This is a genomic window from Eubacterium ruminantium (assembly GCF_900167085.1).
Lineage (GTDB): Bacteria > Bacillota > Clostridia > Lachnospirales > Lachnospiraceae > Eubacterium_Q > Eubacterium_Q ruminantium.
Genome location: NZ_FUXA01000003.1, coordinates 115,343 through 230,685, shown reverse-complemented (window position 1 = coordinate 230,685; position 115,343 = coordinate 115,343). Strand labels below are relative to the sequence as shown.

Sequence of the window (115,343 nt, the reverse complement as noted above, 5' to 3'; positions counted from 1 at the left end):
GGGAAATAGTAAGCAAGCAACTCCCTATGGTGTCTGTTCCAGCAATGGATGGAGCAGAAAAATACATCCAGATTCTAGACAGATCCGGATACTTTGAAGTGACTGGTATCTCAGATGAAGACTTGTCGAAAACAAGTCAATACAAGGCAAGGGCAGAAGCGAAAACTGCTCAGGCTTCTTTTGGCAATTATGAAGAATACCTTGAGAGCTTGGAAATGAGGGCAGAAATAACCGGATTTGAACCCATTAGCATTCAGCGCGTAGCACAGTTGACCAACAAATCTAATCAGTTTAATCTTACGACATTAAGATGTAGCGAGGATGATATTCGTAGGATGCAAGACAGTCAGAATTATATTTGCTTATGTGGAAGGCTGATTGACAAATTCGCAGATAATGGAATTGTAACGGTTGTCTCTGGGGAAATAATGGGGGATGCCTTACATATCAGATTATGGCTTATGAGCTGTCGAGTGTTGAAGCGAGGTCTGGAAGATCTGATGATGAATGTTCTGCTGGAGAAGGCTCGAGATAGAGGAATAAAAAGGGTATACGGTTATTATTATCCAACCAGCAAAAATAATATGGTAAAGGACTTTTACGAGAACGTGGGATTTACACTTGAAAAGGAAAATGCTGATGGGAGTACGATTTGGCTATTAGATGTGTTATCATATGTTCCGAAACTCACAACAATAGAGTGTAAAAGTGATACATAGTACTCATGTGGGAGAATTATATTGGATATTCTGAATGCCATTTTTTCAAAACCGGAGTATAAGATTCCGGTAGAATTTGATACAGATGATTTTAAGGAGGAGGTACGAAAACTTCTCAGTTCCTATATAAAAGAACTTGAAGAAGTCGGTGTATCTGAAAATGTTATAGAGTATGTAATGCCAAGACAAAAACATATGACCTGGATGCTCAACCTACTAAAGAAGAGAAGATCATCTCATACTTGCAGAAAAGACATATTTTCACAAGAGATGGAAACAGATATTCATATGCGTTAAGTGTATTTGGAATGACGGAGATGGCGATGCTCAGAGATGGATTTGACGACATAGACGAAGTCCCGATAATATTGGAGGATATTTCGCCAGAAGAGATAGATGCATTGTTTGACGATCCGTCTTAATTCCGTAAGAAAAAATCGGAAGAACACTAAAACTGATACCTAGACCTTCAGAAAGAGAAAATATCTGGAGGTCTTTTATTATGGGTATGAGCATAGAAGAAATGAAGAACGTGGATGTGTTCGAGGGTGACAGGATACATATTCATTGGATATTAATTTTACTATAATTGTCATTCCGTAAATAATCGATTTTCACACAAGGGATATGGCAAAATCGGGTTGATTTTAATTATGCATGGGTGGATAATAAAAGAAATCATTTCATAAAAAAATTTTGACAAAATAAAAGCCTTTACAAAAACGAACATATGTTCTATAATTCCGATAAGAGGTGAGCATATGGGTATAGATTGTAAAGCACCGCAAAAAGTGGATGTGATATGTCAGCATTCGGTTGACGGAACAGTTATACCGCTTCGAATAAGATTAACTGATGAGGACGGACAGAGGCAGGTATTCAATATAAAAGAATATATGGATATATCACATAAAGGAAGTTATACAACTGCAGATGGAGTATTTGTGACAGATAACAATCTTATTTTTGAATGTAAGATCCTGGTTATCAATATGATCAAGAAAATCACCTTATATTATTCGCCATTTAATCAAAGCTGGACGATGACAGGGTGAATTTTTTGTATGTATTTATGGGGATTTGACTCGGGTTATCCGGGATGTAAATTAACGGAGAGGTATAGATTAACGGAGGGGTAGAAAATGATATATGATATTGCTCAGGAAGTATTTGGATGTGAAGTTTTTCCGGGAGATCCGCAGCCGGAAAAGATAACAGCATTAAGTCTGAAAAATGGTGATGTATGTAATCTTACGGAGATTCATATGTGTGCACATAATGGTACACATGTGGATGCACCTTATCATTTTTTAGATGAAGGAAAGACCATAGATCAGGTTGATCTTGATAGATTCATTGGATATGTCTATGTTGCGGAACATGAAGGTGATATCCTTGCAGATGATGCAAGGAGGATACTTGAATCAGCTAAAGCGAAAGATGAGAGAGCAGTTGAGAGGATACTTGTCAAAGGTAAGGCAACTGTTACAAAAGGAGCTGCTGAAGTATTTGCGGAAGCAAAGATTAAACTTTTCGGAAATGAATCTCAGACAGTGGGTCCGCTTGAGGCACCAAAGGAAGTACATCTCATAATGCTTGGTGCGGAGATAGTCCTTCTTGAAGGAATAAGATTAGCAAAGGTTCCTGAGGGAGTCTATCTACTGAATGCTGCTCCGTTAAACCTTGGTGGAGCAGACGGTTCGCCATGCAGAGCAACTCTGATGGATATATAAATCTGTTTGCGATATATAATTGAATTCTTAACAAAAATTAATAAATCTTAAATATGGCTAGTTATAAGGCGTTAACCAGTCTTATGTAATTGGTGCGCCTTTTGTAGCCCGGCTCAGCCCTTGACAATGGCAAATAAACGTTGTTATATTTTTTTTGAGATACATATAGGTATGCATTTTTTATGTACAAATACTATGAAAACTATGAAAGCTATGAAAAATGTGAGGGGATATTTATATGTATACTTTTCTTAAATAATGATCGTTTTTAACGATCGGGTAGTTTTATAGAAGGGAAGTATGAATATGAAAAAGACCATTAAGGGCAGGGCATCCAGAATCCTTGCCGGCTGTTTGGCAACGGTTATCGCTGTTGTCAGCGGAGCTATGCCTTTTGCTGGGGCAAAAAAAGTTTCTGCAGCAAGTTACAATCTTAAACCTGTAACTATTAACTCTACAAATTTTCCGGATCCTAATTTCAGAAGAGCTATCGTGGATAACTTCGACAAGAACAAGGATAATGTCCTTGATTCAGATGAGCTTCTTGTCGCAAGAAATCTCTGGTGCGTAAACTATGGTATCAAAGATACTAAAGGTATCGAACTTATCACAGAGTTACGTGGACTTTATTGTATGCACAATAAAATAACATCTGATAAGTTTAATCTCAGCAAGAATAAACTTATTACCGGAATATGGTGCTCTAATAATAATCTCAAAACTCTGGATTTTTCGGCACTTCCAAATCTTGAATGGGTTTATTGTTTTGAGAATGGATTAACATCACTTAATGTATCTAATAATCCTAAATTATCATATCTTGAAGTAAATACTAATCCACTTAAGAAACTTGATGTATCACGTAATCCATTACTTGAGCATTTAACAGTAGGATCTTGCGAACTTACAACACTTGATGTAACTCACAATCCAAACTTACAGCATCTTGATGCTTTCAGAAATCATTTCAAGAAACTTGATGTTACAAAGAATCCAAAGCTTAAGCGTCTGGATATCTGGGATAACAGAGGACTTGGAAGTATTGATATTACACATAATCCGGGATTACAGTATTATAACTGTGCTCATAATGATGTAAAAAGTATCGATGTTACAAAGAATCCGGAGCTCAATAAGCTTATATGCAGTTATAATGGCGATTTAAAGAAACTTGATATCAGCAAGAATCCAAAGCTTGTATATCTTGCATGCGAGTGTGACGGAATTACAAACTTAGATATTTCAAATAATCAGAAGTTATATTTCTTACAGGCATTTACCAATCCATTTACAAAACTTAATATTGGTAACAACCCACTTCTTTTAAAGACATACAAAGAAGGTACAAAGCAATCAGAATACAAAGTATGTAAGGGACATTCATGGACGATTGATTACGGTGGAGATACATCTACCGGAGGAGATAATATATATTTCCTTTGCTTTGATGATGCGGTAACACTTAGTACAAAGGCAACAAAGGCAAGTACGATCAGTAACGAGATCAGATATTCAGATCTTGGAACAAGTGTTGCAGAGAAGGATCTTCTTACAAGAGAAGCAGTTGTTGATACTCTTTATAAAATGGCAGGAAGTCCAAGTGTTGCAGGATTAAAGACAAGATTTAAGGATGTTAAGTCAGGTCAGTGGTATACAAATGCACTCCTTTGGGGACAGAAGAATGCTCTTTGTATGGGTTATCCATATTTCTCATCTGATACTTTCGGTGTTGGTGAGTATATCACAAGACAGGATGCTGTATTTATGCTCATGAGATATTCAGAGTATAAGAAGTATGAGAGATCAATAGACTTCGGTAGAAGTGATGAATATATCGATTACTATGATATTGATTATGAACACTGGGAAGCAATATGCTGGGCAGCTACATGGAATATCATGGAAGGCAAGGGAGCTAAGGGTGCTCCAAAGTCTGAGCAGAGAATCGATCCATACGGAAGAGTTACTCGTAACGATTTCATAAAAATGGTTAAAAATATGTTTGAGAAGAATAAAATCTCAACATCAACAAATATACCATTATCAAATAATGGAAAGGCTAATGCACATGCTTTTGCTGAACCAACATGGAAATGGAACGGTTCAACAAGTGCTGCAGCAAAATTCAAAGATAAGAATAACAGTAATTATGTTGTAGTTGTTGACGCATCTATGAAGACAACATACAATCCAAAGCCTACAATAAATAAAGCAGGAAAGAAGACAGTTACAGCTTCTGTAACATTTAACGGAAAGACTTATAAGACATCTAAGACTGTTGATGCTTACGTATTTGATAAGAATATAACAGGACTTCAGAGATATAATGGAGGACTTTACTACACAAAGAATGGTATTTTCGACAAGACATATAATGGAAAAGCTAAATTCGGAAGTGACTGGTACTTTGTAGTAAATGGTAAGATTGATACTTCAAGAACAGAACTTGTTAAGACTACTATCAATGGTGTAACCGGATGGTATAACATTACAAGAGGTAAGGTTAAGGGTACAGGCGAAAGCTTTGCCAAGAATGCTTCCGGATGGTTTTACTGCAGAAACGGAAAAGTTGATTTCTCAAAGAATGATATCGTTAAGGGAACTGTCAAAGGTGTAACAGGTTGGTGGCTTGTTAAATCAGGACAGGTTAAATTTATCGATACAGTAGATAAGAACAGTAGCGGCTGGTGGGCAATCCAGAAGGGTAAAATAAACTTCAACTTTACAGGATTTGCCAAGAATCAGAATGGCTGGTGGTATTGTGAAAATGGTAAAGTTAACTTTGCTAAGAAAGATGTAGTAAAGGGAACAATAAATGGTGTGACCGGCTGGTGGTTCGTAAATGGCGGACAGGCTAAGTTTGTTGATTCAGTAGAGAAGAACAGCAGCGGCTGGTGGGTTATCCAGAAGGGTAAAGTAAACTTTAACTTCAATGGTATTGCTAAGAACTCAAGTGGTTCTTGGTACTGCAAGGGAGGAAAAGTTCAGTTTGGATATACCGGAACTGTAAAATACAACGGAAAAACATATAAGATTCAGGGTGGTAAGGTTGTTAACTAAACTTATGACAGATTGTCAGGTCGTTTAGATAAACATGATCATTGACAGAATCATAAATTAAAGTGATCAAGGGATCGGCAAAAATTGCCGGTCCCTTGTGCTGTATATATTAATATATTTATCTAATTGTATGTGAAACCTCACACGACTGAAGTCACAAGTGTGCGGCTAGTTATCAAAATACTTATCTGATTTTGTATAACAACATTTATATGATTAATCTTCGATAGAGATTACTTCAATCTGGAAATTAAGAGCCTTTCCTGCAAGTTCATGATTTGCATCGAAAGTGATCATGTCATCAGTCTTCTCCGATACAACAGCAGGGAAACGCTGACCGTTACTGTTAGAAAGAACGATGTGATCGCCTACCTTAAGATTCTCTGCTCCCGGAAGTTCATTCTGAGGAAGTGTAAGTACGGCACGAGGATCTCTCTCTCCATAAGCTTCTTCAGGAAGAAGATGGATGTCGATCTTATCACCTACAGACATATTTACAACAGCCTTATCAAATCCAGGAATCATCATTCCTGTACCGCAGACAAATGAAAGTGGCTGATTTCTGTCATAAGAAGAATCGAACTTGCTTCCGTCATCAAGTGTTCCTGTATAATGAACGCTTACAACTTTTCCTGCATTTGGTCCCTCATGAATGATAGGAAGAGACTTTGGATCGAAACTACCGCAGCCGCCACATCCGCCGCAACCGCCTTCGGAACTTCCGCATCCACCACAGTCACTGTCGCTGCTTCCACATCCGCAACCTCCACATGACTCATCATCTGAATTATCGCCGCAGCCTGCACAACAATTTGCACCTGCTGAAACGAGCTCTTCTTCAAGATAAAGAAGAACAGCTTTATCAGCTTCTCCTGATGCACCTGAAATGAGCTGGATACCCTTTTCTAAAAGTGCATTCTGTGCTTCTGCACCGGCATTTCCACAGATAACTACATCAACATCATTCTCATTGAGTAAAGATGAAATAGCGTTATGTCCTTCGCCATTTGCCTGAAGCATTTCAGTTTTATCTATCTGCTGTCCTGTGATTTCGTAAATCTTGAATTCTTTAGTTTTTCCAAGGTGAGAAAAAACCTGTCCGTTTTCGTAAGATACTGCAATTTTCATTTATATATAATCCTTTCATAAAAAATCTATTCCAAATTTTTTGGCACTCCCACCATTATATAGAAAAAGGTTCTATATTGAAAGAAAAAAATTAAAAACGGCTATAATAGTTATAATTATTCTTCGAAAACTATAAATATATGATATTATATAAATAGTGTTTTTGCGGGTAAAGAGAGGGTAAATATATGAGTAAAGAAAAAAATATACCGGATAGTGCTGCGGTCAGTCGTGACAAGATAATAGTCAGAACCAGTATTATAGGAATACTTACAAATGTTTTCCTTGCATCATTTAAGGCGGGAATAGGTCTTATTTCCAATTCGATAGCAGTAATACTTGATGCTGTAAATAATCTGTCGGACGCACTTTCGTCAATCATAACAATAGTCGGTACGAAGCTGGCCGGAAGACTTCCTGACAAGAAGCATCCACTGGGATACGGAAGAATGGAATATCTTACAGCCATGATAGTAGCGGGAATCGTTTTATATGCAGGTCTTACTTCAGCGGTTGAATCAGTGAAGAAGATAATCCATCCTGAAAAGGCGGATTACAGTACGATTTCACTTGTGATAATCGGCGTGGCTGTAGTTGTGAAGATCATTCTCGGACGTTATGTTAAAGGTCAGGGTGAGAAGGTTAATTCGGGTTCTCTTATAGCATCAGGATCAGATGCATTATTTGATGCAATTCTTTCTATGTCGGTTCTTGCGTCAGCAATCATTTTTATTTTAACAGGCATTTCTCTTGAAGCATGGGTTGGTGTATTTATATCCGTGATCATCATTAAATCAGGTATTGAAATGATGATAGAGACCGTAAATGAAATTCTCGGTGTGCGTGCTGATAAGGAAGTTACAGACAAAATCAAGAAACTTATGGTTGAGGAGCCGGAAGTTAGCGGCGCTTATGATCTTATACTTTATAATTACGGTCCGGACAAAAATTATGCATCTGTTCATATCGAGCTTCCGGACACTATGACAGTCAAAGAAGTTGATAAGATCACAAGAAAACTTGAAAAAAAGGTTTACAAAGAAACCGGTGTAATACTTGCGGGAGTAGGACTTTATTCGATAAATACAAGTGATGATGAAACTGCAAAGATACTTAATGCAGTAAGAGAAAAGGTCCTTAGTCATGAGTGGGCCATACAGCTTCATGGATTTTATCTTGATATAGAAGAAAAGGAAATGAGATTTGACGTGGTCATAAGTTTTAAGGTAAATGCCAGGGATGCAATGGCCACTCTGTACGAAGAATTAAAGAAAGATTATCCGGGTTATGATATACAGATATCGCCGGATGTTGATGTATCGGACTGATTTTATAAAAATGAAAATATTTCGGACTGATATAGATAGGACTGATATAGATAGTACTAATATCTTATGGGTTGAGGGGACAAGATCATTTCGCATAAATCAGGAAAGTTAGAGGAGTTAAAGGTAGATAAAAATGATACTCGTATACTATCTTTTTATGATAAATCTTACAGCATTCGTTCTGTATGGTATAGATAAAAGGAAGGCTATAAATCATTCGAGAAGGATATCGGAAGCGACTCTCATAATGGTTGCTGCCATTGGCGGTGCATTAGGCGCTTTTGCCGGTATGCTGGTATTTCATCATAAAACAAAAAAGAAAAAATTCCGAATAACAGTACCGATTCTTTTGGTATTTTATATTATATTGAATGCATTTTTTCTTTATCAGAATTATCATATAGTTATTACGGAATATGATTATCAGAGCCCGAAAGTCAGTGAATCAATGGACGGATATGTCATAGTGCAGATTTCAGATCTGCACAATCAGTGGTTTGGATTCGATGAGAAGATCCTTCTTTCTAAAATTCGAAAATGTGAACCGGATATGATTGTTGTGACCGGAGATGTTCTTGATTCCGGGCATACTTGTTATGAGTTTGCTGAGGACTTTTTCCGTGGGGCGGTTGATATTGCGCCGGTATATTATATAACCGGAAATCATGAAGAGTGGTTGAAGGGAAAGCGGTTTGATAAATTCCTGACAGATATAGAGAAAATGGGCGTGCGACTTCTTGATGATAAAATGACATGCATCGATAGCACACCTACCGGTTTTAGTGATGAGATTTTCGACGAGTCGAGCGACAGCGGGGAAAATGATCAGAATGGCGACGTAGTCAGAAGATTTAAATTAGTAGGTATTTCGGAAAGTTCTCTCGGAGGAAATATTAAATCTAAAGTAGATTCCATCAAGGAAGAGTGTGCTCTTTCGGGAGGAGATGAAGATACATTAATGATACTTTTGGCTCACGAACCACGTTATTTGGAAAGCTACAACAGTGCCGGGGCAGATCTTGTTCTTGTAGGACATAATCATGGAGGTCAGTTTGTAGTTCCGGGAAAGGGAGGCTTCATTTCTCCGGATATGGAAATCTTCCCGAAGTTTTACGGCGGTCGTCATTCATTTAATGATACAACCATGATCATAAGCAGGGGTCTTGGCAACAGTGTTATTCCTGTCAGGATCAATAACTATCCGGAGATCGTGAAAATCACATTACATGCAGAATAATATAATAAGCTTATAAGATTGTGCCTTTCGGACACAGTGATTGGCAGAAAGATGGGGTATAAATATGAAAAGGGTTATTTGGATAGTATTAGACAGTGTAGGAATGGGCGAAGCACCGGATGCGGCTGATTTTGATGATTTAGGAGCTGATACCATAGGACATATAATGGAGAAATATCCGGATCTCAAGATACCGAATCTTCGCAGTATAGGATATGGAAATATAGACGGAATCAGTGGCGTCACGCCGGTTGAAGAGCCTCTTGGTTCATTTGGAAGACTTAGGGAGCTTTCAGCAGGAAAAGATACAACCATCGGACATTGGGAAATGACGGGAATTCATACACCGGAAAGATTTCCTACATATCCTGATGGATTCCCTGAGGATATAATAAATGAATTTATAAAAGAAACTGGAGTTCCCGGAGTTTTAGGTAACTGTGTTGCATCGGGAACTGCGATAATAAATGAACTCGGTGACGAAATGAAGGCTAAGAAAATGCCGATAGTGTATACATCGGCAGATAGTGTATTTCAGATAGCATGCGACGAAAGCGTCTATTCACCGGAAGAATTATATGAGATGTGCAGGGTGGCAAGGAAAATACTTGTCGGTCCACATAATCTTGCCCGCGTTATTGCAAGACCTTATATTTTCGATGGAAAAGAATATGTAAGAACATCCAACAGAAGAGATTTTTCAAGAAAGCCGGATGAAGTAAATCTTTTAAATATGATAAAAAATGCAGGGCAGACAGTTTATGCTGTAGGTAAGATCGAAGATATATTTGCAGGAGTGGGAATAACAGAGGCTGTTCATACAAAGGATAATGAAGATGGTATGGATAAGACACTTGAAGCCCTGGATAAAGTCGGAAACGGACTTATTTTTACCAATCTTGTGGAATTTGATTCAACATGGGGACATAGACGTGATGTCGAAGGATATGCCAAGGGGCTTGAAGCATTTGATATAAGACTTGGTGAACTTATGAAGAAGATGGGCTCATTTAACGGTGAACCATCAGATGATATTTTGGTGATAACCGCAGATCATGGATGTGATCCGACATTTAAAGGCACGGATCATACAAGAGAATATGTTCCATTTTTGATTTACGGAAGTTCGGTAAAGGCCGGAATAAATCTTCATACTTCCACTTCATTTGCAGATAGCGGTGAAACCGTCAGAGAATTTCTTGAGATACCTGGAAAACTTCCGATAGGTGAAAGTCAGTTATCAAAGATAAGTTGAAATAAAAACGGCATATCTTGAAAATGTTAAACCTAAGAGTGCTGAACTTGTTGTGGATGAGATGCTTGCAATACGTGCGGAGATAGAAAGCTGGAAAGCCAAGAAAGAAAGCATAGAAGCGAACGGAAGATATAATGAGATTCTAAATGAAGGTCTTCTAAATTATGATGCGGAGGATGAGATATGTTAGAAAGTATTGAATATACAGTTGTAAGGATAGACGGCGATTATGCACATTTGAGAAATGAAGCAATGCCGGATGAAGAACCGAAATGCGTCGCAAGAGCTCTGCTTCCGCCTGAAGTATCTGAAGGAACAAGACTTTTATATGAGATGTTTCAGTATAGTGTGATCTAGGAGTTTTGTTATAGATAATTGTGGGGAGACGCAAAATGAATCCGATCATTTTATGGTATATAGCATTAGCTGTGTTACTTTTTTGGGGAACTAAGATATGTAAGAGAAAAACATGGAATGAAGGAAATATGTCACTGGAGCATACAAAATGCTTTTTGGGATTTTGCGCAGTGATAGTAGTATTTCATCATATGGCCCAGAGAACCTGCGCCGGTTGGCTTAATCCAAGGTATATAAGACATGGACTTGATACATTTCTTACCGCGGGATATCCGATGGTTGCTACATTTTTCTTTTGCTCCGGATTTGGTTTATATAAAAGCTTAAAGACAAAGCCGGACTTTCTGAGGAGATTTATCCCGGTCAGGATAATACCAATACTTGTTCCGACGATGCTGACTTTATCTGTTTATCTTTGGCTGAGACATCTTAGAAAAATCCCTTTGAGATATGATAATCCTTTTCAGGTAAACGGTCATGAAACCTTACATCCGTATGTCTGGTATGTACCGGCAATAATCACGATGTATCTGATATTTTACATAGGGTTCAGACTTTTCAAAAAGGATTGGGCCGGAATTTTAACAGTATTTCTGGGACTTGTAGCATATACGGTTTTCTGTATAAAGTTCCGTTACGGCACATGGTGGATCAATACGCCGCATATGTTTCTTGTGGGTATAATAACTGCGAAATATGAGAAAAAAATTTTTGAAAGCTGTAAAAAGTTTTATGCCTTAAAGCTTGGGATAGTTATTATTTTATGTCCTATCCTTATCCATCTTGTAAATAATGCGGGAGAGATGTATTTCAAAAAATTCCATCATCCTTATAATTATATTTACGCTTACAGGGCTAACCTTTTCACATGTATTTTTCAGGTGCTTTATACATTCTGTTTTGTAGCATTATATTATCTTTTAAGTATGAAACTTAGGATTGGAAATAAAATGCTGAGTTTCCTTGGGAAATTCACACTTGAACTTTACTTGACTCATGGAATTTTTATTCATATGTTTGGGTACTATATGATCTATGAAGGCGTTAAACCTATTCATTATATAGAAAATATGCCGCTATTTGTTCTGGTGGTAATGGGGCTGTCGATACCTGCTGCATTTATCCTGAGTTTACTTGATAAGCAAATAGGAAAATTATTAAGACCAAAGAATAAAAAGAAAAACGGTGAAATAGAACCTAGAACAGGTGAAGAATAAAATATATAATAAGACCAAAATAAAGACGAAAAACCAGAGGTTGATATGAATATTTACGTAGATTTTGATGACTGTTTATGTGAAACAGCAAGACATTTTTCAACTCTTGTAGCTGAGTGCTTTGATAAATTTGTACCATATGAAGATATCAAATATTTTAATCTTAAAGATGCATTTTCTCTGACTGACGAGCAGTATGTTAAGCTTATGGCGGAGGGGCATAGACCCGAGGTCCTTCTTTCTTATGATGAGACACCCGGGGCGGTTAATGCTATAAATAACTGGATCGATGAAGGGCACGACGTAAATATAATCACCGGTCGTCCATTCAGTTCATATGAACCGTCAAGAAAATGGCTTGATGAACATGATCTTAAGAGGGCAAAATTATATTGCCTGAATAAATATGCCAGAGACGGATTTATCAATAAAAATGATTTTAGTCTTGAGATTGAGGATTATAAAAAGATGCATTTTGATCTTGCGGTTGAAGATTCTCCGGCTGCATTTAAATTCTTTGATCATCTTTCGGATCTTCAGGTCGTTGTTTTTGACAGACCATGGAATTCATATTGTGATCTTCCGGGAGATAATTATCATCGCTGTAACGGCTGGGAAGCTGTAACAAAATTTTCTGACACTCTCAAGGTTTAAAGGGGCAGCGGGAAAACTCAAATAAGTAAATAAATATATCTGAATGGTGTGGATATATTTAATAGGCCGGTCCCTGAGGACCGGCTTTTTGATTATTAAAAATCAGCGTCACTCAGATTCAGTCATGTGCTGATCAGTTACCGTAGTTATCATTTACTCAGCCTCAGCATCAAGAATCGGTTTGAGTTTGCTGTCTCTAATGAGGAAAAGGCCGACTAATACGGCAACTGTGGCTATAATAATTGATTTGATGATCATTCCGGAACCAAGCCATTCGCCGATAAGATTATCTATGTCATCTCTATTTTCAAAAATACACGGATATAACATCAGGCTTAGATCGAAAAGGAAATGAAGGATTATATTTCCCCAGAGATTTCCGGTTCTTATATAGAGAGCTGCTAAGAAAAAGCCGATACCCACAGCATAAATTATCTGAGCATATATGGCTGTAGCATTGGTGGCACCCTTTAAATTAGTTAAATGCATCAACCCGAATATGACAGATGATAAAGACATAGCTAAAATACAGGACTTTTTGCTTTTGCCGAATGCCTTTTTGAAAAACGTGAGAAGCAGACCGCGAGTGATCAATTCTTCACGGATTCCGGCGCCGATAAATAAGGAAAGCAGGAAAGACAAGATTGCTGTACTCTTCATTTTCGGAGAGCCGTAATCATTTATTCCTTTATAAATATTTGTGATCAAATAGAATGCGGTTATTGCAGTCATTGCGCCGCCTATAATAAATGTTGATCCGAAGCTTTTGAATGAAAATGCAAAGATTTTTTTCTGCCCGAAGGCGATGATTATAGCAGTAAGAATGGTTATGACAATACCTAGATATATAAAATCAACATAGGGAGAATTATCAAGATTAAAGCATTGTATTATTCCGGATGGCAGTAGAAACATAAGAACAAATGCTAAGATAATTCCTCCTATATATTTTCGTATACTCAAAAAAATACTCATTTTAATGTCTCCTTTATTGATTGCTTATTCATGTGAAATATTTTCTGAATATATGCCGCGCAACATATATTGCTCATAACACTATTCTATAAATAGTGTTATTTGCGAAAGATATTATATATGGAGATGGTGGTTACGAAAAACGAAGTTTACATTATGTTTAGATTAAAAATGCATTAAATATGGAAATAACAAAAAGTGAAAATGCAAATGATTTGCAAAAGTATTGACAATAAAATGATTCATATCTATAATAGGCAATTGAAATGCAAATGATTTGCAAATTTGCTTTGATAAGGAGAATGAATATGTCTACAAAAGAAGTTCCTATAGTTATAATAACAGGTTATCTTGGATCGGGAAAAACAACCCTTATGCAGAACATCCTTAAGCAGGAGAAGCGTAAGATTGCTTTGATAGTAAATGATATGGGAAGCATCAATATCGATGCATCTATACTTAATAAAACAGGAAACCGTGTCGCACAGATCGAGATGGTTGAAATGCAGAACGGATGCATCTGCTGTACACTTCGTGACGAGTTTATGGCTGAGATCGAGAGACTGTCTGCTGATAAAAGTATTGAGGCTATATTTGTTGAAGCATCAGGAATCAGCGAGCCATCATCCATCGCCGGCGCATTTTTAAATTATGAGGAAATGACCGAAGATACGAGAGTATATCTGAAGAGTGTTGTATCGGTTGTTGACGTTGACAGGATTTATAAAGAATTTCTCCATAGCCTTACATCCGATTCGGATGCAGAAGAGGGCGATGTTATCAATCTTATTATGGATCAGATAGAGTTCTGTAATCTTATGATACTCAATAAAACAGACCTCTTGACCAAGGAACAGCTGGTCGAAGTTAAAGAAGGACTTAGAGGAATTCAGCAGGAAGCAGAGATGATCGAATGCGTAAATGGCAATGTAGATCTTGATATAATTCTAGACAGAGAGGATTTTGACTTCGAAGAGGTTGAGGCATATAGTGCAGTTCAAAAGGCGCTGAACAATTGCGAGCATGATGACGAAAAAGCATGTGTTGATGAATACGGCATTTCGTCATTTGTATTTGAAGAAAGAAAACCTTTCAACAGAGAATCATTTAATAAGTTAGTGGACAATTATCCGGAAGTATTGATAAGAACCAAAGGTTATATATGGTTTTCTGATGATTGGAATCATGTACAGCTGTTTGAACAGGCAGGCAGAAATGCATCGATCACAGAACTTTCAGAGTGGATTTCAGCATGGCCGGACGAAGAAATGGATAAGGTTTTGGCGGATTTCCCTGATATTAAAGATGATTGGGATGAAAAATACGGAGATAGATGCAATCAGGTCGTATTTATCGGAAAAGGTTATGAGAAAAAAGAAATAGTTAAATTATTATACGATTGTATAGAAGACTAATATGGTTCAGCATTTCATATAACGTGAAATGCTGAATTTTTTATGAACAATATAGTTTGATTGTTTTTAATTCACCGGTATGATGATAAAATTATCTATGTGCAGCTTTATTCATAAGGTATGGAGGCGTTATGGAGATAAATATCAATATCAAAAATATGGGTAAGAAAGGAAGAAGGATACAACCGGTTCCTTTTGAGTATGAGAAAATACCATCGACAGCAGAAGAATTGATAGAAGAAACTGTCAAAATAATGGTGAATAATTTTATAAATAGGCAGAAATGGTCAGAGGAAGGACATGTTCCGGATCCGTTAACGGAAGAACGAATAAAGTCTATGGCCGAGATAGGTAAAGTTGCATTTGGATATGTCTATAATGATAAAAAACCTGATATGAAGAAAGCGGTTGATACAGCTCTTCTTGCATATGAAGATGGGATGGTAAGATTATTTATTAATGGGGAAGAAGTGGAATTTAAGAAAGAAGGAACGTCTGTAAGTCTCGGTGAAGGGGATGAAGTAACATTTGTCAGGCTTGCCATGCTGGCGGGCAGGATTTGGTAAGTATATTTTGGCGTTGCATATTTATTTTGCAAAAATGTGAGTTTAAGTATGTTAAAGCAGAAAGAAGGGGATAAAAGATATGACAGAAGATGAACGTAGAAATATCGGATATGCAGTGAGTGAAAAATTTCAGAAAGAGGATAAGAAAATAGAATCCAAGTTTTCGAAAAATCTTTATGAATTTTTGCATGGAGGAATTCGTAGATATGAAGTTGATGGCAAATATGTCATTAATAAGCTTGGAAAAGAACTAAAAGAACATCTTGTTGAAGGCGGTAAACCTTCGGATTATTTCAAGAAGAATGTTAAAGAACTTACAGGATATATTGATAAGGATCTGATTCCATATATGTATAAATCCATGGACTCAGTTGATGATTGGCAGCTTAATTGGAACTCATATTACAGACAGTCATTTAGAAATAAGGGAGTATACTCAGATTATTTCGTAAGACTTTCAGAAATCGTAGAACATTACAGATTTGTGACCAATATAATGAATTATGACGCGGGGAAGAAGTATAGCCTTGCGGAAATCATCACACAGAAGGTATCTGAAAATCTTGGAATCTATCTGAAGAATTATGAATGGGAAAGAAAAAAGGTTTTATATTACCTGGCGGCTCTTCTGGACGAAGAGAATCCAGAAGTAGAAGATGCTATAGAAGGCATATTCTATAGAGATGAGGGGATAATGGATGTTTCCTATATCCGTGCCATGGTAATGAGCCATAACAAGAAAATATATGAGATCCTTGGAAAGACTCTTCTTGCTGCAAAGCTTTCGGAGGGACTTCGTCAGGCTATCTGTGAGAATATAGATTTTGGTACGGCGGACGCATTTAAATACATGCTTTCCATAATAAATGATAATAATCTGATAAGATTTGCTTCTGTAAAAAGAGCAATCATGACATTTACAGGGCTTGGAGCTTATGGTACTAAAGATGTGGACAGAGTAACGGCTAAGGAACTCGGTCTGATCGTTGATGCCTTAAATGATGATAAGGTCATAGAGGAATACTTGAAGACTGAGGATTCCATGAAGATATATATCGGACTCTGGGCTTCAGGCAGTGTTAATATCACTAACTCTTTTGAAAGAGCATATAAGCTATGTATGGAAGGTACAGATCACCAGAGAAAGACTGCATGCTTCTTCTTGAAGAATATAGAATATCGTGGAAGCCTTCAGAATTATTCAAAAGAAATAGTTAAGAAGTTCAAAGAGGATAAAGAGACACTTGCTCTTATATTCAGTAGATTCATGGGGGGCACCGGAGCTGCGATAATGAGTACGATTTATCCGGGAAACAGCAGTCGATTTAATTGTAGAGATGAATATAAGAAGAAGGTTTATGCTGATTATACGGAGTATTTCGAGAATGAGCAGGAATGCCGCGAGTTTTACGATCTGTTAAAGGGATGTTTGGATGAGATTCCAAAGAAAGGATATAGCTTTGAACCATCTGTATTTCCTTGGAATAAGGTAGAACTTAAGCGTAGTGATATAGCAGTACGTATGATATTCTGTGCCAGCGCGTTAAAAGATAAGGAACTTATCATACAGTCGACTGAGCTGATCAAAGATGTTACAGGTGGATGGGATGGTAATCGTACGGATGCACTTGAACTCCTTCTTAGAGAGCCTGATTGTCCTGAACTGCTTAAGGCGTTAACTAAGGAAGTTTCAAATGCAGATACTGATGCAAGAAATTATGCGTATATGCTTCTGAAACAAGAACTGGAAGCTGATAGAACCGCTCTGGGTGGAGAAATGGCGACTAAGGCCGGAAAGCTGCCTGAGTTTTGCTACGACATTTTAGAGGATCAGCTCCGTTCAAAGAGAGAAGATATAAGAAGCCATGTTATAGAGCTGATTTCAACTCGTGGTCCGGAGGAAAAGCTGGAAATGCTGGAGAGACTCTTCAAGGACGGAAAAGAAGAGAGGGTAACAGCAGGACTTGATATCATAATACAGCTTAAAAAGGATGATGATGTTATATTTTCAGCTGCTGCAGAGAAGATAAAACTTATAGAGAAACCGACGACAAAGGAAAGTATTCTTATAAATGAGATTCAGGGCGATAAGAGTGGAGGCCACGTAGAGCAGGAAGCCTTCTATGATGAAAAGGCAACCTATACACCAACTCTTGATTCCGACTATATAGTTTTTGTAGTTGAAAAGTACTTAGAACTCTTCCCGGGTTCAGATATTGTTAAGGTTCTGACTAAGGGAGATATATTAAATGACAGTGAAAAGGCTGCTGTTAAGAAGGTTAAATCATCAGGCGATATAAAAGAGAAGCGACTTTTAGAATTAGTTGAAAAACTTAGTCAGCTTATTGATGATAATAAGGATAGAGAATATCAAGGCTGGGATGGACCACAGCTTCTTGGTAATGGCCTTGAAAGAGAATATATTAATGGTAAGTATGGAAATTATCCATTCTTAGATCTTTGGGATGATTTTAAGGAAAAGAATAAGATAACAGACAGGGAGATTCAGGCTATCTATACCGCTTTTCAGCTACATTCAGATAGAGATGAGGTAAATGGATACAGAGAATTTTTCGACCCAATGCTGGACCGAATGTTCGGTCTATATCTGGATAGTAAAAAGCTGGATAAATTTAAGTATCTGGGGCAGATGTATCACATCTTTGGATGTTATTATGGTCAGTCTGAGATTCCAAAGAACAGGATGTACTATTCGGCTGCAGCAGCTCTTTATCTGCTCAGCTGTAAGGACGAACTTGTATATAAGTATAAAACAGATCAAATCGTAGATGAGTGGAGAAGACGAGGAAAGGACAAAAATGAGGAATATTTGAAGCATATTCTTCTCTACGATTCTGTTAAAACTATTCTGATTGGTTTAAGAGGTGATATCAGGAATTATCCTATAAATCATATCTTTATGGATAAGATATACCTTCCTGCGCTTGAGGATGGTTCTCTGGAAACAACCATTTACGGAGGAAGAAGCTATAGCTATGAGCCGCTGCAGTCTATAGATTTTATAAAAGCAGCCGCCGCTGGAGTCATAAGCAAAGATTATATGTATAAGATGTTTCTTAGTGAGAGATATATTGCAGATTCTATGAGAACTATTTCCTCGGTCATAAGATTTGTAAGAGAAGCCAGTATGAATGTTGCAACCAGGAACAGAACTTATTCATGGCATACGCATGAACAGCGCAGTTATGTTCAGACACTTCTGGACATAAATCTCGATGAACAGTCGGTGGAAGACTTAAATGAAAAGCAGCAGAAGACCATGGAGATTGTGGACGAAGCTTACAAGAATATAAGTGACCTTATACTTGGAACTGAGCTTGTTCGAGGTGATACGGAGACGGAGTATTCAAAGTATATATATAATCTATCAAGAGTATATGGCGTAGAATACCTGGTAAGAATTCTGTCTGCTCTTGGAAAAGATACACTGGACAGAAATACATATCATTATACGGGCTACTGCTATAATAATGTATCTAAGAAGGAAAGTCTCTCACACCTTCTGTCAGTTTGTATTCCGGATCCTAAGGATGGAACAGTAGAAGAACAGACTAAGAAGCTTAAGAAACTTGTGAAAGAAACTGACATTGGTGAATCCCGTCTTATTGAGGCAGGTCTTTTCAGTCCTGAGTGGCTTCCTATCATAGGACAGTACCTTGGATGGGAAGGTTTCACATCAGGATGTTATTACTTCATGGCGCACATGAATGAGAACTTTGATGATAAGAGAAAGGCTGTTATAGCTAAGTATACACCGCTTACTCCAGAAGAACTAAATACCGGTGCATTTGATGTAGACTGGTTTAAAGAAGTATATGAGAAGCTGGGCAAGAAGAGATTCGATGCTATATATAAGGCAGCTAAGTACATTTCCGATGGTGCAAAACATTCCAGAGCCAGAAAGTATGCAGATGCTGCAAGAGGTGAAATGGATGCTGAGAAAACGGCTGCAGAGATAGAATCTAAGCGTAATAAAGACTTACTTATGGCTTATGCTCTTATTCCGGGTAAGAAGGATGAAACTGTGAAGAAATATCAGTTTATTCAGAAATTCCTGAAGAGTTCTAAACAGTTTGGTGCCCAGAGAAGAGCCAGCGAGAAGGCGGCATCTGAAATGGCTGTAAAGAATCTTGCTAAAGTTGAAGGCTATGATGATGAAACAAGATTTATCCTTAAGATGGAAAGGGAAATTTCGTCAGAGCTTACGGGCTTCCTTGAGCCACATGAAGTAGGCGAATATGCAGTATGGCTTGAACCTGATGATTCAGGTAAGGTGGCACTAAATGTGGAAAAGGCCGGCAAAAAGCTTAAGTCAGTTCCTGCTTCCCTTAAGAAGGATGAATATATAGTTGATATAGGTGAGGCAAAGAAGACCTTTACTGAGCAGTATAGAAGAACTAAGCTCATGATGGAAGAATCCATGGAGGGCGAAAATGAGTACTATGTCTCTGAGATACTGGATATGGCTAAAGATCCTGTAATAGGTAAGCTTGTTGGAAGACTGCTCTTTAAGAAGGGAGACTTCTTTGGATTCCCTGAAGATATTGAGGCAGAAGGCTTTAAGGGTACAGATACAGTGATCGTGGCACATCCTTATCATTTATATGATGCAGGAAGATGGCACGAGTTCCAGAAGTTATGTTTCGATAGACAGATCAAGCAGCCATTTAAGCAGATCTTCAGAGAACTTTATGTCATGACTGATGAGGAGAAGAATCTGACAGAAAGTAGAAGATATGCAGGCAATCAGATTAATCCAAAGCAGACTGTCGGTGCACTTCGTAATAGGAGATGGATTGCTGACGAGGAGAACGGACTTCAGAAGATTTATTATAAGGAGAATATCATTGCAACTATTTATGCGCTTGCAGATTGGTTCTCTCCAAGTGATATAGAGGCTCCGACTCTTGAGTGGGTTGCTTTCTACGATAGAAAGACATTTGAAAGAAAGCCTATATGTGAGATTCCGGATATCATTTTCTCAGAGGTAATGAGAGATGTGGATCTTGCAGTAAGTGTGGCTCATGCCGGACAGATCGATCCTGAGATGTCTCATTCTACCATCGAGATGCGTAAAGCTATCGCAGAGTTTGTAGTACCTATGTTTAAGCTGGACAATGTTACATTTACAGATTCTCATGCAATCATCAAAGGTACGAGAGGAAATTATACCGTACATCTTGGAAGTGGTGTTATCCATCAGGAAGGCGGTCCTATGATAAATGTGCTTCCTGTTCATTCTCAGAGCAGAGGACGTATATTCCTTCCGTTTGTGGATGATGATCCTAAGACATCTGAAATCATGTCGAAGATCATATTCTTTGCAGAGGACAAGAAGATAAAAGATCCTTTTATACTTGATCAGATAGTCTGATGTGAGATGTATATATACTTGAAAAGTTTATAAATTCATTATTATAGAGACCGGAGGAGAATATCTGACACAGTATACTTTAAGCCATTTTTAAATAAAAAGAGCAATTAAATGTTTGTTATGTAGTTACGAAAGGCAGGTTTAAAATGATTCAGGACATATATCCAAGCAGACTTTACAATGAGTTTCATAAGTATGAGATAAGTGATAATGATTATCTGCTCATGTTTAATGAAGAAGGAAAGATACTTCTGGGAAAGAAGGAAAATGAAGTCATTTTTCCATGTAAAGCGGATATGTGTCATATAAATGATCATAACTCTACTGAAAGTAATTCGGATAAAGAAAGTGTAGTTTATCTTTTCTCTTTGGATGATAAGAGATTCTTCCTTGCAACATCTGATATTGAAATTGCTAAAAAAAATTATTCTTATTATACAATGAGAGAAGTCAGAGATGTATTCTCCGGAAAAGAAGTTTTTGCCGTATTTACAGCATTTCATTTATGGAAATGGTATCGTGATAATATTTATTGCGGTAAATGTAAAGGAAAACTTGTATTTCATGATAAGGAAAGAGCTCTTGCATGTCCGGATTGTGGTAATGTCATCTATCCAAGAATCAATCCTGCTGTAATAGTTGGAGTTATAAAAGATGATAGTTTACTTATAACTAAGTATCGAAGAGGATATGCTCATAGCGCACTTGTGGCAGGCTTTACAGAGATAGGCGAAACTCTTGAGGAAACAGTCATTCGTGAAGTTATGGAGGAGACCGGTGTAAAGATCAAGAATATTAGATATTATAAGTCCCAGCCTTGGGGCATGGCACAGGATATTCTGGTTGGCTTTTATTGCGAGGCAGAGGAAGATTCAGTAATCCACATGGATGAAAATGAACTAAAATATGCTGAGTGGGTAAAGAGAGAGGATATAATTCTCCAGCCTAATAATCTTAGTCTTACAAATGAAATGATGAGAATGTTCAAAGAAAATAAAATATAAAAAAGCATCCGTTTGTAATCTGCTTATCAAAACAGTTTACAGACGGATGTTTTATTTTATGATTACATATAGATCGTTGTATGTAAAAGTACTATTGTTGCACCGATAAGTAAAATACCTGCGACAACGCCAAGTGCTTGATTCTTCTTATTAACTCCGGATTTCTTTGATACGATGATAAGAAGAAGAGCTCCTACGATATATGCTCCGAAGCATATAAGTTTTAAAATAGCAGAAGTCTTAGTCATGCCATCGATAAAAATATACGATGATCTTGAAGTAGGAATATTAAGTCCCGAAGCTGATAACTGAGCAAGCTCAGAACTTAATTCATCCTGGAGTTTTGAATCTAATTTACGAACTTTACCTTTTACGATGACATCCTTTTCTGATAATGAATCTTCATCAAAATTTTCATCGAATGATTTTGATTCTCTGATCAATAAAAGGGTAGCACGATCATCACAGATGGCTCCATAGTAATGTTCGGTTCCGATAGGGATAAAGTTTATTGTGTGCTTATTTGTACCTATCTTAGCGCCAAAATGAATAGTAACTTCAACATAATCGCCTTCATTAAGTGTGGCACCGCTGAGTGGATTGTATTCTTTAGCTTTGCCCATTTTTGTAAGATCGATTATGGCAGATGCAAGTATAAAGATTGCAAGGGCACCGATAAGAATTCCGGCTATTATAGATGCAGCCTTATTATTTTTCTTTTTTGGTGATGGTGAGTTAACCTGCTGGGCAGGTGCATTGTACATGCCCTGATTCATTGGGTTCATGCTCTGGTTCATTGGGTTTGATTCCTGATTCATTGGATCAGACCCCTGATTCATGTTGTAGTCCATTATTTTAACCTCCTTAATATCCGGTATCAGCTTAGCTGTGCTTAAAAGATAAATTAGCTATGACAGCTGTGCTGGCAGCATGAAATGTATTATAGCACATATTTTTGATAAATAAATATACAAATAATAATTTTTATCTATATAATAAAAGCAATATTAGATAAGGAAATAGCAATTTTTAGCAAGAAATTTTTTTTATTTTTTAAGAAAATATATGTAAGATCATATCATGATATGAATTGATCGTGTCGAGAATTATAACAAATATGAAAGGGGTTAAAAATGAGAAAGAACGAAAGAAAACCTTTGGTTACAAATATTTATACAGCAGATCCATCTGCACATGTATTTGATGGAAAGATATACATCTATCCTTCACATGATTTTGATTGGGATTGTCCTGAAGATGATGACGGAGAACAGTATAAGATGGAGGACTATCATATACTTTCTATGGATAATCTTGACAGCAAATGTGTAGATAACGGTGTTGCTCTTCACGAGAAAGATGTTCCTTGGGTAGGAAGACAGCTTTGGGCTCCTGATGCAGTTAAGGTTAATGGCAAGTATTATCTTGTATTCCCTGCAAAGGATAAAGATGAAATCTTCCGTATCGGTGTTGCTGAATCTGATTCACCTGTTGGACCATTTAAGCCACAGGAAAATTATATCCAGGGAAGTTATAGTATAGATCCTGCGGTTCTTCTTGATGATGATGGAAGAATTTACTGCTACAATGGTGGTCTCTGGGGAGGTCAGCTTGAGATGTGGCAGTCAGGAAAGTTCAATCCTGATGAGAGAAGACCTGAAGGAAAAGATAAGTCTCTCGGACCTCTTTTCGCTGAATTTACTCAGGATATGACAGCATTCAAAGAAGCTCCAAAGATGATTGAGATTCTTGATGAGAACGGTGATCCAATCACAGCAGGAGATGAGGACAGAAGATATTTCGAAGATCCTTGGATGCATAAGTTCAACGGAAAGTATTATCTTTCATACTCAACAGGTACAACACATTACCTTGTATATGCAGAAGGTGATAATCCTGCAGGTCCTTTCACATATAAGGGAAGAATCATGGAGCCTGTTATTGGATGGACAACGCATCATTCAATCGTTCAGATCGATGGTGATTGGTATCTCTTCTATCATGATGCTGAGCTTTCAAAGGGTATTTCACACAAGAGATGTGTTAAGTACACAAAGCTTACAATAAATGAAGATGGTACAATCGAAACAATTATTCCTTATGATCATGAGAAATAATAACTGAGATTTTTCAGGCTATACAAAAAGAAGCTTCATCAAATTATGGTGAGGCTTCTTTTTTTATCGTGAAGTTAATATTTACAAATAAATACAAATCAGCAACAGGCAAAACGCTTCCAAAAGGTACGGTTATTCTTGAAGTTGGAACAATGCTTATGAAACATATTATGGTTGTAGGAGATTTGAAGAAGTTATATACTGATTAATATAAAAGTTACAGGGTTCGATTAAGCCGGATATTTAAGAAAGAACCTGGCTGATTATAATGATATCCTGGCAGGTAGGGTTTCAATTTAAATATATTTCAAGGGGAAATCAAAATTGGAAATGAAGGATTATGATTCATCTATATATGAAAAAATGTCCGTGGCAGTGGACCTTCTCGTATTTACTATAGAGAATAACAGGTTGAAATGTCTTGTTGTAGAAAGAGAAGAAGAACCGTTCGCGGGAATGGTTGCCCTTCCGGGAGTATTTGTTGGAATAGATGAAACCTTAGAAGAAGCGACTATTAGGGGAATAAAAGAAGAAACAGGACTTGAAGGAATTTATTTCGAACAATTATATACATTCGGAGCCGTGAAGAGAGATCCAAGAATGAGAATCATTTCAGTTTCATATATGGCGCTTGTTCCTTTTGAAAAGCTGAAATTTAAGGCGGGAGCAAGATCGACGGATGCATTTCTTATTGATGTTGATGAACTTCTTGCAGAAGATAGTGATAAAAAGGGCATAAGAAATGATTTTGCTTTTGATCATAAGGATATTTTGACATATGCAAGGCAGAGACTGAAGAATAAGGTCATTTATTCTAAAGTCGCATTTCATCTTGTGCCAAAGGAATTTACTCTTCCTGAGCTTCAGAAGGTTTATGAGATACTTTTAGGCAGGAGATTATATAAGGCAAATTTCAGGAAGAAGATAGGGCCTTATATAGAAGAAACAGATAAAATGACAAGCGGCGAAGCTCATAGGCCGAGCAGGTTATACAGAATCCAAGATTAAGTGTAGATACAAGGGTGAAAAAGGCAGGATTTATGCCTGTGTTAAGGGATTTTCGGAGCCTTGCCAGCCTTGACAATTTATATAGAAAATTTTAATATGTTGTATTGAGTATAGATAAAATTTGTACGACTAATTTTGAAACGAGGTTTAGGGAAATGAGTAAGATCATACTTACGGGAGACAGACCGACAGGAAGACTTCATTTAGGACATTATGTTGGTTCTTTAAAGAGACGTGTTGAATTACAGAACAGTGGTGAATATGACAAGATATTTATAATGATAGCAGACGCTCAGGCGCTTACAGATAACTTTGATAATCCGGGAAAGATCAGAGATAATATAATCGAAGTTGCACTTGATTATCTTTCATGCGGACTTGATCCATCGAAGGTTAATATTTTCATTCAGTCAGCGCTTACAGAGTTAACAGAACTTACATTTTATTATATGAATCTTGTTACTGTATCAAGACTTGAAAGAAATCCGACTGTTAAATCTGAAATTCAGATGAGAAAATTTGAAGCAAGTATTCCTGCAGGATTCTTTACATATCCTGTCAGCCAGACCTCAGATATTACAGCTTTTAAAGCTACAACAGTTCCTGTAGGTGAAGATCAGCTTCCTATGATCGAACAGGCAAGAGAAATCGTTAGAAAGTTCAATGCTACATACGGAGAAGTACTTGTTGAGCCACAGGCTCTGATCCCTGAAAATTCTATATGTTCAAGACTTCCGGGAACAGACGGAAAGGCTAAGATGAGTAAGTCTCTCGGTAACTGTATTTATTTATCTGATTCAGCAGAAGAAGTTAAGAAGAAAGTTATGAGTATGTATACCGATCCTGATCATATCCAGATTTCCGATCCGGGTAAAATTGAAGGAAACGCAGTATTTACTTATCTTGATGCTTTTGCCAAGGATTCTGATTTTGCAGAATTCTGTCCTGATTACAAGAATCTCGATGAGATGAAAGATCATTATAAGAGAGGCGGACTCGGAGACGTTAAGTGCAAGAAGCTTCTTCTTAATATTATCAATAGAGAACTTGATCCAATCAGAGCAAAGAGAAAAGAACTTGAAAAGGATATTCCTGCAATCTATGACATTCTTCGTAAGGGTACCGAAGAAGCAAAGAAAGAAGCAGCTAAAACTCTTGCTGAAGTAAGAGCGGCTATGAAGATTAATTACTTCGAGGATAAAGAACTTATAAGATCACAGCAGGAAAAGTTCAACTCAGGAAAATAATTTACTTACATATTTAAAATGTAAATGAATGTGTATGTAAAAAAAATATATAAATATACAATTAAATAAAGAAAATAGCAGTGATATCAAACGCATGATCGGAAGGGGACAAGTTTTAGTAAATTTAGTAAAATGACAAAATGTTTACCAAAGTGTCTTAATATTTATTTAAGAAGTTTGCTTTTAACGTGACAAAAAATATATTTTTGTATAGAATGTGATTTGAAATTCGGACTGGAATTTATTTAGTTCGGTTTAGGGTATTATTTAGGGATAGAAGGTGAAAAAAGTGAATGTAGCTCAGGCTGTTAAGAAATATAAGCTGGAGCCGGTCATACCTGCGGCAAAGTCTGCTTATTGCAGTCGTTTTGCATGTGATGATGTACATTATAAGCTTGAAACCAAGAGCAAGATGTATTACATAATCAGTAATGGACCGCAATATTTTCTTTATAGAGTAGATAAAATGTTCGGCAAGAAAGATTTATGGCACGAGCCGGTAATCGAACCGCTTTCAAGCGTTTAAGAGCTTGCAATATAAAAATCCGTATTCAGAAGAATACGGATTTTTTATGTTTATTGAATTAGTATAATTTACCATCGTAGAACTGGAGAAGAAGGTCGGTCACTCTGTCATAATTAGCAAGTCCGTCTTTTACATCATAATAATCAAGATATGATTCGGTAAATTTATTACTTGCTTCCGAAACGGTTTTTGTATCGATAACAGCTTCTTTTTCAACTTTCTCTGTAGCGCTTTCTGTAAGGAAGTCGCTGTCTCTTGAAGCATTTTCGCTTATAGGAATCTGTTTTTCATAATGAGCTTTATCTACATTTTTGTAATATTCGTTATCTACATAATGCAGAACGCTTAAATATGCTGAATATTGAAAATACAGATCTTCAGAACCAAGACATGCAAGATATGCTATGAAATTAGCTTCATCCTCCTGCATATAACCCTTAAGATGGGAATATTCATGGCAGAAGGTAGCTGGAAAATTCAACTTGCTCATCAAAGGATTATAATTTGATTCAAGGGAGAATGGGAAGAATATACCCATTGTTCCGGCTTGAGACATAAGAACGGAATGTCTGATAGGTTTCATGTTAGGATAATATCCGGCTAATCTTGGGAAATCATATTCCTTCGACACTCTGTGCATAGAAGCTTTTGCTTCCTTGGTTATGTCTTTTACCGATGTATTATAGATTATCTCGCCTTTTTCATCTCTATTAAACTTCTCGGAATAATCATTACACTGTTCAACTATATAATTTCTAAGAATTTCCAACTGTTCAACACTATAGTTCTTATCATTTTTCTTTACTTCAAGTTCTGAACATCCATAAGGGATGGAGCAGTTAAGTATCATAATAAGACATACTGATAAGAAGATCATGAAAAATGATTTGAAAAATACTCGGTTGATCTTCGCAAATATAGGATTTTTTCTGAGGAAGATCATTAATATAAGCATTATCACAACTGCCAACAGGATTGGAACTACAAGTGAAAGTAGAACTTCACCAAATGAAAATGAAAAAAGATTTGTAAATCTTCCGTATGTATTTAAGAATATAGGAAGAACTTTTGCTGTAAATGCGTTACAAAATGCTGTTGATTTGATCATTATACTGAATATAAAGATGAGGAAGATCAGAACAGCAACAGTGACCCAATACGGAGTGATAAGAGGTTTTATAAATTCTTTGAAAGGAACTCTGTGGCGTTTTCTTGCATTCTTGTTATCGCTCTTTCCGTCTTTTTTTTCATCCGCCTCGGTAGTTTTCTTGCCGGTTCCAGCATTATCATTTTTATCAACTTTTTCATCGCCGGTTTTAGGATTGTTCTTATTTTCAAGATTTGATACAGCTTTATTTGCAGCATCAAGCTTATTTGAAATACGATTATTATTTGAGACTCTCATTAGTTGTTTTCTTCCTTCCGGTATTATTTGCACGATATTTAGATAATAACATAAATCGGAATAAAAAAGTATATTTTATAAAAATATCTGTTGACAACTTATGAACATATGAATATACTTACATATGAATAGATTAACCATATGTTATCTGTTCAAAAAAGTTGGATTATATATTAAAAGTATAAATTTAGATCTATGGAGGGAAAATATGGAGAAGGAACAGAAGGAAAAGTTAACTCATGAGGAACTTGTGAAAAAAGTTTTGGATAATCAGCCAGACGATGAATATTTATATGATCTGTCTGAGCTTTTCAAGATCTTCGGTGACTCAACAAGAATAAAAATCTTATATTCAATGTTCGATACAGAGCTAAATGTAGGAGATATGGCAAAGATTCTTAACCTCAGTCAGTCTTCGGTAAGTCATCAGCTTAGAATACTCAAGGATTCAAAACTGGTTAAATTCAGAAGAGAAGGAAAGAGTATTTATTATTCGCTGGATGATGAACATGTAAGAACAATACTTAGTCTCGGTATGGAGCATGTTGAAGAGTAAGTCGATCAATAAAGCAAGGTTATAAGTGAAGGTCAGATATATCAGTAAAACAGACTGGTATAAATCAATAGATGTATAGTGAAATACAGCAATTAGCTGAGATGAATTATGTAAACAAAAATCAAAATAAAGGAGAAAAAGATATGAAGAAGACATATAAGGTAGAAGTTGATTGTGCAGCATGTGCTGAGAAGATGCAGGAAGCTATAAAGAATACTAAGGGAGTAAAGGATGCTTCTCTTAGTTTCATGACTCTTAAATGTAAGGTTGAATTTGAAGAGGGCGCAGATCCGGCAGAAGTTATGCAGGAAGCAAGAAAGAATTGTAAGAAGATAGAGGATGATATGGATATCATTCTGGATTAAGGAATAAAATATGAATAGCTTTAGTTTAAATAAGAAACAAAAGAAAAATCTATATAGAGTTATTATTGCATTTATTATAGTAGCAACTCTCATGATCATAGAACATCTGACAGATATTGATATGCCGTTTTTTGTATCATTTCCGTTATATTTTGCGGCATATCTGATCGTCGGATATGATGTACTGATCAAATCATTTAAAGGCATAAAGAATGGACAGATATTTGATGAGAATTTCCTTATGGCTGTTGCGACTATTGGTGCTATGGTTCTCGGCGAATATGAAGAAGGCGTAGCCGTTATGCTTTTCTATCAGATTGGGGAACTTTTCCAGAGTATCGCAGTTGGAAAGAGTCGTCAGAATATCATCGGCCTTATGGATATAAGACCTGACAGTGCAAATCTTATAAATGAAGATGGAAGTGTCGAGGTTGTAGATCCTGATGATGTTGAGATCGGTTCGATCATTATGATTAATCCGGGTGAGAAGATTCCTATAGACGGAATCATCGTGGAAGGAAGAAGCAGTGTTGATACTGCTGCATTAACCGGAGAGTCTGTTCCGAGAAGTGTAAATGAAGGTGATGAAGTTATCAGCGGATGTATCAACACTTCCGGAATGATAAAGGTAAAGACCACCAAAGAATTTGGCGAGTCTACTGTTTCGAAGATACTTGATCTTGTTGAGAATTCAAGTATGAAAAAAGCTAAAGCAGAGAATTTTATTTCAAAATTTGCAAAATATTATACACCTATAGTATGCTATAGTGCGTTAGGTTTGGCTTTACTTCCACCTGTTATAAGACTTATAATGGGTTACGGTCCAATGTGGAATAACTGGATATTCCGTGCGCTTACATTTCTTGTAATAAGTTGTCCATGTGCGGTAGTCATTTCCATACCTTTAAGTTTCTTTGGAGGTATCGGATGTGCATCGTCAAAAGGTATCCTTGTAAAAGGTGCCAATTATCTGGAAGCGCTTGCTGACGCGAAAACTATAGTATTTGATAAGACAGGTACTCTTACAAAGGGAGTATTTGAAGTTACAGCTGTATATCCTGAAAAGGGTATGAGTAAGGAAGAATTATTGAAATACGCAGCATATACTGAGATTTCATCAAGTCATCCGATAAGTGTCAGCCTGAAGAAAGCATATGGAAATGAGCTTAGTTATGATGAAGTAGAAGATATAGAAGAGATATCAGGACATGGTGTTTCTGCGGAGGTTTTCGGCAGAAGAATTCTTGTTGGAAATGAGAATCTGATGAACCGAAGCAATATTGTTATAAGCAGTATCCATGATGAAGGAACTGTATGTTATATTGCAGTAGATGGAATATATGCAGGATGCATCGTGATATCAGACTACTTAAAAGAATCGGCTAAAGAAGCCATTGCTGATCTTAAGAGTGCCGGAATAAAAACTGTTATGCTTACAGGGGATTCTGAAAAAGCCGCAACACGTATCGCTAAGGAAGTAGGAGTAGACAGATTCTGCAGTGAACTTCTTCCGGGGGATAAGGTTGCTGAAGTAGAGAAGATGCTTGAAGGCATGAATGGAAAAGAAAAACTCGCATTTTGCGGTGATGGAATAAATGATGCACCTGTTCTTATGAGAGCGGATATTGGAATTGCTATGGGGGGACTTGGATCGGATGCTGCGATAGAAGCAGCGGATATAGTTCTTATGGATGACGATCCGGCCAAAATTTCCCTTGCAAAACGTATTTCATCAAAGACATTATCAATAGTAAGGCAGAATATAGTATTTGCAATCGGGGTTAAATTAATATGTCTTTTGCTTGGAGCAGTAGGAATCGCAAATATGTGGATTGCGATATTTGCAGATGTAGGAGTTATGATACTTGCTGTTCTTAATGCCACAAGAGCTCTTCGAATAAAATAATTTTTAAAATATACAATTTTTTTGGAGTTAGGATCGTCATATACATGAAAGGTACAAAATACCTAATATATGACAAGGATGGAAATGTGGCATGAAAGTAAGAAAGATATTACTCGGAAGCATGATCATCATGAGTGCATTCGCCGGAAGAAATGCATATGCTAAGGAGAGCGGGACAAATAATACAACAAATAAGAACATCAGCATTGATAGTTTTGGAAATGATTTTTCGGTGTTGAATGATTCATCTGAAGTAACAACCGGTGAAAATACTGGGGAAAATACGGAAGTTACTTATGAAGAAGGTACAACAGAAGAGCCGGAACCTGAAGTTATTATTCCTGAGCGTCAGTTTGTTGAAAATCCCAATATAAAAATATCGGGTGAAAGATCATTTATATTTATCGGTGACAGTTATCAGTATGGAGTTTTAGGGGCTGACAGGTCTTATTCATGGCTTGATTATCTGATCCGTAATCATAGAAATGAGATAAAAGATTTATATAGAAATGAAGTCGGCGGATATGGTTTCGCCATAAACGGACATAAGTATATAACACTTCTTAAACAGCTTGAGCCTGTTGTAAAGAAGCCTAAGGCGATAACAGATATTGTAACTATTTCCGGGTATAATGATAGATGTGATATTGATCTCATTTATGCAAATATGAGAAGCTATGTGAATTACATTAGAAAGACTTATCCAAATGCCAGAATCTGGGTATTTCCGGTTGAATGGACAGAAACTGAGGGTAAGATGGAAAGCATTATCAAGGCACAGAATGAGATCATAAGAAGTGCAAAGAAGCTTAATATTCTTGTTTGTACGGATAATAATGAAGTGCTTAAGAGCGGAAAATTCTGTAGTGACGGATTCCATCCGAATGTAGATGGTCAGATAGCGCTTGAGAGATTATTTGTTAAAGCACTTGGATTTAATGCTAAGAAAAATTCAAAGAGTAATCCGCCGAATGGTCTTACATATATTGAAAGAATCGATAAGAACGGACTTGCTTATTATATTGAGGGAATCTTCAACGGTAAATATACGGGAGGAAGTACTTATAAAGGAACTCAGTATTATGTAATAAATGGACTTGTAGATTATTCATATACAGGTGTCGTTAAGGACAAAACTTCAAACAAATATATTTGCGTAGTAAAGGGTAAAGTTTCAAAAACTGCAACAGGTCTTTACAAAGGAACGGTCAATAAAAAAAGCGGCTGGTGGTATTGTAAGAATGGCAGTGTCAATCTTAAATACACAGGACTGGCTAAAAATGAAAATGGCTGGTGGTATTGTAAGAACGGAAAAGTAGATTTTAACTATGAAGGGGTTGCTAAAAATGAATACGGCTGGTGGTACTGTAAGGGCGGAAAGGTAGACTTTAGCTATACAGGGCTCGGTCAGAATGAATACGGTTGGTGGTACTGTAAAGGCGGAAAAGTTGATTTTAGCTATAAGGGAATTGCTAAGAATGAATACGGTTGGTGGTACTGTAAGGGCGGAAAGGTAGATTTTAGCTATACAGGCCTTGGCCAGAATGAAAATGGCTGGTGGTATTGTAAAGGCGGAAAAGTTGATTTTAACTATACAGGAATTGCTAAGAATGAAAATGGCTGGTGGTACTGCAGGAACGGAAAGTTAGACTTCAGCTATACAGGCCTTGGTCAGAATGAAAATGGCTGGTGGTACTGCAAGAACGGTAAGGTTGATTTCAGTTTTGTAGGTCCGGTAAAACGTGAATCTGTATGGTGGTACTGTATAGGTGGAAAAGTAAGATTTGATTTTAACGGAACAATCAAATATAAGGGCCTTCCGTTTAAGGTATCAGGCGGTAAGATTGTTTTCTAAAAACATAAATAAAAGAGATAGACATTGGAGGGGTCACACCTCACATTTGAATCTATCTCTTTTTTTATGCTTATATAATTTGATTATTTAGTGTTCTGAACCGGTATTTGAAAGAGTTACCGGTAAATGAAAGAGTTACCGGTAATTGAAATCTGTTTTGTATCAGTCACAGATGACCGGTTAATGAAACCGGATCACTAAATCTGCTCAAGAGCCTGCTTAACATCAGCAATGATATCTTCAACATTTTCAATACCTACAGATAATCTGATAAGATCAGGTCCTACTCCTGCAGCTACAAGTTCTTCGTCAGTAAGCTGTCTGTGAGTAGATGATGCAGGATGAAGTACGCATGTATGAGCATCAGCAACATGTGTAGCGATCATACCGAGCTTTAAGTTCTTCATAAATACTTCTGCAGCTGCACGTCCGCCCTTTACACCAAAGGAGATAACACCACAGCTTCCGTTTGGAAGATATTTCTTAGCTCTTTCATAGTATTTATTACCAGGAAGTCCCGGATAGTTAACCCATGAAACCTTATCATTTGAATTAAGGAACTCAGCAACCTTTTCTGCATTTCTGCAATGTCTTTCTATACGAAGAGGAAGAGATTCGAGACCGAGATTAAGGATGTAAGCATTCATAGGTGCCTGAACCGATCCAAGGTCACGCATAAGCTGAGCTGTACATTTTGTAATGAAAGCTCCTTCTTTTCCGAATCTCTCTGCATATGTGATTCCGTGATATGATTCATCAGGAGTTGTAAGTCCAGGGAATTTATCTGCATGAGCCATCCAATCAAATTTACCTGAATCTACGATACATCCACCAACTGTAGCATCATGTCCATCCATGTATTTTGTTGTTGAATGAACTACGATATCAGCACCCCACTCAAATGGACGGCAGTTGATAGGAGTAGCAAATGTATTATCAACGATAAGAGGAACTCCATGTTTATGAGCTGCATTTGCAAATCTTTCGATATCAAAAACTATAAGTGCCGGATTGGCGATTGTTTCACCGAAAACAGCTTTTGTATTAGGCTTAAATGCTGCCTCAAGTTCTTCATCTGAACAATCAGGATCAACAAAAGTAAAATCGATTCCCATCTTTCTCATAGTTACATTGAAAAGATTGAATGTTCCACCGTAGATAGTAGAAGATGCAACGATATGATCGCCGCAGCCGGCAATGTTAAATGTTGAGAAGAATGAAGCGGCCTGACCAGAACCTGTAAGCATAGCAGCTGTACCGCCTTCGAGAGCAGCAATCTTAGCAGCTACATTATCGCATGTAGGATTCTGAAGTCTTGAATAGAAATATCCGCTTGCTTCGAGGTCGAATAATTTACCCATATCCTCACTTGTATCATATTTGAATGTTGTACTCTGAACGATTGGCAGAAGTCTTGATTCGCCATTTTTTGGTGCGTATCCAGCATGAATGCTGAGTGTTTCTCTTTCCATCATATACCTCCTGATATAAATAATTCTTATTTTAAACAACAAGGCTTGTTTTGCTCCAATGGCTCATGTTGCCTTGAAAAATATAATCTAACCTTGGTTATTATACATTATGGTTTGATATAAGCACAAGTTATAAATATAATAGCGTTATCTGTATTAACTATAGCCGGCAAAAAGATTTTCTTATAACGAATACAAATGACATAGGGGAAATCTGGGATAGGAATTAATGGAAATAATTATCATTTTCTATTATAATTATATATGGAGAAATTAAAATGTGTATGGCTCTGTGACATTGATCGCGGAAGGTTGGAGGGGTATATGGATGTAGTAATGAAAAAGATTGGTATAAGTATGGGGATTTATATGAGTCTTATCATGAGTTTCTTTTTGGCGCTTACGGGAATGGGGGCTTCAGGTCATTTTAATATTCCGGGATTTATAGTCAGTTTCCTGGTAAGTTTCATGATCTCGCTTGTCATAAGCTTTCTCGTTCCGATGGGAAAGGTTAATAAGTCTCTTGAAATGAAGCATAACCTTAGGCCGGGCGCACTGAAGACTAGAGGGATAGAAGCTCTTGTTTCTAATCTAATATATACACCGATCCTTACTCTTTGCATGGTGACTCTTGCTTATTTTAAAGCAAAAAATGCAAGCGGTAACGGAGAGGGGATTCCTTTTATTCCGGCATTTTTAAAGTCGTTAGGGCTTTGCTTTATTGTTGGATATATTCTTATTTTTATATTTCAGGATCTGATTATGAAACATCTTTTTAAAAAGTATAAGATCAATCCGGGAACGGGTACTAAGCAGGGCGAATAGATTTTATAGCGCTCTTCTTGACATATTCCGGTATGAATACTAATATATTAGTAGCTTTTTGATGTAGTATTGAAAACTACATGTAATATTTTTTCATACTACTTACGTAATAGGAGATATAAAATGACAGAGTTGGAACTGATCCCTGAAGAGGGTGTAGCCGGAAAATATATATCAACGGCACTTGATGAAAATGGTGTGCTTCAGAAGATAGATTTTCATAACAATGAGCACTTTAATTTTGCTTATGATGTAGTTGATGTTTTGGGTAAGAAATGTCCTGCAAAAACAGCAATGCTTCATATTTCGAAGGATGGAAGAGAGAGACGTATCACATTTAAAGATATGATGGAATATTCATCTCGTACAGCAAACTATTTTCAGTATTTGGGAATTAAGAAGGGTGACAGAGTACTTGTAGTGCTTAAAAGACATTATCAGTTTTGGTTCACTGTTTTGGCTCTTCATAAGATAGGTGCGATCATTATTCCTGCATCATATCTTCTTGTTAAGAAGGATTTTGAATATAGATTCAGAGCGGCAAGAGTCGATGCAGTTGTCTCGACTTCAGACGGCGATGTTGCAAGAGAGATAGATAAAGCCTGCAGAAGTTATGACGGAATCAAGGCTAAGGTTCTTGTTGGCGGTATTAAGGCAGGATGGAACAGCTACAACAGAGAAATCAAATATTTCGCTAAAGAATATACAAGACCTGCAAATTCAGCAGGCGGAGAAGATCCGATGCTTATGTTCTTCACATCGGGAACAACATCTTATCCGAAGATTGCCGCACATACATTTAATTATCCTTTAGGACATTTCATTACAGCAAAATACTGGCACCAGGTTGATCCGGAAGGTCTTCATCTTGCTATAAGCGATACAGGATGGGGCAAGGCCATGTGGGGAAAATTATATGGACAGTGGCTGTGTGAAGCTCCGATATTTACATATGATTATGATGAGTTCTTCGCAAAGGAAATTCTGGCTATGCTGGAGAAGTACAAGATAACAACTTTCTGTGCACCTCCTACTGTTTATAGAGTTCTCGTTCATACAGATCTTGCCGGTTACAATCTGTCGTGTCTTAAGAATGCCACAACAGCCGGCGAAGCACTTAATTCGGAAATATACAATAAATTCTACAAAGCCACAGGGCTTAAGATAATGGAAGGATTCGGACAGACTGAGACAACACTTACAGTCGGAACCTTAAAGGGTGTTGAGCCTAGACCGGGGTCAATGGGTAAGGCAAGTCCTCAGTATGATATTTCGATAGTTAAACCGGATGGAACACCATGTGATATTGGTGAAGTAGGAGAGATTGTTGTCAAAACTTCGGACAAAACTCCGATAGGTCTTTTCATGGGATATTATCTCGATGATGAAAAGACAGCTAAAGTATGGCATAATGGTTATTATCATACAGGTGATACAGCTTATATGGACAAAGATAACTATTTATGGTATGTTGGTAGGGTTGACGACTTGATCAAGTCTGCGGGATTCAGAATCGGACCGTTTGAAATTGAAAGTGAGATTATGAAACTTCCGTATGTTTTAGAGTGTGCGGTGACCTCAGTTCCTGATAAGATAAGAGGTCAGGCGATTAAAGCATCCATTGTTTTAATAGATGGAATCGAAGCTACAGATCAGCTTAGAAAAGAGACGATGAAATTTTTAAGAAGCGCTCTGGCATCATACAAGAGGCCTAAGATAGTTGATTTTGTCAAAACACTGCCGAAGACTTCCAGTGGAAAAGTTCGACGTGCAGAGATTAAAGAGAACGATTGGAATAAGGAAGATAATAAAGATGGAAAAGATGAATAATGGTAAAATAGTCATTACAGGTATGGGTGCTGTGACTCCAATAGGAATCGGTGTTGAAGAGTACTGGAAAGCCCTTGTTGAAGGAAAGACAGGAGTTGCAGAAATCGATAGATTCGATACAACAAACCTTCCTGTTAAGATTGCTGCAATGGTTAAAGATTTCGATGCGGCTAAGTATATGGACAAGAAAATTGCAAGAGAGATGGAACCATTTATGCAGTATGGCTATGTTGCTGCTGATGAAGCACTTCGTGACGCAGGTATAGATCCTTCTTCAGAAGAGCCTGTAATAGCTCCTGAAAGAATCGGTATCGTATTCGGATCTGTATTTGCCGGTATTACAAATGTTGCCGCTACTCAGGAAGGCTTAACAAGCGGAGAACATACTAAGACTAACCCACGTTTCATCACAAAGATCATTGGAAATATAGGTGCAGCTCAGATAGCTATAGCTAAGGGACTTCACGGACCAAGTTATACTGTTTCAACTGCATGTTCATCAGGACTTGATACTGTATCAATGGGCGCTATGCTCATCAAAGAAGATCTTGCGGATGCAGTTATCTGTGTAGGTGGAGAGGCTGCAACATGTCCTCTTACAATTCTCGGACTTTCGGGAACACATGCTCTTTCACAGAGAAATGATGATCCTGCAACAGCCAGCCGTCCATTTGATGCCGGAAGAAATGGTTTCGTTATGGGCGAAGGCGGTGGAGCAATCATCATCGAGAAAGAAGAGATAGCTAAGAAGAGAAATGCAAAGATACATGCTGAACTTGCCGGATATGCAAATAGCACAGACGGTTTCCATGTAACAAGTCCTCATCCGGAAGGAATCGGAGCTATCTTCTGTATGGAACATTCACTTAAGACAGCCGGTCTTAAGCCTGAAGATATTGATTATATCAATGCTCACGGAACATCAACACCGAAGGGTGATGTTATCGAAGTTAAAGCTATTAAAACTCTTTTCAAAGATCATGCATATAAGCTTGCTGTTTCTTCAACAAAGGGAGCAACAGGACACCTTATGGGTGCAGGCGGAGTAACAGAGACAATAGCATGCGTTAAGGCTGTTGAAGAAGATATACTTCCACCAACACTTAATCAGATCGAGAAAGATCCTGAATGCGATCTTGATTTTGTTCCAAATGAAAGCAGAAAGAGTACTGTAAATGTTGCAATGTGTAATGCATTTGGTTTCGGCGGACAGAACGCAAGTCTTATAATCAAGAAATATAATGCATAAACTGTAGTGGTCAATAAGATATATAAATTAGATACATAAATAAGACAAAAAACAAAAAGAAAGACTGTACCAATATCTATATAAAGTGGTATGGTCTTTCTTTTTATACAACATTGTGTTGTTTTTATGAAATAGTTGACAAAACGTTCTATGTAATTATAATAGGTGATAGTTAAATTTTTTTAAATAAATTATTTTAAATAAAAAGTTTTAACTATTAATTCAATGCAAACACAGAAAAGGAGAAAAGAAGATGTTTGAAGAAGTAAAGAGCGTTATCATTGATGTTTTAGGAGTTAGCGAGGACGAAGTTACACCAGAAGCTAGTCTTACAGACGATCTCGGAGCTGATTCTCTTGATGCAGTAGAAATCGGAAACAGCATTGAGGAAAAGACAGGTGTTGCTATTTCTGATGAAGATCTTCCAACACTTAAGACAGTTCAGGACATCGTTGACTACGTTGAGTCACACAAATAATTGATGTTAATAAACGCAAACATGGAGTGGTAAAATGGGAATATTTGGTAAAAGCAAGATCGATGAGAGATTTTCGGATTCTGATAGATCCAGAAGAACTGTCAGAAGTAGAATTAAGAGTAGGATAATACATAATAACGGAACTGGTAATATCAATCTCGAGGACGCTATGAACCAGGTAAGCCTTGAACCTGAAAAGTATACTCCAGAGGTTGTTTCTGATGCTGATAAAGAGGTATCGGTTACATGCAGCGGATGTAATGAGGAGATTCCGATCACTTTGATGAGACGGAATCTCTATGTATGTCCGAAGTGTGGTAAGCACCTTAAGATATCGGCTAAAAGAAGAATGAGAAACATTGTAGACCCTGGTACTTTCAGAAGGCTTAAGTGTAGTGTTCCTTTTGTGAATCCACTTGATTATCCTGAGTATGATGAAAAGATCAGCCAGCTTAAAGATAAGACAGGACTCGATGAAGGAGTTCTTTCAGGCGTTGGTGAGATCGAAGGTGAGAAAGCTGTTATTGCTGTCATGGGTAGTGAATTCCTCATGGGTAGTATGGGAATAGCAGTTGGTGAAATGATTACAAATTCATTTGAAGTTGCAGATAAGTTAAAGCTTCCGTTAATTATATTTACAGCCAGCGGTGGTGCCAGAATGCAGGAAGGTATCCTTTCTCTTATGCAGATGGCAAAGACAAGTGCAGCGGCTAAGAAATTCAGTGAACACGGCGGACTTTATATATCATGTCTTACACATCCTACAACTGGTGGTGTAAGTGCAAGTTTTGCAACACTTGCAGATATAACACTTGCGGAGCCGGGAGCGCTTATCGGTTTTGCAGGTCCTAGAGTTATCGAACAGACAATTGGGCAGAAGCTTCCGGAAGGCTTCCAGCGTGCAGAATATCTTGAAACACATGGTTTTATTGACCAGATAGTTGACAGAAAAGATATGAGAGAAGTATTGGCACATATCTTACGTCTGCATGACAAGAAAAGGAGGTCAAAATGATAAGAGATATAGATGAGAAGCTTACAGAGATAGAAAATGCGCTTAATGAAGAGGCAGATGTTTCAAAGGTCTCTGAACTTAAGAAGGAGCTTAAGGTTCTTCAGGCTCAGGCCGGAACACTTAGTGCTCATGACAGAGTTTATCTTGCCAGACATAGAAAAAGACCAAAGGTCGATGATTATATAAATGCCATTTTCGATGATTTCTTTGAAGAAAAAGGAGATTATCTTGGAAAAGAAGATAAGAGTATATATGGCGGTATAGCATTATTTCATGATATGCCGGTAACTGTTATCGGACACAGAAAAGGCAGAAATATCACAGAGAGTATGGAATTCAATTTCGGTATGCCTGAACCTGAAGGTTATCGTAAAGCGCTTCGTATGATGAAGCAGGCCGAGAAGTTCGGCAGACCGATTATTACATTTATAGATACACCCGGCGCATATCCGGGACTTGAGGCTGAAGAGCATGGACAGAGTCAGGCAATCGCCAGCAACCTTGCTGAAATGAGCGTTCTTAAAGTTCCTGTAATTGCTATTGTTACAGGCGAAGGAAGTAGTGGTGGTGCCCTTGCTCTTGGTGTAGCCAATAAAGTATATATGCTTGAAAATGCAATCTATTCGGTATTATCACCTGAAGGATTCGCATCAATTCTTTGGAAAGATTCAGCAAGAAGCGCTGAGGCATGCGAGCTTATGAAGCTTACAGCTCAGGATCTTCACAGATTTGGAGTAATAGACGGAATCATAAATGAGCCACCTTGCGGTGCCCATCATGATCCGGATAAAGTATATCAGGCAATAGACCGTATGCTTACTTCCGAATTAAATAAGCTGAAGAAACTTTCGGTTTCTGATATTGCAAAACAGAGATATGAGAAGTTTAGAAATATAGACAAAGTTGTGCTTAACGAAGCAGATAAATAATGGAGAATAATAATATGTTAAATGAGATGCTTGGCATTAAATACCCTATAATCCAGGGTGGTATGGCTAATATAGCAACAGGAAAGTTTGCTGCAGCAGTTTCTAATGCAGGCGGACTTGGACTTATTGCAACAGGCGGACTTGATGCAGCGAAACTTGAGAAAGAGATCGCTGATGCAAGAAAGTCAACAGATAAGCCTTTCGGTGTAAATCTCATGCTCATGAATCCTGATGCAGATAACATTGCAGACCTTCTTTACAGAGAGAAGATCAGCGTTATTACAACAGGTGCGGGTATGCCGGGTAAATATATGGATAAATGGAAAGAAGCCGGTGCAAAGGTTATGCCTGTAGTTGCTTCAACTGCTCTTGCTGAAAGAGTTGAGAAGCAGGGCGCTGATGCAGTTATAGCTGAAGGTGGAGAAAGCGGCGGACATGTTGGAGATATGACAACTATGGCGCTTGTTCCACAGGTTATCGACAGTGTTAATATTCCTGTTATTGCAGCAGGTGGTATCGCTGATGGAAGACAGTTTGCGGCAGCTCTTTCACTTGGAGCAATCGGTATTCAGATCGGAACATGTCTTCTTGTAAGTGAAGAGTGTCCTATCCATGATAATTACAAGCAGGCACTTATTAAGGCAAAGGATAATTCTACAGTAGTTACAGGTCGTTCTCTTGATGCACCTGTAAGAATACTTAAGAATAAAATGGCAAGAGACTATCTTAAGCTTGAAAAGAATGCAGCTTCAAGGGATGAACTTGAACAGATCACTCTTGGTGGTCTCAGACGTGCCGTATTTGATGGTGATATGAATACAGGATCTGTAATGACAGGTCAGGTTTGCGGCCAGTTAAAAGAGATAAAGACAGTAGCTGAGATTCTTGACGGACTTATGGACGGAGCAAGAAAAGAACTGGACAGACTTAAGAATATCAGTCTTTAATTAATCAGAAAATCAGAGGAATATATATGAAGTTAGGATTTTTATATGCAGGACAGGGAAGTCAGGCAGTCGGCATGGGAAGCGATCTTTATGAAAAATATCCTGAATTTAAGGAAGTTATGGATAATGTAAAGCTTTCCTTTGATGTAAAAGATATTTGCTTCAACGGACCTGCAGAAGTTCTTAATGAAACAAAATATACACAGCCTTGTATGGTTGCATTTGCTGTAGGTGTTACAAAGATACTTGCAGAGAGAGGTATTAAGCCTGATATGGCTGCAGGACTCAGTCTTGGAGAGTATTCGGCATTAAATGCTGCAGGAGTTTTATCTGATGAGCAGGTTGTTGAACTTGTTGCATTCAGAGGACAGTCAATGCAGGAAGCTGTTTCCGGAAGAGATTGCAAGATGATCGCAGTTCTTGGCCTGGAAAGAGACAAGATATATGAAGGATGCAAGCTAGTTGCAGAAGAATTCAAGGATAAAGAATTTGGAGTAGCTGAACCTGCTAACTTTAACTGCCCTGGACAGATAACAGTATCAGGTGATGCTGAAGCTGTTGACAGAGCTGCAGAAGTATTTAAAGAACTCGGCGCTAAAAGATGTGTAGCTGTTAAGGTAAGCGGACCTTTCCATACATCTCTTATGAAGCCGGCAGGAGATAAGCTTCGCGAAAGATTCAAGAGTGAAAAGTTTGGCGAGATGCAGGTTCCTGTAATATTCAATGCTCTTGGAACAGAGAAGCCTGCTGATATGACTATCGAAGAGCTTCTTGAGAAGCAGGTACAGAGCAGCGTATTCTTCGAAGATACTATTAAATATATGTCTGAAAACGGTGTTGATACATTTGTAGAGATCGGTCCGGGAAAAACACTTTCAAAGTTTGTTGCAAAGACTGTTCCGGGTGCGGTTTGTTACAATGTAGAGAAGGCAGAGGATGTTGATGCGCTTATTTCAGCGCTTAAGTAATTCGTTGAAAGGACTTTAATAGATGAATTTAAAAGGTAAAACAGCGGTTGTTACAGGTGGTAGCAGAGGTATAGGAAGAGCAATATGTGTTCGTCTTGCTAAAGAAGGTGCTAATGTTGTTACATGTTATGCAAACAGCAGCGCAGCAGCAGAAGAAACAGTAAAACTTTGCCAGGAGTACGGCGTAAATGCTGTATGTGTAAAAGCTGATATTTCTGTTAAAGAAGATGTTGAAGCGCTTTTAGCAGAGGCTCAGAAGATCACAGGTGCTATAGATATTCTCGTAAACAATGCAGGTATTACAAGAGATAAGCTTCTTATCAGCATGAAGGATGAAGACTTTGATGATGTTATCAATACAAATCTTAAAGGAACATTCTATGCAATGCGAGCTGTTGCAAAGCTTATGATGAAGAAGCGTTATGGACGTATTGTCAATATAAGCAGTGTTGTAGGTGTATACGGAAATGCCGGACAGATCAACTATTCTGCAAGTAAGGCAGGAGTTATCGGTATGACCAAGTCACTTGCAAAGGAACTTGGAAGCAGAGGCATTACATGTAATGCAGTTGCTCCGGGATTCATATCTACAGATATGACAGCTGTACTTTCTGATGAAGTAAAAGCAAATCTTGCTGCTAATATCGCTCTTAAGAGAATAGGTGAACCTGAAGATGTAGCAAATGTAGTAGCATTTCTTGCATCAGATGATGCGTCATATGTTACAGGTCAGGTTATTGAAGTATCAGGCGGAATGAATTAATCAAGAAGGAGATATACATGAGAAGAGTTGTAATAACAGGTATGGGCACTATTAATCCTGTTGGTCATGATCTTGAAGAGACATGGACAGGAATCCAGAATGGTGTTTGCGGTATCGATTTCATCAAGCAGATAGATACATCTCAGTATAAAGTTAAGATAGCTGCAGAAGTAAAAGATTACGAAGCAGATAAGTATCTTGATAGAAAAGAAGCAAGACGTATGGACAGATATACTCAGTTTGCCATGATTGCATTCAGAGAAGCATTTAAGGATGCAGGCATCAGTATTGAAAATGAAGATCCATACAGATGCGGAACAATTATATCAAGTGGAATTGGTGGACTTAAGACTATCGAGAATGAATACATCAAGGGTCAGTCAAGAGGATTTGAGAAGATATCTCCTTATTTCATACCTATGAGTATTGCCAATATGGCAGCAGGTGAGATAGCTATAGAAGCAGGTTTCAAGGGTGTTTGTGAAAGTATCGTAACTGCTTGTGCCAGCGGAAGCAATGCAGTAGGTGAGGCTTTCCACTATATTCGTGACAACTATGCAGATGTTATGCTCTGCGGTGGTTCAGAAGGATGTATCTGTGATCTTGGACTTGGCGGATTTACAGTAATGAAAGCACTTAATACAGGAAATGATCCTAAGCGTGCATCTATTCCATTCGATGCTGAAAGAGGCGGATTTGTAATGGGTGAAGGTGCCGGTATCCTTGTAATCGAAGAGCTTGAGCATGCAAAGGCAAGAGGCGCTAAGATCTATGCTGAGATAGTAGGATATGGTGCAACTTGTGATGCTCATCATATCACTGCTCCGGACCCGACAGGAATGGGAGCTGCAAATTGTATGAGCAAGGCTGTAAAGGATGCAGGAATTGAACCTAAAGATATTGATTATATCAATGCTCACGGAACATCTACTCATCTTAATGATGCAGGCGAGACAGCAGCTATAAAGATTGCTTTCGGCGATCATGCAAAGGAACTTATGGTTAGTTCGACAAAGTCAATGACAGGACATCTTCTTGGAGGAAGCGGCGCTCTTGAAGCAATCATTTGTGCTGAGGCTCTTCGTGACGGATATGTTCCTGCTACAATTAACTACAAGAATCCTGATCCTGAATGTGATCTTGATATTGTACCTAATGAAGGAAGAAATGTTGATATTAAGTATGCAGCGTCAAATTCACTTGGATTCGGCGGACACAATGCATGTCTTGTATTTAAAAAATGGGAAAATAAATAATTAAGAGTATTTATGGCTTAAACGGGAGGCATAAAAAGATGGAACTTTCATCAAATGATATTCAGAATATTTTACCTCACAGATATCCTATGCAGTTAGTTGACAAGATTGTTGATTTTGAGCCGGGAGTATTTGCTGAAGGTATCAAATGTGTAACTGTAAATGAGCAGTTTTTCTGTGGACATTTTCCACAGGAGCATGTTATGCCGGGGGTGCTCATCATTGAGGCTCTTGCACAGACAGGCGCCGTATGTATCCTTTCAAAGGAAGAGAATAAAGGAAAGATTGCTTTCTTTGGCGGTATTAAGAATGCAAGATTTAAAAAGCAGGTTAAACCGGGAGATGTACTTAATTTAAGATGCGAGATCACTTCAATGAGGGGATCCGTTGGTTTCGGAAAAGCAGTAGCAAGTGTGGATGGAAAGATTGCAGCAACAGCTGAAATATCATTTGTTATTGGGGAAGATAAGGAGTAATATGTCAAATCCGTTATCAGAGGTTTATGGTAAATTCAGAGTGCATTATTACAGAGATGTGTTTAATCGAATTCAGGCGAGAGAATTATCACTTTCGGCAGTTGAGGTTTATTGCGTTGAGATCATTAAGGCACTGAATAAACCAACAATAAATGAATTTGCAAATTTCATAAATATTTCTTCGCCGAATGCGACATATAAAGTTAATTCACTTATTCAGAAGGGATATGTAGTAAAGGTTCAGTCGGAGACAGATAAGAGAGAATACTATCTTGATGTTACCGAGAAATTTTATAAATATTGGAATCTCAGTGAGAAGTATCTTGATATCGTTGAAAAGCGACTTGAGGAAAATCTTACTGCAGAAGAATTTGAAACATTTAATTCGATCCTTAAGAAGATAAGTAACGAAATGATGCCGGAGGTTGGACTTCCGGAGAGAGAGTAATATCATATGGATAAGATTATTGAAGCTATTGAATTCATAGAATCAAAAACTATGAGAAAGTATCTGAACGGACTTTATGCTTCGGGAAATCTCAGCCTTTCAAATGAAGATATGCTTGCTATCGTCTGGAATATGAAGGGCGATATCGATATGAAACAGGCATTTTTAATGAGTTTCACAGATGATGACAGAGCAGGGAAATGTGCAGTTGAACTTGTTAAAAGGATTGAAGCATTCAGAAGTTTTATCAAGGAAAATCATGATGATCTTGTTTATGTACTTACTATGAATGATAAATTCTACGGAGTATATAACAGATTTGATGTTGCCCGTGATGACTATAAAGAAGTCTGGGGTGACGAGGGATTATTTAACGATATGATACTTGAGATATATGATCCGAAAGGAAGTATGTTTAAGGGTCGTATCTTTATAAATAAATCTTTTGATGTCCTTGGATTTGATCTTGGCCTGGATGTTATTAATGACAATAAACTGTGGGAAAGAGGAGAAACAGATGATATTATCAATCATTATGTTGATATTCCTTGTCCTTTCAGTATAGGCGAGAAAGTTACGCTTCCATCATCTTTGGATTGTTTTGAGATTTTTGAAATTCCCGGAAATGATGATAGCAGGGAGAAAATGTTTACGGATCTTACAGTTAAAGCGTATATCTGTGATGATGACGACGTTGCAACTGAAGAAGAAGTGGAATTGGATCTTCTTACTATCGAAAAAAGCAATATTTTGATTTAAATGTCTATAAGATGTTTGAAATATACTAAAACAGACGTGGCCATAATATTTGTGGCTACGTCTGTTTTACTGTATGAAATGTTAGTAATATTGTTAAGTTAACAGTTGTATTATTAACTGAAATATTCTATAATTAGAAATGGTGCAAAGATAAAAGGATGGACCATTACAATCCATCCTTTTACATTAGTGAAGGTTAAAAGTATTTATATGATTAAAGAAGATTAGAAAATCTCCTTTAACAGGGGGCGTATTAATCATTTGTTATGTGCTTATAATAAGGCATTTAAAAGTATTAGTATACAAAAATAATGGCTTATGTATAAAATTTATGACAAATCGATATTTTTCATGAAGGTTGGTGTTTATGGCAAGGTTTGAAGACGAATTTACGGACGTTTTATTTCAAAAACGTGAGAATGATATCAGACATCCGGGGTATGAATCAGAAATGACATTCTATCATCTTATTGCCCAGGGCAGGATGAAAGATATGAAAGAATATAGAAAAAGTACACCTGCATTTAATGCAAAAGAAAGAGGGGTACTTTCAGATGATCCTATTAAAAATACAATGTACCATTTTGTTGCTATGGCAAGTCTTATTTCAAGAATTTGCATAAGCAATGGTATGGAACCTGAGATTGCATATGAAATGAGCGATGTATTTATCAGAAGAGCTGATAAGGCGCGTTCAAAAGAAGAGATAGATGCAACCAGGGAAGTCATGATAGAAGCATTTACAAGTGAGATGGGTAAGAGAAGAAATATCAACGTTAAGTCATCTCAGATAATTCTTTGTCTTGATTATATAAATGATCATCTTCATGATAATATTTCCGTGACGGATTTGGCAGAATATGTTAAACTAAACGAGACTTATCTTTCTAAACTATTTAAGAAAGAGATGAAATGTTCTATAAGTGAACATATCAGAAGTCAAAAGGTAGAAGAGGCAAAGAGCCTGCTTAGATTTTCAGATAAGACAAGTATAGAGATTGCAACAGATCTGGGATTTACATCGCATAGTTATTTTATAAGTGTCTTTAAGAAAGAAGCAGGAATGACACCAAGGGAATACAGGAATGAAAACTTCAGAAAATTCTAGAGAAAGAAAAAATATCCTCAGGAAAGCATTCGGGATATTTTTACGTATCGTCGTAGCCGTCGTTGTTCTGGCGATATTTGTCACGACTTTTATAAATTTATATATCATTTTTCATGTTAAAGGAAGAGTAGTAAGTGTTAATAGTGCACCTGCGGATTATGACTGCATCCTGGTGCTTGGTTGCAGTGTGCATTCTGATGGTACACCTAGTAAGGTTTTACAGAAGAGACTTGATCTTGCTATCAAATTATATAAGAAAAATGGTGGAAAGATCCTCATGAGCGGTGATCATAAAACAGATTATTACAACGAAGTATATGTAATGAAAAATTATGCTATTTCAAGAGGAGTTAAATCAGAAGATATATTCCTCGATCATGCAGGATATTCGACATATGACAGTATTTACAGAGCTAAATATGTTTTCGATGTTAAAAAAATGGTCATCGTAACTCAGGAATATCATGTTTACAGAGCGCTTTATATAGCTGAGCGTTTTGGCATTAATGCATATGGTGTCGGAGCTAAGGACGTACAGAGCCAGGTGCTTCATAATAATGTAAGAGAAATCTTTGCAAGAGATAAGGATTTTGTTACATGTATACTTAAACCTGAAGCTGAAGTATCAGGTGACAAGATTTCACTTTCAGGCAATGGTGATGATACCAATGACAAATAAGGACGGAGATACTGTTCTATGGAATTTAAAGGCATAGTAAAGAAAGATCAAGGCAGATTCATTACAAGATATGATCTTACATATAAAACCGAAGACGGTTTTGATAAGGTTTATGAGATGATAAGCCGTGATAATGACATAAAGAGTTTTGAAGAGTTACATGACAGACCGGCAGATGCTGTTGTTCTTATTATGCACAGTGAAGATGGCGAGAGAATCCTTATCAATAAAGAATTCAGACTTGCGCCGGGTGAATGGGTATTTAATTTCCCTGCAGGACTTATAGATCCGGGTGAAGATTATAAGATGGCTGCAGAGAGAGAACTTAGAGAAGAAACAGGATTGCAACTTGTAGAGATAGAAGATGTAATTGCCGAAAGTTACAGTGCTGTAGGTTTTTCAAATGAAAAAAATATATGCGTTGTCGGATGCTGCAGAGGTGAGATTACCGGAAGTGATTCGTCTCTCGAAGAGATAGAAGCAGGATGGTATACCAGGGATGAAGTAAGAGAACTTCTTAAGACTGAGAAGTTTGCAGCGCGTACACAGGCATATTGTTATATGTGGGTCAAAACAAAGTGATTTCTAAGGCTGTAAATCCATTGAATGTATTTGCAGCCTTTATTTTGATTAGTTGAAGTGTGCATTTGATCAACTGATAGGGGCTGATGTTGATCGATGAAGTTAAAAGTATTTGAAAGAGGATAGAAGGGGGAAATATGGACAAAGCAGGGAAGATAAAAGAACTTAGGGAAATGACCGGAATGAACAGGAGAGAATTCTGCGATTATTTTCAGATTCCATACAGAACTGTTACTGAATGGGAGAGAGATGAGAGGCATGCTCCGGATTATGTAATAAGACTTTTGGATTATTATATAAAGGCGGAAAAGTTGGGCCTAAAAAATGATGAATAGTTGCATTATTACTTTGATTCTGTTAAGGTTATTATCGCGGAATAAGTGATAAATCATCGCTTATCGTGATTGAAAAACAATAGGAAATTTACTATAAAGCTAAAGATTTGGAAGTGGTATTGTGGCAGAAAAAAATGCATTTAATTTATGTAAAAAGAACTCGAGAGTTATGTGGGTTGATGTTGCAAAAGGACTTTGTATGTTTGTGGTAATTATGTCACATACAGTACATGCCGAAGGTGAAAAATCATTCCCGCTGATCAGTAGAGGGATGGCGATGTCTTTCCATATGCCGTTATTTTTTATCTTAAGTGCATATACATTCCATTTTTCAGAAAATATGGAGCAGTTTAAAAAGGCTGCGATTAAATCGGCGAAGCGACTTTTGATACCTTCACTGATAATATTCGTCATAAGAATATTTATGTATGATAAGATACTTACGGAAGGTGGAGTGAGTCTTGAGTATTTTATAAAAAAATCGCTTAGCTTGCTCTTTTCAAGTGGTGTAGGAATCAATTTCGCAGGATTGGATGTACCGGCATTCGGAATGATCTGGTTTTTGATGGTTTTATTTGTAGCAAGAGTATTATTTGATTATATCCATCTTGTGTTCGAAGAGAAGTATGTTTTTCCGGTATGCGCTCTTTGCTCTATTGTCGGAGTAACACTTGGAAAAAGTACAACGACATTTTTAGCTATTGATATAGCATTTGCGATACTTCCGCTTTTTTGTTTCGGATATAAGCTTAGAAATGTGAATTTCGAGAATAAGAAACCGCTTATCATTATAAGAGACGCGCTCATAGCAGGGGCTGTCTGGGGAGGCCTTTTATATGTAACTTTCCCGGATTACAGACATGTTAGTTACCTTGAGCTGGCTCCGAGAAATTATCCAATCTACCCGCTGTGTTTTATAATAGCGATAGCAGGAACTGTTATGTTTTGTAAGATTTGTTGTCTTATAGATAAGATTCCGGGCCTTGCGATCATACTTAGATTTATAGGTAAAAATTCATTATATTTATATATGATCCACTGTCTCGATATGATATGGGACAAGCTGTGGGTTGATTATTCATCTCAGAAGATTCAGGTTCTGATGAGATGCCTTACTGATTTTGGAGCATTTCTTATATTGATAGTAATCCTTTATGCACCGAAGCTTTTGATCAGTAAGAAGGTTAAAGAAGTGAATTAAAGAAGTGAATTAAAGAACTACTAAATATATTATAAAATGGAGACTAATATGAATATTGGACTTATTATAGCAGGAGGTTCGGGTGCGAGAATGCATCAGGATATCCCAAAGCAGTTTATAACAGTAAATGAAAAGCCGGTTATAGTTTATACACTTGAGGCGTTTCAGGAGCATCCTATGATCGATGCTATTGCGGTAGTATGTATCGAAGGATGGGAGCAGGTATTATCTGCATATGCACGTCAGTTTAATATCACAAAGCTAAAATACATTGTGCCGGGCGGACAAAATGGCCAGGGCTCAATCAGAAATGGTGTTTACGAACTCGAAAAGCATTTTTGTCCGGACGATATTGTTCTTATTCATGATGCTATCAGACCTATGGTTTCAGCAGAGATCATTTCCGACTGCATAAGAATTACACAGGAAAAAGGTAATGCAATCACTGTAATCCCTTGTGCTGAAGCTATGATGCAGACTGAGGATGGCGTCGTTTCATGCGGAAGTTATCCAAGAGATAATCTTAAGAGAACACAGACACCGCAAGGATTTAAGCTTGGAGATATCTGTCAGCTTCACAGAGATGCACTTGAGAAAGGCATTACCAATTCAGTTGCATCATGTACTCTTATGATTGAAATGGGTAACCAGGTATATTTCTCTAAGGGTTCAGAGAAGAATATCAAACTTACGACAGTAGAAGATATTGATATATTTAAAGCACTTTTGATGGCGAAAAGATCGGATTGGCTTAAAGACTGATAAGTTGATCTTTGATAAATGATTGGAAATTAAGGAGCTGTTTCATGAAATATTTTAGCAAGGAAATACAAAAAGACGGATATATCTACAAGACGGCCGGCGTTAAGGCGAGAGATGATGTAGATGCAATCCTTCGAGATGCCGGATTTAAGGAACTTCTTATTCCGACTGTTGGCGATGAAGATAGAAAAGAAGCAGGAAAAGTTAAGAAGCTCATGGCACATTTCAGAATAAGAAATGTGTGGAACAAGGAAACAAAACATATGGGTAAAGGCGATATTTTAGTTATCCAGTACCCTACTATCGAGCATAGCATTTTCCTTACTTCTGTTTTAAGAGATCTTAGAAAAAGGGGAGTAAAGATTTATTTCCTGATTCATGATCTTGAATATATCAGACTTGCAGTTCCGGGAAATGAGGAAATGACAAGTGCAAAGAGTAAGAGACTTGAGCTTGAGCAGAAAGCACTTCATTTTGGAAATAAGATCATCGTTCATAATGAGGCGATGATAGATAAGATGGTAGAGCTTGGCTTCAACAGAAAGAAACTTGTTTCACTGGAGATATTTGATTATCTTATTCCGGATTATGATTCTCAGAAGATGACTGAGAGAAAGAATAGTAAGGATATGCCGGTTATAATTGCCGGAAATCTTCTTAAGGCGAAGGCTGAATATGTATACAGTCTTCCTGAGACAGTGGAATTTAATCTCTTTGGTGTAAATTACGAGGATGAGGAGAAGAAGAATATCCATTATATGGGATCATTCCTTCCTGATGAACTTCCTTATAGTCTTGATGGAAGCTTTGGTCTTGTTTGGGACGGAAATACTTCTGAAACCTGTTCGGGAGTATATGGTGAGTATCTGAAGATCAATAACCCTCATAAAACATCACTTTATCTCGCATCGGGAATTCCTGTGATCATTTGGAGTAAAGCAGCTCTTGCGGGATTTATCTGTAATAATAATGCCGGTTTCGCAGTTGATTCTTTATATGACATTCCGAAATTCATAGAGAATCTTACACTGGAAAAGTATAGTGAAATGAAGAAGGGAGCAGAGTTCCTTTCAAAGAAGTTAAAGAGCGGATATTTCACAAAGCAGGCAATTGAAAAATGCCTCAAAAAAGCAGACTGATTATTACGGACATAACACAAATAGCAATATCCGATCGGATTATCTGGAAAGGATAACTTATGGAGGATAAAAACGAATTAAACAGTCACGAGATAACACAGATGAATCTGGCTTATAAAAGAACCGATCTTTCTATCATCAGAACCGAACTTGCAATAAGCAATACGAAGCTTTCTGTTGAGCAGACTCATCTATCATTTCTTAGGACCATAGTTTCATTGATTGGTAGTGCGGCAACAATTTATAAAGCACTTCCGGCTCTGGGAGTATCTAATATATTCTCATCTGTACTTGCAATATTTCTTGTTTTGGCTGCTGTATATTTTATAATCAGAGACAGACTTACATATCCGAGACTTAAGGCGAAAATTAAGGATATAGAAGAGCAGAAGGAGCGTCTTGTCCTTGAAAGAAGATATAGTGAAGAGGCAGATGATTGATACAAAAAAATATTTGTAAAGATAAAATAAGAAACCCGCGGGACAACAGTTCCGCGGGTTTTCTTGATAGAAATATATTTAATATTTAATCTCATTTGTATCTACCTTTAATGTGTAGAGTTCATTATGAGTTATCTGATGTTCTTTATCAGGTATTACCATATAATCACCGTAAAGATTGCTGAGGTAAGTATCATATCCGACAGGAATAGGAAGTTTTCTTCCGCAGAAATCAACACGTACAGCTTCTGCCATATGCTTTCTTTCGATGGTTTCTCTGTCCCAATAATGAACAGCTAAACTTACACCGACAAGATTTGATGTATCGAAATCATATTTACGAGCTGAAAGATTCATACGAAGAGCAATACCACGAGCACTGAGATGCTTTGTGAAAAGTCCCATGATCTTCTTGATGGTTCTGTATTTCTCATCTTTTACAAATGCTTTTCTGATGGTTGAGTTTCTGATGATTTCAAGAACCTGAAGCTTTTTATAAAAGAATTTTCTTGCGAGACGACCGTCAGGAAGTCCGTCTATTGGCATAATATCTGCAAATATTCCGATCTCTTTATCATTTACATTTTTGTAAACAACAGATGTTCCTTTACGCCATACTCGTGCAAATGGTCTGACCCAGGTCTTGTCAATCTCACAAGATGAGAGACCGTATTTTGCTTCATATGCTTTGCCGAAGGTTTTAAGGAATTTCATATAATCCTTTCTCGGCATCATGATATCTACATCGTCATCCCAAGGGATAAATCCGTTATGTCTTACAGCACCGATGCATGAACCACCGGAAAGATAGTAACGGATATTGTTCTCGGTACAGAAGTCATCGATATCACATATTATTTCAAAAAGAACTGACTGCATCAGCTCAAGTTTTTTACTGTTTTCTACTATTTCCATGATATTGTCCTTTGAAATGTTATTTGGCTATCTCAGCGTAGTGTCTGTTTCTTTCGGCTTCCGGAGGTGGAGTCATGTAATTCGGACCGAATATAGTTGTAAGAACGCCATCTGCGTCAACAGGTCCGTTAATCATTTCACCTTCGAATTTATATTTCTTAGCTGACTTGAAATATTTTCTGTCGAATATCTCGTCGAACCCAAAAGCAGCAAGATAATCAATAACATATTTTGTATTTGAATCAAATGGATATTTCATAAGTATCTTATTAAGCTTATGAAGACATAAACGGTAGTCGACAAATTTGCCGATCCATTTGAAATGAGAAGCTATTTTGATAGCAATCTTTCCTTTGCGGCTTCTTTTTCTTTTCTGATCTACTAACTGATCATACTGAACTATATTGTTGAGATTCCACCAGAAACTAAGATGAATCTTGTGGATTGTACTTTTAAGTTTAGAACCAGGGAAACCATCAAGAGGAATGACATCGATCCAAACATATTCTTCACGAGGGATGTTAGCCATGTTGATAACAAGCTTCATCTCTTTTGTGATAAGTCTGGCCCATGGATATCTTGAATTGCCTTTCTGATACATCATGAGAGAATAGCCTTTTTTGAACTCTTTTCTGGAGAGGCGGATAAACTTCTCATAATCCTCTCTAGGCATTCCTACATCTATATCATCATCCCATGGTATGAAACCGTCATGACGTACGGCACCAAGGAGAGTTCCGGCAAGCATATAATACCTGAGATTATGCTTTTCGCAGACTCTTATGAAGTCTTTTAAAAGATCAAACTCCATTAATTGTAATTTTCTGAGTGTCTCTTTATCCATAATTAAATGCTTATCTCCATTTTCATTATTGTATTTCGAGCAAATTATAGTTTAATATAAGTTGTTCTGTCAATGAATGTTTTTTGATATTTAATTAAGCTGAAATTCAAGGTGTTGAATTAAATATGTAAAAATGTTAAACTGTCATATTAGTATAGTGGTCATGAAGTAGTTGACCGCATTAATATTATCAATCATTTCGGAGGTTTTTTTATGAAGACTGTCTATACCTGTTTTAGTACTGATGTTATTCATGATGGTCATGTTAATATCATTAATAATGCAAAAAAGTACGGAAAGGTTATCGTAGGTTGTCTCACTGATAAAGAGATGATCAGATGCACAAAATTCCCGACAACAACCATTGAAGAAAGAATGGAACTTTATAAAACAATAGATGGAGTTGATGAAGTAATTGTTCAGGACAATATGCTTTATGATGATGTTATCGAGAAGCTTCATCCTGATTATGTTGTTCACGGAGATAATTGGAAGAGCGGTGCTGAAAAGTCGGTAAGAGATCATGTTGAAGCGCTTTTAAATGCATATGGCGGTGAGATCATCGACGTGCCTTATACATATAATGAAGATGTTAAAAAGGTTGATGACAGACTTAGAGAAAAACTTGGAATGCCTGAATACAGAAGAAAGAGACTTCGTCAGCTTATAGAGATGACACCTGTTGTAAAGGTAATGGAAGCTCATTCGGGACTTACAGGACTTATCGTTGAGAAGACTGTTGTTGAAGGTGATAACGGAAGACTCGATCAGTTCGACGGAATGTGGGTTTCATCTCTTTGCGACAGTACAGATAAAGGTAAGCCGGATATCGAACTTGTTGATATGTCATCAAGACTTAATACCATAAATGATATCATGGAAGTTACTACAAAGCCTATTATCCTTGATGGAGATACAGGCGGACTTACAGAGCATTTTGTATATAATGTAAGAACTCTTGAAAGAATGGGTGTAAGTGCCATAATCATCGAAGATAAGACAGGCTTAAAGAAGAATAGTCTTTTTGGTACAGAGGTTGTTCAGACTCAGGATAGTATAGAGAATTTCTCTGAGAAGATCAGAGCAGGTAAGAAGGCTCAGCTTTCTGATGACTTCATGATAATTGCCAGAATCGAAAGTCTTATTCTTGAGCGTGGAATGGAAGATGCACTTGAAAGAGCATTTGCATTTGCAGCTGCCGGGGCTGACGGTATCATGATTCACAGCCGTAAGAAAGACCCAACAGAGATCTTTACTTTCTGCGATAAGTTTAGAGAGAAAGATAAGAAGACACCTATCGTTGTTGTTCCTACTTCATTTAACCAGGTTACTGAAGAAGAACTTGCATCACATGGCGTAAATATTGTTATCTATGCTAACCAGCTTATGAGAGCAGCTTTTCCTGTTATGAAGAAGACAGCTGAAGGTATACTTAAGGCTCACAGAGCAAAAGAAGTTGATGATTCACTTATGCCATTCAAGGATATCATCAGACTTATCGATGAGATATAAAATAAATTATTTGAATCGTATTGGAATAGGGAATATTTAATTATGAATAATAAAAAATATCTTATTCTTTCTGATATACATGGAAATGTCAGTGCTTTTAATTCAGTCTTGGAAGACTGTAAGAATGACGAATTTGAAGGCATTATAATTCTTGGTGATTGTATAGATTACGGGATGAGATCGAATGATATAATTGAATCCATCATAAAGCTTGGTGCCGGTGAGTGGAAAAACAAGATATTGGTTAATATCTGGGGAAACCATGAGAAACTGGTTGTAGATAAAGATCTTGAAAGATTATCATCCGACAGAGGAAGAGTAATGGCGAAATATACAGCCGGCAATCTTACGGATGCTTCGGTTGAATACATTAATACCAAGATGAATAAAGCGGGATTCGAAGAAGTTACGATAGAAGGATTTAAATTCCTTGCCGTTCACGGATCTATGCAGGATAATTTCTGGAAGTCGATCATGCCAGGTGAATTGAGAGGCGATTATAAAGAATATGATTTCGTACTCTCGGGACATTCACATTATCCGCATTGCTTCGCAGAATTCTATGATGTGGACGATCCGGAAAACAGGAATAAAAAGGCAGTTACATTTATAAATCCGGGTTCGGTGGGACAGCCTAGAAATCATAATCCTATGGCGCAATATGCTGTTCTCAGCCTTCCTTCGAAGAGGGTTGAACTTCGTGCTGTTGAATATGATATTGAATATGAGCAGTCACTTTTCCCTGATGAGATAGATGCTTTTTATAAAACAAGACTTACAAGAGGCGTTTAAAGATAAAGCATATCAAATGTGCTGATATAGAAAAGAGGTAAATGATTTGAAGACTTTATATGTTATAAGCGGTGTTACCGGAATGACAGGTAATGAGCTTGTTAGACAGATTCTTGCAGATAAAGCATGTGAGGATCACATCATTGGTTTCGATAATTTCTACGCATCATCCATTGAAACCGTTAAGGATTCATTAGATGATAAGCGTTTTGATTTCTATGAATATGATCTTAATAACGAATCAGAGATGAATGATATAAAGGATAAGGTGAAGAACCTTACCGGCAATTTCGATGAAACAGTTTATATCAACTGTGCGGCAGTAGTTCATACAGAACATTTTTATCATGTATATGAAACATATGAGACAAATGTTACAGGTATGAATAATTTCCTTCAGCAGGCAATAGAAGTCGGCGCTAAGAAATATATCAACTGCTCTACATCAGAAGTTTATTCTATGAGCTCATGGAATGAAAATGGTGGAGTAAGCGAGTCGGATTATCTTACGTTATCAAATGCAGAGCATTCACAGCGTACAAGTTATGCAGTAGGAAAGCTTCTTACAGAGTTCTTCATGAAGGACGCGGTAGATAATGGAAAGATTCTCGGATGTTCTATAAGATTTGCAAATGTATATAGCAAAAATGAACGTTATCCAAAACATATCATTCCGTTTATCATCAATAGTTTTAAAGATAACGGAAAAGTAGTTCTTCTTGAAAATTCAAAAGTAAACAGAAGAACATTCTTAAATAATTATGACAGCTGCAGTGCTGTTCTTGCGCTTGCCAAGACAGATTCTGCACTTGACGGTACAGTTTATAATGTTGCAACAGATGAAGAGATATCTATGATAGATCTTGCAAAGCTCTGTGCATCTAAGATGGGAATCACAGATCCTGTAATAGAATTTGAAGGATACAGAAAGTCGGATCCGGAAAGAAGAATTCTTTCTACAAAGAAGATCAAAGAAAGAACTGACTGGAAACCTGTTATAAGTCTTGATAAAGGACTTGATGAATGTATCGAGAATTATCTTAACAGTTAATCATAAAATATCACCCGTAATCATACGGGTGAATATTTTGCTTTATAGGAGATTTGATTATTCAGTCAATAATTCCTTAAATATACGACTCATAGCATGATGAGATTACGGAGGTAATATGAAAGCAGCTATTATCACACTTGCCGGAATTTCCAGCAGGTTCAATGAAGGAATACCGGAATCTGAGAAGATTCATAAGAGTATTTATTTCGAGGGTGAGAAGAAGGATACGATACTTTTTCATCTTTTGAAAAAATGTATATTTGCTGACAGGATAATCCTTGTTGGTGGATATAAGTATGATGATATAAAGGATTATATAGACAGTCTTCCTGATGAATATAAAAAGAAGATCACTCTTACTTACAATGAGCATTTCGAAGATCTTGCTTCAGGTTACAGCCTTTACGTAGGCCTTAATGAGCTTTTTAAGGAGAAAGAGAATATCGAGGAAGTATTATTTATCGAAGGTGATCTTGATGTGGATAAGACATCATTTGATAAGATCGTTAAGGCTGATAAGAGCGTGCTTACATATTCATTTGAACCTATTTATGCTAAGAAAGCAGTAGTTCTTTATAAAGATGGCGAAGATAGATTTAAATATGCATTTAACAGCAGTCACGGGCTGCTTAAGATAGATGATCAGTTTTCTGTCATACTTAATTCCGGACAAACATGGAAATTCACTGATATAAATAAGCTTAAAGAAGCAAATGATGAGTTCTATGAGAAGGAAAAAGACGGAACCAATTTGAAGATCATTCAGAATTATATCAATAGATGTTCATCGGATGATTTCTGTCTTGTAAGCATAGACAGATGGACAAATTGTAATACCAGAGATGATTATAAAAAATTACTTACATACTGGGAGGAAGATGAAAATGAAAACATTAAATGAGAGACTCAAGACAGTTGAGAAACATATCAAAAAAGAAGAAATAAAAGTTATGATCATAGGACTTGGAAGTGTTGGTTCATATCTTTTGGATTATCTTGTAAGCCAGAATGATCCTGCTCTCAGTGTCGTTGTTGTTGGACGTGATGAAGCTAAAATGCAGCAGAAGGTAAATATCATCAGAGTCGGCGCTCTTATAAGAGGACTCAATAAGTCACATATCGCTGTTGAAGGAAATGTTGACCTTAATGATATCGCAAGCATTCAGAAGGCTATTGAGAAGCATGATCCTGATTTTATTGTAAATTCAAGCAGAGCTTATCCGGGACTTAAGTATGGAAGTATCTCTTGGTCAAATGTAAGAGCATACGGTATCTGGAGCCCGCTTTCAATCAGATTCACAAAGAATATAATGGATGCCTGTGATGCAGCTGATACAAATGCAGTAGTCATCAATACATCTTATTCTGATGCAGTTATTCCATGGCTTAAGAGTGCAGGTAAGGCTTATCCTGATTTCGGAAGCGGAAATCTTAATCATCTTATTCCAAGAATGAAATTTGCAGTAGCTGATATGCTTAAGGTAAAGGATTTCTGGAATGTTGAGATTGCATTTGCAGCAGGTCATTTCCATGATGTTGTTATCAGTAAGGAAGGCCATACAGAAGGCGTTACACTTCCTTTAAAGGTTTATTATAAGGGCGAAGAGCAAAATCTTTCACACGAAGAAATCTATAAAGCATGCAGTATTTCAATGCCTGTAGATCAGACAAGAAATATGATGAATGCATCAAGTAATTTCCAAATCATAAAGGCTGTAATAGATGCTGTTCGTACACAGGAAGATCAGAAGCTTTTCATTCCTGGATTTGACGGACAGATCGGTGGATATCCTGTAATTGTAGGATATAAGAACAATGAGCTTTCAGCATATATTGATGAATCTGATTTCAGCTTTGAAGAGATGAACAAGGCTGACAGAGAATCAATGGCTCTTGATGGAATTGAAGATGTTGTAGACGGAAATCTTATCTACACAGATGCTCTTATCGCTAAGGCCGAGAAAGCATTCGGTGCAACACTTCCTAAGAAGGTTGCTTACGATGATATCGATAAGACAGCAAAATTTATAATTGATAATATTATTACACCTAAGCTTAATGAAAAAGCTTAATATTCTTCCGGAGGACAGTAATGAAGATAGAAAAGTTAGTTGAGATAATCGGTTCGGATTTTTATACAGGAGTTCCTGACAGTCAGCTTCAGGCACTTTGTAATTATCTAATGAATACATATGGTATAGATCAGAAGCATCATATAATAGCTGCAAATGAAGGTAACTGTGCTGCAATTGCTGCAGGATATCATCTTTCAACAGGTAAAGTTCCTGTTGTTTATATGCAGAATAGTGGTGAAGGAAATATCATTAATCCTGTTGCTTCACTTTTAAATGATAAGGTTTATGCTATCCCTGTTATTTTCATCGTAGGATGGAGAGGAGAGCCGGGTGTTCATGATGAGCCTCAGCATATTTATCAGGGAGAAGTTACTGTAAAACTTCTTGAAGATATGGGTATCGAACCATTTATCATCGGTAAAGAAACAACTGATGAAGAAGTTGCGAAGAAGATGGAAGAATTTAACGAGATCCTTAAGACAGGTAAGAATGTTGCATTCGTCATCAGAAAAGGCGCAATCTCATATGATGAGAAGGTTGTTTATAAGAATGACAACAAGATGGTCCGTGAAGAGATAATCGGGCATATTGTTAAGGCGGCAGGTGAAGATCCGATAGTATCAACTACAGGTAAAGCAAGTCGTGAACTTTTTGAGATAAGAGAGGCCAATAAGCAGTCTCATAAATATGATTTCCTTACTGTTGGTTCAATGGGACACAGTTCATCAATAGCACTCGGAATCGCTATCAATAAACCGGATACCAGAATATGGTGTATCGATGGTGACGGTGCAGCGCTTATGCATATGGGTGCTATGGCTGTTATCGGTTCCAATAAGCCTTCAAATCTTATTCATCTCGTTATCAATAACGGGGCTCATGAAACAGTAGGAGGAATGCCTACAGTTGCGGGAAATATTAATATTGTGGAAATCGCAAAAGCCTGCGGTTATCCGAATGCTATAAGTGTAGATAATTTTGATGATCTTGATAAGGAACTTGAAAATGCTAAGGCACGTAAAGAATTAAGCCTTATCGAAATTAAATGTTCTCTTGGGGCGAGAGCAGACCTTGGTCGTCCGACAACAACTGCACTTGAAAATAAAGAAAACTTTATGGAGTTTCTTAAAACACTGTAAGGGATTCGAATTTTATGTATAGCATTTAAGAATGACAGAACATAAAAGTGAAGAAAGGGATTTGTATGAGTAAAATATCTAAAAGTATTTTAGATTTTATTGTTAAAGGGAATCAAAAGAATTCTTTTAAGGTTGAAGTGATGGATCCTGATGATCCAAAGCTTAAAAAACGTAAAAAGAAAAAGGATTCAGAAACAAAATCCGATAAGGCCACTCCTCCCGGAAGTAAAAGGTTTAAAGCAGTTATCATTGCACTTTTAGTATGTGGGGTGATAGGCTTTTGCATTAATTATGTTGCCCTTCCGGCATGGAATCTCCATAGCAGAGGTTTCTGGGGATTTATGATATTTGAGACGCTTCTTTTTATGGCCATTTATGAGCTGAGCCTTTTTGAAAATGGTTACAGAATGGCGATAGGAGATAAGATAGTCTGTGCTATACCATTTGTTCTGATAGGACTTTATTTTATATTATCTATCATCGGCGCTATGATATTTAATTCAAAAAGATATGCCAACATCATTAAAGTGGAGAATGGTAAATTTGAGGAGGATATACAGCCGGTTAAATCAGTAAATAATATTGCTCTTATGGATACGGAAACAGCAAAGGTTTTCGGAGAGAGAACTCTCGGATCCCTTTCGGATGTTGTTTCACAGTATGACTTGTCAGGTGAATATGCGCAGATAAATTATCAGGGTAATCCAATGAAGGTTTCCTCTCTTCAGTATGAAGGATTCTGGAAATGGGTTGCGAATAAGAAAGACGGTATTCCGGGATATGTTCTTGTTGATCCTGTAAATAATACTTCCAAATATGTAAAGCTTGAAAAGCCGATTCATTATAGTCCGTCAGAGTATTTCCATAATGATCTTATGAGAACTCTCAGACGTAAATATCCTACAAAGATGTTCTATGATGTATATTTTGAAGTTGATGAAGAAGGAAATCCTTATTATGTAGCCGCTACTGAATCGCCAACAATAGGATGGTTTTCAGGTATGGAAATCGATGGTGCGGTTGTAATGGATGCTTCGACAGGTGAGTCGAAATATTATAAGGCGAAAGATATTCCTGAATGGGTTGATGTTGTTTATGACGGAGATTATATAACAGAGAAACTTAACTGGAACGGTAAATATCAGAATGGATTCCTCAACAGTCTCTTTGCTAAAAAGGGATGTCGTAAAACAACAGATGATTATGGATATATTTCCATTGGAACAGATATTTATTATTATACAGGTATCACATCTGCAGCGGGAGACTCTTCAAATATCGGAGTTGTTCTCGTTAATGAAAGAACATGTGAGACTAAGTTCTATGAGATAGCCGGTGCGGATGAGCATTCGGCAATGGAGGCAGCGGAAGGTGAAGTTCAGCAGTATGGCTACACTGCATCATTCCCATCAATCATCAATGTAAATGGTGAGCCGACATATATAATGGTTCTTAAAGATAATAACAATATCGTAAAAGAATATGCCATGGTAAATCTTGAAAACTATACTAAGGTTGTTGTGGCGGATACTCAGACAGAAGCATTTTCAAAATATATTACTCTTCTTGGAATAGATGAACCTGAAGACAATAAGGACGAAGATGTAAAATATATTGATAAAAAAATTAAAGTCAAAGAAATAAATTATATTGTTATAGAAGGGAATACTGTGGCTTACATAAAAGCAGAAAACGGCCCGATTTATAAGACTTCATTTACAGAAGATCTTATAACTCTTGAAAGTGGTATGACTGTTACAGTTCGTTACAATGAAAAATTCGACAATAGCGACATTATTTCCGTTTCCGAGGTTATTAAATAACCGGCGGGTAGTGTGAAATTTCATAGCGGATTAATTGGTCGACTGAGTAATAAAACCAAGTTATGAATCGTATGACGGGTGGAATGCTCGAGTGTGGATCAATTGATTCGATGAATAAAAAAACTCCGACAGAAATCAGTTATCTGAAATCTGTCGGAGCTTTTTTTATATGTTTAAAATATTATGCAAGAGAAGCGGTGATTATAGCCATGGAATAAACTTCAATTGCGTTACATCCTCTTGAAAGATCATTTATCTGTGCATTAAGTCCGAGAAGAATAGGACCATATGCTTCGAAGTTACCCATTCTCTGGGCAATCTTGTAACCGATATTTCCGGCGTTGATGTCAGGGAAAATAAATGTATTTGCATATCCGGCAACATTTGAATCAGGACATTTCTGACGAGCTACTCTAGGAGAAACGGCTGAGTCAAACTGGAATTCACCATCGATAGGTGTATCAGGATATTCTTCGATTGCTTTCTGTGCTGCATTTCTCATTTTTGTAACTGTATCGCCGGCGCCTGATCCGTGAGTAGAATATGAAAGGAATGCAACCTTTGGATCTATACCGAATACCTTGGCACACTGGATTGTTTCACCGCAGATTTCAACAAGTTCATCTTCTGATGGGCTGATATTGATAGCACAGTCCGCCATGGCGATAACTTCATTACCACCTGTAACAGATGGACGAACGAGAATGAAGCATGATGAAACGATTGAATTACCAGGTTTTGTTTTGATGATCTGAAGAGCAGGTCTTACGGTATCGGCTGTTGAATAAGTAGCGCCACCGAGAAGACAGTCGGCAACTTTCATCTGAACAAGCATTGTTCCGAAATAGTTTGCCTGGCGAAGGATCTTTTCTGCTTTTTCCTTTGTCATTCCTTTTGCTTTTCTGATCTCTACAAATATATCAACCATTTCATCGAAACGGTCATAGTTTTCAGGGTCTATAATCTCGGCACCGCGTATATTGAATCCGGCATCTTCAGCTGCTTTCCATATCTCATCACGGTTTCCGAGAAGAACAGGGTGAAGGAAGTTACTTGCAAGAAGTCTCGAGGCAGCCTCGAGTATTCTTGGGTCAGATCCCTCGGTAAGTACGATTTTTTTGGGGTCATTTTTTAGTTTCTCAATCATAGAACCAAAACCGAATTCCATATATGATACCTCCTGTGTGAGCTTAATTTCGAAAATAATGTATGATTATACACTATTTTTCATGCATTTTGTAGCTTTTTTGCGATTTTTTTGTATATTTTTTTGTACAATTGCATAGTCATTTAACAATTTTTGAACAATTGATAGCAATATTTGACAAGAAAAAATACCGGGGCATATTGTATATTTTAAGTATAGTAAAAAGTGTAACTTTGTATACTGCTGCCGGGGATATCCGGGGCGATAATATGAGGAGGTACGAATTAATGGTAGTCAGAGATTTTGGACAGATCAGTACAGGTGAGACAGCTCATCTTTATACTGTAAAGAATGGTAATGCAGAAGTTTCCGTAACGGATTTTGGCGCAACACTTGTTAATTTTATATATACATCAAAAGACGGAAAGAAGACAGATATCGTACTTGGATATGATGATGTTAAGGGCTATGAAGATGGCGATAAGTTCTTCGGAGCAACAGTTGGAAGAAGTGCCAACAGAATCGGAAATGCTTCATTTAAGCTTAATGGAAAAGAGTACAAACTTACAGAGAATGACGGAACCAACAATCTTCATAGCGGACCTTGCGGTTATGAGAAGAGAATATGGGATTATATAGAAAGTGCTGAGAACAGCATTACATTTGGATTAAAGAGTGCTGATATGGATCAGGGATATCCCGGAAATGCTTGCATTACAGTTCAGTATACTCTTACAGCTGATGCGGCTCTTGTAATAAGATACACAGCTGTTTCTGATAAGGATACAGTCATGAATCTTACAAACCACAGCTATTTCAATCTTAATGGTGAAGGAAGCGGAAGTATCTTATCGCACAAGATTAAGATTTCAGCTGAGCATTTTACACCTGTTGACAAGAGACTCATCCCTTCAGGCGAGCTTAGAAGTGTAGCAGGAACAAAATTCGATCTCAGAGAATTTACTAAGATTTCAGATAACTTTGATTTAAGTGATGAGCAGATGAATCTTACAGGAGGATTTGATCATAACTTCGCACTTGATCATTCAATCAGTTTCGATAATGATTCAAATATGCTTCTTGCACCTTGCGCTGAAGTTACAAATGATGTATTAAAACTCAGCGTTTACACAGACCTTCCGGGAATTCAGTTCTATAGCGGAAACTTCATCGGAAATGTTAAAGGTAAAGCAGGAAAAGAATACAATTCTCAGGACGGATTATGTCTTGAATCACAGTACTATCCGGACAGTATCAATAAGGCTGCTGACTTCGATGCATTTGAAGCACCAATCCTTAAAGCCGGAAAAGTATATACAACAAAAACAGTATATAAAGTTTCAGAGGTATGATATTTTACAGACTCATGGAACATAAGAGATAGAAATGAAAAATACAGAAAGGAGGGGTAAGTTGAACGAGGAATTTATAAATAAGGCAGAAGAACTCGTTGGTAAGATGACTATCGAAGAAGCGATGACACAGCTTAGATTCAATGCGCCTGCTATTGATAGACTGGGTATTCCTTCATACAACTGGTGGAATGAAGGACTTCACGGACTTGCCAGAAGTGGAACCGCAACGGTATTTCCGCAGGCAGTGGGACTTGCTTCAATGTTTGACAGAGATATCCTGCAGAAGATTGCAGATGTTGTTTCTACAGAAGCAAGAGCAAGATATAATGAATGTACTAAAGACGGCGACAGAGGAATCTATAAAGGCATAACACTTTGGTCACCGAATATAAATATCTTCAGGGATCCGAGATGGGGACGAGGTCAGGAAACATTTGGTGAAGATCCATATCTTACCGGAGAACTTGGACTTAGTTTTATAAAAGGGCTTCAGGGAGATGGCAAATATCTGAAGACTGCGGCATGTGCAAAGCATTTTGCTGTACATTCAGGTCCTGAAGCAGTAAGACATAGCTTTAATGCTGAGGCATCACCTAAAGACATGAATGAAACTTATCTGCCGGCATTCGAAAAGGCGGTTAAGGCAGGAAATGTTGAGACTGTAATGGGTGCATATAACAGAACCAACGGTGAGCCTTGCTGCGGAAGTGAGACACTGCTTGATAAAACACTCAGAAAAGAGTGGGGATTCAAGGGACATGTTGTATCGGACTGCTGGGCAATAAGAGATTTTCACACCAATCACAAAGTTACTGACGCACCGTTTGAATCGGTTGCTATGGCGCTCAATGCAGGATGCGATCTTAACTGCGGTAACAGTTACGAATGTATGCAGACGGCTCTTGATGAAGGACTTATTACTGAAGAAGCGATCAGAACAGCTGCTAAGCGTTTATTTACAACAAGAATGAAGCTTGGAATGTTTGCGGACGACTGCGAATATGATAGTCTCGGACAGCTGGATATTGATACTCCGGAAAGCAGAAAGCTTTCATATGAGGCAAGTTGTAAATCAATCGTAATGCTTAAAAATGACGGCATACTTCCACTGAAGAATGTTAAGACTATAGGCGTTATCGGACCGACAGCAGCTTCAATCGAAGTCCTGAACGGAAATTATAACGGAACAGCAGCGGAATATATTACAAATCTTACGGGAATTCAGAGAGTTGCCGGAGATGACATAAGAGTTCTTTATGCCAAAGGAAGTCACCTTTATCTTGATAAAGAGCAGCCACTTGGCGAAGTAGATGACAGAATCGCCGAAGCGCTCAGCGTTGCAAGACATAGTGATGTGATAGTTGTATCTGTCGGACTTGATGCAACTCTCGAAGGTGAAGAAGGCGATACGGGAAATGCATTTGCAGCAGGTGATAAGGTTAATCTTTTCCTGCCGGATTGCCAGAGAAGACTTATCAGAAAACTTGCAGAGATAGGTACACCGATGATTCTTGTAAATAATACAGGAAGTGCGATGGATCTCACTGAAGAAGAAGGATATGCATCAGCTATACTTCAGTGTTGGTACAGTGGTGCATACGGCGGACTTGCTCTTGCAGATACTATTTTTGGTAAAAATAATCCAAGCGGAAAGCTTCCGGTTACATTTTATAAAGACGGAACACTTCCTGACTTTGAAGATTACAGCATGAAAGGCCGTACTTACCGTTACCTCTATGAGGATGCGGAATATCCATTCGGATACGGACTTAGCTATACAAAATTCAGTTATGATTCACTGAATATTAGAAATTCTGAGGACAGTAACAAGATCATCTGCAGCTTTAATGTTACTAATATCGGTGACATTTCCGGAGATGGAGTATCGGAGATTTATATCGCCGGACATATAGTTGAAAAAGCTGAAAATGAAATGAATGATGCATATCTCGGTAAGATGGAGATTGATAATCAGCCGAAATGGAGCCTTGCAGGATTTGAAAGAACATCCCTTAATGCGGGAGAGAAGAAGCGTATTACGGTCGAGCTTGATAAAGACAGCTTTAAGACAGTATTGTCAGATGGCTCAAAAGAACTGCTTCACGGTAAATATACTATTTACGTAGGTGGAAGCCAGCCGGATGAACTTAGTAGAAATCTTACGGGTTCATCACCGATAAGTATCGAGATCGATCTGTAGAATAAAATTTTATTAGAGAAGGAGAAAGCAAAATGAAACTTTTTATCGACACAGCTAATGTAGAGGACATTCGTAAAGCTAATGACATGGGAGTTATTTGTGGAGTTACAACAAACCCATCACTTATCGCAAAAGAAGGAAGAGATTTCAAGGAAGTAATCAAGGAAATCGCTGAGATAGTAGACGGGCCTATCAGTGGAGAGGTTAAGGCTACTACGGTTGATGCAGAAGGAATGATCAAGGAAGGACGCGAGATCGCTGCAATCCATCCAAATATGGTTGTTAAGATCCCTATGACAGTAGAAGGTCTTAAGGCAGTTAAGGTTCTTTCGAAAGAAGGCATCAAGACAAATGTTACACTTATCTTCAGTGCAAATCAGGCCCTCCTTGCAGCCAGAGCAGGAGCTACATATGTATCTCCATTCCTCGGAAGACTTGATGATATCAGCTCACCTGGTATCAATCTTATTGAAGATATCGTACAGATATTTGATAACTATGGCCTTGAGACAGAGATCATTGCAGCAAGTATCAGAAATCCAATCCATGTAACAGACTGTGCACTTGCAGGCGCAAGCATCGCAACAATTCCTTACTCTGTAATCGAGCAGATGACAAAGCATCCTCTTACAGATCAGGGTATTGAGAAGTTCAAGAAGGATTATCTTGCAGTATTTGGTGAATAATTTAAAAAAATAAAATAAAAAGATCATCATGGTGTCCGGACGGAGTTTACTTTGTCCGGATATCTGATGATTAGTGTTTAGGAGGACAATATGTATATAGGAGTTGATCTTGGTACTTCAGCAGTTAAGCTTCTGCTTATGGATGGTGACGGTACTATAATCAAAACAGTTTCAAAGGAATATCCTATTTTCTTTCCACAGGATGGTTGGTCAGAGCAGAATCCGTCAGATTGGTTAAAGCAGTCAATAGCCGGAATCAGAGAAATCTCTGAGGGATATACAGATAAGATCGAAGGTATCGGCGTCGGCGGACAGATGCACGGTCTTGTATGCTTAGACGAAAATGATAATGTTATTCGTCCTGCAATTCTTTGGAATGACGGAAGAACAGAGAAAGAGGTTGATTACCTCAATAATACAATCGGTAAAGATAAATTATCAAAATATACCGGTAATATCGCATTTGCAGGATTTACTGCACCAAAGATCCTTTGGATGAAGGCTAATGAGCCTGAGAACTTCAGCAAGATCAAGAAGATCATGCTTCCTAAGGATTATATTGTTTATATGTTCACAGGAATTTCTGCTTCAGAATATTCTGATGCAGCCGGAATGCTTCTTCTTGATACAGAGCACAAGTGCTGGTCAAAGGAAATGATTGACATTTGCGGAATCAAGGAAGAGATGCTTCCAAAACTTCATGAAAGTTATGATGTTGTAGGTGAAGTTAAGAGCAGCATTATGAGTGACCTTGGACTTACAGGTACAGTTAAGGTTGTTGCCGGTGCCGGAGATAATGCAGCTGCAGCTATCGGAACAGGTGCTTGCGGTGCAGGAAAGTGTAACCTTTCGCTCGGTACATCAGGAACTATTTTCATTACATCAGATAAGTTTGCTGTAGATGATAACAATTCACTTCACAGCTTCTGCCATGCAGACGGCGGTTTCCATCTTATGGGATGTATGCTTTCAGCTGCATCATGCAACAAATGGTGGATGGATGATATAATCCGTGATACTGATTATGCTGCAGAGCAGAAGAAGATGGATAAGATCGGAACAAACAATGTTTACTTCCTCCCTTATCTTATGGGTGAGAGATCTCCATACAACAATCCAAGACTTAAGGCCGGATTCATGGGAATCAGAATGGATACAACAAGAGAAGATATGTCTCTTGCAGTTCTTGAAGGTGTTGCATTCGGACTTAGAGATTCTCTTGAAGTAGCAAGAAGTCTTGGAATCGAAGTTACAGAATCAACAATCTGTGGTGGTGGAGCTAAGAGCCCACTTTGGAGAAAGATCATCGCTAACGTAATGAACCTTAACATCATGACAGTTGAAAATGATGAAGGACCTGCACTCGGTGGTGCTATACTTGCTGCTGTCGGATGCGGAAGATATAAAGATGTTATTGAAGCAAAGAAGAATATCATCAGATACAAGGAAACAATCACTCCGGATGCTGAACTTACAGCCAGATATGAGGAGAGATATCAGAATTTCCATGAGATCGTTAAGACGATAATTCCGCTTTACTAAAGCTTATATACCTAAGGGGTATTGGAAAAGGAGCTTATTATGGGAAAACTTAAATTATCAGCGATCTTCAGTGATGGGATAATATTACAGAGAGATACAACCGAAAATGTTATTTGGGGAATCTCGGGTCCTGACAGTGAAGTTACATTGAGTATAACAGGTGATGGTTATTCCGAGTCCGGAATGACAGTATGTGATCTTCAGGGATTCTTCCAGGTTCAGCTTCCGGCTATCCCTGCGGGCGGACCTTACTGTATTAAAGTATCATCAGGCGGAGAAGAAAAGGTTATAAATAATGTTCTTTTCGGTGATGTATTTGTACTGAGCGGTCAGTCAAATATGGAGCTTATGATCGATAGAGTATATGATGAATACAAAGATTATCTTGATACTCTTGATGATGATAATATCAGAGCATTTCAGATTGACAGAAATCCTGTTTTCAAGAATCCTGAAGAGATGCTTGAGACCGGAAGATGGATGTCACTTAATCGGGAAAATCTTATGCTTTTCAGTGCTGTTGGACTTTTTGCGGCAATCAAGATCCGCAAGGAAATAGGAGTTCCGATTGGTATGTATCAGACAGCCGTCGGTGGTTCACCTATTTGTTCATGGCTCAGTGAAGAGTCCGTAAGAAGACTTTCACTTGATACAGAAGACCTTGACAAAGCGCAGCAGGATGGATATGTTAAGAAGGTTGAAGAGGCCGATTTAAAGCGTGATACAGCATGGCTTGATGAAGCTAAAGCAAGTTTCAAGAAGTTTGATGAAGATGGAATTTCAGAGAAGAGCTTTACCGGAGTTGAGTTCCCTGGATATTACGGCAAATATATCGGTCACGATTTCTGTGGTTCTGTAGTTCTTACCAAGAAGTTTGTTGTTGGAGATGATGTTGACGTATCTCAGCCTGCAAGACTTACTCTTGGTGTTTTCAGAGATGCTGATGAAGCATATATAAACGGAAAATTTGTTGGAGAAACATTATATCGTTATCCTCCGCGTAAGTATGAGCTCCCTGCCGGAACACTTAAAAAGGGCGAGAACGTACTTAAGGTAAATCTGTATATTAACAGAGGCGAAGGTTGGGCTATGCCGGGTAAGGATTATATGATAAAGATGGCAGATGGAACAGTCATTGATCTTAAAGGAAATGATCTTGACATCCATGTTGTTAAAACAATGGAAGAGCTTCCATATGCAACATTTTTTATTTATTACCCAACGGCCAATTATCATGGTATAATATATCCGATACAGAGACAGCGTGTAAAAGGTGTATTCTGGTATCAGGGTGAGTCAAATGTCATGAGATATGAGACATACAGATCGGAATTTGCGGCAATGACTGCAGATTGGAGAAGAATCTTCAGAGAACCTGAACTTCCATTCATTTCTGTTCAGATCGCATCTTATTCCGAGGGAGATATCAAACCTGAAAAGTATGACTGGGCTGACTTTAGAGAGGCTCAGCTTCAGTGCGAATCTATAGATAATTCATGCATGGTTCAGGCTTATGATCTTGGTGAATATAATGATCTTCATCCGGTTAAGAAGAAGCCGGTAGGAGAAAGAGTTGCCGAGGCGGCGCTTAAGACTATTTACGAGAAAAAGCCTTATTTCAAAGGACCTTCCATGAAAGATATCAAGACCGTAAATGACGGAATAAAGATAACTTTCAAGACAAAGACTTCACTTGTTGCAAAAGGAAGTGAAGACGGCGTGATAAAGGGATTTTCATTTGTTAAAGAAAATGAAAATGGTAAGACATTTATCCCTGCCGAAGGAAAACTTGAAGCGGACGGAAGTGTATTTGTTAAGCTTCCTGTTGATCAGTCATTTGATGTGATCAGCTATGCATGGAATAACAGTCCGGATGATGCAAATCTTTATGATAAAGAAGATAAGCCGACTGTACCTTTTTATACACTGTTGTCACAGTAGACCTAACAACAGGATGGATAAAAGATGTTTAGAAGGACGAAGAAGCTTATAAGATTTCTCGGAAATATCAATAATATGAAACTTGGTACAAAGTTCAGATACCTTTTCATTGCATTTGTTTTTGTGCCACTTATAGTATCAAGTCTTATCATCATTAATTCGGTTTATTCGAGTTATGAAGAGAAAGACAGCAGAAAGCACAAAAATGAGGCAGAGATTCTGAAGAATACCATTTATAGCGAGTTTGATTATGCTTCTGCCATCGGTCAGAATATGTACAAGAATGATTATCTTGAAAGATTTCTGAGCGAGAGGTATTCAAGTCCTTACGAATATTTCCTGGCATATCTTTCGATCACATCAAAGTCAACGATCGGAAGTAACATGGGCATGGACAATGCCAGGGTTATGATTTATGCAGACAATGAGACAATTCTGAACGGCGGTGAGTTTTTTAAACTCAAGCCGGTCAGGATGACTCAGTGGTATAATGTACTTGCAAAAGAAAAAAGCGGAACAAGGCTTATGTTTTACTATGATACGACCAGGGTTCCGTATGTGGCAGCGAAGAGAAAAATCTTTTTCCTTAGAAAGCTTGATTCAAAATCCTATAACGGTTGCGAACGAGTTCTCAAGATCGAAATGGATTATTCTAAGTTTGCAAACAAACTGGCGGGTATTGCCAAGGAATATGATGTTTATATCCTGGGAGATAATAAAGTTATCTATTCCAATGTAGAGGCCAATAATACCAGTCAGAATTTTAAAAAGTTCACAAAAGAAGCAGATGTAGGATACAGCACAAAGTTTAAACTTTACGGCCTTGATATGGAAATCTGTATCATAAGAGAAAGCGGATTGAAATTTGCGAATCTTATCAGGATTTTTCCACTGGTCCTCCTTTTCGTTGTTATGAACATCTGTCTTCCTTTATATGTATTGTCAAAACTTGAGAAATCACTTATCAGACGACTTAATATCATTGAACAGGCTTTCTCAAGAGTTAATGATGAAGAATTACATAAGATAGAAGATATTCCGGGATCCGATGAGATTTCAGAACTGATGAACAACTACAATGTGATGGTCGACAGGACCAATTCGCTTATTCAGACTGTATATAAGGATAAGCTTAATGAACGAGAGATGGACATTGCGAGACAAAATGCTGAACTGCTTGCGCTGCACAGTCAGATAAATCCGCATTTCCTGTTTAATGCTCTTGAGAGTATACGAATGCACAGTATCATCAAGAGAGAATATGAAACAGCTGACATGGTTGAATGTCTTGCTGTAATGCAGCGAAATAATACTAACTGGGGAAATGATATGGTCAGCGTACGCGACGAAGCTGAATTCGTAAAAGCGTACCTTGAACTTCAAAAATATAGATTTGGCGATAGATTGTCATACAGAATAGAAATAGATAAGGAATGTGAAGAAATTGTCATTCCAAAACTTACAATAGTTACATTCGCGGAAAATGCATGCATACATGGTATTGAGAAAAAGGCTAAACCGGGATGGATTTTTGTCAGAGTATATAAGGAAGAAAGATATACTGTGATCGAAGTTGAGGATACCGGTGCGGGTATGACGGATGACGAGGCAGAATTTATGAAGCAACTAATGGCAACGTCAAGTATTGAGAACCTTAAGACCAACAAGCATGTAGGTATAATGAATGCTTGTCTAAGATTAAAAATGATGAATAAGGGTGTCTCCTTCAGAGTTGAAAGTGAAGATAAGACAGGCACACTTATTGAGATAAGAATTCCATTTGACGAGATGTAAGCAGAGTGTAAGGAGGGGACATATGCTTAATGTTATGCTTGTCGATGATGAACCATATATAACACAAGGATTATCACTGATCATCGACTGGGAAAAAGAAGGATATAAAATTATATATATAGCCAATAATGGTCTGGAAGCGGTTGATTACCTTAAAAGTACTAAGGAAACTGTAGATCTTATCATTGCTGATATCAGAATGCCGGAGATGACGGGTATCGAACTTCTTGAAAAAATCAGAGAAGAAAATCTTTCGGATGCATATTTTGTTGTGCTCAGCGGTTATGCGGATTTCGGATATGTAAGAGATGCAATGCGTAACGGTTGCGTTGAATATATGCTTAAACCGGTAAATAAGGATGAGCTTCTTACGGTACTGAGAAAGCTTTCCGAAAACAGGAAAAATGATAAGATGACAGAGGAACATCTTAAGGCTGCCGATGATGCACTTCTTGAGAAAAATCTCAGTCGACTCATCAAAGGAAGGTTTGATGAAGAGAATCTTATGTGGGTTCGAGAAAATGTCAAGCTTTACGGAAGAATAAGATATGTCTACATAGAGATTTACGGTGGTGGCAATGATGAGGAAGATGAAGTTCTTCAGTCGGAACAGAAGATACTCTTCAGTGCATGTAAAGATGCGCTTCCGGATGATGAAGGAATTCTTCTGGATATGGCATGGAGCAGCACCGGATACGGAGTTGGATATATTTTTAACGGCGATAATATAGATAACAGCGGCAAATATACAGATGAAGAGTTTTTAGATAAATTCCTTCAGAAGATTAAAAGAAGTATCAATAAACCGATACATCTCATAGCCGGAAAGAGTGTTAAAGATATTTCAACTATTTCAAAGTCATACAGTACCGCATTGATACTGAGACAGCAGATCGCTTTCCATGATACGAAAGATATTTACATTTATGAAGATGAGATAAAAGTCAATAAGGCAAATGTATTATTATGTAAGAAGAGTCTTGATGAACTTATTAAATCCATCGATGAAGGCGATGAAGCGAGGATCATAGAATCCGTGGATGGCTTCTATAAAGAAATGTCCAACATGGGTGTTAATGAGAATACAGTAAGTCTTAACCTGAATTATTTCCTGTTCCAACTCATACATCTTGCTACAGAACAGGATAGTGAAGTGAATCAGGAAGAGATACTTGATTATATAAGTGAGAGCGCTTTCGAAGATGGCGTTAAGAGAGGCAGTAAGAGTCACCTCAGATATTTCTCAATTGAATATTCGAAGTACATGTCTCAGCTGAGAAAAAATGTCAGCCGAGGAGTGCTTCAGGATATAGAAAATGAAGTTAAAGAAAATTATGCAGAAAACCTCAGCCTTAAAGAGTTGAGCAGAAAGTATTATATAAACAGTTCCTACCTCGGACAGCTCTTTAGGAAAAAATATGGAAAATCCTTTAAAGATTACCTTACCGATTACCGTATTGAGGAAGCAGCAAAGCTTCTGTTAAAGACCGATAAAAAGATAATAAACATTTCTGAGGAGGTTGGTTATAAAGACAGCGATTATTTCCTTCAGAAGTTTATTGAAAGAAAAGGATGTACACCATCCAAATACAGAAGGACTTATAGTTAAAAAATAAGTATTTTCTAAGGTTTTTTAACTATAATTTATCCAGTTTTTTATCAATAATTTATCGGGGTTTTTATAAAAGTTTTTCGGGTTAAACATTAAATAGTATTTAATATAATGTTAATGAAAACAAAAACATAAATCATTTTTTGGGAGGTAAAAGGATGAGATTAAAAAGCATAAGAAAAGTCGGCGCACTCGGACTTGCCATGACATTTGCTCTTGCATCTATGGGAGCTTGTGGTAAGAAAGACGACGACAAGACAACAGCTGCAGGAACTTCTTCAAATGGAAGCACAGAAGCTCCGGATAAGAAGGAAGTTGTGAACTGGGACATGTTCATTGCTATGCCTGGTGCTGAAATCGATGATGGAAATGAAATTCAGGAAATCATCGCTGAGAAGACAGGTGTTAAGGTAAAAGAAACATGGCTTACAGGACAGACTGCCGCTGAAGCAGTAGGAACACTTATCGCTGGTGATGACTTACCTGTATTCATCGATGGTGGTGATGGTATGGCTCAGCTCTACGATGAGGAATGCCTTATTGCTTGGGATGACTATCTTGACAAGTATCCTAACCTCAAGGGAATGTACACTGATGAAGAGTGGAACATGTTCAGACAGGCAGATGGAAAGATCTACTGGGCAAACATCTTCCAGAACACAAAGAATGCTTCAAAGGCTACAACACATAACGATGAAGCTTTCTGGGTACAGTGTAGAGTTCTTGAGTGGGCTGGATATCCAAAGATTGAAACTCTTGATGAGTACTTCGATCTTCTCGAGAAGTTCGCAGAAGCAAATCCTAAGTTTGAAGGAGCAGATGTAATTCCTTACACAATGCTCTGTGATGACTGGAGATATTTCTGTATTGAGAACGCTCCTGAATTCCTTGATGGTTATCCAAATGATGGATCTGTTATCGTTAACCAGGATGATCCAAAAAATCCAAAGATCGTTGACTATAACACAACTCCAACAGCTAAGAGATATTTCCAGAAACTTAACGAAGAGTACCATAAGGGTATTATCGATAAGGAATTTGCAACACGTACATACGATGAGTATATCGCAGCTCTTTCAACAGGTAGCGTACTTGGTATGTGTGATCAGTGGTGGGATTTCGCATTCACTGTAAACGATGTACTTAAGCAGCAGGGTCTTGATGAGAAGGGATGTAACTACGTTCCTCTTGGACTTACTATTGATAAGGGTATGGATAACAGATGGCATACATACGGTGATACACTTAACAACTCAAGTGGTGTAGGTATCACAAAGAAGTGTAAAGATCCAGATAGAGCATTCGCTTTCCTTGATCAGCTTCTTGATGAAGAAATTCACAACCTTAGATTCTGGGGTGTAGAAGGCAAGGATTACCTTGTAGATGACAATGGTCTCTTCTACAGAACACAGGAAATGAGAGATAACTGGTCAAACAGTGATTTCAAGGCTAAGCATGTATGTGCTTACTCATATTTACCACAGTACGGTGGAACATCAGATGATGGCAAGAACGCATTAAGACCTGAAGAGCAGCCTTCAGAGTTCTTGGATACTCTTGCTACTCCACTTAGGAAGTGCTTTGAAGCTTATAATGTAACAACATATCCTGAAATGATTGGATCAGTTGTTGAGGAGAACGCTCCTTGGTTCCCAATGTATTCTTACTCAAATGCAATGACAACTGCTACAGCAGGTGGTACAGCATTTACAAGAATGGGTGAAGTTAAGCATGAACACCTTCCAAAGGTTGTTATGGCTGATGACTTCGAAGCAGCATGGGATTCATACATGAAGGCTTACTCAAAGACAAAGCCAGAAGATTTCCTTGCAGAGATGCAGGAAGAGCTCGACAAGAGAGCTGGTAAATAATTAATAACTTTGCAAATATAGTGATGGGCTGCTTTGGTCCCCCCCCTCTTTCAAGGCAGCCCATTAGCTATAATTTAAAAATTTAGGAGCATTTATGGCTGGAAACGTTAAAATTAGGAAAAGAAAAGAGAATAATTATAAGCCAAAGCTCTCGATCAAAGAGATCAAGAGACAGAAGGCACTTATTATCTGGTCAATACTTTTCTTCATTTATGGTGTTGTCTTCTATTACTTACCACTTGGTGGTTGGGTAATGGCATTTAAGAATTACAAGACAAGAAAAGGTATATTCGGATCAGACTGGGTTGGAATGCAGAAATTCAAATTCCTGTTTTCTGACGATACATTCAAAAAAGTAATAAGAAACACATTCGCAATGGGTATTATAAATCTCGTTGCTACAACTGTGTTCGCAATAGCTTTCGCTATCCTTTTAAACGAGATAAGAAATAAAGTATTCAAGAAGTCAATTCAGACTATTTCATACATGCCACACTTCCTTTCATGGGTTATCGTGTGCGGACTTCTTCATGATGCTCTTTCTATGAATGGTATTATCAATGAAGTTTTAGTTAAGCTTCATATTATTAAATCACCTGTAAGTTTCCTTTCACAGCCGGGTGGATTCTGGCCTATGGTAGCTTTTGCTAACGTTTGGAAAGAAACAGGTTGGAACGCTATCGTTTATCTCGCAGCAATTACGGCTATAGACGCTAATCTTTATGAGGCAGCTTCTATCGACGGTGCTGGTAGATGGGGTAAGATCAAGAATATCACTCTTCCTTCTATCAGACCTACAATCATCGTTCTTCTTCTTATCAACATTGGTAACGTTATCAATGCTGGTTTCGAAGTACAGTACATGTTAAGAAACGGTCTTACAAAGAGCGTAGCAGATACAATTGACATTTATACTCTTACATGGTCTATTGGACAGAATGACTATTCATTGGGTACAGCAGCCGGTATGTTTAAGAGTTTGGTATCCATTGTCCTGGTAGTCGCAGCCAACTCATTGGCAAAACGACTGGGCGAAGAAAGATTGTTCTAGGAGGGGCACTATGGATGAGAAAGTAGTTTACAAACGTAAAAAAATGAAAACTTCAAGTGCTGATAAGGCGTTTACAGTAATTAACACTATTATCATGACATTATTCCTTATCATCACACTTTACCCGATTCTTAACACACTTGCGGTTTCATTCAATGATGGTATAGATTCAGCTAGAGGTGGTATCCATTTTTGGCCAAGAATTTTCTCTATATCAAACTATAAAGCCGTTCTTAGAAGACCGGGTATCTATCAGGGTGCACTTATCACAGTTGCAAGAACTGTTTTCGGTACACTTTCATCACTCGCTGTTAACGCACTTCTTGCTTACATCGTAAGTAGAAAGAGATTCTTATTCAGAAATCAGCTTTCACTTTTCTGGGTAGTAACAATGTATGTTAACGGTGGTATGATTCCAACACTCGTACTCTTTAAGAACCTCAAACTCACAGGTACTTTCTGGGTATACGTAATTCCGGGTATGGTAAGTGCGTTTAACATGCTCGTCATGAGAACGTACATGAATGGTCTTCCGGATGCTCTTGAAGAAGCTGCACAGATTGACGGTGCAGGTTACATGAAGGTATTCGTAAGAATTATTTCACCACTTTGTAAACCGGTTTATGCTACAATAGCACTCTTCATTGCGGTTTATCATTGGAATGCATGGTTTGATACAATGCTTTACAACCGTAATAAGACAAAGAATACAACACTTCAGTGGGAACTTATGAAGCTTCTTACTTCTGCCATGTCTCAGACAGGTGGTAGTGCGAACCCAGGTTCTACTAAGTCAGATGCAATTACTCCTATTGCAATCAGAGCAGCAGCTACGATTCTTACAGCTCTTCCAATTCTCTGTTTATATCCATTCTTACAGAGATATTTCGTATCAGGTGTAACAATCGGTGGTGTTAAGGAGTAAGATTTGAGCAACGCATATACTACAAATGTATATAATAATTACCTTGACCGCTTCGGTGTTTCTAACAACGAAGCGGTTCTGAGGTGTAATGAAATATTTAATACCATCTTCTATGGCAAAGCAGAGGAGAAGTTTTACCATGTGGATGGTGATTTTGGTTATATGGAAGACACAGGAAATCATGATGCCAGAACAGAAGGTATGTCATATGGTATGATGATGTGTGTCCAGATGGATAAGAAAGACGAATTCGACAGACTCTGGAAGTGGGCAAGAACCCATATGTATCTTACAGAGGGTAGAAATCAGGGCTATTTTGCCTGGTCATGCCAGACAAATGGTGAGAAGAATTCGATGGGAGCAGCACCTGATGGCGAAGAGTTCTTCGCTATGGCACTTATTTTTGCCGGTAACAGGTGGGGTAATTCAGATGGTATTTTGAATTATCATAAAGAAGCAGCAGATCTGCTCCATACAATGATAAGTAAAGGATATGATGGCTCTGAAGGTAGAGCTATGTTTGATAAAGATAATCATTACATTAGATTCATTGCTGAAGTAGATTTCAGTGATCCTTCATATCATTTACCACATTTCTATGAGCTTTATGCAGAATATGCATATCCGGAAGATAGAGAGTTCTTTAAAGAAGCAGCTAAGGCCAGCAGAGAGTATTTACAGCTTGCTTGCCATAAGGATTCCGGAATGAATGCTGAATATGCTGATTATGATGGTGGTCCACACAGGGCTGATTATGAAATCTTTGGTGGAAGACACGATTGGTATTATAGCGATGCTTATAGAACTATAATGAATATTGCGCTTGACAGCATATGGTTCGGTAAAGAGCCATGGATGGCTGAAGTGGCTCAGAAACTTCTTCGTATTATGACAGAAAACAAAGATGATTTTGCTCATATTTATGAAGTTGATGGCACAAAACTTCCTGATCCGGCACTTCATCCGGTTGCGATGATAGCTTCAAATGCTGTTGCAGGAATTTTGGCTGAAAACTCTGATGGTGATTATTGGATTAAGAAATTTCTTGAAACTCCGTTAAGAGATGGAGACAGAAGATATTATGATAATTGTCTTTATTTCTTCGCATATCTTATTCTTAGCGGAAACTACAGAATTATTAAATAATTTATGTAGATATAACCACTTGAGAGATTATTTAGAATGACCGTCGGCTGTGCCGGCGGTTTCAGTGGTTAAATAAGTAACTATTTCAGGATCTGCTTTTTTATATAAAAAAACGGATGAGGAGGGAAAAATGGGAATATTCGATTATGATAGTCCTCTTATGGAAACTATCAGTAGAATAACCGATTATGTTTTTTTAACGATAATAACATTAATATGCTGTATTCCAATTGTGACGATTGGTCCGGCATTTATTGCAAAATATTATGTATCCATGAAGATGGTGAGGGGTGAAGAACCTGTAGTTATAAAATCATATTTTCGGTCTTTTAAGGAGAATTTTAAACAGGGTGTAATTTTAACACTTATAATGTTACCGGTTGTAGTTTTCTTTGTATGGGATTGGTATTTAATCCTTTATACCGGTGTGAAATTTATACCGGCAATGAAATATGCACTCGGAGTTCTTACGGTATTGACAGCTATGGCGATATTTTCATTATTTCCAATGGTTGCTCGTTTTCAGATTACAAATTTTGAAGCTATAAAGTCTTCATTTGTTTTTGCACTTGCAAACTTTTTAAGAGTTTTAATCGGTATTATTATGATTGTTGCACCTATAGTAATAGCAAAATATTACCTTAAATGGGGCTGGCTCATAATGCTTTTTGCAAGTGTTATAATGCTTCATCTTAACAGTATGTTCTTCGTTAAGAAATTTAAGCAGGTCGAAAGAGCTAATGCTTACGGTGACGAAGATGACGATGAACTCTACTATGATGAGTTGGACGAAGATAAAGAAGATTCAGACGAAGATTCAGAAGATGATGCTGAAGATGCTGATACGAAAGAAGTTGATGAAAAAAAATCCGATGTAAAAGAAGCAAAAACAAAAGTAATTGCAGTTTCTAAAAGTATTTCAGAAGAAAAAGCAATCAAAAAGTCTGAAGATAAATTAGAAAATAAGTCAAATGACAATTCAAATAAATCCGAGAGTTCCGAAAATATAGCAAATAATACAGCTGATAAAAATGAAGCTGGCAACAATACTAAAAGTACAGTTGGTAATAAAGCAAATAATAAAGATAATAATAATGTTAAGTCAAATAAGCAGAGTTCGGCTAAAAAAGGAACTCAGAGTAAGCCGGCAGAAAAGAGTATTTCAGAGAGAATTAAGAGTGCTAATTCTGTAATTGGAAATTCTGTTAATAATGAAAAGGCTGACAATAAAAATGGCACAAATCACGGGCAGAACAGCGGCAAGAATAAAGGAAAGAAGAGGTAACTGATATAATATGATTCAAGGTGAATCTTTATCTGAGCATATAGCAAAAGAAAAAGTAAAGATCAGTGAGATGTCTCGCAAAGAGAAACTCGGTTATTTCAAAGATTATTACATGTGGCCTGTAATTCTCACTGTTGCTGCACTTATCGCTGCAATCTTTTTCCTTAAAGATGTTGTTTTTGCAAATAGAGGAAATTGCGTTTCGGGAATTGTTATAGATCTTCCTATGGATAAGGAAGGTGAGAAAGCACTTTCCAAAGGTGTTAAATCGAATTTTAACAGCAAGAAGGATGGTTCGATAAGTACTGATAATTATTATAGTGATGATGAGCCAACTATTGATGAAGTAACAAGAACACAGTTTTACGCAGGCGAGTATGATTATGCTATCGTAAGTGAATATGGACTTAATAAGCTTGTAACTTATGATGTAATAACTACGGTTACAGATTCAGAGGCAAATAGCCTTGTGGATTCATATAAACTTAAAGTAAGAAATGTATCCGATAAAAATGGTGTAGAACATGATGTTGCTGTTGATATCAGTAACATTCCATTTGTAAAGAAACATATCGGTGAAAATACAAAAGTTTATTTTGTGTTTACAAATATGACCACAGATCAGAAAAAGGGACTTAAAGTACTCGAGTATATATTATCAATTGAGTAAATTGTATCCCTTGAATAAAATGTAACAATTGAATTTATTGCGTTTGTATCAATTAAATTAATTGTAGTGAAATGTTTGTCGGTAAAAAAGGAAGTAATTTGAATAATTCATTTTACTTCCTTTTTTTATTTCTATATAGGTTCTATTTAATGTACGTTTTTGAAGAAGTTTAAGAAAAGAATTAAGTATCATGCTCTTCGATATTTTCTGATATTATCAGTTTTTTATACTCGCGCGGTGTTTTTCCTGTAAGTTTTTTGAATGCTCTGCTGAATGATGAAGATGACTGGAAACCTGTTGAATAAGCAACATCAGTAATTGATGCATTTGTTGAAAGAAGGTTTTCTGAAGCCTGTATACGTTTCAACATAACATATTCATGGAATGTATATCCGGTATATTTTGTGAAAAGACGTAGGAAGTGATATTTAGAAAAACCGGTGATGGCTGCAGCTTCATTTATCTTCATGTCAGAAGCATAATTATTATCTATAAAACTAATTAGTTTTTGAATAGTGTCATAACCTCCCTGTTCAGGAACAACAGGAGTAGGGCTGTCTTTATGAAGTCTGTCTGCAACTATGGCAAACATTTCATAAAGCTTTGCAAATATGCGATATTCCCAGAAAGCATTTTGAGAGAAATATGTTTCCTGCATATCCATAAGAATGGAATGAACCTTATCATAAATAACAGGATAATTAGCTCTGTTAATAAGCAGGCCGTTGAAAAATTGCTGCTCGATAAGGTTATAATCATTCATTTCGAAAAGTTCTGAAACACGGATAAGATAAATAAAACGAATTCCGCTATGATCATTTATGTACTCATGAAGTGTATTTGGTGGAATGATGAGTATATCGCCGTTAGTCATATTATAAACTTGCTTATTGACGTGAATTTCATAATTTTCGCGAACGCAAATGATTATTTCCAATGAGTCATGGGCATGAAGAGAATAGCCTTCGTCCTGCGTGTTATACCAAATGCGGACATTTGATTCAGAGGAGAAGGATACATCCTCGATATTCTCTCTCAGGACACGTCCGCTGTAATCAGATGTAGGCTGACGGTACCTGATAGGAGTGCTATAAGATTCAGTTGTAGAATGATTATCCGATATCTTCATAAAAACTCCTTTTCTTATGATTATTGTAATACAAAGAGAGGTCTATAACAAGGGGAATCAATCGAGGGGTTATACATACAAAGTATAGAATTTGATGGTTGTTTAGGTAAAATTAATTACGATTTTTCAACTATTTTTTGTTGGAAAATAATCTTGCTGTAGAGAATTTGGGCCACAATAAAGGGGACGCAAAGGCAGAGTTCACGTAGAGTATAGGCAGAAGATGGTAGTGTTAATATCTGAAAATATTGTCTATTTAGCATATTGACTATCTATAAAAATGGGTGTATAACATAATTGTTAGCACTCAAGTGATGCGAGTGCTAACAAAAAACTATATTTAGAAAAAACGTTGTAAAACAAGAAAAACAACGGGTTTAAACGGAATAATCAGATTATGCAAATGTACAATGCAAGGTTGTTCAAAATGAAGCAGCAGTTTTATTCACAAAAATATTGTAAAAATTTTCAAACTAAAATATGTAATTAACAACCCGTTACAGGGGGAAAGGGGAAAGTCCAATTTTAGCTGATTGGATCGGTAATGGTATATGAATGCAGAAAAATTCACAAAGAAATCATTGGAAGCACTTGAAAGTTGTCAGAAGCTGGCAATGAATTTTGGAAATCAGGAAATAAAGGCAGAACATATTCTGTATAGTCTTTTTTTAATAGAGGATAGCCTTATAGTAAAGCTTCTTAAAAAGATGAATATAGATACAGATGCTATTACAGCTGATGCGGAAAGTGTTATTAGGTCTCTTCCTAAGGTGGGCGGATCGAATTCTGATTTTTATATGGGAAGCGACGCAGGAAGAGTTGTTATGAAAGCTGAGGATGAGGCTAAGAAGATGGGCGATGCTTACATTTCTGTTGAGCATCTTTTCCTTGGACTTCTTGATTCTCCTAGCGATAATGTAAAGAATATTTTCAAGAAATATAATATTAAAAAGGATGCATTTTTAGGCGCTCTTGCTGATGTAAGAAAAAATAAAAAGGTTGATTCCGACAATCCGGAAGATACTTATGATGCACTGGAGAAGTATGGATACAATCTGGTGGAAAGAGCGAGAGAACAAAAACTTGATCCTGTCATTGGCCGAGATAATGAGATAAGAAATATTATACGTATTCTTTCACGAAAGACTAAGAATAATCCGGTACTTATTGGTGAGCCCGGTGTTGGTAAAACCGCAGCCATTGAAGGACTTGCTCAGAGAATCGTTAAAGGCGATGTTCCGGATTCACTTATGGATAAGGAAATATTTGCTCTTGATATGGGGGCTCTTATTGCAGGTGCCAAGTATCGTGGTGAATTTGAGGAAAGGCTCAAAGCAGTTCTTGACGAGGTGAAGAAGAGCGATGGACAGATAATAATGTTTATCGACGAGATTCATACTATTGTAGGTGCAGGAAAAACCGATGGTTCACTTGATGCAGGAAATATGCTCAAGCCACTTCTTGCAAGAGGCGAACTTCACTGTATAGGTGCTACTACAATAGATGAATACAGAAAATACATTGAGAAAGATAAAGCTCTTGAAAGACGTTTCCAACCTGTTATGGTTTCTGAGCCTACCGTTGAGGATACGGTTTCTATTCTTCGAGGAATTAAAAATAGATATGAAGTATATCATGGTGTAAAGATTTCTGATGGTGCACTTTGCTCTGCAGCGGTTTTATCCAACAGATATATCACAGACAGATTTCTACCTGATAAGGCAATCGACTTGGTTGATGAAGCCTGTGCCATGATTAAAACCGAGCTTAATTCCATGCCGGCAGAACTTGATGAAATATCAAGACGAGTGATGCAGCTTGAGATTGAAAAGGAAGCGTTGAAAAAAGAAGAAGATAATCTCAGTCACGAAAGATTAAAGAATCTTGAGGAAGAACTTGCTGAATTAAAAGAACAGGAAAAGGGAATGAAAGCAACCTGGGATAATGAAAGAGCCGAGGTTGATAAGGTTAGAGCAATACGTTCCGAGATAGAGAAAGTCAAAGATGATATAGAAATCGCTCAGAGAAAATATGATCTGAATAAGGCTGCGGAACTTCAGTATGGTAAGCTCCCACAGCTCCAGAAAGAATTAGAAGAGCTTGAAGATAAGGTAAATGATAAAGATAGACAGCTGATCCATGAAACCGTAACAGAAGATGAGATAGCAAAGATCATTTCAAAATGGACCGGTATCCCTGTTGCAAAACTTACAGAGACAGAAAGAAATAAAACTCTGCACCTCGCTGAGCAACTGACCAAGAGAGTTGTAGGTCAGGATACAGCGGTTGAGCTTGTAAGTGATGCAATCATCCGCTCAAAAGCGGGAATCAAGGATCCGACAAAGCCTATTGGTTCATTCCTTTTTCTTGGTCCTACAGGTGTTGGTAAGACAGAGCTTGCAAAGACTCTTGCAGAGGCATTATTTGATAATGAAGCAAGTATAGTCCGAATTGATATGAGTGAATATATGGAGAAGCACAGCGTGGCCAGACTTATTGGAGCGCCTCCCGGATATGTTGGCTATGATGAAGGCGGTCAGCTTACTGAAGCTGTAAGAAGAAAACCATATTCTGTAGTGCTCTTTGATGAGGTGGAGAAGGCTCATCCTGATGTATTTAACATAATGCTTCAGATACTTGATGATGGACGAATCACGGACTCTAAGGGTAAGACAGTAGACTTTAAGAATACAATACTTATAATGACATCAAATATCGGTTCCGAATTCCTTCTTGAGGGCATTGATGATGATGGAAATATCAAACCGGATGCTTCGGAACAGGTTAATAACCTCCTGAAAATGCATTTTAGACCGGAATTCTTAAATCGTCTTGATGAGATAATAATGTTCAAGCCGCTTTCAAAGGAAAACATCAAGAATATCATTGATCTTCTCGTTAAAGATCTTAATAAGAGAGTAGAGGATAAGGAGATAACCATAGGACTTACAGATAAGGCAAAAGACCTTATCATTGAAGGAGGATATGATCCGATTTATGGTGCTAGACCGTTAAAGAGATATCTGCAGAAGAATGTGGAAACTCTGATAGCAAGATATATACTTGCAGGAAATATAAGTCTTGGACAGCATTTGCTTATAGATGAAACTGACGGAAAACTTAATATAATCAAATAGTAATCTTTATTAAATCGCCACTTGTTACTAAGTGGCGATTTTGTTACAATAATATTATGTTAACGGTGGTTTTATATATTATCGAATTGTTGTATAATAGGTAGTAGATACATTGAATGTGTGACAAATAAAACCGACAGTTCACAACATGATCGGGACTACATGATTAATGATTTTCGATTCATAATGTGATCGGAATTACATGAATTATAGGCAACAATTTACAATGTGATCGGAACTATATGAATTATAGTCGACTATTCACAACATGATCGAAACTACATGATTAATAATTAACAATTCAACAATATTAATAGAACTACACGGAAAAATAAATAATCAACAATTCACAATATAATCAAAATTATGCAACTATGAGTAAATGAATGATCAAATACTCTCTCGGATGAATGAATATTCCTCCGGGACTTCGTGCTTGTAAAAAATAATTGATTTTGTTATAATCGCTCTGTATGTAAAAAAATGTGATTACTAGAACAAGCATACTATCAACCGATTATGGAATTGGTTGTTGATCAGGAGGAAAAAAAGTGATTTACAGTAAACACGGGGCCGAGGTAATAAAAGAAAGGCTTGTATCAAAATCTCAAAGATATTCAAGGAAAGTTTTCATTTCGCTATTTAAATTTGTATTGGCAGGATTTGTATTCTTAGTAGTGGTTGCTGCCGGTGCAGGATTCGGAATGATGAAAGGTATTCTTGACAACGCTCCGGATATCAATGGAATCAGTATTAAACCAAAAGGATTTAAGAGTACAATTTATTATGAGGATGGAACGGTTTCGAAGTCCATTTCGAAGGTAAACTCAGACAGAGTATATGTATACTATGATGATATTCCTGAATCAGTACGTAATGCATTTGTTGCCATCGAGGATGAAAGATATTGGCAGCATAATGGTATCGATATACGAGGAATCATGCGTGCTGCGATCAGAGGTATAACAACAAGAAACTTTGACCAGGGTGCCAGTACTATAACACAGCAGCTTATAAAGAATGCCGTATTTAATGTTGGTATGGATGAAACATCCTTCCTTGAAAAGTTCGAAAGAAAGATTTGGGAACAGTCTCTTGCAATAGAACTTGAGAAGAAATATACAAAAGAGCAGATATTAGAGTATTATCTTAATACTATTTATCTTGGAAGTGGTGTAAACGGAGTTGAGGCCGCATCAGAAACATATTTCGGCAAGAAGGTAAGTGAGCTTACTGTTTCAGAAGCTTCTGTTATTGCAGGTATTACACAGAATCCTTACGCTTACGATCCTAACTATAATCCTGAAGACAATGCCAAAAGACGTAAATTGGTTCTCAAGAAGATGCTTGAACTTGATTATATAGATCAGGCAGAATATGATGCATGTCTTGCAGACAATGTTTATGACAGAATTAAAGAAGCACAGAATATCAGAAAAGAAGCAGAACATTGGAATACATATTTTGAAGATGAGATTTTAAGAGAGCTCGCTGCAGAATTTGAAGAAATGTATGGTATGACTGAGGATGAGGCTTATGATGAGGCATATACAGGAGGTTATAAGATAATCTCTACTCAGGATCCTGCTGTTCAGAAGATTTGCGAAGAAACTGTAAGAGATCCGGATTATTATCCTGACGATTCAACAGTTGCTCTCGATTACGATCTTACACTCGTAAATAGTGTCGGTGAGAGATTCTATTATGGTAAAGGAAGCTTTATTTCATATTATTCAGAGCTTACCGGAGATCCTACATACAACAATATCTACAGCAGTCCGGATACAGCTAGAGAAGCTGCTGAAAGATATAAAGAAGCAATGATAGAGAAAACCGGATATAAATTTGATTCGGAAAACTTTGAGGTTACTCCTCAGCCAACAGCAACCATGGTTATAATTGATCAGCATACAGGTTATGTTGTTGCAATTGCCAACGGAAGAAGCGAGAAAAAGGGTAATCTTACAGGAAACCTTGCTACTCAGGGTGTTAGACAGCCGGGTTCTACATTTAAAGTTATTGCATCATTCCTTCCATACCTTGATACAGGCGGAAACCTTGCATTTACTCAGAAGGATGAACCTTATGAGTTCGCAGACGGAAGTGGTATCGTAAATAACTGGTATGGTGGTTATCATGGTTCGGGATCTATCAGAGATGGTATCAGAGATTCCATGAACGTTATCGCTGTTAAGACAATAACACTTGTCACACCTGAAGTTGCTTTTGATTATTGTGAAAAACTTGGATTTACAACTCTTATAAGAGAAAATGAGAACGGTGCAACCGATATTACTCAGTCACTTGCACTTGGTGGACTTACATACGGTGTAACAAACCTTGAGATTACAGCAGCATATGCAACCATAGCAAATGGTGGTATATACAGAAAGCCTGTATTCTATTCTAAGGTATATGACCATGACGGTAATCTGATCATCGATCATTCTAATGATGATGAAACTCGTGCACGTAGAGTTATAAAACCTACTACAGCATGGATGCTTATTGACTGTATGAGAGACGTTATTTCATGGGAAGGTACAGGTGATGCTGCCATTCCTAGAAATGATTTCGATAGAGCTGGTAAGACAGGTACTACATCAAGCACATATGACCTTTGGTTCTGTGGTATGTCACCATATTATACAGCTTCAGTTTGGTATGGATATGAAACACAGACAAGACTTGGTGATCGTACAGATCATAAGCGTATATGGCGTGATGTAATGGATAAGATTTGTGAGCATCAGCATTGGGATCCTGATAGACTTATCATGGAACAGCCTGAGGGACTCACACAGGTAACTGTATGTAAATTATCCGGAGATCTCCCTTCGGGTGGATGTCCAACCAATACGGACTGGGGTGCTGTAGACAGCCTTCCTAGCAATTATTGTGAGGGACATGAAACAATAAGAGTCTGTATGGAAACTCACAAGATTGCAACAGATATGTGTCCGGATGCAAAAGAATATGCAGTAACAACAGACAGAAAGACCGGAAAGAAAACTATACATGATGCTGACTTTGAATATGATGAATCAATCTTCAGTTCATCATGTGACAAACATAAATCTAAGGAAGAGCTTGGCCTGGATGAAGAGGGACGTCCGGTTATCAAAACATCGGCAACTGAAGGCGGTGAGATTTCAGGAACCACTTCGGTACCTATGAATTCAAGTGTAACTGTATTTATCAAGCCACACGATGGATACATCATTAAGGATGTAACCGTCAATGGTCAGAGCGTAGGACCTGTTACTCAGTGGGCTATTAACAACGTCGATAGAGGACAGACGATTAACGCTGTATTTGAAAAGATAAATCAGGATCCTCAGCCACAGCCGCAACCTCAGCCACAGCCGGAACCTGACCCACAGCCTAATGATCAGCAGCAGACACCACCGGATAATCCTGGTGATGGCGGTGATGATTCTGGAGACTCGGGTGATGATTCTGGAGACTCAGGTGATTCGGGTGATTCGGGCGAATCCGGAGAATAATTAATATTGTCTTATAAGGGTTTGGAATTTAATGATTCCAGGCCCTTTTTATATATATCTGGTCTTATGGGGAAGCAAATAACATTTAAGGACGTGAGGAGATGGTAAATAAAAAGTTAGGCATAAAACTGATATATTAAACAAAGGAGGTAAGTAACGTTTAACAGTTTTACGTGAAAAGGCCATGAATTGTTTGGTATTGGAAGGGAAAAATACAAAAAGCAAAGAATTTGAATATATGGTGAAAGAAACAGATGATAATGCAGTTATCTTTATGTGTAAAAATGTCGAAGAGGCATATGTTGCAGCTTCTCAAAATCATATAGATATATTTATATTGAATATTGAAAATGATCCTGTGAGCGGAAGGATTGCCGGAATAGACTATATTTTATGGCTCAGAGCAACAAGGGATTATTTTGATACTTATATAATTGCAATTTCTGCACTTATCGATAAACAGCTATTATTATACAGAGATTTCAGATGTTTCAAATTCCATGAAATTCCTTATGACAGACAGGAAATGAAGGACGATCTGATAACAATAAAATTCTTTATGGAACTGAAAAGATTAAGAGATAAATATCCTAAAGAAAACTATATTCATATACAGATTGAGGACTCGATATGTAAGATAAATGTTGAAGATATCGTGCTTATTGAGATCCACAGTAAATATGATCTTTTGTATCTTAAAGGAGAGAAAGAAAAGCGGCTTCCGAAGAAAACACTAAAGAGTTTACTTAAGAATCTGGAGAGTAAGGAATTCATCTATTGCAACAGATCGGATATGGTCAACTCTCAATATATAAAGAGGTATGACAAGAAAAAGAAATCAATAATGCTTGACTGGGAGGCTAAGGAGATATTTCTTACGGATCAAGGCGTAAAAAGATTTAAAAAATATATGGAAAGCATGAGGTTTAGTGCCTTGAACAAAAATGTTTCAACTGATATAATCTAAGATTAGTATGGTCGTTTAATAATTGTAACACCTAATATAAAAAGTCAACGAACGGAGGAATTAAAATGATTAATAAGTTGATGAATGAGATTAAGAAGAAAAATGCACCTGTAGTAGTAGGACTTGATCCAAATCTTAGTATGATACCGGATCATATAATGAATAAAGCTATAAAAGAATATGGTGAAACTCTTGAAGCTGCTGCTGAAGCTGTATTTAATTTCAATAAGGGTATCATTGATACAACTTATGATCTTATTCCGGCTGTAAAACCTCAGATAGCAATGTATGAACAGTTTGGTGTTCCGGGTGTTGCAGCATATAAAAGAACTGTTGATTATGCAAAAAGTAAAGGACTTGTTATAATTGCAGACGTTAAAAGAGGAGATATCGGTTCCACAAGTGCTGCTTATGCATTAGGTCATCTTGGAACTATAAAGATCGGCTCAAAGGAATATAATCCATTTGACGGTGATTTTGCTACAGTTAATCCATATCTCGGAAGTGACGGAGTTAAGCCGTTTATTGATATATGTAAAGAGAGAAATAAAGGTATTTTCGTTCTTGTAAAGACATCTAATCCATCTTCAGGCGAATTCCAGGATAGAATAATCGACGGAAAGCCTCTCTATGAGCATGTAGGAGAGAAGGTTCGTGAGTGGGGCGATGAATTCATGGGCGATGAGTATAGCTATGTTGGAGCAGTTGTAGGTGCAACATATCCTGAAATGGGTGAGAAGCTCAGAAAGATCATGCCTAGAACACTTATTCTTGTTCCGGGATACGGTGCACAGGGTGGAAAAGGCAGCGACCTTAAGCCATTTTTCAACGAGGATAAACTTGGAGCGATAGTTAACTCTTCAAGAGGAATCATTGCAGCATATAAGAGTGAGAAGTATCAGCAGTTCGGAAGCGAGAATTATAATGATGCATCACGTAAGGCTGTTGAAGACATGCTTCTTGATATCAGAACAGGTGTTGGATTATAAGGAGAAAATGATGACTAAGGACAAAGTTAAAGCTGTAGTTGTAAGTAAGGAATGTTTGATGGATGACATCTTCAGTCTTACAATTAAAGTTGGAGAAAATATATCAAAGGCTGTTCCGGGTCAATTTATTGATCTGTATTCAAATGATAAGAGCAGAATGCTTCCAAGACCTATAAGCATTTGCGATGTTGACAGTGAGAAAGAAGAAATGCGTATTGTTTTCAGAACAGTTGGTGCAGGAACTTCTGAATTTTCCACATATGAAAAAGGTGATACTGTTGAAATCGTAGGACCTTTGGGAAATGGATATGATATAAAAGATGCTGATAAAGATAAAGTTCATGTGCTTCTCGGAGGCGGTATAGGTATTCCTCCTATGCTGTATCTCGCTAAGAAGTTAAATGAAGCAGGCGTGCCAAAGGATAATATAAAAACAGTTATAGGATTTAGAGACAAGAATACATTTCTTGTAGAAGATCTTGAAAAATATTCACAGGTATTTATAACAAGTGATAATGGTGAGATTGGAATTAAGGGAAATGTTATTGACGGTTTGAGAGAATATAATATTAAACCTGATGTAATCTATGCATGCGGACCTACACCTATGCTTAAAGGTATAAGCGCATATGCTGCTGAGAATTCGGTGACAGCATACATTTCACTTGAGGAGAGAATGGCTTGCGGTATAGGAGCCTGCCTTGCCTGTGTATGTAAATCGAGTGATGTTGATGGTCATTCAAAGGTTAAGAATAAGAGAATTTGTAAGGATGGTCCTGTATTTTTGTCAGAGGAGGTTGAACTGTAATGAATATGTCGGTAGATATAGCCGGAGTTGTAATGAAAAATCCGGTAACTGTAGCTTCCGGAACTTTCGGATCCGGAATGGAATATTCTGATTTCGTCGATCTTTCTGCTCTTGGCGCTGTTACAACAAAGGGTGTTGCAAATATTCCCTGGCAGGGAAATCCTACTCCGAGAATAGCTGAAACTCCAAGTGGTATGATGAATGCCGTAGGACTTCAGAATCCCGGAATAGATACATTTTTAGAGAGGGATCTTCCTTTCTTAAAAGGTTATGATACAAAGATTATTGTAAATGTATGCGGGAAGTCAGAGGATGATTATGTTGATGTAGTTGAGAAACTCGCAGATTCACCTGCTGATCTTCTTGAGATAAATGTTTCATGTCCAAATGTTAAAGAAGGCGGTATCGCTTTTGGGCAGAATCCTGATGCTTTATTTGAAATAACAAAGAAAGTAAAGAAGGCTGCAAAACAGCCTATCATCATGAAACTCAGCCCAAATGTTACAGATATTACAGAAATGGCAAGGGCAGCAGAAGCAGGCGGAGCGGATGCTTTGTCGCTTATTAATACCCTTACCGGAATGAAGATAGATATATATAAAAGGCGCTTTGCTGTAGCCAATAAAACAGGTGGTGTATCCGGACCTGCAATAAGACCAATCGCAGTAAGGATGGTTTACCAGGTTGCTAAAGCTGTTAAGCTTCCTATCATCGGAATGGGTGGTATAGCATCAGCTGAAGACGCCATTGAATTTATCATGGCAGGTGCAACAGCTGTTTCGGTTGGAACAGCAAATTTTAGAAATCCGTCAGTTACTCTTGATGTTATAAAGGGGATTGAGGAATTCATGAAGGCACAGGGAATAAATGATATTTCAGAAATTCGCGGATGCGTTGATTAGGCCGGAACTTAAAAGGTATTGATATGAAATTTTTTAGACGAAGAAAAAAAGGATACAGCTTTGCGGATGACCTGATATGTTCTGATAGCATCATATCATTTGTTTCAAGCGGGATTGCGCTTGTATTAATAATTTCGATCATTGTTTTAGCTACTGTGAAGAATGGGAAAACACCGGATTTCACTGGTACATTATTCATTATTTCCGGTATTCTTACCATAAACGGACTTTTTTTCGGGGCTACTTCATTCAAACAGGATGCAGGAAATAATAATACTAAGAGAGTATCTGTATGGCTTGCGGTCCTGAATTTGGTAATTCTTTTTGTTTTGTGGTTTATATAAATTTGCCGGAGGCTAATAAGGAGGAAAATAGTGAATAATATACCCGAAGAACTCGCTGAAAGATATGATCTTTCTGTTGAGAGGATAAGGTCTTTGATAAATGAATCCAGTGATGAGTATTTTGCGGTTGTTGCAAGATATATTATGTATGTTCTTGAGCCGGATGATAAGGTTTCCAAGAGAGAAAGGAATGAAAAAATCTTTCAGGAGATCCTGCCGGAGAAGTATGAGAATAGTTTCTTAAATCCTGAATATGCGGCCGAGAAACTTGGAAGACTCGGAAGTACACTTTCTTATTTGTTTTCGGAAATCTATACATTGCCGATGCTTTTGGCTGATGAAAAGATATTTGATGTTGTGATCCTTCTTGAACTCTTCCTGGAAATACATACAATATGTGAAGAAAAGCCTGTTAATATAAAGGCTGTTGAAGAAGCACTGTATTATTATAATTTTGATTATGCTGAAGAGCTGGTAAGGGAAAGAACCGAAGATACTCTTATACCTTCAGAAAATCCTGCGTACAAAATATGTATGGAAGCCGATCTTACTACAGAAGATTATCTTTATGATTACGGTGAATATATTGGTGATAATGAAAGAGGTATCTCGGCTTATCTTGCAAAGCAGTCTCAGGAGAAGATTGATAGCATAGCTGCGACATTTGTAAATGGATTCCGCAAAGGTTTTGTGACGATGAACGTGCCTTTCGAAGGAAAGAAGTCGGTATTTGTTACATATTCTATCGGACAGGAAAGAATAGTAAGAGCTGCTATCAAAAAGTTTAAAGAGATCGGACTTGATACTATCATCGGAAGATATGCAGTGAACCGTGTTAACAGAAGACAGATCCAGAGAAGAGGATTTACCAATATTTCTTTCAATATGCAATATGATTATGATCATAGATGCGACGATGCTCTTTTCTTAAATAAGAGATTTATTGAAAGGAAGCTGGATGTTCTTAAGAGAGTCTATGAAGAGTATAAGGAAGAGGCTTCTGTATATGCCGGTATAGCTGTCATTGAAAGCTTCGGAGAGAATACGGTTGCTCCTGTTACTAAGGATGCAGCTATCAGTTATGATGATGCACAGCAGGAACTTTATATTGAATATGCAACAAGAAGCGGAGCTATAACCAATGAATACCTTCCGGGTGACAAGGTAAGCTTTACGATAATTGCATTTCCTGTTCCTGATGTTCATGAGAAGTTCGAGGAAGTATTCGAGGAGACAGTTAAACTTAACACACTTGATAATGATAAATATACAAAGATTCATCAGCATATCATCGATGCTCTTGATCTTGCGTCATATGTTAAGGTTGAAGGACGCAACGGAAACTGTACAGATATCCGTGTGGAAATGAGAAAATTAAATGATCCTATGCATGAATCACAGTTTGAAAATTGCGTGGCTGATGTAAATATACCTGTTGGTGAGGTGTTTACTTCACCTGTTCTTGAAGGAACAAACGGAATGCTTCATGTAAGTCATGTTTATCTTAACGGACTTTTATACAAAGATCTTAAGATGGAATTTAAAGACGGATGTGTTGCATCATATACTTGTAAGAACTTTGATGACGAAGAGAAGAATAAGGCTTACATCAAGGAAAATGTTCTACAGAACAGAGAAACACTTCCGCTTGGTGAGTTTGCCATAGGAACCAATACTGCTGCATATAAAATGGGCAACAAATATGATATCATGGGTAAACTGCCTATACTTATCATGGAGAAGACAGGACCTCATTTTGCAGTAGGTGATACATGTTACAGACATTCTGAGGATACAAGGATTTTTAATCCTGACGGTAAAGAAATAGTATCTAAAGAGAACAGTTTCAGTATGAAACGTAATACAGAACCGGATAAGGCATATTTTAACTGTCATACAGATATTACTATTCCTTTTGATGAACTTGGAAGGATATACGCTGTATATGAAGATGGTTCAGAAGTTGACATAATTCTGGATGGTAAATTTGTTCTTCCGGGTACTGAAGAATTAAATGAAGATTTATAAATTGTGATACCGGGGGTATTCCCCGGTATCATTTCTAAATGGATTTAATTTCATATATATAAATCGGATGAGGTATGAGAAAGGAGAAAATCCAATTATAAACATAGATTGGATTATAAGAAATAATGAATGATGATAACAGAGAAAAAAGCATTATCCCATATGCAGTGGCTTTTGCTTTTATCGTAATGATTGCGGCATATTTAATACCGCTTATTATAAATACTGTATTTCCGGGCATTGCAGCGGGATTTTTATTCTATTATGTGACTGTGTGGCTTCCTATTGTGTCTGTAGCAGCACCGCTTATTTTTGCATATTTAACCAACAGAATGTCCGTGACGATTTTTGTATTTTCGGTAATGTTACTTCCGTATATTATTCTTCCGGGAGCAGGCTCTGTATTTATGTATCTTGTTTATGTTGTTTTAGCTGTTATATTTGCATTCGTGGGAAGATTCTTAAAAGAATTAAAATTAGAAAAAAGCAGATAAATGATGTAGTGGTTGAAGGTGTATTAAAAGAAATGGGGGTGCGATATGTTAAGCATGAATGATCTTATCCTGAAAAAAAGAAATGGCGGAGTGCTCTCCAAAGAAGAGATAGAATATATAGTTAAAGGCTATACAGATGGGGATATTCCCGATTATCAGATGTCTGCGTTTCTTATGGCTGTCTGGTTCGTGGGAATGAATGATGAGGAAACAACATTTCTTACAACGGCTATGGCTGAAAGCGGCGATATGCTTGACCTTGCGGAAATAAGAGAAAAAAGCGACGGAGAAAAAAGCAGGATAATCGATAAACATTCCACCGGAGGAGTCGGAGATAAGACAACTCTTATAATCGGACCGATACTTGCGGCACTTGGGGTACCGGTTGCTAAAATGAGTGGTCGAGGCCTGGGGCATACCGGAGGAACCATTGATAAACTTGAAAGCATTCCCGGATTTTCATCCGATCTAAGTGAAAAGGCTTTTATAAAGCAGGTGAAACAGGTTGGATTTGCGGATATGTGCCAGACTAAGAATCTTGCACCGGCTGATAAGAAAATATATGCACTTAGGGATGTTACCGGAACGGTTGATAATTATTCGCTCATAGCTTCTTCGGTTATGAGTAAAAAGATTGCAGCAGGTGCAGACGGTATAGTCCTTGATGTAAAATGCGGAAGCGGCGCCTTTATGAAAGATATTGAGTCTGCAAGAAAACTTGCGAAGATCATGGTTCAGATAGGTAAAAATGCAAGACGTTCCGTGACAGCGGTCATTTCCGATATGAATGAGCCACTGGGATGCTATGTGGGGAATGCTCTTGAAGTATTTGAGGCAATTCAGGTTCTTCAAGGTAAAGGAGACAAAAGACTTAAAGAATTATCATTTAAGCTTGCTGCCGAGATGTATATGATGGCAGTTATGTCAGATGATGAGAAAGCTGCTCTTGATAAGGTAAATGAAGTGATAGAAAGCGGAAAGGCTTATCAAAAGTGGAAAGAATTTGTTGCGGCACAAGGCGGTGATCCGGGATTTTCCGATGAGGCGGAGAAGCTTATTTCCGTAAATATGACTAAAAATGTATGCAGTGAAAAATCCGGAGTCATCATTTCATGTGATACCGAAAAGATAGGGCTTGCTTCTTTAAAACTTGGCGGTGGAAGAGAGAAACTGACTGATGAGATTGATCCTTCCGTGGGTATAGTCATCAATAAACACCTTGGTGACAGGATAGAAAAAGGTGAGAAGATAGCAACTCTGTATGTAAATAATACTGATAAACTTGAGGAAGTTGAGGGGCTTATACTGGATGCATATTCTATTTCAGACGACGCATCGGATTATAAGCCGGAAGCCCTCATAAAGGATATAATAAGATAAATGATCGGTGATACTGAAGGAGGCTACATTTTGTTGCATAACCTTGTAATCAGAACCGTTTTAATGTATAATGGAACTACTTGTTAAGTTTAATAATATTCTACTAAAGGAGGAGTATTTTAATGGGAATTTTATCAAGATTCAAAGATATCATGGCAGCAAATATTAATGCGCTTCTCGATAAGGCAGAGGATCCTGAGAAGATGATCGATCAGACAATGAGAAATCTTACAGCTGATCTCGGAAAGGTTAAGGAAGAGACAGCAGCAGTTATGGCTGATGAGCAGAGATGTAAGAGAGAACTCGATCAGTGTAACAAGGAAATCCTTGAAATGCAGGCATATGCAGAGAAGGCTGTTCTTGCAGGAAATGATGCTGATGCAGCTAAGTTCCTTCAGGAGAAAGCTAAACTTACTACAAAGCAGGCTAGTCTTCAGCAGACATATGATGTTGCTGCAGCAAATGCTATCAAGATGCGTCAGATGCACGACAAGCTTGTTAATGATATAAGTGAACTTGATGCAAGACGTGATGCTATCAAGGCTAAGATTAAAGTTGCTAAGACACAGGAGCGTATCAATAAGCTTACATCTTCTGTTGGCGACTCAGCATCAAGCATTTCAGCTTTTGAACGTATGGAAGCTAAGGCTAATTCAATGCTTGATTCAGCAAATGCTATGGCTGATCTTAATCAGTCATCTGCAGCAAATGAGATACAGAATCTTGCAGGTAAATATGATGCAGCACCTGATGCAGCTGTTCAGGATGAAATTGCAGCAATCAAGGCTAAGCTCGGCGTAGCTGCTCCTTCAGCTGAATAATGGAAGGTCTAAATAGAGTTCAAGAGGAGGCCTGCTCGTATACCGAGGGGCCTCTTCTTATTTTGGCAGGAGCGGGTTCAGGAAAGACCCGTGTACTTACACACAGGATTGCATATCTCATAAATGAAAAGTCGGTTAATCCATACAATATACTGGCGATTACATTTACCAATAAAGCTGCAAATGAGATGAGAGAAAGAGTTGACCGCATAGTCGGTTTTGGCTCTGAAAGCATATGGGTAAGTACGTTTCACTCCATGTGTGTTAGGATTTTAAGAAGGCATTATGAAGTTCTGGGCGGTAATAATAATTTTACTATTTATGATACCGATGACCAGAAGACAGTGATAAAAGAAGTTCTGAAATATTTGAATTTTGATCCTAAGCAGTATCCGGAAAGAGCGATGCTTTCCGAGGTTTCAAAGGCTAAGGAAGAGTATCTTTCGCCGGACCAGTATGAGAGACGTCAGGGGTCTGATTTCAGAGGACAGAATAAGGCGAAGATTTACAGAGAGTATCAGAAGCGTATGAAGACCAATAATGCGCTGGATTTTGATGATTTAATTTACAAAACTATTGAACTTTTCGAACATAATCCGGATATCCTTCTGATGTATCAGAACCGGTTTAAGTATATAATGGTTGATGAGTATCAGGATACTAACAGAACACAGTTTCTTCTTGTGAAGATGCTTGCTTCCAAATACAGAAATCTTTGTGTTGTTGGTGACGATGACCAGTCCATTTATAAATTCAGAGGTGCTGATATAAGTAATATTCTGAATTTTGAAAATGAATATCCTGAGGCAAAGGTAGTTAAACTTGAGCAGAATTACAGATCTACGGCAAATATCCTTAATGCTGCAAATGGTGTTATAGCCAATAATGAAGGCAGAAAGGACAAGAGTCTTTGGACTGATAAAGAAGACGGCGAGAAGCTCATTTACGAATGTTTTGATAATGAATATTCGGAGGCAGAAAGTGTTGTCAGAAGGATCATCGAACTGATGAGAAGGGGAGAGGGACTTTCTGATATTGCTATTCTTTACAGAACCAATAATCAGTCACGAATACTTGAAGAAAAACTTATCATGGAAGGCGTTCCTTATAAGATTGTCGGCGGAACTAATTTCTATGACAGACGAGAGATCAGAGATATTCTCGGATATCTCAAGACTGTCAATAACAGAGATGATGAGATCGCACTTCGAAGGATAATAAATGTTCCGAGACGGGGAATCGGAGATACATCTGTAAATAAGCTTGTTGAATATGCAGTCGGAAATGGCATAGATCTTTTTACAGCTATGGATATGGTAAATGAGATTAAAGGCCTCGAAAGAGCTGCTGCAAAGATTACAGCATTTACGGATCTTATTTATAAATTGGTTGATGAATATCATGAAGAAGGGCTTACGGCTCTTTTTGATAAGATCATGGAACTTACAGATTATGCTTCGCTCCTTAAGGCTGAAGGAACCGATGAAGCAAAGACAAGGCTTGAGAACCTTACAGAACTTAGAAACAAAATTGTAAGTTATGAAGAAGGAGCTGAAAATCCAAATCTTACCGAACTCCTTGAAGAGATAGCACTTGTTGCTGATACGGATACGGAAGTCGAAAGTGATGACAGGGTTTCTCTTATGACACTTCATAGTGCTAAAGGTCTTGAATTCCCATATGTATTCATGGTGGGAATGGAAGAAAGACTGTTCCCGAGCGGAATGGCTCTTGATTCTGATGATCCTGATGCGCTTGAGGAAGAAAGAAGACTTTGCTATGTAGGAATCACCAGAGCTATGAAGGAACTCCGCCTCAGCGGTGCATCTACAAGAATGATCAATGGATCCAGAAATTACAGTGATGTTTCAAGATTCATTAAAGAGATACCTTCAAATCTTATTATCCGTAAAGCTGATAAAGCGCCATCATATATGAGAAAGAATTCTTCATATGATTCGGATGATTACAGTGGCTATGGAAGCGGTTATGGCAGCGGAAATAGTTACGGAGGTGGATACGGATCGGGAAGCTACGGAGGCGGAAGCAGTTACGGTGGTGGCTACGGAAGTAGTTATGGTTCAGGAGGTTACGGCGGCAACAGCTACAGTTCCGGTGGCAGCGGTTCCGGTAAGAAGAGCCTCAAGGTTGAAAAACCATACAGCAGTGTAAACATGTCTTCGCTTAAGAAGGGTATGCCGGATAATACAGATATTGATTACAGCGTAGGCGATACTGTTAAGCATATCAAATTCGGAAAAGGCGTCGTGACTCAGATTGACAAAATGGGTTCCGATTATGAAGTCATGGTTAATTTTGACAGAGTCGGAGAGAAGAAAATGTTTGCATCTTTAGCTAAACTTAAGAAACTTTAGATAATGTGAAAAATTCACGAATTTTAATCTTTTTTTTCTATTTGGTATGGCATATCTAAAAATGCTGTGCTATAATAAATTTGCTATATTTAAACTGTTGAAAGGTGGGTATTGATATGAAAGACGTAGAGAAGAGAACAGATGAACCAGTTGAAAGCGCAAAGAACGCGTTTCTCTCAATTGCGATCATTGTTGGTGTGATTACAATTATTGCCGGAATTGCAGTTGCAGTATATAAGTATCTTACACCTGATTATCTTGATGATTTTGATGAGTTTGATGATGATTTTGATGATGATTTCTTTGATGACGATCAGGAAATCACAGAGGATGTTAAGCCTGAAGCAGAGGCATAAGCAGTCAGCATTAAACAAAGCAGAAGACCGCTGGATGAAAGTATCATTTGGCGGTCTTTTTTCTGGAAAATACGTTGTTTTTTGTTGGGAAATCTTCATAAAGTCTTAATTGCAATATGACCTTAATCTGTTACGATTGTTTTATTAGAAGCGAAATAAACTATTCTGTAAAGATGATTACGGATGGAATATGAGGTGCGAAATGTATAATATTTTAATGTGTGATGATGAGAAAGAGATAGTGGAAGCTGTCTCAATCTATCTTGAAGCAGAAGGATATAAAGTTTTTAAAGCATATGATGGATCTGAAGCTTTGGAAATAATTGCTAATGAAAAGATTCATCTTTTAGTTGTTGATATTATGATGCCAAAGGTTGATGGACTTAATGTTGTAAAGAAGATTCGTGAATTCAGCAATGTTCCGGTTATTCTTCTTTCAGCAAGAACAGAGTATAATGATAAGATACTCGGACTTAATGTTGGAGCAGATGATTATATGGCTAAACCATTTAATCCGCTTGAGCTTGTTGCAAGAGTCAAGTCCCAGCTTAGACGTTATACAACTCTCGGAAATATAGCAGTTCCTTCAGCTGATGCTGATAAACTTATCAGTGGTGGTCTTGTTCTTGATACAAGAAGCAGAACAGTAGCTGTTGATGGAGAGGATGTTAAGCTTACTCCTATTGAATTCCATATCCTTAGATTTTTGATGGAGAATATGAATACTGTATTTTCAACATCTCAGATTTATGAAGCTGTATGGAAAGAGGAAGCATTTGCATCAGAGAATATTATAGCTGTACATATCAGACATATTAGAGAAAAAATTGAGCTTAATCCGAAGGAGCCAAAATACCTGAAGGTTGTTTGGGGGCAGGGTTATAAGCTTGAGAAGATATAAGATCATGAGTGACGAATCTTTAAAGAAAGAAAAAGAAACAAAAAAGATTTACATTCTACAGAGCAGAGCCAGTAAGATTATTATCGAACTTATTGGCTTTGTTTGTGTTGTTGCTTTGATCATTCTTAATGTTGCCAGATTCATAAAGGATAATTATTTCGAAAAAGAAACAATTTATGGTGATCAGGAATATGCTGAAACCGATCATGTGAAGTATATCATGAGTCATTCGGCGGATCAGCTTCTCGAAACTTATTTCCGTTCTGAGAAATATTACAATGTTGACAGATATGCCAAGAAACTCATGGTTTTTGATATATCAGACAGTTTCGCAAATGATATTCTCGGTAAAGAAGATGAACCGATGTACAAAATTTCTTATATTTCGTCACAAGTAGAAAGATTTTCCATCAACGATGTTGAACAGACAAGTACCTATGAAGCCAATATAGATAATGTCATATATGAACTGAATTATGAAAATACTTATGATTATGAGCAGCTTGGTGAAACATTTGATATTGCACATGGATCAAGTCAGTATATTAAAATTCGTTCAAGAGATTATCGTAAGCTGTTTATGACACTTGGTTCTACAGGTGTGAAAGTTGATGAGATTGACAATTTGGACAAGCTGGATATTTCTTTCAGTGATTGGGTTTTAAGAAATGAAACTTCCGGTTATTATGCCGTAATGACGTCTTCGTATATCTATAATGTCTGGGGAATGACAGATATAAAAAATCTTTACGATAACGAGTATATTTATATTCCACTTGATTATCTTTCAATCGATGGTTCTAATGCGGAATTTGAGGAGTCCATTCTGTATGCTCCGTTCTATAGTTCTTTATTATATCCATTATTTGGCGCCATGGGCGAAGATTACAATATCATACGTGATTATACATACTATGCAAATCATGATACATCTCTTTTGGACGATTCTCTTATGTATACATATACTATCAGTGGATTGAATTATTATGATGGTATAAGTGATAATAATGTTTATATGTTCATGAATGATGATTTTATTTACAGTGATTTCAGTAAGGAAAGCATTGTGCAGTTTATCAAGAATAACTGCGATATCGTCGTGGAATTAAATATAAATAATGATGGACTTGATGGAGAAACGAGCTATTATGTCGATCGTAAAGGTAAAAAGCATGCAATCTCGTATCTTTCAAATCTGAATATTGATTATTACCGTGATACTTATGATGCAAATCTTAGATCAAATATGGTATTTGGTCTGAAAACAAAAGGAAAATCCAATTTTTATAACAATAAAGAGATTAAGAAAAGAGCTTTTTATGATTTCTGTAAATGGGCTTATCCGGACTATGATACAAATATAACTGTATTTACAATAATCCTTGCATGCCTGCTCCTTATTCTTTTACTGATTGCCAGACCTTTTAGAGAAAAAGATGCAGTGGATGAAGGAAGCATATTCTATTTTGATAAGATGCTTATAGAGATTCCTATAGCCGTTTTTGTGACTTTAGCTTTGGTTATGTATAATATCGGAATCGAGACTTATCGAGATATTTTCATTTATGACAGTTGGAATGATAATATAAATTCCGTGACTATAATGACGACTGTATTTGTCATTGCATTTTTCTATGTATTTGGCGTTGAGATACTTTTATCTATAGTCAGAAGAATCAGAAGAAGAGTAATCATAAAAGAGTTAATTGTATTACGACTTATAAGCTTTGTAAGTTCCATGTTCGAAATGGCTTCAAGACAGGGGCGAGGCGGACGTGTTGCATTTATCAGAGGTGGTGCGGTTGTATTATTTAATATAGCCGGACTGATATTTACTCAGACTACAAAATTGTCATTTAAATATGTCATGCTGGTCGATGCTATATTCATAATCATAAATATGATGTCTCTTTATAAAACTGTTAAAAACGAGGAAGGTGTTGACCGTGTCCTTAATACAGCGAGAGAGATCGGAGGCGGTAATCTCGATGCGAAGGTTAATACCGAAGGTATAAGCGGAAGTAGTCTTACCCTCGCGTGGACCATAAATGGAATGAATGAAGCACTCAGCAAGTCTGTTGAGAAGAATGTACGTGATGAAAAGATGAAGGCAGAGCTTATTACAAATGTATCTCATGATATCAAGACTCCGCTTACATCAATCATAAATTATGTTTCACTGATCAGAAGAGAAGATTTCGATAATGAGAAAGTGCTTGGTTATCTGGATATTCTGGATAATAAATCTCAGCGATTAAAACAGCTGATTGAAGACCTTATCGAAGCATCTAAGGCAAGTTCCGGCGAAATCGAAATGGATATCGTCCAGATTGATTTCTCTGAGTTCCTTTACCAGATGGAAGGTGAATATATAGATAAATTCAACGAGAAGGGAATCGAACTTGTTACAAATATTTGCGAAGAACCTGTTATGATAAATGCAGACGGACGTCATCTCTTCAGAATTACTGAAAATGTGCTTACTAATGCATTTAAATACTCAAAAGAAAATACAAAAGTCAATATGACTCTTACATATGATGAAGATAATGCCATCATGACTCTCGAGAATGTTTGTGCTCAGAAGATAGAAGTGTCCGAGGATGAGCTTATAGAGCGTTTTGTGCGTGGTGACAGATCAAGATCTACCGAAGGAAGTGGACTGGGCCTTTCTATCTCTAAGAGCCTTACAGAGCTTATGAACGGTGAATTCCTGATCGAAGTAACGGGAGAAATGTTTAAGGTTATTCTTAAATTCCCGCTTATTAAGAAAAATACCGAAGGACAGAATGATGAGTAATTTTATTTTTAGTCTAAATGTAACGATACCTATTTTCCTTATGATCCTTTTGGGATATATCATCAGGAAAATGGGTATCATTTCTGATGGATTCGTATCTGCCGCAAACAAATATGTTTTTCTTGTGGCACTTCCGGTGATGCTTTTTAAAGATATATCTGAAACGGATGTAGCCGATCAAATGACAGGTGATTTCCTGCTTTTTTGTATGATCGTAACTATAGTCATGTTTTTGCTGGTATGGCTTTTAACGTATTTATTTGTTAAAGACAAAACCATGGTTGGCGCATTTGCCCAGGCGGGAGTCAGGGGAAGTGCGGCTGTTTTGGGCGTTGCATTTGTTGAAAATATATGCGGAAATTCGGGCATGGCTCCAATGATGATAGTTGCAGCTGTACCATTTTTTAATATCTTATCCGTAATAATCCTTACCTTCTCTGCGGATATGGGTAAAGTAAATCCGGCATCGGAAGAGGAGAGAAGGCAGATCAGAAGTAAAAATATTAAGAAAGCTTTTATAAATATCCTTAAGAATCCGATAATACTCGGAATACTGGCAGGACTTTTATTCTCGCTTTCCGGATTATCCATGCCGGCTATACCGGCGAAAACCATAACATATATATCGAATACAGCCACTCCAATAGCTCTTATAGCCATCGGAGGAGGATTTGATAAGAATGAGGCTCTGGGACGCCTAAAACCGGCTATAGCGGCTTCTGTGGTCAAATTGATCGTTTTACCGGCTGTATTTCTGCCTCTGGCCCTTTTAATGAAGTTTGCACCGAGTGAGATAGCGGCAATTCTTGTGATGCTTGCGTCACCGACAACCGTAAGCTGCTATGTTATGGCGGATAATATGAAAAATGACAAGGTGCTAACATCAAATGTTATTCTTATAACGACCATACTATCATCCGTAACTTTGACTATGTGGGTATTCATTTTGAAATCTTTTGGGGCTTTGTAAATAAAAAAGAATGTATTTTTATTAGTACAAGAGAAAGTTTAGTGGTGAAAAATGACGTATTTACGCGGCTTAAAGCACTTTTTCAAAAAAATAAAAAAAATTGATTTTTATGCTTGACATTTCAGTACTTCATCTATATAATTGGAAAAGTGCTGAAAAACACGGGATCTTAGCTCAGCTGGGAGAGCATCTGCCTTACAAGCAGAGGGTCACAGGTTCGAGCCCTGTAGGTCCCACTCATAACCACTTGGTTATGGTTCATGGCGGGATAGCTCAGTTGGCTAGAGCATGCGGTTCATACCCGCAGTGTCGAGGGTTCAAATCCCCCTCCCGCTACTTTAAAAAAAATAAAAAAATCAGTTGACAAACAAAACACGATTATGTATAATATTCGTTGTGTCGAGTGATTTTCCGATTTCGGGGTGTGGCTCAGCTTGGCTAGAGCGCCTGATTTGGGATCAGGAGGTCGCAGGTTCGAATCCTGTCACCCCGACGCTAATACAAAAGCATATATATATAATATGCGGGTGTAGTTCAATGGTAGAACACCAGCCTTCCAAGCTGGATACGTGGGTTCGATTCCCATCACCCGCTTTTTACTTGCGAAAATGCATATAAGCATTTTTGTGAGACACAAATGTGTCCGTAGCTCAGTTGGATAGAGCAACGGCCTTCTAAGCCGTGGGTCGGGGGTTCGAATCCCTTCGGGCACATTTTTTATATGAACAGATTTATTGATCTTTCATATTATGGTGGGTATGGCGCAGTTGGCTAGCGCGCCAGATTGTGGCTCTGGAGGCCGAGGGTTCAAGTCCCTCTACCCACCCTGTTTTATGAAGGTCCTACTGATAGCCTTCCATATTGGGCTATAGCCAAGCGGTAAGGCACAGGACTTTGACTCCTGCATTCGTTGGTTCGAATCCAACTAGTCCAGTTTTTTTAATTTAATAACATCGTACCATTTAATAACGGTGCGTTTTTATATGGGCTACTAGCTCAGGTGGTAGAGCACTTGACTTTTAATCAAGTTGTCGCGGGTTCGAGTCCCGCGTGGCTCATTAATATATATAGAAGCGGAAATCATGAGGTTTTCGCTTATATTATTTTTATAAGCGGATATGGCGGAATTGGCAGACGCGCTAGATTTAGGTTCTAGTGGGGAATCCCGTGCAGGTTCAACTCCTGTTATCCGCACTTATATTTTATCAAGGTTTGTCATAATCTGTGACAAGCCTTTTTTGTTGCCTAAAGCTTAGAAAACACGTTATTTTCTTATCCTTCATTCTATCTGTCATAGTCTGTCATAATCTGACAAAATATGCCTTAATATTATGGTTATGGGGTATAAAATGGGGTATGACAAATCTATATTCTATAAGGCTTCAGAGCCTTTTGTAAAATAGTGTTGACATAGGTAGTACAATTTATTACTATCCATTCATCGATTCTATTTTGATTTAAGGGAAAGGGCTATAAAATGGATGATGCATTAATTGAACTTAAAGGACTTACCAAAAACTTTGGAGATCAGCAGGTTTTAAAGGGTATAGACCTGATAATTCACAGAAATGAATTTCTGACACTTCTCGGACCTTCCGGATGTGGAAAGACAACAACTCTTCGAATCATTGCAGGATTTGATGATCCAAGCGGCGGAGAGATTCTATTTGATGGTATAGATATATCACAGATCCCTTCATACAAAAGAGAAGTAAATACAGTATTTCAGAAATATGCACTTTTTCCGTTTTTGAATGTATATGACAATATTGCATTTGGTCTTAATATCAAGAAAACGGATAAAAAGATAATAGAGCATAAAGTTACAAAAATGCTTGACCTTGTAGGTCTTTCAGGCTTTGAGAAGAGAGATGTTACAAGTCTTTCGGGTGGACAGCAGCAGCGAGTAGCTATAGCAAGGGCTCTCGTAAATGAACCTAAGGTGCTTCTTCTTGATGAGCCATTAGGAGCGCTGGATGCAAGACTTCGTAAGGACATGCAGACAGAACTTAAGAAGATTCAGAAAGAAGTTGGAATTACTTTCATATTCGTAACTCATGACCAGGAGGAGGCTCTTTCTATGTCAGATACAGTTGTTGTTATGAATGAAGGAATCATTCAGCAGGTTGGTACGCCGGAAGATATTTATAACGAGCCGGAGAACCGCTTTGTTGCCAGCTTCATCGGTGAATCAAATATCATCGAAGCTGTTATGAAGAAGGACCTTCTTGTTAATTTTGACGGAATCGATTTCGAATGCGTTGATAAAGGATTTAAGGAAAATGAAGATGTTGAGGTCGTTATAAGACCTGAAGATATAGATATAGTCAAGCCGGAAGAAAGCAGTCTTAAGGGAACTGTTAAATCTATAGTATTTAAGGGTGTGCATCATGAGATAGTCGTAGAGACAGAACATAGAGAATATCTTATTCATACTACGGATTATTTTGAGCAGGGGCTTAAAGTCGGACTTAAGTTTGGACCGGATGATATTCATGTAATGTACAGAATGGACTGGGTACAGTAAGGAGGACAACGTGAGACATTTTGTTAAACTGGTAAGGCCTTATATAGTCTGGGCTTTTATCATTATCGTAGTGCCTATCCTGCTTATTATGCTTTATTCTGTTACAACAGGTGGAAATGATCTTGTAAATATCAGTTTTACCTGGGACAACTTTAAGAAGATAGGTGAACCTATATATCTGAATGTGCTGAAAAGGTCCTTGGTACTTGGACTTATATCAGTCGTTATTTGTTTTGTGTTCGGTTATGCCCTTGCATATTTCATCAGTAAAAAGAGTGAGAAGGTTCAGAACCTCCTTATTCTGCTTGTTACGATACCGATGTGGATCAATACGCTTCTTAGAACTTATGCATGGATCAGTATGCTTTCCGATAACGGCCTCATCAATACATTTCTTAAATGGATGGGCTTTAAACCTTTAAATCTAATGTATACGGATTTTGCGGTTATACTCGGACTTGTAACGGACCTTCTGCCGTTTATGGTAATTCCTATCCATACAAGCATAAGAAAGATTGATCCGTCACTTATAGAGGCATCACATGACCTTGGTGCAAATAAGATCCAGACTTTCTGGAAGGTGACATTTAAAATGTCCATTCCGGGTGTTTTAAATGGAATCATGATGACATTCCTTCTTTCTATTTCAACATTCGTAATTCCAAAGCTCCTTGGCGGCGGACAGTACATGTTGATCGGTAATCTTATCGAGAATCAGTTTATTTCTGTAGGTAACTGGAATTTCGGAAGTGCCATTTCAATAATCCTCGCTTTCATAATCCTTGTCGGAATGACTGTTATGAAGAAGATTGACAAAGAAGAGAAGGAGGAAGAATGATGAAGACAAAAAGGAAAGGCAGGGTATTGTCTGCATTATATATAGCTATTTGTTTTCTTTTCCTCTACCTTCCGATAGTTGTGACGATGATATTTTCATTTAACTCATCAAAGTCACTTACTAAGATGCAGGGATTTTCCCTTAGATGGTACGGCAGCCTTATACACAACGGTTCCATCATGAAGGCGGTTTATGTATCAATCACAATAGCGATATTTGCGACGATCATTTCAACTGTTCTCGGAACTCTGACAGCCATCGGGCTTTCAAAAAGCAGGAAGGTTTTAAGGGAGACAATTAAAAATATAAATAATATTCCGATTATGAACCCGGACATTGTTACGGCCATTGGACTTATGATACTTTTTTCTTCGATCGGAATGGAGAAGGGATATCTTACAATGCTTCTTTCGCATGTGGCATTTTGTACTCCATATGTGATCACAAGCGTTTATCCTAAAGTAAGGAATCTTGATCCTGCACTTGCAAATGCAGCCATGGATCTTGGGGCGACACCATTTCAGGCTCTTACAAAAGTCATCCTTCCGATGCTTAAAGACGGAATTTATGCAGGTGTGCTCCTGGCATTTACAATGTCATTTGACGACTTTGTGGTTTCATACTTTGTAACAGGAAACGGAGTATCAAATATTTCCATCACTGTTTACAATATGACAAAACGTACAAATCCGACTATCAATGCGCTTTCAACCATAGTTATTCTCGTTATCGCTATACTTCTGATAATCATAAATGTTATGCCTGCGATGCTGAAGAATACGATGAAGAAAGTATTTGCGGTTCTTGTCGTGGCTGCCCTTGGAACAATGATCTTCTCCGGACTCGGAAGTAACAGTAAGACGCTTAAAGTATATAATGCCGGTGAGTATATAGATACAGATCTCCTGGAAAAGTTTGAACGTGAAAATGATTGCAAGATAGTCTATGAGACCTTCGACTCAAATGAAAGTATGTATACCAAGATTAAGAGCGGTGCTGAGTATGATATCTTAATTCCTTCGGATTACATGATAGAAAAGCTTAAGAAGGAAGATATAATCAAGCCTCTTGACTGGGGCAGGATAGAGGGCGCAGATGGGCTTAATCCTGACATTATGGATCTTGCGTACGATCCCGGAAATGTTTATTCCGCACCTTATTTCGTCGGAACGGTCGGCATACTTTACGATAAGACCATTGTTGACGAAGAGGATTTAAAGAGCGGCTGGGAAGTTTTGAAAAATGAAAAATATAAAGGCAACATTTATATGTATGATTCGGAAAGAGATGCATTTATGGTGGCTTTAAAGGCCTGCGGATATTCGATGAATACATCTGATATGTCTGAGATTGAAGAAGCTTATAACTGGCTTATAGATCAAAATGATAAGATGGACGTTGTTTATGCGGGAGATGATGTTATAGATAATATGATTTCCGGAAATAAGGCCCTTGCGGTTGTTTATTCAGGTGATGCGGCATATATCATGTCCGAGAATCCTGATATGGGATATTATGAACCGGATCAGGGAACCAATGAATGGTGCGACGGTATGGTCATAACAAAGAGTTGCAGTGATGATGATCTTGCTTATAGATTCATCAGCTTTATGTATGAATATGACAATGCGCTTGCCAATTCTACTTATGTCGGGTATACATCTCCTTTAAAGGATGTTGCAGATGAACTTGCTGAGACTGAATACGAAGGAATATCATCATACACACCGGGATTCGGTAAAGAGAAGAATGAGGTGTTCAGATATCAGGACAGCAAACTTAAGAGCAAATTTGCGGATTTGTGGACAAAAGTCAAAGCCTATAGCAAATAAAAAATATTTATAATTTTTTAAATAATCGAGATAATACCATTTAAAAATCAATGTAATTGTGCTATCATAAGTCATGAGTGTGTTTTTTTGCTCATGACTTATTTCTTTGTGGGGGTTAGAAGTTTACATCTTTACAAAATGATAAGAATACTAACTGGTTGAGGTGCGATAAATTGAGTAATAGATGGAATAAAGATGACTGGAAAAAATGTTCGATATTAACAATATCATTATGCCTGGTAGTTGCATTTTATGTAATACTCGGAAGACTGCCCGGTGTTCTTGATTTTCTTGGCACTATAATAGGGGCCTTCACACCGATCATTATGGGATGTGTAATAGCATTTCTGTTAATGCCTGTAATGAATTTTCTTAAAGGTGTATTTTCAAAGTTTTTCATTAAAGTATTAGGTGAAGAGAAGAAGATGACTGCAGTTAAGATTGCGAATACTCTTGCTGTTGCATTTTCACTTATTTTCCTTCTCTCTATCATATTTGGACTTCTTATCGTGCTTATTCCGGAACTTCAGAAGAGTATAACAATGCTCTCAAATGAAATTCCTACATACATCGATAAAGCAAAAACATGGTTAAAGAATCTTTCATTCCTTAAGAAATATCCAAATATCTACGAGACTGTAAGTAATAATCTTGATAAGATCCAGGATAACCTTGTGAAGATCATGGTAAATAAACTTCTTCCGAATATCGATACCATTGTTGTGAAGATTTCATCAGGTATCATCGGTGGTGTTAAGTTTGTATTTAACTTCTTCGTAGGTATCATCATCGCAGCATATATTCTCTACAGCAAAGAGAGATTGTCTGCTAACGGTAAGAAGATGATATATGGTGTATTTAAGAAGAAAAAAGGAACAGTTGTCCTTGATTCTTTATCATTTGTAAATAATGTATTCGGTGGATTTATTGACGGAAAGATCCTTGATTCGATGATCATTGGTATTATCTGTGCTATATTCTGCCTCTGCGTTGATATGCCTTATGCAATCCTCGTAAGTGTTACAGTCGGAATAACCAATATCATTCCTTTCTTCGGACCGTTTATCGGAGCGGTTCCTTGTGCGCTCCTGATACTTGTTGCGGATCCTATCAAGTGTCTTGTCTTCGTTATATTCATCCTCATCCTTCAGCAGATCGACGGAAATATCCTTGGACCACTTATCCTTGGAGATTCAACAGGTCTTTCAGGACTTTGGGTAATGGTTGCAATCCTTGTAGGAGGAAACCTCTTCAGCTTCATGGGAATGCTTCTGGGCGTACCTGTATTTGCATGTATTTATGCACTTGTTAATGTGATCATCGACAGCAAGCTGAAGAAACAGGGACTGACGAATAATACGGATTATTATCTGACGCTGCATGGCTTTGATGAAGAAGGTAATCCGATAAGGACCAAGAGACGCATTTCTTCAGGAAATGACAGACGTTCCAGAAAACAGAATAAAAAAATGGGCAACAGAAAGTCTAAAGATATCATGGCCACAAGAGAAAATATCAGAGAGAAAGTCGGTATGAATATCGGCGACAAGATCAATGATGAGAAAGCTAAGGCTATTGAAGAAATGGCAGTTGTTAAGGAAAGAGCTGCAAGTCAGTATAATGAGTATCTAAAGAAAAAACAGAACCGAAATAATGAAAATAAAAACAGTGAAAATAGAACCGGAGAAAATAGAACCGGTGAAAATAAAAATGATAAGAATAAGTCTTCGAATGTCAGAAAGAATAATGATCAGTTAAAAACAAATAATGTATCTGAGCAGAATGTAAAAAGAGTTCAGAACGTTAAACCAAAGAATAATAAAACTAACGAAACAAGAAACCAATCCGGACACAAAAACGGACAGAAAAAAGAGAACGGAAAATCGGAGACTAACGAGTAATCGCTGATTATTTTATACTGTTTAAGTCTCGCGATGCCGGGAGGAGGGTTACTATGTCAACAAGAACAGCTTACAACAACAAAGAGATGCTTGCGTGGACCGCTTATTTTGCGGATTTTATGGAGACAAGTCCTGAGAAGATCAAACTTATGAATATATGCGGGAAAGAGAAGAATATCATCCCGACGATAGAAACACATAAGAGAGTAATGATATTTGCGGATTCAACACATGAGAACCTGTTCTATGAATTATGGGAAAAGGGTATAGGTGATTATGATGTATGGTTCGCAGAAGGCCTTATACCTAATGACAATATTAAGCATACAAAAGTCGTTGAGCTTGTAAATAAAAAGCTTACGGTACCATCGGTTGTATTTATTCTCAATGAAAATACAAGAGAATCGTATCGTATCGGAATGAAGAATGAATTCTTCAGTAAAGGAACAGTTAAATATGTCGGAAATGAGATAAGAGCTATAATCATGAGCATGCTTGGAGTTGATTCTCATGATACCATCGCGATTGTAAGCGGTGAAAGTATTGTTATAGAATCGGCTATAATAGCAAGTGAAGGAACTATTATCGCAGTTGAGCCAAATGAGCAGGATCAGAAAACAATGGAAGAGAACGTCGCTAAGTTCGGCCTTCATAACGTAAATATCATTCCTGATCTTTCAGATGATTCTTTGGCGAAAATACCGGTTCCGAGACTTTCATTTATTGTTGCTACCAAGTATCTTGAGAAAGATATAGAAAGACTCATCACGAAGAATCCTAAGATGCAGTTTGTCATCTACACACTTGAGCTTGACGTGCTCAGTACTATAAAGGATATATTCGAGAGACATAATATAAAGAATATGGAGGTTACTCAGGTAACCATCAGTAAGACAGACAAAAACAGTGTATTCGTATCACAGCCTTCGCCATGGCTTATTACAGGCGAAATCTATTGAAATCTGATATGAAATATTGTAGAATGTCTAAATCAAATCAGTAAGTTGGAGGAAAGTTTAAAATGGGCACCCAGTATAATCACAAATTAATCGAAGCCAAGTGGACTAAGAAATGGGAAGAAAAGCCAATAAATGTTAATGATGGTGTTAAGCCAAAATATTATTGTCTTGATATGTTCCCATATCCGTCAGGAAATGGACTTCATGTAGGACATTGGAGAGGATATGTTATATCCGATGTATGGAGCAGATATCAGCTCATGCATGGAAAATATGTCATTCATCCTATGGGCTGGGATGCATTCGGACTACCTGCAGAAAATTATGCTATAAAGAATGGTATTCATCCATCTATTTCTACTGCTGCAAATATTGCAAGCATCAAGAAGCAGATTAAGCAGATCGCTGCTATCTATGATTGGGACATGGAAGTAAATACTACAGATCCTGATTATTTCAAGTGGACACAGTGGATATTTGTTCAGATGTTCAAGAACGGACTTGCATATGAGAAGGAAATGCCTATCAACTGGTGTCCTTCATGTAAGACAGGTCTTGCAAATGAGGAAGTTAAAGAAGGTAAATGTGAGCGTTGCGGCGCTGACGTAACAAAGAAGAATCTTCGTCAGTGGATGTTAAAGATCACAGCATACGCAGACAGACTTCTTGCAGATCTTGATAAGCTTGACTGGCCTGAAAAGGTTAAGAAGATGCAGGCTGAGTGGATTGGTAAATCTACAGGTGCTGAAGTTAATTTCAAGATAGATGGTAAAGATGAATCAATAACAGTTTATACAACAAGACCTGATACACTTCACGGAGCAACATTTATGGTGCTTGCTCCTGAACATAAGCTTGCTGCAGAACTTGCTACACCTGAAACAAAGGCTGCTGTAGATGATTATATCTATCAGACATCACTTCGTTCTTCAATCGACCGTATGGCTGATCATGAGAAGACAGGTGTATTTACAGGAAGCTATGCTATAAATCCGCTTAACGGTTCACGTATTCCAATCTGGCTTTCAGATTATGTACTTGCCGATTACGGAACAGGCGCTATCATGTGCGTTCCTGCTCATGATGACAGAGACTTTGAGTTTGCTAAAAAGTTTAATATTCCTATCATCCAGGTTATCAGTAAAGATGGTAAGGAAATTGAAAATATGACAGAGGCTTATACAGAGGCTTCCGGAGTTATGATCAATTCCGGTGAGTGGAATGGTATGGAATCAGCTGTCCTCAAGAAGGAAGCTCCTCATATCATTGAAGAGAAGGGCTTTGGTAAGGCTACAACAAATTATAAGCTTC

98 protein-coding genes and 9 tRNA genes (2 of these 107 running past the window's edge) are annotated in these 115,343 nt (G+C 37.6%); 97 read left to right on the top strand and 10 right to left on the bottom strand.

Features of this window, described 5'->3' with window-relative positions; genetic code table 11:
* The 5 genes from B5D25_RS01030 to B5D25_RS01010 all read left to right on the top strand — a co-directional run.
* Positions 1 to 719: the final stretch of an HAD-IIIC family phosphatase gene (locus tag B5D25_RS01030; RefSeq protein WP_078785884.1), read on the top strand. The gene continues 1,066 nt to the left of window position 1, outside the view; the window shows 719 of its 1,785 coding nt (coding positions 1,067–1,785); its start codon lies off the left edge, out of view; it ends in the stop codon at positions 717 to 719.
* 21 nt (positions 720 to 740) lie between these two features.
* Entirely contained in the window at positions 741 to 1,016 is a 276-nt protein-coding gene (locus B5D25_RS01025) for a hypothetical protein (protein WP_078785883.1), read from the top strand.
* A 464-nt stretch (positions 1,017 to 1,480) separates the two neighbouring features.
* A complete protein-coding gene (locus B5D25_RS01020) occupies positions 1,481 to 1,774 on the top strand; it encodes a hypothetical protein (RefSeq protein WP_078785882.1) in 294 nt (97 codons plus the stop codon).
* 87 nt (positions 1,775 to 1,861) lie between these two features.
* Entirely contained in the window at positions 1,862 to 2,452 is a 591-nt protein-coding gene (locus tag B5D25_RS01015; protein ID WP_078785881.1) for a cyclase family protein, read from the top strand.
* Between the two features lie 300 nt (positions 2,453 to 2,752).
* Positions 2,753 to 5,512: a leucine-rich repeat domain-containing protein gene (locus tag B5D25_RS01010; protein WP_078785880.1), complete on the top strand. Its 2,760-nt coding sequence runs from the start codon at positions 2,753 to 2,755 to the stop codon at positions 5,510 to 5,512.
* 216 nt (positions 5,513 to 5,728) lie between these two features.
* On the opposite strand, the gene B5D25_RS01005 is transcribed toward B5D25_RS01010, so the two are convergent.
* Positions 5,729 to 6,640: an FKBP-type peptidyl-prolyl cis-trans isomerase gene (locus tag B5D25_RS01005; protein ID WP_078785879.1), complete on the bottom strand. Its 912-nt coding sequence runs from the start codon at positions 6,638 to 6,640 to the stop codon at positions 5,729 to 5,731.
* A gap of 188 nt (positions 6,641 to 6,828) precedes the next feature.
* Here B5D25_RS01005 and B5D25_RS01000 point away from each other — a divergent pair, with 188 nt between their 5' ends.
* From B5D25_RS01000 to B5D25_RS00975, 7 genes are all read left to right on the top strand, one after another.
* Complete coding sequence (locus tag B5D25_RS01000; RefSeq protein WP_078785878.1) at positions 6,829 to 7,968, top strand: cation diffusion facilitator family transporter; 1,140 nt, start codon at positions 6,829 to 6,831, stop codon at positions 7,966 to 7,968.
* 133 nt (positions 7,969 to 8,101) lie between these two features.
* A complete protein-coding gene (locus tag B5D25_RS00995; RefSeq protein WP_090348086.1) occupies positions 8,102 to 9,205 on the top strand; it encodes a DUF1294 domain-containing protein in 1,104 nt (367 codons plus the stop codon).
* A gap of 64 nt (positions 9,206 to 9,269) precedes the next feature.
* Positions 9,270 to 10,460 (top strand): phosphopentomutase, encoded by a 1,191-nt coding sequence (locus tag B5D25_RS00990; protein WP_078785877.1) that lies wholly within the window; start codon positions 9,270 to 9,272, stop codon positions 10,458 to 10,460.
* A 52-nt stretch (positions 10,461 to 10,512) separates the two neighbouring features.
* Positions 10,513 to 10,650 (top strand): hypothetical protein, encoded by a 138-nt coding sequence (locus tag B5D25_RS12805; RefSeq protein ID WP_159444042.1) that lies wholly within the window; start codon positions 10,513 to 10,515, stop codon positions 10,648 to 10,650.
* Positions 10,644 to 10,817 (top strand): chorismate--pyruvate lyase, encoded by a 174-nt coding sequence (locus B5D25_RS00985; RefSeq protein WP_078785876.1) that lies wholly within the window; start codon positions 10,644 to 10,646, stop codon positions 10,815 to 10,817. The genes B5D25_RS12805 and B5D25_RS00985 overlap by 7 nt, the downstream gene beginning before the upstream one ends.
* 35 nt (positions 10,818 to 10,852) lie before the next feature.
* Complete coding sequence (locus B5D25_RS00980) at positions 10,853 to 12,034, top strand: acyltransferase family protein (RefSeq protein ID WP_078785875.1); 1,182 nt, start codon at positions 10,853 to 10,855, stop codon at positions 12,032 to 12,034.
* Between the two features lie 45 nt (positions 12,035 to 12,079).
* Positions 12,080 to 12,688, top strand: a complete 609-nt coding sequence (locus tag B5D25_RS00975) for a 5' nucleotidase, NT5C type (RefSeq protein WP_078785874.1) — start codon at positions 12,080 to 12,082, stop codon at positions 12,686 to 12,688.
* A 153-nt stretch (positions 12,689 to 12,841) separates the two neighbouring features.
* On the opposite strand, the gene B5D25_RS00970 is transcribed toward B5D25_RS00975, so the two are convergent.
* Entirely contained in the window at positions 12,842 to 13,663 is an 822-nt protein-coding gene (locus B5D25_RS00970) for a CPBP family intramembrane glutamic endopeptidase (protein WP_078785873.1), read from the bottom strand.
* A gap of 308 nt (positions 13,664 to 13,971) precedes the next feature.
* On the opposite strand from B5D25_RS00970, the gene B5D25_RS00965 reads away from it, so the two are divergent.
* Positions 13,972 to 15,078 carry a CobW family GTP-binding protein gene (locus B5D25_RS00965; RefSeq protein WP_078785872.1) on the top strand — a complete coding sequence of 369 codons (1,107 nt, stop codon included), beginning with the start codon at positions 13,972 to 13,974 and terminating at the stop codon, positions 15,076 to 15,078.
* A 14-nt stretch (positions 15,079 to 15,092) separates the two neighbouring features.
* Here the strand turns inward: B5D25_RS00965 and B5D25_RS13270 are convergent, their stop codons facing one another.
* Positions 15,093 to 15,149, bottom strand: coding sequence for a hypothetical protein (locus B5D25_RS13270; protein WP_143000627.1), 57 nt, complete (start codon positions 15,147 to 15,149; stop codon positions 15,093 to 15,095).
* A gap of 60 nt (positions 15,150 to 15,209) precedes the next feature.
* On the opposite strand from B5D25_RS13270, the gene B5D25_RS00960 reads away from it, so the two are divergent.
* From B5D25_RS00960 to nudC, 3 genes are all read left to right on the top strand, one after another.
* Positions 15,210 to 15,644, top strand: a complete 435-nt coding sequence (locus tag B5D25_RS00960; RefSeq protein ID WP_078785871.1) for a hypothetical protein — start codon at positions 15,210 to 15,212, stop codon at positions 15,642 to 15,644.
* 79 nt (positions 15,645 to 15,723) lie between these two features.
* Positions 15,724 to 21,039 carry a DUF4132 domain-containing protein gene (locus B5D25_RS00955; protein ID WP_078785870.1) on the top strand — a complete coding sequence of 1,772 codons (5,316 nt, stop codon included), beginning with the start codon at positions 15,724 to 15,726 and terminating at the stop codon, positions 21,037 to 21,039.
* A gap of 146 nt (positions 21,040 to 21,185) precedes the next feature.
* On the top strand, positions 21,186 to 22,043 hold the full coding sequence (gene nudC, locus B5D25_RS00950) for an NAD(+) diphosphatase (RefSeq protein ID WP_078785869.1): 858 nt from the start codon (positions 21,186 to 21,188) through the stop codon (positions 22,041 to 22,043).
* Between the two features lie 62 nt (positions 22,044 to 22,105).
* Here the strand turns inward: nudC and B5D25_RS00945 are convergent, their stop codons facing one another.
* Positions 22,106 to 22,894: a hypothetical protein gene (locus B5D25_RS00945; RefSeq protein ID WP_078785868.1), complete on the bottom strand. Its 789-nt coding sequence runs from the start codon at positions 22,892 to 22,894 to the stop codon at positions 22,106 to 22,108.
* 282 nt (positions 22,895 to 23,176) lie between these two features.
* Here B5D25_RS00945 and B5D25_RS00940 point away from each other — a divergent pair, with 282 nt between their 5' ends.
* The 5 genes from B5D25_RS00940 (at position 23,177) to B5D25_RS00925 (ending at position 26,941) form a co-directional block, all read left to right on the top strand.
* Positions 23,177 to 24,160 (top strand): glycoside hydrolase family 43 protein, encoded by a 984-nt coding sequence (locus B5D25_RS00940; RefSeq protein ID WP_078785867.1) that lies wholly within the window; start codon positions 23,177 to 23,179, stop codon positions 24,158 to 24,160.
* 68 nt (positions 24,161 to 24,228) lie between these two features.
* Positions 24,229 to 24,369 carry a hypothetical protein gene (locus B5D25_RS12800; protein WP_159444041.1) on the top strand — a complete coding sequence of 47 codons (141 nt, stop codon included), beginning with the start codon at positions 24,229 to 24,231 and terminating at the stop codon, positions 24,367 to 24,369.
* A 121-nt stretch (positions 24,370 to 24,490) separates the two neighbouring features.
* Positions 24,491 to 25,168 carry an NUDIX hydrolase gene (locus B5D25_RS00935; protein ID WP_173472333.1) on the top strand — a complete coding sequence of 226 codons (678 nt, stop codon included), beginning with the start codon at positions 24,491 to 24,493 and terminating at the stop codon, positions 25,166 to 25,168.
* Between the two features lie 155 nt (positions 25,169 to 25,323).
* Positions 25,324 to 26,415 carry a tryptophan--tRNA ligase gene (trpS, locus tag B5D25_RS00930; protein ID WP_078785865.1) on the top strand — a complete coding sequence of 364 codons (1,092 nt, stop codon included), beginning with the start codon at positions 25,324 to 25,326 and terminating at the stop codon, positions 26,413 to 26,415.
* A 289-nt stretch (positions 26,416 to 26,704) separates the two neighbouring features.
* The gene (locus tag B5D25_RS00925; RefSeq protein ID WP_078785864.1) at positions 26,705 to 26,941 is read left to right on the top strand and encodes a hypothetical protein; all 237 of its coding nucleotides are present in this window, start codon (positions 26,705 to 26,707) and stop codon (positions 26,939 to 26,941) included.
* A gap of 58 nt (positions 26,942 to 26,999) precedes the next feature.
* Here B5D25_RS00925 and B5D25_RS00920 read toward each other — a convergent pair whose 3' ends face one another.
* Positions 27,000 to 28,346, bottom strand: a complete 1,347-nt coding sequence (locus tag B5D25_RS00920; protein ID WP_078785863.1) for a DUF3810 domain-containing protein — start codon at positions 28,344 to 28,346, stop codon at positions 27,000 to 27,002.
* A gap of 208 nt (positions 28,347 to 28,554) precedes the next feature.
* Between B5D25_RS00920 and B5D25_RS00915 the strand changes: the two genes are divergently transcribed.
* The 4 genes from B5D25_RS00915 to B5D25_RS00900 all read left to right on the top strand — a co-directional run bounded on the left by B5D25_RS00915 (position 28,555) and on the right by B5D25_RS00900 (position 33,028).
* Complete coding sequence (locus B5D25_RS00915) at positions 28,555 to 28,902, top strand: ArsR/SmtB family transcription factor (RefSeq protein WP_078785862.1); 348 nt, start codon at positions 28,555 to 28,557, stop codon at positions 28,900 to 28,902.
* A 143-nt stretch (positions 28,903 to 29,045) separates the two neighbouring features.
* Positions 29,046 to 29,267: a cation transporter gene (locus tag B5D25_RS00910; RefSeq protein ID WP_078785861.1), complete on the top strand. Its 222-nt coding sequence runs from the start codon at positions 29,046 to 29,048 to the stop codon at positions 29,265 to 29,267.
* 10 nt (positions 29,268 to 29,277) lie between these two features.
* Positions 29,278 to 31,173 (top strand): heavy metal translocating P-type ATPase, encoded by a 1,896-nt coding sequence (locus B5D25_RS00905; protein WP_078785860.1) that lies wholly within the window; start codon positions 29,278 to 29,280, stop codon positions 31,171 to 31,173.
* Between the two features lie 91 nt (positions 31,174 to 31,264).
* A complete protein-coding gene (locus tag B5D25_RS00900) occupies positions 31,265 to 33,028 on the top strand; it encodes an SGNH/GDSL hydrolase family protein (RefSeq protein ID WP_078785859.1) in 1,764 nt (587 codons plus the stop codon).
* A gap of 197 nt (positions 33,029 to 33,225) precedes the next feature.
* Here the strand turns inward: B5D25_RS00900 and B5D25_RS00895 are convergent, their stop codons facing one another.
* The gene (locus tag B5D25_RS00895) at positions 33,226 to 34,500 is read right to left on the bottom strand and encodes an O-acetylhomoserine aminocarboxypropyltransferase/cysteine synthase family protein (protein ID WP_078785858.1); all 1,275 of its coding nucleotides are present in this window, start codon (positions 34,498 to 34,500) and stop codon (positions 33,226 to 33,228) included.
* A 324-nt stretch (positions 34,501 to 34,824) separates the two neighbouring features.
* Here B5D25_RS00895 and B5D25_RS00890 point away from each other — a divergent pair, with 324 nt between their 5' ends.
* From B5D25_RS00890 to B5D25_RS00790, 21 genes are all read left to right on the top strand, one after another.
* Positions 34,825 to 35,325 (top strand): hypothetical protein, encoded by a 501-nt coding sequence (locus B5D25_RS00890; protein ID WP_078785857.1) that lies wholly within the window; start codon positions 34,825 to 34,827, stop codon positions 35,323 to 35,325.
* A 123-nt stretch (positions 35,326 to 35,448) separates the two neighbouring features.
* Positions 35,449 to 37,155 carry an AMP-binding protein gene (locus tag B5D25_RS00885; RefSeq protein WP_078785856.1) on the top strand — a complete coding sequence of 569 codons (1,707 nt, stop codon included), beginning with the start codon at positions 35,449 to 35,451 and terminating at the stop codon, positions 37,153 to 37,155.
* Entirely contained in the window at positions 37,139 to 38,404 is a 1,266-nt protein-coding gene (gene fabF / locus B5D25_RS00880) for a beta-ketoacyl-ACP synthase II (protein WP_078785855.1), read from the top strand. The genes B5D25_RS00885 and fabF (B5D25_RS00880) overlap by 17 nt, the downstream gene beginning before the upstream one ends.
* A 253-nt stretch (positions 38,405 to 38,657) precedes the next feature.
* Entirely contained in the window at positions 38,658 to 38,882 is a 225-nt protein-coding gene (gene acpP, locus B5D25_RS00875) for an acyl carrier protein (protein WP_078785854.1), read from the top strand.
* A 34-nt stretch (positions 38,883 to 38,916) separates the two neighbouring features.
* A complete protein-coding gene (gene accD / locus B5D25_RS00870) occupies positions 38,917 to 39,897 on the top strand; it encodes an acetyl-CoA carboxylase, carboxyltransferase subunit beta (protein ID WP_242870146.1) in 981 nt (326 codons plus the stop codon).
* The gene (locus B5D25_RS00865) at positions 39,894 to 40,826 is read left to right on the top strand and encodes an acetyl-CoA carboxylase carboxyltransferase subunit alpha (protein WP_078785853.1); all 933 of its coding nucleotides are present in this window, start codon (positions 39,894 to 39,896) and stop codon (positions 40,824 to 40,826) included. Before accD ends, B5D25_RS00865 begins: the two co-directional genes overlap by 4 nt.
* Entirely contained in the window at positions 40,826 to 41,773 is a 948-nt protein-coding gene (locus B5D25_RS00860) for a nitronate monooxygenase (RefSeq protein ID WP_242870147.1), read from the top strand. Before B5D25_RS00865 ends, B5D25_RS00860 begins: the two co-directional genes overlap by 1 nt.
* A 26-nt stretch (positions 41,774 to 41,799) precedes the next feature.
* Positions 41,800 to 42,741 (top strand): ACP S-malonyltransferase, encoded by a 942-nt coding sequence (fabD, locus tag B5D25_RS00855; RefSeq protein ID WP_078785852.1) that lies wholly within the window; start codon positions 41,800 to 41,802, stop codon positions 42,739 to 42,741.
* Between the two features lie 22 nt (positions 42,742 to 42,763).
* Positions 42,764 to 43,504 carry a 3-oxoacyl-[acyl-carrier-protein] reductase gene (gene fabG / locus B5D25_RS00850; protein ID WP_078785851.1) on the top strand — a complete coding sequence of 247 codons (741 nt, stop codon included), beginning with the start codon at positions 42,764 to 42,766 and terminating at the stop codon, positions 43,502 to 43,504.
* An 11-nt stretch (positions 43,505 to 43,515) separates the two neighbouring features.
* Positions 43,516 to 44,760, top strand: a complete 1,245-nt coding sequence (gene fabF / locus B5D25_RS00845; RefSeq protein ID WP_090168290.1) for a beta-ketoacyl-ACP synthase II — start codon at positions 43,516 to 43,518, stop codon at positions 44,758 to 44,760.
* Positions 44,761 to 44,798: 38 nt separating this feature from the next.
* Entirely contained in the window at positions 44,799 to 45,236 is a 438-nt protein-coding gene (gene fabZ / locus B5D25_RS00840; RefSeq protein WP_078785849.1) for a 3-hydroxyacyl-ACP dehydratase FabZ, read from the top strand.
* 1 nt (position 45,237) lies between these two features.
* Positions 45,238 to 45,684 carry a MarR family transcriptional regulator gene (locus B5D25_RS00835; RefSeq protein ID WP_078785848.1) on the top strand — a complete coding sequence of 149 codons (447 nt, stop codon included), beginning with the start codon at positions 45,238 to 45,240 and terminating at the stop codon, positions 45,682 to 45,684.
* 6 nt (positions 45,685 to 45,690) lie between these two features.
* Positions 45,691 to 46,443 (top strand): hypothetical protein, encoded by a 753-nt coding sequence (locus tag B5D25_RS00830; protein WP_078785847.1) that lies wholly within the window; start codon positions 45,691 to 45,693, stop codon positions 46,441 to 46,443.
* 367 nt (positions 46,444 to 46,810) lie between these two features.
* Positions 46,811 to 47,551 carry a helix-turn-helix domain-containing protein gene (locus B5D25_RS00825; RefSeq protein WP_078785846.1) on the top strand — a complete coding sequence of 247 codons (741 nt, stop codon included), beginning with the start codon at positions 46,811 to 46,813 and terminating at the stop codon, positions 47,549 to 47,551.
* Entirely contained in the window at positions 47,529 to 48,230 is a 702-nt protein-coding gene (locus B5D25_RS00820; RefSeq protein ID WP_078785845.1) for a SanA/YdcF family protein, read from the top strand. Before B5D25_RS00825 ends, B5D25_RS00820 begins: the two co-directional genes overlap by 23 nt.
* Before the next feature lie 18 nt (positions 48,231 to 48,248).
* A complete protein-coding gene (locus tag B5D25_RS00815; RefSeq protein WP_078785844.1) occupies positions 48,249 to 48,812 on the top strand; it encodes an NUDIX hydrolase in 564 nt (187 codons plus the stop codon).
* Between the two features lie 137 nt (positions 48,813 to 48,949).
* Positions 48,950 to 49,147, top strand: coding sequence for a helix-turn-helix domain-containing protein (locus B5D25_RS00810; RefSeq protein ID WP_078785843.1), 198 nt, complete (start codon positions 48,950 to 48,952; stop codon positions 49,145 to 49,147).
* Between the two features lie 121 nt (positions 49,148 to 49,268).
* A complete protein-coding gene (locus B5D25_RS00805) occupies positions 49,269 to 50,348 on the top strand; it encodes an acyltransferase family protein (protein WP_078785842.1) in 1,080 nt (359 codons plus the stop codon).
* A 48-nt stretch (positions 50,349 to 50,396) separates the two neighbouring features.
* Complete coding sequence (locus B5D25_RS00800) at positions 50,397 to 51,110, top strand: IspD/TarI family cytidylyltransferase (protein ID WP_078785841.1); 714 nt, start codon at positions 50,397 to 50,399, stop codon at positions 51,108 to 51,110.
* A gap of 44 nt (positions 51,111 to 51,154) precedes the next feature.
* Positions 51,155 to 52,249: a glycosyltransferase gene (locus tag B5D25_RS00795; protein ID WP_078785840.1), complete on the top strand. Its 1,095-nt coding sequence runs from the start codon at positions 51,155 to 51,157 to the stop codon at positions 52,247 to 52,249.
* Positions 52,250 to 52,308: 59 nt separating this feature from the next.
* A complete protein-coding gene (locus B5D25_RS00790; RefSeq protein ID WP_078785839.1) occupies positions 52,309 to 52,689 on the top strand; it encodes a YidH family protein in 381 nt (126 codons plus the stop codon).
* Between the two features lie 78 nt (positions 52,690 to 52,767).
* Here the strand turns inward: B5D25_RS00790 and B5D25_RS00785 are convergent, their stop codons facing one another.
* Together B5D25_RS00785 and B5D25_RS00780 are read right to left on the bottom strand one after the other, a co-directional pair.
* A complete protein-coding gene (locus B5D25_RS00785; RefSeq protein WP_078785838.1) occupies positions 52,768 to 53,604 on the bottom strand; it encodes a LicD family protein in 837 nt (278 codons plus the stop codon).
* Positions 53,605 to 53,623: 19 nt separating this feature from the next.
* Positions 53,624 to 54,448 carry a LicD family protein gene (locus tag B5D25_RS00780; protein WP_078785837.1) on the bottom strand — a complete coding sequence of 275 codons (825 nt, stop codon included), beginning with the start codon at positions 54,446 to 54,448 and terminating at the stop codon, positions 53,624 to 53,626.
* Positions 54,449 to 54,661: 213 nt separating this feature from the next.
* Between B5D25_RS00780 and aepX the strand changes: the two genes are divergently transcribed.
* From aepX to B5D25_RS00745, 7 genes are all read left to right on the top strand, one after another.
* The gene (gene aepX / locus B5D25_RS00775) at positions 54,662 to 55,960 is read left to right on the top strand and encodes a phosphoenolpyruvate mutase (protein ID WP_078785836.1); all 1,299 of its coding nucleotides are present in this window, start codon (positions 54,662 to 54,664) and stop codon (positions 55,958 to 55,960) included.
* Between the two features lie 42 nt (positions 55,961 to 56,002).
* Positions 56,003 to 56,752 carry a metallophosphoesterase family protein gene (locus B5D25_RS00770; RefSeq protein WP_078785835.1) on the top strand — a complete coding sequence of 250 codons (750 nt, stop codon included), beginning with the start codon at positions 56,003 to 56,005 and terminating at the stop codon, positions 56,750 to 56,752.
* A 46-nt stretch (positions 56,753 to 56,798) separates the two neighbouring features.
* Positions 56,799 to 57,803: an NAD-dependent epimerase/dehydratase family protein gene (locus B5D25_RS00765; protein ID WP_078785834.1), complete on the top strand. Its 1,005-nt coding sequence runs from the start codon at positions 56,799 to 56,801 to the stop codon at positions 57,801 to 57,803.
* 118 nt (positions 57,804 to 57,921) lie between these two features.
* Positions 57,922 to 58,707 (top strand): DUF6564 domain-containing protein, encoded by a 786-nt coding sequence (locus B5D25_RS00760; protein WP_078785833.1) that lies wholly within the window; start codon positions 57,922 to 57,924, stop codon positions 58,705 to 58,707.
* Positions 58,691 to 59,878 carry a saccharopine dehydrogenase NADP-binding domain-containing protein gene (locus B5D25_RS00755; protein ID WP_078785832.1) on the top strand — a complete coding sequence of 396 codons (1,188 nt, stop codon included), beginning with the start codon at positions 58,691 to 58,693 and terminating at the stop codon, positions 59,876 to 59,878. The genes B5D25_RS00760 and B5D25_RS00755 overlap by 17 nt, the downstream gene beginning before the upstream one ends.
* A 20-nt stretch (positions 59,879 to 59,898) precedes the next feature.
* Entirely contained in the window at positions 59,899 to 61,020 is a 1,122-nt protein-coding gene (aepY, locus tag B5D25_RS00750) for a phosphonopyruvate decarboxylase (protein ID WP_078785831.1), read from the top strand.
* A gap of 65 nt (positions 61,021 to 61,085) precedes the next feature.
* Complete coding sequence (locus B5D25_RS00745) at positions 61,086 to 62,843, top strand: hypothetical protein (protein ID WP_078785830.1); 1,758 nt, start codon at positions 61,086 to 61,088, stop codon at positions 62,841 to 62,843.
* Between the two features lie 181 nt (positions 62,844 to 63,024).
* On the opposite strand, the gene pta is transcribed toward B5D25_RS00745, so the two are convergent.
* Positions 63,025 to 64,011 (bottom strand): phosphate acetyltransferase, encoded by a 987-nt coding sequence (gene pta / locus B5D25_RS00740; protein WP_078785829.1) that lies wholly within the window; start codon positions 64,009 to 64,011, stop codon positions 63,025 to 63,027.
* Between the two features lie 266 nt (positions 64,012 to 64,277).
* Here pta and B5D25_RS00735 point away from each other — a divergent pair, with 266 nt between their 5' ends.
* From B5D25_RS00735 to B5D25_RS00675, 13 genes are all read left to right on the top strand, one after another.
* A complete protein-coding gene (locus B5D25_RS00735; RefSeq protein ID WP_090168284.1) occupies positions 64,278 to 65,342 on the top strand; it encodes an aldose epimerase family protein in 1,065 nt (354 codons plus the stop codon).
* A 34-nt stretch (positions 65,343 to 65,376) separates the two neighbouring features.
* Complete coding sequence (locus B5D25_RS00730) at positions 65,377 to 67,545, top strand: glycoside hydrolase family 3 N-terminal domain-containing protein (protein ID WP_078785827.1); 2,169 nt, start codon at positions 65,377 to 65,379, stop codon at positions 67,543 to 67,545.
* Positions 67,546 to 67,577: 32 nt separating this feature from the next.
* On the top strand, positions 67,578 to 68,231 hold the full coding sequence (gene fsa / locus B5D25_RS00725) for a fructose-6-phosphate aldolase (protein WP_078785826.1): 654 nt from the start codon (positions 67,578 to 67,580) through the stop codon (positions 68,229 to 68,231).
* Between the two features lie 90 nt (positions 68,232 to 68,321).
* Positions 68,322 to 69,773 carry a xylulokinase gene (xylB, locus tag B5D25_RS00720; RefSeq protein ID WP_078785825.1) on the top strand — a complete coding sequence of 484 codons (1,452 nt, stop codon included), beginning with the start codon at positions 68,322 to 68,324 and terminating at the stop codon, positions 69,771 to 69,773.
* A 39-nt stretch (positions 69,774 to 69,812) separates the two neighbouring features.
* Entirely contained in the window at positions 69,813 to 71,714 is a 1,902-nt protein-coding gene (locus B5D25_RS00715; protein ID WP_078785824.1) for a sialate O-acetylesterase, read from the top strand.
* Between the two features lie 24 nt (positions 71,715 to 71,738).
* Entirely contained in the window at positions 71,739 to 73,508 is a 1,770-nt protein-coding gene (locus B5D25_RS00710; RefSeq protein WP_078785823.1) for a sensor histidine kinase, read from the top strand.
* Positions 73,509 to 73,530: 22 nt separating this feature from the next.
* Positions 73,531 to 75,117: a response regulator transcription factor gene (locus tag B5D25_RS00705; RefSeq protein ID WP_078785822.1), complete on the top strand. Its 1,587-nt coding sequence runs from the start codon at positions 73,531 to 73,533 to the stop codon at positions 75,115 to 75,117.
* Positions 75,118 to 75,278: 161 nt separating this feature from the next.
* Positions 75,279 to 76,991 carry a type 2 periplasmic-binding domain-containing protein gene (locus B5D25_RS00700; protein ID WP_078785821.1) on the top strand — a complete coding sequence of 571 codons (1,713 nt, stop codon included), beginning with the start codon at positions 75,279 to 75,281 and terminating at the stop codon, positions 76,989 to 76,991.
* 94 nt (positions 76,992 to 77,085) lie between these two features.
* Positions 77,086 to 78,042, top strand: coding sequence for an ABC transporter permease (locus B5D25_RS00695; protein ID WP_078785820.1), 957 nt, complete (start codon positions 77,086 to 77,088; stop codon positions 78,040 to 78,042).
* A gap of 10 nt (positions 78,043 to 78,052) precedes the next feature.
* Positions 78,053 to 78,967 carry a carbohydrate ABC transporter permease gene (locus B5D25_RS00690; RefSeq protein ID WP_078785819.1) on the top strand — a complete coding sequence of 305 codons (915 nt, stop codon included), beginning with the start codon at positions 78,053 to 78,055 and terminating at the stop codon, positions 78,965 to 78,967.
* Positions 78,968 to 78,970: 3 nt separating this feature from the next.
* Positions 78,971 to 80,113 carry a family 8 glycosyl hydrolase gene (locus B5D25_RS00685; RefSeq protein WP_242870148.1) on the top strand — a complete coding sequence of 381 codons (1,143 nt, stop codon included), beginning with the start codon at positions 78,971 to 78,973 and terminating at the stop codon, positions 80,111 to 80,113.
* 130 nt (positions 80,114 to 80,243) lie between these two features.
* A complete protein-coding gene (locus B5D25_RS00680) occupies positions 80,244 to 81,398 on the top strand; it encodes a YesL family protein (RefSeq protein ID WP_078785818.1) in 1,155 nt (384 codons plus the stop codon).
* A gap of 10 nt (positions 81,399 to 81,408) precedes the next feature.
* A complete protein-coding gene (locus tag B5D25_RS00675) occupies positions 81,409 to 82,068 on the top strand; it encodes a hypothetical protein (RefSeq protein ID WP_078785817.1) in 660 nt (219 codons plus the stop codon).
* Between the two features lie 181 nt (positions 82,069 to 82,249).
* On the opposite strand, the gene B5D25_RS00670 is transcribed toward B5D25_RS00675, so the two are convergent.
* Complete coding sequence (locus B5D25_RS00670) at positions 82,250 to 83,197, bottom strand: AraC family transcriptional regulator (RefSeq protein ID WP_078785816.1); 948 nt, start codon at positions 83,195 to 83,197, stop codon at positions 82,250 to 82,252.
* A gap of 551 nt (positions 83,198 to 83,748) precedes the next feature.
* Between B5D25_RS00670 and clpB the strand changes: the two genes are divergently transcribed.
* From clpB to leuS, 31 genes are all read left to right on the top strand, one after another.
* A complete protein-coding gene (clpB, locus tag B5D25_RS00665; RefSeq protein ID WP_078785815.1) occupies positions 83,749 to 86,334 on the top strand; it encodes an ATP-dependent chaperone ClpB in 2,586 nt (861 codons plus the stop codon).
* A gap of 551 nt (positions 86,335 to 86,885) precedes the next feature.
* On the top strand, positions 86,886 to 89,840 hold the full coding sequence (locus tag B5D25_RS00660; protein WP_078785814.1) for a transglycosylase domain-containing protein: 2,955 nt from the start codon (positions 86,886 to 86,888) through the stop codon (positions 89,838 to 89,840).
* 184 nt (positions 89,841 to 90,024) lie between these two features.
* Entirely contained in the window at positions 90,025 to 90,807 is a 783-nt protein-coding gene (locus B5D25_RS00655; RefSeq protein WP_078785813.1) for a LytR/AlgR family response regulator transcription factor, read from the top strand.
* Positions 90,808 to 90,872: 65 nt separating this feature from the next.
* Positions 90,873 to 91,796 (top strand): orotidine-5'-phosphate decarboxylase, encoded by a 924-nt coding sequence (gene pyrF, locus B5D25_RS00650; RefSeq protein WP_078785812.1) that lies wholly within the window; start codon positions 90,873 to 90,875, stop codon positions 91,794 to 91,796.
* Between the two features lie 10 nt (positions 91,797 to 91,806).
* Complete coding sequence (locus B5D25_RS00645; RefSeq protein ID WP_078785811.1) at positions 91,807 to 92,604, top strand: dihydroorotate dehydrogenase electron transfer subunit; 798 nt, start codon at positions 91,807 to 91,809, stop codon at positions 92,602 to 92,604.
* Positions 92,604 to 93,506, top strand: coding sequence for a dihydroorotate dehydrogenase (locus B5D25_RS00640; protein ID WP_078785810.1), 903 nt, complete (start codon positions 92,604 to 92,606; stop codon positions 93,504 to 93,506). Before B5D25_RS00645 ends, B5D25_RS00640 begins: the two co-directional genes overlap by 1 nt.
* Positions 93,507 to 93,529: 23 nt before the next feature.
* Positions 93,530 to 93,850 (top strand): hypothetical protein, encoded by a 321-nt coding sequence (locus B5D25_RS00635; protein WP_078785809.1) that lies wholly within the window; start codon positions 93,530 to 93,532, stop codon positions 93,848 to 93,850.
* Positions 93,851 to 93,880: 30 nt separating this feature from the next.
* Positions 93,881 to 95,878, top strand: a complete 1,998-nt coding sequence (locus B5D25_RS00630; protein WP_242870149.1) for an aminopeptidase — start codon at positions 93,881 to 93,883, stop codon at positions 95,876 to 95,878.
* Between the two features lie 125 nt (positions 95,879 to 96,003).
* Positions 96,004 to 96,372 (top strand): hypothetical protein, encoded by a 369-nt coding sequence (locus B5D25_RS00625; RefSeq protein ID WP_078785808.1) that lies wholly within the window; start codon positions 96,004 to 96,006, stop codon positions 96,370 to 96,372.
* A 45-nt stretch (positions 96,373 to 96,417) separates the two neighbouring features.
* Positions 96,418 to 97,752 carry a thymidine phosphorylase gene (locus tag B5D25_RS00620; RefSeq protein WP_078785807.1) on the top strand — a complete coding sequence of 445 codons (1,335 nt, stop codon included), beginning with the start codon at positions 96,418 to 96,420 and terminating at the stop codon, positions 97,750 to 97,752.
* A 122-nt stretch (positions 97,753 to 97,874) separates the two neighbouring features.
* Positions 97,875 to 98,573 (top strand): PspA/IM30 family protein, encoded by a 699-nt coding sequence (locus B5D25_RS00615; protein WP_078785806.1) that lies wholly within the window; start codon positions 97,875 to 97,877, stop codon positions 98,571 to 98,573.
* On the top strand, positions 98,573 to 100,948 hold the full coding sequence (locus B5D25_RS00610; protein ID WP_078785805.1) for an ATP-dependent helicase: 2,376 nt from the start codon (positions 98,573 to 98,575) through the stop codon (positions 100,946 to 100,948). The genes B5D25_RS00615 and B5D25_RS00610 overlap by 1 nt, the downstream gene beginning before the upstream one ends.
* Before the next feature lie 116 nt (positions 100,949 to 101,064).
* On the top strand, positions 101,065 to 101,304 hold the full coding sequence (locus B5D25_RS00605; protein ID WP_078785804.1) for a hypothetical protein: 240 nt from the start codon (positions 101,065 to 101,067) through the stop codon (positions 101,302 to 101,304).
* A gap of 202 nt (positions 101,305 to 101,506) precedes the next feature.
* Positions 101,507 to 102,205 carry a response regulator transcription factor gene (locus B5D25_RS00600; protein ID WP_078785803.1) on the top strand — a complete coding sequence of 233 codons (699 nt, stop codon included), beginning with the start codon at positions 101,507 to 101,509 and terminating at the stop codon, positions 102,203 to 102,205.
* The gene (locus B5D25_RS00595) at positions 102,192 to 105,005 is read left to right on the top strand and encodes a sensor histidine kinase (protein WP_078785802.1); all 2,814 of its coding nucleotides are present in this window, start codon (positions 102,192 to 102,194) and stop codon (positions 105,003 to 105,005) included. Before B5D25_RS00600 ends, B5D25_RS00595 begins: the two co-directional genes overlap by 14 nt.
* Positions 104,998 to 105,975 carry an AEC family transporter gene (locus B5D25_RS00590; protein ID WP_078785801.1) on the top strand — a complete coding sequence of 326 codons (978 nt, stop codon included), beginning with the start codon at positions 104,998 to 105,000 and terminating at the stop codon, positions 105,973 to 105,975. Before B5D25_RS00595 ends, B5D25_RS00590 begins: the two co-directional genes overlap by 8 nt.
* A 163-nt stretch (positions 105,976 to 106,138) precedes the next feature.
* Positions 106,139 to 106,211, top strand: a tRNA-Val gene (locus B5D25_RS00585).
* Between the two features lie 26 nt (positions 106,212 to 106,237).
* Positions 106,238 to 106,311, top strand: a tRNA-Met gene (locus tag B5D25_RS00580).
* A gap of 82 nt (positions 106,312 to 106,393) precedes the next feature.
* Positions 106,394 to 106,468 (top strand) — tRNA-Pro (locus B5D25_RS00575).
* Between the two features lie 30 nt (positions 106,469 to 106,498).
* Positions 106,499 to 106,569: transfer RNA gene (locus B5D25_RS00570), tRNA-Gly, on the top strand.
* Positions 106,570 to 106,614: 45 nt separating this feature from the next.
* Positions 106,615 to 106,688, top strand: a tRNA-Arg gene (locus B5D25_RS00565).
* Between the two features lie 39 nt (positions 106,689 to 106,727).
* Positions 106,728 to 106,801 (top strand) — tRNA-His (locus B5D25_RS00560).
* 36 nt (positions 106,802 to 106,837) lie between these two features.
* Positions 106,838 to 106,909, top strand: a tRNA-Gln gene (locus tag B5D25_RS00555).
* Positions 106,910 to 106,960: 51 nt separating this feature from the next.
* Positions 106,961 to 107,033, top strand: a tRNA-Lys gene (locus B5D25_RS00550).
* 54 nt (positions 107,034 to 107,087) lie between these two features.
* Positions 107,088 to 107,169: transfer RNA gene (locus B5D25_RS00545), tRNA-Leu, on the top strand.
* Between the two features lie 283 nt (positions 107,170 to 107,452).
* Positions 107,453 to 108,502 (top strand): spermidine/putrescine ABC transporter ATP-binding protein, encoded by a 1,050-nt coding sequence (potA, locus tag B5D25_RS00540; RefSeq protein ID WP_078785800.1) that lies wholly within the window; start codon positions 107,453 to 107,455, stop codon positions 108,500 to 108,502.
* A gap of 10 nt (positions 108,503 to 108,512) precedes the next feature.
* Positions 108,513 to 109,340, top strand: coding sequence for an ABC transporter permease (locus tag B5D25_RS00535; RefSeq protein ID WP_078785799.1), 828 nt, complete (start codon positions 108,513 to 108,515; stop codon positions 109,338 to 109,340).
* Entirely contained in the window at positions 109,340 to 111,172 is a 1,833-nt protein-coding gene (locus B5D25_RS00530; protein ID WP_078785798.1) for an extracellular solute-binding protein, read from the top strand. The genes B5D25_RS00535 and B5D25_RS00530 overlap by 1 nt, the downstream gene beginning before the upstream one ends.
* A 173-nt stretch (positions 111,173 to 111,345) precedes the next feature.
* The gene (locus B5D25_RS00525; protein ID WP_078785797.1) at positions 111,346 to 113,073 is read left to right on the top strand and encodes an AI-2E family transporter; all 1,728 of its coding nucleotides are present in this window, start codon (positions 111,346 to 111,348) and stop codon (positions 113,071 to 113,073) included.
* A 53-nt stretch (positions 113,074 to 113,126) separates the two neighbouring features.
* The gene (locus tag B5D25_RS00520; RefSeq protein WP_078785796.1) at positions 113,127 to 114,032 is read left to right on the top strand and encodes a Precorrin-6B methylase 2; all 906 of its coding nucleotides are present in this window, start codon (positions 113,127 to 113,129) and stop codon (positions 114,030 to 114,032) included.
* A gap of 62 nt (positions 114,033 to 114,094) precedes the next feature.
* Positions 114,095 to 115,343 carry the 5' portion of a leucine--tRNA ligase gene (gene leuS, locus B5D25_RS00515; protein ID WP_078785795.1) on the top strand. The gene runs 1,181 nt beyond the window's last position, so 1,249 of the gene's 2,430 nt are visible here — the first part of the coding sequence; the start codon lies at positions 114,095 to 114,097; its stop codon lies off the right edge, out of view.

What these genes read in the sequence shown, in the direction of transcription:
- B5D25_RS00645 (WP_078785811.1), top strand. Translation starts at nt 91,807, where the DNA reads ATGACTAAGGACAAAGTTAAAGCTGTAGTTGTAAGTAAGGAATGTTTG.
- B5D25_RS00745 (WP_078785830.1), top strand. Translation starts at nt 61,086, where the DNA reads ATGAGTAAAATATCTAAAAGTATTTTAGATTTTATTGTTAAAGGGAAT.
- B5D25_RS00640 (WP_078785810.1), top strand. Translation starts at nt 92,604, where the DNA reads ATGAATATGTCGGTAGATATAGCCGGAGTTGTAATGAAAAATCCGGTA.
- B5D25_RS00945 (WP_078785868.1), bottom strand. Translation starts at nt 22,894, where the DNA reads ATGGACTACAACATGAATCAGGGGTCTGATCCAATGAATCAGGAATCA.
- xylB (WP_078785825.1), top strand. Translation starts at nt 68,322, where the DNA reads ATGTATATAGGAGTTGATCTTGGTACTTCAGCAGTTAAGCTTCTGCTT.
- pta (WP_078785829.1), bottom strand. Translation starts at nt 64,011, where the DNA reads ATGGAATTCGGTTTTGGTTCTATGATTGAGAAACTAAAAAATGACCCC.
- B5D25_RS00970 (WP_078785873.1), bottom strand. Translation starts at nt 13,663, where the DNA reads ATGAGTATTTTTTTGAGTATACGAAAATATATAGGAGGAATTATCTTA.
- B5D25_RS01015 (WP_078785881.1), top strand. Translation starts at nt 1,862, where the DNA reads ATGATATATGATATTGCTCAGGAAGTATTTGGATGTGAAGTTTTTCCG.
- aepX (WP_078785836.1), top strand. Translation starts at nt 54,662, where the DNA reads ATGAAGACTGTCTATACCTGTTTTAGTACTGATGTTATTCATGATGGT.
- acpP (WP_078785854.1), top strand. Translation starts at nt 38,658, where the DNA reads ATGTTTGAAGAAGTAAAGAGCGTTATCATTGATGTTTTAGGAGTTAGC.
- fabD (WP_078785852.1), top strand. Translation starts at nt 41,800, where the DNA reads ATGAAGTTAGGATTTTTATATGCAGGACAGGGAAGTCAGGCAGTCGGC.
- B5D25_RS00790 (WP_078785839.1), top strand. Translation starts at nt 52,309, where the DNA reads ATGGAGGATAAAAACGAATTAAACAGTCACGAGATAACACAGATGAAT.
- B5D25_RS00690 (WP_078785819.1), top strand. Translation starts at nt 78,053, where the DNA reads ATGGATGAGAAAGTAGTTTACAAACGTAAAAAAATGAAAACTTCAAGT.
- B5D25_RS00890 (WP_078785857.1), top strand. Translation starts at nt 34,825, where the DNA reads ATGGATGTAGTAATGAAAAAGATTGGTATAAGTATGGGGATTTATATG.
- B5D25_RS00735 (WP_090168284.1), top strand. Translation starts at nt 64,278, where the DNA reads ATGGTAGTCAGAGATTTTGGACAGATCAGTACAGGTGAGACAGCTCAT.
- B5D25_RS01005 (WP_078785879.1), bottom strand. Translation starts at nt 6,640, where the DNA reads ATGAAAATTGCAGTATCTTACGAAAACGGACAGGTTTTTTCTCACCTT.
- B5D25_RS00860 (WP_242870147.1), top strand. Translation starts at nt 40,826, where the DNA reads ATGGAGAATAATAATATGTTAAATGAGATGCTTGGCATTAAATACCCT.
- B5D25_RS00825 (WP_078785846.1), top strand. Translation starts at nt 46,811, where the DNA reads ATGGCAAGGTTTGAAGACGAATTTACGGACGTTTTATTTCAAAAACGT.
- B5D25_RS00705 (WP_078785822.1), top strand. Translation starts at nt 73,531, where the DNA reads ATGCTTAATGTTATGCTTGTCGATGATGAACCATATATAACACAAGGA.
- B5D25_RS00835 (WP_078785848.1), top strand. Translation starts at nt 45,238, where the DNA reads ATGTCAAATCCGTTATCAGAGGTTTATGGTAAATTCAGAGTGCATTAT.
- B5D25_RS00895 (WP_078785858.1), bottom strand. Translation starts at nt 34,500, where the DNA reads ATGGAAAGAGAAACACTCAGCATTCATGCTGGATACGCACCAAAAAAT.
- B5D25_RS00715 (WP_078785824.1), top strand. Translation starts at nt 69,813, where the DNA reads ATGGGAAAACTTAAATTATCAGCGATCTTCAGTGATGGGATAATATTA.
- B5D25_RS00795 (WP_078785840.1), top strand. Translation starts at nt 51,155, where the DNA reads ATGAAATATTTTAGCAAGGAAATACAAAAAGACGGATATATCTACAAG.
- B5D25_RS01010 (WP_078785880.1), top strand. Translation starts at nt 2,753, where the DNA reads ATGAATATGAAAAAGACCATTAAGGGCAGGGCATCCAGAATCCTTGCC.
- B5D25_RS00590 (WP_078785801.1), top strand. Translation starts at nt 104,998, where the DNA reads ATGAGTAATTTTATTTTTAGTCTAAATGTAACGATACCTATTTTCCTT.
- B5D25_RS00990 (WP_078785877.1), top strand. Translation starts at nt 9,270, where the DNA reads ATGAAAAGGGTTATTTGGATAGTATTAGACAGTGTAGGAATGGGCGAA.
- B5D25_RS00620 (WP_078785807.1), top strand. Translation starts at nt 96,418, where the DNA reads ATGTTAAGCATGAATGATCTTATCCTGAAAAAAAGAAATGGCGGAGTG.
- B5D25_RS00940 (WP_078785867.1), top strand. Translation starts at nt 23,177, where the DNA reads ATGAGAAAGAACGAAAGAAAACCTTTGGTTACAAATATTTATACAGCA.
- B5D25_RS00730 (WP_078785827.1), top strand. Translation starts at nt 65,377, where the DNA reads ATGAAAAATACAGAAAGGAGGGGTAAGTTGAACGAGGAATTTATAAAT.
- nudC (WP_078785869.1), top strand. Translation starts at nt 21,186, where the DNA reads ATGATTCAGGACATATATCCAAGCAGACTTTACAATGAGTTTCATAAG.
- B5D25_RS00755 (WP_078785832.1), top strand. Translation starts at nt 58,691, where the DNA reads ATGAAAACATTAAATGAGAGACTCAAGACAGTTGAGAAACATATCAAA.
- B5D25_RS00885 (WP_078785856.1), top strand. Translation starts at nt 35,449, where the DNA reads ATGACAGAGTTGGAACTGATCCCTGAAGAGGGTGTAGCCGGAAAATAT.
- B5D25_RS00760 (WP_078785833.1), top strand. Translation starts at nt 57,922, where the DNA reads ATGAAAGCAGCTATTATCACACTTGCCGGAATTTCCAGCAGGTTCAAT.
- B5D25_RS00700 (WP_078785821.1), top strand. Translation starts at nt 75,279, where the DNA reads ATGAGATTAAAAAGCATAAGAAAAGTCGGCGCACTCGGACTTGCCATG.
- B5D25_RS00520 (WP_078785796.1), top strand. Translation starts at nt 113,127, where the DNA reads ATGTCAACAAGAACAGCTTACAACAACAAAGAGATGCTTGCGTGGACC.
- B5D25_RS00610 (WP_078785805.1), top strand. Translation starts at nt 98,573, where the DNA reads ATGGAAGGTCTAAATAGAGTTCAAGAGGAGGCCTGCTCGTATACCGAG.
- B5D25_RS00780 (WP_078785837.1), bottom strand. Translation starts at nt 54,448, where the DNA reads ATGGATAAAGAGACACTCAGAAAATTACAATTAATGGAGTTTGATCTT.
- B5D25_RS00920 (WP_078785863.1), bottom strand. Translation starts at nt 28,346, where the DNA reads ATGAGAGTCTCAAATAATAATCGTATTTCAAATAAGCTTGATGCTGCA.
- B5D25_RS00625 (WP_078785808.1), top strand. Translation starts at nt 96,004, where the DNA reads ATGAATGATGATAACAGAGAAAAAAGCATTATCCCATATGCAGTGGCT.
- B5D25_RS00615 (WP_078785806.1), top strand. Translation starts at nt 97,875, where the DNA reads ATGGGAATTTTATCAAGATTCAAAGATATCATGGCAGCAAATATTAAT.
- potA (WP_078785800.1), top strand. Translation starts at nt 107,453, where the DNA reads ATGGATGATGCATTAATTGAACTTAAAGGACTTACCAAAAACTTTGGA.
- B5D25_RS00830 (WP_078785847.1), top strand. Translation starts at nt 45,691, where the DNA reads ATGGATAAGATTATTGAAGCTATTGAATTCATAGAATCAAAAACTATG.
- B5D25_RS00770 (WP_078785835.1), top strand. Translation starts at nt 56,003, where the DNA reads ATGAATAATAAAAAATATCTTATTCTTTCTGATATACATGGAAATGTC.
- B5D25_RS01000 (WP_078785878.1), top strand. Translation starts at nt 6,829, where the DNA reads ATGAGTAAAGAAAAAAATATACCGGATAGTGCTGCGGTCAGTCGTGAC.
- B5D25_RS00910 (WP_078785861.1), top strand. Translation starts at nt 29,046, where the DNA reads ATGAAGAAGACATATAAGGTAGAAGTTGATTGTGCAGCATGTGCTGAG.
- fabF (WP_078785855.1), top strand. Translation starts at nt 37,139, where the DNA reads ATGGAAAAGATGAATAATGGTAAAATAGTCATTACAGGTATGGGTGCT.
- aepY (WP_078785831.1), top strand. Translation starts at nt 59,899, where the DNA reads ATGAAGATAGAAAAGTTAGTTGAGATAATCGGTTCGGATTTTTATACA.
- B5D25_RS00980 (WP_078785875.1), top strand. Translation starts at nt 10,853, where the DNA reads ATGAATCCGATCATTTTATGGTATATAGCATTAGCTGTGTTACTTTTT.
- B5D25_RS00710 (WP_078785823.1), top strand. Translation starts at nt 71,739, where the DNA reads ATGTTTAGAAGGACGAAGAAGCTTATAAGATTTCTCGGAAATATCAAT.
- B5D25_RS00915 (WP_078785862.1), top strand. Translation starts at nt 28,555, where the DNA reads ATGGAGAAGGAACAGAAGGAAAAGTTAACTCATGAGGAACTTGTGAAA.
- B5D25_RS00995 (WP_090348086.1), top strand. Translation starts at nt 8,102, where the DNA reads ATGATACTCGTATACTATCTTTTTATGATAAATCTTACAGCATTCGTT.
- B5D25_RS01020 (WP_078785882.1), top strand. Translation starts at nt 1,481, where the DNA reads ATGGGTATAGATTGTAAAGCACCGCAAAAAGTGGATGTGATATGTCAG.
- B5D25_RS00675 (WP_078785817.1), top strand. Translation starts at nt 81,409, where the DNA reads ATGATTCAAGGTGAATCTTTATCTGAGCATATAGCAAAAGAAAAAGTA.
- fsa (WP_078785826.1), top strand. Translation starts at nt 67,578, where the DNA reads ATGAAACTTTTTATCGACACAGCTAATGTAGAGGACATTCGTAAAGCT.
- B5D25_RS00785 (WP_078785838.1), bottom strand. Translation starts at nt 53,604, where the DNA reads ATGGAAATAGTAGAAAACAGTAAAAAACTTGAGCTGATGCAGTCAGTT.
- B5D25_RS00800 (WP_078785841.1), top strand. Translation starts at nt 50,397, where the DNA reads ATGAATATTGGACTTATTATAGCAGGAGGTTCGGGTGCGAGAATGCAT.
- B5D25_RS00960 (WP_078785871.1), top strand. Translation starts at nt 15,210, where the DNA reads ATGGAGATAAATATCAATATCAAAAATATGGGTAAGAAAGGAAGAAGG.
- B5D25_RS00680 (WP_078785818.1), top strand. Translation starts at nt 80,244, where the DNA reads ATGGGAATATTCGATTATGATAGTCCTCTTATGGAAACTATCAGTAGA.
- fabG (WP_078785851.1), top strand. Translation starts at nt 42,764, where the DNA reads ATGAATTTAAAAGGTAAAACAGCGGTTGTTACAGGTGGTAGCAGAGGT.
- B5D25_RS00865 (WP_078785853.1), top strand. Translation starts at nt 39,894, where the DNA reads ATGATAAGAGATATAGATGAGAAGCTTACAGAGATAGAAAATGCGCTT.
- B5D25_RS00670 (WP_078785816.1), bottom strand. Translation starts at nt 83,197, where the DNA reads ATGAAGATATCGGATAATCATTCTACAACTGAATCTTATAGCACTCCT.
- B5D25_RS00635 (WP_078785809.1), top strand. Translation starts at nt 93,530, where the DNA reads ATGAAATTTTTTAGACGAAGAAAAAAAGGATACAGCTTTGCGGATGAC.
- clpB (WP_078785815.1), top strand. Translation starts at nt 83,749, where the DNA reads ATGAATGCAGAAAAATTCACAAAGAAATCATTGGAAGCACTTGAAAGT.
- B5D25_RS00985 (WP_078785876.1), top strand. Translation starts at nt 10,644, where the DNA reads ATGTTAGAAAGTATTGAATATACAGTTGTAAGGATAGACGGCGATTAT.
- B5D25_RS00530 (WP_078785798.1), top strand. Translation starts at nt 109,340, where the DNA reads ATGAAGACAAAAAGGAAAGGCAGGGTATTGTCTGCATTATATATAGCT.
- B5D25_RS00820 (WP_078785845.1), top strand. Translation starts at nt 47,529, where the DNA reads ATGAAAACTTCAGAAAATTCTAGAGAAAGAAAAAATATCCTCAGGAAA.
- B5D25_RS00600 (WP_078785803.1), top strand. Translation starts at nt 101,507, where the DNA reads ATGTATAATATTTTAATGTGTGATGATGAGAAAGAGATAGTGGAAGCT.
- B5D25_RS00655 (WP_078785813.1), top strand. Translation starts at nt 90,025, where the DNA reads ATGAATTGTTTGGTATTGGAAGGGAAAAATACAAAAAGCAAAGAATTT.
- B5D25_RS00900 (WP_078785859.1), top strand. Translation starts at nt 31,265, where the DNA reads ATGAAAGTAAGAAAGATATTACTCGGAAGCATGATCATCATGAGTGCA.
- B5D25_RS00935 (WP_173472333.1), top strand. Translation starts at nt 24,491, where the DNA reads ATGAAGGATTATGATTCATCTATATATGAAAAAATGTCCGTGGCAGTG.
- accD (WP_242870146.1), top strand. Translation starts at nt 38,917, where the DNA reads ATGGGAATATTTGGTAAAAGCAAGATCGATGAGAGATTTTCGGATTCT.
- B5D25_RS00695 (WP_078785820.1), top strand. Translation starts at nt 77,086, where the DNA reads ATGGCTGGAAACGTTAAAATTAGGAAAAGAAAAGAGAATAATTATAAG.
- fabZ (WP_078785849.1), top strand. Translation starts at nt 44,799, where the DNA reads ATGGAACTTTCATCAAATGATATTCAGAATATTTTACCTCACAGATAT.
- B5D25_RS00810 (WP_078785843.1), top strand. Translation starts at nt 48,950, where the DNA reads ATGGACAAAGCAGGGAAGATAAAAGAACTTAGGGAAATGACCGGAATG.
- B5D25_RS00815 (WP_078785844.1), top strand. Translation starts at nt 48,249, where the DNA reads ATGGAATTTAAAGGCATAGTAAAGAAAGATCAAGGCAGATTCATTACA.
- B5D25_RS00905 (WP_078785860.1), top strand. Translation starts at nt 29,278, where the DNA reads ATGAATAGCTTTAGTTTAAATAAGAAACAAAAGAAAAATCTATATAGA.
- B5D25_RS00975 (WP_078785874.1), top strand. Translation starts at nt 12,080, where the DNA reads ATGAATATTTACGTAGATTTTGATGACTGTTTATGTGAAACAGCAAGA.
- B5D25_RS00965 (WP_078785872.1), top strand. Translation starts at nt 13,972, where the DNA reads ATGTCTACAAAAGAAGTTCCTATAGTTATAATAACAGGTTATCTTGGA.
- B5D25_RS00605 (WP_078785804.1), top strand. Translation starts at nt 101,065, where the DNA reads ATGAAAGACGTAGAGAAGAGAACAGATGAACCAGTTGAAAGCGCAAAG.
- B5D25_RS00955 (WP_078785870.1), top strand. Translation starts at nt 15,724, where the DNA reads ATGACAGAAGATGAACGTAGAAATATCGGATATGCAGTGAGTGAAAAA.
- pyrF (WP_078785812.1), top strand. Translation starts at nt 90,873, where the DNA reads ATGATTAATAAGTTGATGAATGAGATTAAGAAGAAAAATGCACCTGTA.
- trpS (WP_078785865.1), top strand. Translation starts at nt 25,324, where the DNA reads ATGAGTAAGATCATACTTACGGGAGACAGACCGACAGGAAGACTTCAT.